The sequence below is a fragment of the Bifidobacterium sp. B4081 genome, assembly GCF_026537335.1.
In the GTDB taxonomy this organism is placed as follows: Bacteria; Actinomycetota; Actinomycetes; order Actinomycetales; family Bifidobacteriaceae; genus Bombiscardovia.
On record NZ_JAFNMM010000002.1, the window covers coordinates 96208 to 211550 of the forward strand.

90 protein-coding genes, 3 tRNA genes and 2 pseudogenes (1 of these 95 running past the window's edge) are annotated in these 115343 nt (G+C 57.2%); 57 read left to right on the forward strand and 38 right to left on the reverse strand.

The features are described from left to right. Window positions 1-4413, reverse strand: a 4413-nt coding sequence (locus J3T92_RS06090) for a Spy0128 family protein (protein WP_267400447.1), incomplete at its 3' end; no start/stop codon positions are given. A gap of 514 nt (window positions 4414-4927) precedes the next feature. Here J3T92_RS06090 and J3T92_RS06095 point away from each other — a divergent pair. Beyond that, complete coding sequence (locus tag J3T92_RS06095) at window positions 4928-6178, forward strand: MFS transporter (RefSeq protein WP_267400449.1); 1251 nt, start codon at window positions 4928-4930, stop codon at window positions 6176-6178. 155 nt (window positions 6179-6333) lie between these two features. Here the strand turns inward: J3T92_RS06095 and J3T92_RS06100 are convergent, their stop codons facing one another. The 6 genes from J3T92_RS06100 to J3T92_RS06125 all read right to left on the reverse strand — a co-directional run bounded on the left by J3T92_RS06100 (window position 6334) and on the right by J3T92_RS06125 (window position 15888). Further along, on the reverse strand, window positions 6334-6702 hold the full coding sequence (locus tag J3T92_RS06100) for a TIGR02328 family protein (protein ID WP_101431864.1): 369 nt from the start codon (window positions 6700-6702) through the stop codon (window positions 6334-6336). Window positions 6703-6814: 112 nt separating this feature from the next. Then, window positions 6815-7555 carry an SDR family oxidoreductase gene (locus J3T92_RS06105; protein WP_121914317.1) on the reverse strand — a complete coding sequence of 247 codons (741 nt, stop codon included), beginning with the start codon at window positions 7553-7555 and terminating at the stop codon, window positions 6815-6817. A gap of 1410 nt (window positions 7556-8965) precedes the next feature. Further along, window positions 8966-9817 carry an AraC family transcriptional regulator gene (locus tag J3T92_RS06110; RefSeq protein ID WP_267400456.1) on the reverse strand — a complete coding sequence of 284 codons (852 nt, stop codon included), beginning with the start codon at window positions 9815-9817 and terminating at the stop codon, window positions 8966-8968. 144 nt (window positions 9818-9961) lie between these two features. Next, a complete protein-coding gene (locus J3T92_RS06115) occupies window positions 9962-11401 on the reverse strand; it encodes a sugar porter family MFS transporter (RefSeq protein ID WP_267400458.1) in 1440 nt (479 codons plus the stop codon). Window positions 11402-11443: 42 nt separating this feature from the next. Beyond that, on the reverse strand, window positions 11444-12502 hold the full coding sequence (locus J3T92_RS06120) for an aldose epimerase family protein (protein WP_267400460.1): 1059 nt from the start codon (window positions 12500-12502) through the stop codon (window positions 11444-11446). Continuing rightward, a complete protein-coding gene (locus J3T92_RS06125) occupies window positions 12499-15888 on the reverse strand; it encodes a DUF5107 domain-containing protein (protein WP_267400462.1) in 3390 nt (1129 codons plus the stop codon). The genes J3T92_RS06120 and J3T92_RS06125 overlap by 4 nt, the downstream gene beginning before the upstream one ends. Before the next feature lie 306 nt (window positions 15889-16194). On the opposite strand from J3T92_RS06125, the gene J3T92_RS06130 reads away from it, so the two are divergent. Further along, the gene (locus J3T92_RS06130) at window positions 16195-16941 is read left to right on the forward strand and encodes an SDR family oxidoreductase (RefSeq protein WP_198189650.1); all 747 of its coding nucleotides are present in this window, start codon (window positions 16195-16197) and stop codon (window positions 16939-16941) included. Between the two features lie 18 nt (window positions 16942-16959). Here the strand turns inward: J3T92_RS06130 and J3T92_RS06135 are convergent, their stop codons facing one another. Beyond that, window positions 16960-17580 carry an isochorismatase family protein gene (locus J3T92_RS06135; RefSeq protein WP_198189649.1) on the reverse strand — a complete coding sequence of 207 codons (621 nt, stop codon included), beginning with the start codon at window positions 17578-17580 and terminating at the stop codon, window positions 16960-16962. A 455-nt stretch (window positions 17581-18035) separates the two neighbouring features. On the opposite strand from J3T92_RS06135, the gene J3T92_RS06140 reads away from it, so the two are divergent. Then, the gene (locus tag J3T92_RS06140) at window positions 18036-18698 is read left to right on the forward strand and encodes a GNAT family N-acetyltransferase (protein WP_267400469.1); all 663 of its coding nucleotides are present in this window, start codon (window positions 18036-18038) and stop codon (window positions 18696-18698) included. A 26-nt stretch (window positions 18699-18724) separates the two neighbouring features. Here the strand turns inward: J3T92_RS06140 and J3T92_RS06145 are convergent, their stop codons facing one another. Both J3T92_RS06145 and J3T92_RS06150 read right to left on the reverse strand, forming a co-directional pair. Beyond that, a complete protein-coding gene (locus J3T92_RS06145) occupies window positions 18725-20998 on the reverse strand; it encodes an ATP-binding cassette domain-containing protein (protein ID WP_267400471.1) in 2274 nt (757 codons plus the stop codon). Beyond that, complete coding sequence (locus J3T92_RS06150; protein WP_267400473.1) at window positions 20995-21432, reverse strand: MarR family winged helix-turn-helix transcriptional regulator; 438 nt, start codon at window positions 21430-21432, stop codon at window positions 20995-20997. The genes J3T92_RS06145 and J3T92_RS06150 overlap by 4 nt, the downstream gene beginning before the upstream one ends. 614 nt (window positions 21433-22046) lie before the next feature. Here J3T92_RS06150 and J3T92_RS06155 point away from each other — a divergent pair. Beyond that, window positions 22047-22496, forward strand: a complete 450-nt coding sequence (locus tag J3T92_RS06155) for a MarR family winged helix-turn-helix transcriptional regulator (RefSeq protein ID WP_101431873.1) — start codon at window positions 22047-22049, stop codon at window positions 22494-22496. Between the two features lie 63 nt (window positions 22497-22559). Then, on the forward strand, window positions 22560-23993 hold the full coding sequence (locus J3T92_RS06160; RefSeq protein WP_267400476.1) for an MDR family MFS transporter: 1434 nt from the start codon (window positions 22560-22562) through the stop codon (window positions 23991-23993). Between the two features lie 606 nt (window positions 23994-24599). On the opposite strand, the gene J3T92_RS06165 is transcribed toward J3T92_RS06160, so the two are convergent. From J3T92_RS06165 to J3T92_RS06175, 3 genes are all read right to left on the reverse strand, one after another. Then, window positions 24600-24687: transfer RNA gene (locus tag J3T92_RS06165), tRNA-Ser, on the reverse strand. 126 nt (window positions 24688-24813) lie between these two features. After that, window positions 24814-26256: a catalase gene (locus J3T92_RS06170; protein WP_267400478.1), complete on the reverse strand. Its 1443-nt coding sequence runs from the start codon at window positions 26254-26256 to the stop codon at window positions 24814-24816. 321 nt (window positions 26257-26577) lie between these two features. After that, window positions 26578-28020, reverse strand: a complete 1443-nt coding sequence (locus tag J3T92_RS06175; RefSeq protein ID WP_218971711.1) for an Nramp family divalent metal transporter — start codon at window positions 28018-28020, stop codon at window positions 26578-26580. A gap of 176 nt (window positions 28021-28196) precedes the next feature. On the opposite strand from J3T92_RS06175, the gene J3T92_RS06180 reads away from it, so the two are divergent. Both J3T92_RS06180 and J3T92_RS06185 read left to right on the forward strand, forming a co-directional pair. After that, window positions 28197-28919, forward strand: coding sequence for a metal-dependent transcriptional regulator (locus tag J3T92_RS06180; protein ID WP_267400480.1), 723 nt, complete (start codon window positions 28197-28199; stop codon window positions 28917-28919). Between the two features lie 99 nt (window positions 28920-29018). Then, the gene (locus J3T92_RS06185) at window positions 29019-30998 is read left to right on the forward strand and encodes a DUF6541 family protein (RefSeq protein ID WP_267400481.1); all 1980 of its coding nucleotides are present in this window, start codon (window positions 29019-29021) and stop codon (window positions 30996-30998) included. 5 nt (window positions 30999-31003) lie between these two features. On the opposite strand, the gene J3T92_RS06190 is transcribed toward J3T92_RS06185, so the two are convergent. Beyond that, window positions 31004-32026 (reverse strand): glycosyltransferase family 2 protein, encoded by a 1023-nt coding sequence (locus J3T92_RS06190; RefSeq protein ID WP_267400482.1) that lies wholly within the window; start codon window positions 32024-32026, stop codon window positions 31004-31006. 63 nt (window positions 32027-32089) lie between these two features. Beyond that, the gene (locus J3T92_RS06195; protein WP_267400483.1) at window positions 32090-33145 is read right to left on the reverse strand and encodes an acyltransferase family protein; all 1056 of its coding nucleotides are present in this window, start codon (window positions 33143-33145) and stop codon (window positions 32090-32092) included. A gap of 762 nt (window positions 33146-33907) precedes the next feature. Between J3T92_RS06195 and J3T92_RS06200 the strand changes: the two genes are divergently transcribed. The 10 genes from J3T92_RS06200 to rplI all read left to right on the forward strand — a co-directional run bounded on the left by J3T92_RS06200 (window position 33908) and on the right by rplI (window position 44780). Continuing rightward, complete coding sequence (locus tag J3T92_RS06200) at window positions 33908-35428, forward strand: hypothetical protein (protein WP_267400485.1); 1521 nt, start codon at window positions 33908-33910, stop codon at window positions 35426-35428. Window positions 35429-35522: 94 nt separating this feature from the next. Further along, window positions 35523-37394, forward strand: coding sequence for a glycosyltransferase family 2 protein (locus J3T92_RS06205; RefSeq protein WP_267400487.1), 1872 nt, complete (start codon window positions 35523-35525; stop codon window positions 37392-37394). A 79-nt stretch (window positions 37395-37473) separates the two neighbouring features. Further along, entirely contained in the window at window positions 37474-38316 is an 843-nt protein-coding gene (locus J3T92_RS06210) for an ABC transporter permease (RefSeq protein WP_372338661.1), read from the forward strand. Beyond that, window positions 38316-39611, forward strand: coding sequence for an ABC transporter ATP-binding protein (locus J3T92_RS06215; protein WP_267400491.1), 1296 nt, complete (start codon window positions 38316-38318; stop codon window positions 39609-39611). The genes J3T92_RS06210 and J3T92_RS06215 overlap by 1 nt, the downstream gene beginning before the upstream one ends. 89 nt (window positions 39612-39700) lie before the next feature. Then, window positions 39701-41788 carry a glycosyltransferase gene (locus tag J3T92_RS06220; protein ID WP_267400493.1) on the forward strand — a complete coding sequence of 696 codons (2088 nt, stop codon included), beginning with the start codon at window positions 39701-39703 and terminating at the stop codon, window positions 41786-41788. Further along, complete coding sequence (gene rfbB, locus J3T92_RS06225) at window positions 41785-42831, forward strand: dTDP-glucose 4,6-dehydratase (RefSeq protein WP_267400495.1); 1047 nt, start codon at window positions 41785-41787, stop codon at window positions 42829-42831. Before J3T92_RS06220 ends, rfbB begins: the two co-directional genes overlap by 4 nt. 161 nt (window positions 42832-42992) lie before the next feature. Beyond that, on the forward strand, window positions 42993-43289 hold the full coding sequence (rpsF, locus tag J3T92_RS06230; protein ID WP_015021308.1) for a 30S ribosomal protein S6: 297 nt from the start codon (window positions 42993-42995) through the stop codon (window positions 43287-43289). A 124-nt stretch (window positions 43290-43413) separates the two neighbouring features. Continuing rightward, entirely contained in the window at window positions 43414-44031 is a 618-nt protein-coding gene (locus J3T92_RS06235; protein ID WP_045923912.1) for a single-stranded DNA-binding protein, read from the forward strand. A gap of 36 nt (window positions 44032-44067) precedes the next feature. Then, window positions 44068-44316: a 30S ribosomal protein S18 gene (gene rpsR / locus J3T92_RS06240; protein WP_015021310.1), complete on the forward strand. Its 249-nt coding sequence runs from the start codon at window positions 44068-44070 to the stop codon at window positions 44314-44316. A 14-nt stretch (window positions 44317-44330) separates the two neighbouring features. Beyond that, entirely contained in the window at window positions 44331-44780 is a 450-nt protein-coding gene (gene rplI / locus J3T92_RS06245; RefSeq protein WP_144085287.1) for a 50S ribosomal protein L9, read from the forward strand. A gap of 125 nt (window positions 44781-44905) precedes the next feature. Here the strand turns inward: rplI and J3T92_RS06250 are convergent, their stop codons facing one another. From J3T92_RS06250 to J3T92_RS06260, 3 genes and pseudogenes are all read right to left on the reverse strand, one after another. Beyond that, window positions 44906-45253, reverse strand: coding sequence for a phenylpyruvate tautomerase MIF-related protein (locus J3T92_RS06250; protein ID WP_101431892.1), 348 nt, complete (start codon window positions 45251-45253; stop codon window positions 44906-44908). A 108-nt stretch (window positions 45254-45361) separates the two neighbouring features. Then, complete coding sequence (locus J3T92_RS06255) at window positions 45362-45868, reverse strand: GtrA family protein (protein ID WP_267400614.1); 507 nt, start codon at window positions 45866-45868, stop codon at window positions 45362-45364. Between the two features lie 78 nt (window positions 45869-45946). Continuing rightward, window positions 45947-47307, reverse strand: a pseudogene (locus J3T92_RS06260) (MFS transporter). 212 nt (window positions 47308-47519) lie between these two features. On the opposite strand from J3T92_RS06260, the gene J3T92_RS06265 reads away from it, so the two are divergent. After that, window positions 47520-48176 (forward strand): histidine phosphatase family protein, encoded by a 657-nt coding sequence (locus J3T92_RS06265; RefSeq protein ID WP_267400526.1) that lies wholly within the window; start codon window positions 47520-47522, stop codon window positions 48174-48176. An 81-nt stretch (window positions 48177-48257) separates the two neighbouring features. Then, entirely contained in the window at window positions 48258-49118 is an 861-nt protein-coding gene (locus J3T92_RS06270; protein ID WP_267400528.1) for a hypothetical protein, read from the forward strand. Between the two features lie 51 nt (window positions 49119-49169). Here the strand turns inward: J3T92_RS06270 and J3T92_RS06275 are convergent, their stop codons facing one another. From J3T92_RS06275 to J3T92_RS06285, 3 genes are all read right to left on the reverse strand, one after another. Continuing rightward, window positions 49170-50168: a DUF805 domain-containing protein gene (locus J3T92_RS06275; RefSeq protein WP_267400530.1), complete on the reverse strand. Its 999-nt coding sequence runs from the start codon at window positions 50166-50168 to the stop codon at window positions 49170-49172. Window positions 50169-50289: 121 nt separating this feature from the next. Continuing rightward, a complete protein-coding gene (locus J3T92_RS06280; RefSeq protein ID WP_267400531.1) occupies window positions 50290-51078 on the reverse strand; it encodes an ABC transporter permease in 789 nt (262 codons plus the stop codon). Beyond that, window positions 51075-52178, reverse strand: a complete 1104-nt coding sequence (locus J3T92_RS06285) for an ABC transporter substrate-binding protein (RefSeq protein ID WP_267400532.1) — start codon at window positions 52176-52178, stop codon at window positions 51075-51077. Before J3T92_RS06285 ends, J3T92_RS06280 begins: the two co-directional genes overlap by 4 nt. 314 nt (window positions 52179-52492) lie before the next feature. Here J3T92_RS06285 and J3T92_RS06290 point away from each other — a divergent pair, with 314 nt between their 5' ends. The 13 genes from J3T92_RS06290 to J3T92_RS06350 all read left to right on the forward strand — a co-directional run bounded on the left by J3T92_RS06290 (window position 52493) and on the right by J3T92_RS06350 (window position 69914). Further along, window positions 52493-53497 (forward strand): LacI family DNA-binding transcriptional regulator, encoded by a 1005-nt coding sequence (locus J3T92_RS06290; RefSeq protein WP_267400534.1) that lies wholly within the window; start codon window positions 52493-52495, stop codon window positions 53495-53497. Between the two features lie 230 nt (window positions 53498-53727). Next, on the forward strand, window positions 53728-55038 hold the full coding sequence (locus J3T92_RS06295) for an MFS transporter (RefSeq protein ID WP_267400536.1): 1311 nt from the start codon (window positions 53728-53730) through the stop codon (window positions 55036-55038). A 35-nt stretch (window positions 55039-55073) separates the two neighbouring features. Then, the gene (locus J3T92_RS06300; RefSeq protein WP_267400537.1) at window positions 55074-55940 is read left to right on the forward strand and encodes an MBL fold metallo-hydrolase; all 867 of its coding nucleotides are present in this window, start codon (window positions 55074-55076) and stop codon (window positions 55938-55940) included. 434 nt (window positions 55941-56374) lie between these two features. Next, a complete protein-coding gene (gene nrdD / locus J3T92_RS06305) occupies window positions 56375-58771 on the forward strand; it encodes an anaerobic ribonucleoside-triphosphate reductase (protein ID WP_101431959.1) in 2397 nt (798 codons plus the stop codon). 70 nt (window positions 58772-58841) lie between these two features. Beyond that, the gene (nrdG, locus tag J3T92_RS06310) at window positions 58842-59564 is read left to right on the forward strand and encodes an anaerobic ribonucleoside-triphosphate reductase activating protein (protein WP_267400538.1); all 723 of its coding nucleotides are present in this window, start codon (window positions 58842-58844) and stop codon (window positions 59562-59564) included. A gap of 56 nt (window positions 59565-59620) precedes the next feature. Then, complete coding sequence (gene gltX / locus J3T92_RS06315) at window positions 59621-61147, forward strand: glutamate--tRNA ligase (RefSeq protein WP_267400539.1); 1527 nt, start codon at window positions 59621-59623, stop codon at window positions 61145-61147. A gap of 68 nt (window positions 61148-61215) precedes the next feature. Further along, window positions 61216-61288, forward strand: a tRNA-Glu gene (locus tag J3T92_RS06320). 41 nt (window positions 61289-61329) lie between these two features. Continuing rightward, a tRNA-Gln gene (locus J3T92_RS06325) sits at window positions 61330-61401 on the forward strand. A 316-nt stretch (window positions 61402-61717) separates the two neighbouring features. Next, window positions 61718-62893 (forward strand): NAD(P)/FAD-dependent oxidoreductase, encoded by a 1176-nt coding sequence (locus J3T92_RS06330; protein WP_267400540.1) that lies wholly within the window; start codon window positions 61718-61720, stop codon window positions 62891-62893. Window positions 62894-63194: 301 nt separating this feature from the next. Then, a complete protein-coding gene (gene cydB, locus J3T92_RS06335) occupies window positions 63195-64247 on the forward strand; it encodes a cytochrome d ubiquinol oxidase subunit II (protein WP_267400541.1) in 1053 nt (350 codons plus the stop codon). A gap of 60 nt (window positions 64248-64307) precedes the next feature. Next, a complete protein-coding gene (locus tag J3T92_RS06340; protein WP_267400542.1) occupies window positions 64308-66278 on the forward strand; it encodes an ABC transporter ATP-binding protein/permease in 1971 nt (656 codons plus the stop codon). Continuing rightward, the gene (gene cydC, locus J3T92_RS06345) at window positions 66256-68157 is read left to right on the forward strand and encodes a thiol reductant ABC exporter subunit CydC (protein WP_267400543.1); all 1902 of its coding nucleotides are present in this window, start codon (window positions 66256-66258) and stop codon (window positions 68155-68157) included. Before J3T92_RS06340 ends, cydC begins: the two co-directional genes overlap by 23 nt. 263 nt (window positions 68158-68420) lie before the next feature. After that, the gene (locus tag J3T92_RS06350; protein WP_267400544.1) at window positions 68421-69914 is read left to right on the forward strand and encodes a cytochrome ubiquinol oxidase subunit I; all 1494 of its coding nucleotides are present in this window, start codon (window positions 68421-68423) and stop codon (window positions 69912-69914) included. A gap of 211 nt (window positions 69915-70125) precedes the next feature. Here J3T92_RS06350 and J3T92_RS06355 read toward each other — a convergent pair whose 3' ends face one another. Beyond that, entirely contained in the window at window positions 70126-71085 is a 960-nt protein-coding gene (locus J3T92_RS06355) for a polyprenyl synthetase family protein (RefSeq protein ID WP_267400545.1), read from the reverse strand. 252 nt (window positions 71086-71337) lie between these two features. Between J3T92_RS06355 and J3T92_RS06360 the strand changes: the two genes are divergently transcribed. Then, a complete protein-coding gene (locus tag J3T92_RS06360) occupies window positions 71338-72804 on the forward strand; it encodes a serine/threonine protein phosphatase (RefSeq protein WP_267400546.1) in 1467 nt (488 codons plus the stop codon). Window positions 72805-72820: 16 nt separating this feature from the next. On the opposite strand, the gene J3T92_RS06365 is transcribed toward J3T92_RS06360, so the two are convergent. Further along, window positions 72821-73621, reverse strand: a complete 801-nt coding sequence (locus J3T92_RS06365; RefSeq protein WP_267400547.1) for an IclR family transcriptional regulator — start codon at window positions 73619-73621, stop codon at window positions 72821-72823. A gap of 135 nt (window positions 73622-73756) precedes the next feature. Between J3T92_RS06365 and leuC the strand changes: the two genes are divergently transcribed. From leuC to J3T92_RS06410, 9 genes are all read left to right on the forward strand, one after another. Next, window positions 73757-75160: a 3-isopropylmalate dehydratase large subunit gene (gene leuC / locus J3T92_RS06370; protein WP_267400548.1), complete on the forward strand. Its 1404-nt coding sequence runs from the start codon at window positions 73757-73759 to the stop codon at window positions 75158-75160. Window positions 75161-75211: 51 nt separating this feature from the next. Beyond that, window positions 75212-75898, forward strand: a complete 687-nt coding sequence (gene leuD / locus J3T92_RS06375) for a 3-isopropylmalate dehydratase small subunit (RefSeq protein ID WP_220236830.1) — start codon at window positions 75212-75214, stop codon at window positions 75896-75898. 114 nt (window positions 75899-76012) lie between these two features. Continuing rightward, a complete protein-coding gene (locus J3T92_RS06380; RefSeq protein WP_267400550.1) occupies window positions 76013-76972 on the forward strand; it encodes a CPBP family intramembrane glutamic endopeptidase in 960 nt (319 codons plus the stop codon). A 169-nt stretch (window positions 76973-77141) separates the two neighbouring features. After that, entirely contained in the window at window positions 77142-79829 is a 2688-nt protein-coding gene (locus J3T92_RS06385) for a type II CAAX prenyl endopeptidase Rce1 family protein (protein WP_267400552.1), read from the forward strand. A 103-nt stretch (window positions 79830-79932) separates the two neighbouring features. Then, window positions 79933-80985, forward strand: a complete 1053-nt coding sequence (locus J3T92_RS06390; protein ID WP_267400554.1) for a CPBP family intramembrane glutamic endopeptidase — start codon at window positions 79933-79935, stop codon at window positions 80983-80985. Window positions 80986-81125: 140 nt separating this feature from the next. Further along, window positions 81126-82457, forward strand: coding sequence for a UDP-N-acetylglucosamine 1-carboxyvinyltransferase (gene murA / locus J3T92_RS06395; RefSeq protein WP_220236834.1), 1332 nt, complete (start codon window positions 81126-81128; stop codon window positions 82455-82457). Between the two features lie 17 nt (window positions 82458-82474). Then, window positions 82475-83368 (forward strand): lysophospholipid acyltransferase family protein, encoded by an 894-nt coding sequence (locus tag J3T92_RS06400; RefSeq protein ID WP_220236835.1) that lies wholly within the window; start codon window positions 82475-82477, stop codon window positions 83366-83368. 116 nt (window positions 83369-83484) lie between these two features. After that, on the forward strand, window positions 83485-84483 hold the full coding sequence (locus J3T92_RS06405; RefSeq protein ID WP_220237352.1) for an NAD(P)H-dependent glycerol-3-phosphate dehydrogenase: 999 nt from the start codon (window positions 83485-83487) through the stop codon (window positions 84481-84483). Window positions 84484-84776: 293 nt separating this feature from the next. Beyond that, the gene (locus J3T92_RS06410) at window positions 84777-85925 is read left to right on the forward strand and encodes a D-alanine--D-alanine ligase family protein (RefSeq protein ID WP_267400615.1); all 1149 of its coding nucleotides are present in this window, start codon (window positions 84777-84779) and stop codon (window positions 85923-85925) included. A gap of 89 nt (window positions 85926-86014) precedes the next feature. Here J3T92_RS06410 and J3T92_RS06415 read toward each other — a convergent pair whose 3' ends face one another. Next, complete coding sequence (locus J3T92_RS06415; RefSeq protein ID WP_267400556.1) at window positions 86015-86890, reverse strand: mechanosensitive ion channel family protein; 876 nt, start codon at window positions 86888-86890, stop codon at window positions 86015-86017. Next, window positions 86890-87339: a GNAT family N-acetyltransferase gene (locus tag J3T92_RS06420; RefSeq protein ID WP_267400557.1), complete on the reverse strand. Its 450-nt coding sequence runs from the start codon at window positions 87337-87339 to the stop codon at window positions 86890-86892. The genes J3T92_RS06415 and J3T92_RS06420 overlap by 1 nt, the downstream gene beginning before the upstream one ends. A 201-nt stretch (window positions 87340-87540) precedes the next feature. On the opposite strand from J3T92_RS06420, the gene J3T92_RS06425 reads away from it, so the two are divergent. Next, the gene (locus tag J3T92_RS06425) at window positions 87541-88212 is read left to right on the forward strand and encodes a sugar O-acetyltransferase (RefSeq protein WP_324124232.1); all 672 of its coding nucleotides are present in this window, start codon (window positions 87541-87543) and stop codon (window positions 88210-88212) included. Here J3T92_RS06425 and J3T92_RS06430 read toward each other — a convergent pair. Then, window positions 88172-88981: an ABC transporter ATP-binding protein gene (locus J3T92_RS06430; protein WP_267400559.1), complete on the reverse strand. Its 810-nt coding sequence runs from the start codon at window positions 88979-88981 to the stop codon at window positions 88172-88174. The two genes, J3T92_RS06425 and J3T92_RS06430, sit on opposite strands and share 41 nt — an antisense overlap. Before the next feature lie 418 nt (window positions 88982-89399). On the opposite strand from J3T92_RS06430, the pseudogene J3T92_RS09535 reads away from it, so the two are divergent. The 5 genes and pseudogenes from J3T92_RS09535 to J3T92_RS06455 all read left to right on the forward strand — a co-directional run. Continuing rightward, a pseudogene (locus J3T92_RS09535) lies at window positions 89400-89612 on the forward strand (helix-turn-helix transcriptional regulator); the annotation flags it as partial. 494 nt (window positions 89613-90106) lie between these two features. After that, window positions 90107-90379 carry a hypothetical protein gene (locus J3T92_RS06440; RefSeq protein ID WP_267400560.1) on the forward strand — a complete coding sequence of 91 codons (273 nt, stop codon included), beginning with the start codon at window positions 90107-90109 and terminating at the stop codon, window positions 90377-90379. Between the two features lie 124 nt (window positions 90380-90503). Continuing rightward, window positions 90504-90698 carry a 50S ribosomal protein L28 gene (gene rpmB, locus J3T92_RS06445; protein WP_015021347.1) on the forward strand — a complete coding sequence of 65 codons (195 nt, stop codon included), beginning with the start codon at window positions 90504-90506 and terminating at the stop codon, window positions 90696-90698. A 101-nt stretch (window positions 90699-90799) separates the two neighbouring features. Continuing rightward, entirely contained in the window at window positions 90800-93247 is a 2448-nt protein-coding gene (locus tag J3T92_RS06450) for an ATP-dependent DNA helicase RecG (protein ID WP_267400562.1), read from the forward strand. A gap of 16 nt (window positions 93248-93263) precedes the next feature. Then, complete coding sequence (locus tag J3T92_RS06455; RefSeq protein WP_267400564.1) at window positions 93264-93881, forward strand: RsmD family RNA methyltransferase; 618 nt, start codon at window positions 93264-93266, stop codon at window positions 93879-93881. Here J3T92_RS06455 and J3T92_RS06460 read toward each other — a convergent pair. The 6 genes from J3T92_RS06460 to trmD all read right to left on the reverse strand — a co-directional run bounded on the left by J3T92_RS06460 (window position 93863) and on the right by trmD (window position 100681). Beyond that, the gene (locus J3T92_RS06460) at window positions 93863-94705 is read right to left on the reverse strand and encodes a DeoR/GlpR family DNA-binding transcription regulator (RefSeq protein ID WP_267400566.1); all 843 of its coding nucleotides are present in this window, start codon (window positions 94703-94705) and stop codon (window positions 93863-93865) included. The two genes, J3T92_RS06455 and J3T92_RS06460, sit on opposite strands and share 19 nt — an antisense overlap. A 184-nt stretch (window positions 94706-94889) precedes the next feature. After that, window positions 94890-95870, reverse strand: coding sequence for an N-acetylglucosamine kinase (locus tag J3T92_RS06465; protein WP_267400567.1), 981 nt, complete (start codon window positions 95868-95870; stop codon window positions 94890-94892). 18 nt (window positions 95871-95888) lie between these two features. Beyond that, entirely contained in the window at window positions 95889-96464 is a 576-nt protein-coding gene (locus J3T92_RS06470) for an AAA family ATPase (RefSeq protein ID WP_267400568.1), read from the reverse strand. A 7-nt stretch (window positions 96465-96471) separates the two neighbouring features. Beyond that, a complete protein-coding gene (locus tag J3T92_RS06475) occupies window positions 96472-97824 on the reverse strand; it encodes an MFS transporter (protein WP_267400569.1) in 1353 nt (450 codons plus the stop codon). A gap of 121 nt (window positions 97825-97945) precedes the next feature. After that, on the reverse strand, window positions 97946-98608 hold the full coding sequence (locus tag J3T92_RS06480; protein ID WP_267400571.1) for a bifunctional 4-hydroxy-2-oxoglutarate aldolase/2-dehydro-3-deoxy-phosphogluconate aldolase: 663 nt from the start codon (window positions 98606-98608) through the stop codon (window positions 97946-97948). Between the two features lie 1125 nt (window positions 98609-99733). Next, window positions 99734-100681: a tRNA (guanosine(37)-N1)-methyltransferase TrmD gene (trmD, locus tag J3T92_RS06485; protein ID WP_267400572.1), complete on the reverse strand. Its 948-nt coding sequence runs from the start codon at window positions 100679-100681 to the stop codon at window positions 99734-99736. Between the two features lie 281 nt (window positions 100682-100962). Here trmD and J3T92_RS06490 point away from each other — a divergent pair, with 281 nt between their 5' ends. Then, a complete protein-coding gene (locus tag J3T92_RS06490; protein WP_267400573.1) occupies window positions 100963-102366 on the forward strand; it encodes an MFS transporter in 1404 nt (467 codons plus the stop codon). A 30-nt stretch (window positions 102367-102396) separates the two neighbouring features. On the opposite strand, the gene J3T92_RS06495 is transcribed toward J3T92_RS06490, so the two are convergent. After that, a complete protein-coding gene (locus tag J3T92_RS06495) occupies window positions 102397-103413 on the reverse strand; it encodes a YdcF family protein (RefSeq protein ID WP_267400574.1) in 1017 nt (338 codons plus the stop codon). A gap of 356 nt (window positions 103414-103769) precedes the next feature. On the opposite strand from J3T92_RS06495, the gene J3T92_RS06500 reads away from it, so the two are divergent. Genes J3T92_RS06500 through J3T92_RS06510 form a run of 3 tightly spaced genes read left to right on the forward strand, consistent with a single transcriptional unit; the run spans window position 103770 to window position 106791 of the window. Then, window positions 103770-104588 carry a (Fe-S)-binding protein gene (locus tag J3T92_RS06500; protein WP_267400576.1) on the forward strand — a complete coding sequence of 273 codons (819 nt, stop codon included), beginning with the start codon at window positions 103770-103772 and terminating at the stop codon, window positions 104586-104588. Further along, window positions 104585-106090 carry a LutB/LldF family L-lactate oxidation iron-sulfur protein gene (locus J3T92_RS06505; protein ID WP_267400577.1) on the forward strand — a complete coding sequence of 502 codons (1506 nt, stop codon included), beginning with the start codon at window positions 104585-104587 and terminating at the stop codon, window positions 106088-106090. The genes J3T92_RS06500 and J3T92_RS06505 overlap by 4 nt, the downstream gene beginning before the upstream one ends. Further along, a complete protein-coding gene (locus J3T92_RS06510) occupies window positions 106087-106791 on the forward strand; it encodes a LutC/YkgG family protein (protein ID WP_045935029.1) in 705 nt (234 codons plus the stop codon). The genes J3T92_RS06505 and J3T92_RS06510 overlap by 4 nt, the downstream gene beginning before the upstream one ends. A gap of 106 nt (window positions 106792-106897) precedes the next feature. Here J3T92_RS06510 and rimM read toward each other — a convergent pair whose 3' ends face one another. From rimM to ffh, 5 genes are all read right to left on the reverse strand, one after another. Continuing rightward, window positions 106898-107503 (reverse strand): ribosome maturation factor RimM, encoded by a 606-nt coding sequence (gene rimM, locus J3T92_RS06515; RefSeq protein WP_267400578.1) that lies wholly within the window; start codon window positions 107501-107503, stop codon window positions 106898-106900. After that, complete coding sequence (locus tag J3T92_RS06520) at window positions 107500-107733, reverse strand: RNA-binding protein (protein ID WP_015021362.1); 234 nt, start codon at window positions 107731-107733, stop codon at window positions 107500-107502. Before J3T92_RS06520 ends, rimM begins: the two co-directional genes overlap by 4 nt. 35 nt (window positions 107734-107768) lie before the next feature. Further along, complete coding sequence (gene rpsP, locus J3T92_RS06525) at window positions 107769-108227, reverse strand: 30S ribosomal protein S16 (RefSeq protein WP_220236852.1); 459 nt, start codon at window positions 108225-108227, stop codon at window positions 107769-107771. 171 nt (window positions 108228-108398) lie between these two features. Then, window positions 108399-109361 (reverse strand): endonuclease/exonuclease/phosphatase family protein, encoded by a 963-nt coding sequence (locus tag J3T92_RS06530; RefSeq protein WP_267400579.1) that lies wholly within the window; start codon window positions 109359-109361, stop codon window positions 108399-108401. Window positions 109362-109390: 29 nt separating this feature from the next. Continuing rightward, entirely contained in the window at window positions 109391-111007 is a 1617-nt protein-coding gene (ffh, locus tag J3T92_RS06535) for a signal recognition particle protein (RefSeq protein ID WP_267400581.1), read from the reverse strand. Window positions 111008-111379: 372 nt separating this feature from the next. On the opposite strand from ffh, the gene J3T92_RS06540 reads away from it, so the two are divergent. The 5 genes from J3T92_RS06540 to J3T92_RS06560 all read left to right on the forward strand — a co-directional run. Next, window positions 111380-112579, forward strand: coding sequence for an ABC transporter substrate-binding protein (locus J3T92_RS06540; RefSeq protein WP_267400583.1), 1200 nt, complete (start codon window positions 111380-111382; stop codon window positions 112577-112579). After that, window positions 112576-113502 carry a carbohydrate ABC transporter permease gene (locus tag J3T92_RS06545; protein WP_220236856.1) on the forward strand — a complete coding sequence of 309 codons (927 nt, stop codon included), beginning with the start codon at window positions 112576-112578 and terminating at the stop codon, window positions 113500-113502. Before J3T92_RS06540 ends, J3T92_RS06545 begins: the two co-directional genes overlap by 4 nt. 1 nt (window position 113503) lies before the next feature. Further along, window positions 113504-114448, forward strand: a complete 945-nt coding sequence (locus J3T92_RS06550; RefSeq protein ID WP_258561543.1) for a carbohydrate ABC transporter permease — start codon at window positions 113504-113506, stop codon at window positions 114446-114448. Between the two features lie 19 nt (window positions 114449-114467). Then, entirely contained in the window at window positions 114468-114923 is a 456-nt protein-coding gene (locus J3T92_RS06555; protein WP_267400587.1) for a hypothetical protein, read from the forward strand. Between the two features lie 286 nt (window positions 114924-115209). Continuing rightward, a protein-coding gene (locus J3T92_RS06560) for an ABC transporter substrate-binding protein (protein WP_267400588.1) crosses the window boundary here: on the forward strand, window positions 115210-115343 show its beginning. 1177 nt of this gene lie beyond the right edge of the window; 134 of the gene's 1311 nt are visible here — the first part of the coding sequence; it begins with the start codon at window positions 115210-115212; its stop codon lies beyond the right edge, outside the window.

Consider the following 115343-nt stretch of genomic DNA (forward strand, 5'->3'; position numbering starts at 1 on the left):
GTCGATGGTGGCCTGGAGCTGGCCGTTGAGGTCGTCGGTGACGTGGACGTCGACCGTGGCCGCGTGCCGGTCGTAGGTGATGCCGGGCAGGCTGCCCTGGTCCTCGCGGATGGTGTAGTGGTAGTCGCCGGGCTGGTCCAGGGTCAGGTCGTTGAAGGCGATCCTGCCCTGGGCGTCGTTGGATGCCGAGCCCGCTTCATGGCCGGTCTCCCCGTCGTACAGGTGGAAGGTGAACTCCCCGGCTTTCAGGTCCCGGCCCTGCAGGTGCTTGGTGGCGGTGATGACGGGCTTGGCCGGCTTGGCCTGGTAGGTGTTGGTGAAGGCCGCCGTGTCAATCTTCTTGCCCTTGCTGTCAGTCCACTGCGCCTTGGCGGTACGTTGTAACTGAGCTGCATCGGTTGTCAAAGTGATGGTCAGGATTGCAGTGCTCTGATCATACGTCAGGCCAGGAATGGAGCCGGTTTCCTGGTGTATACGATACTCGTAGCTGCCATCGTCGGGCAGAGCAGACACGTTGACGGGCACCTGGGCATTTTTGTTGTCGGCGTCTATGGTGATTTGGCTGGGCAACGCTGCGGACGGTGCGCTATCCAGGGGCTCGATAGCCAGTGTGAAGGAGTCTGAGTTGAGCCAGTTCCTGCCTTGGATCTGTACTTTGACTCCGGCAGACACCTCATTGGTGTCCATTGTTCCTGTCAGGCCACAGTTGTTGAAATCCAGGGATTGGCTGGCTGCGTCCACCATATCCTCGGCTTTCTGGAACTTAATATCCTTGATGACGGCGCCTTTCATGGTTCCGTTCTCCAGTATGTCGCTGGCTGAGGAGTTTTCGCTCGGGCTGGCTCCGCTGGCCTTTTGGATTGTCGTAGACAGGTGGGTCCAGTTCGTATTCGGAGCGGGGTCGAACCGCAGGTGGAATTGCCCTGCCGGTATATTGGTCAGTTCGTACTTGCCCTGGGAATCAGATTTTGTGCTCAGATCATCATGTGGGGTGACGACCGACTTGGCGGGCTTGTCGTCAGTATCGTTGAGCAGGGTAACTTTGACATCTTTAAGCAGAATATCGTCCGAAGAGCGGGTGCCGTCCCCATCGACGTCGTACCATACGATGCCACTGATGGAACGTTGAACAACCATGGCCTGAGCCGGCATTTGGTTCAGTGCATTGCCCCAGCGATTCCGATAGAGGTCGCCGGAGGAGTTGTTTCCGGGATTTATATGGAAAGTAATGTCATAGCGGAATTGGTTGGGCTGCCCATCGATGATGAAGGCCCAGGCCACCACGTTTGCAGGCATTTTCACTTCGCCACTTGTTGTGTTGAAGTCAGCCTCGTCCCAAGAGAGGTATTCCTGGGATTGTATGGAACTCGTGTCATTGACCTGCCATCGAGAATCTGTGGTGTAGCGGATGGTGATTCCGCTCAGACTAGCCCCCGCCGAAGCTTTTACGTTCATATCGGCAAAAGTAGGTTCCCCGTGGAAGTCGGGTTTACCGCTTGTCTGTTTGTACGGCATGATGTCGATGGCATAGTGATGCTGCTTGCCACTGCCTGAGGTGCTGCTCAGCATGTTGGTGAAGCCGATTGGTGCACCGACTTCATTAGTGTCCTGTACGGCCGAGGTGGAAAGGGTGGTTGTGTTGGTCCGCCAAGCGTGGATGGTGAAGGAATCGGCAGTCTTCAAGTATGTGTTGGGCTGGGACATATTCTGTTTTGACTGAACTGTGGCAGAGGTCGTCAGGTCTTCGTTGGAGCCGATGTCTTTGCTGGGGTCAGTCAGGTCACCCAGGGAGGTGGAGAAGTGGATGACGCGGTTGTTGCCATCCACAGGGATGTTGGTCAGTGTCCAGGACAGAGTGGTGATTCCGGTTCCGGGGTCCGTGCTCACTGATGGCTCACAGGCGGTTCCGCCCTCTATGTGGCCCATTTCAGGCGTGGCTTCCGTATATGTGCCACCCAATCGGGCGCTGCCGGGGATGTAGTGGAGCTTTGCTGGCAGTTTGTCGGTGATGTAGAGTTCGGTTTTGGCGCCCTTGTTGGCTTGGGAAGCTGAAGTGCCGGTGTTGATGGTTAGCCGCCAGTCAACGAACCGTTGATCGCTGTCTATGTCAAAGTATTCTTTGGGTTTGGAATTGGTGCTTGTTTGTGCCACGGCGTTGGAGATGGTGTTGGTTTCGCCGGTTACATAGAGGCTGTCCCCGTGTTCATTGCCGCCGGTGTCTCCGCCCAGGTAACCGTTTATTTGGTTATAGTTGGCTTTGGTATAGCCTCCGACTGACGTGGCTAAGACGGGAGATTTGATTTTGGCCAGATCGTAGGGGTTCTGTTTCTTGGCCCACTCCTCCCATTCCTGATCGCTGGAGTTCTCGGGGCTTAGCCCGGCCATAGCTGCTAATTGGCTGCGGGTGAAAGTGCGTGAAACTGATGTCAGCTGGGCTACCGAACTTACTTTGGCATCGGGGAGGACATTGATCACAAATCCGCCGAAGCCGAATCGGGAATTCTCTTCGGCAAACCTGGAGGGCGCGGCGGTGCGCCCGCCCAGCAGCATGCCTACAACCGTGCCATGCTTCTTTGCATCCTCCTGCGTGCTATAAAAGTTCAGATCCTCTATGTCGGCATTGGCTTGCTCAGTGTCGTTTTTCCAGTCTTTCCCGTCGGGTTTGGTGGCGTACATGACCAGATCCAGCAACGGGTTTTTATCGCTCGTTGGATCATTGTATTTGCCGTTCTGCCAGATGCCGTTGCCCCAGGGAAGATCCAGACCGTCGGAGTTTGGCAGTCCAACTACCTTTGGGTCGATCTTGACCAAGGACATTCCCAGCAGAGGCAGATCAGCCTTGCTGGTTTTGAAGTTAAAACCGGCCGTTACCCGCACTTTGGTCCCTGCGACTGCTGAGTCGGTCCCCCGTAGATTGTCAGGAGCAGTCCACCACCCGCAGTCCACGCCGTCATCAAAAAAGTTAGGAGCCGTCATGCAACTGTACTGAATGATGTTGCTGATGCCTGCCTTTATTGTGTTGGAGCCTAGCGTGAAGATGACGTTGTGCCACATGTCATCGGACTGGTCGGGTTGGTTTGACGTGTCCGTGGGGCCAGAGGCATGGGGTAAAGACTGGTTTGATAGCGATTTCGCACTCAGGTTGCCGTCGTCGACCTTGCTCTGCAAGCTGAGACCGGTCTGTCCATAGTAGTTGGCCACGTCTTTGCCGTCGACAGTGGAGGGGTTGAAGACATATAGGTAACCAGTGGAGATTTCGGCCACTTCTTGTCGCGTGCAGTCAGTCGAGGCCAGGGCAGGCGTGCACTTGGCGTCTGGTGCATAGGTGTGTCCCAGGTAGGGGAAGGGGTCGTTGGTTTTATAGTCCTTCAAAGTCAGGTCCAGCCTGAGGCCCTGGCTGTTGCGCTGTTCAGCCACGGTGTATTGACCATTGCCTTGGACTTGGTCCTTTCCAGCCGTGCCACCCGTGGATCGGGCATAGCCATAGTTGCTGAGAGTGGGTCTCCAGCCCTGATCGCCGGTGTTGCGTCCGCTGTTGTTGAAGTCGCCGTCGATGGTGCCGATGTCCCAGAAGTAGGGTTGCAGATCCGCTATCTTCGGGTAGGCATCTCCGCCAGCGGTCTGCCACAAATTGCTCAGTGACAGGGAAAAGGTAATGGGGCCAGTGGGAACCTCCAGACCCTTGAGGCCCTTGGTTCGATCGGGCCAACGCATGTCAACGGCCCAGTTGAACTTGCTGATTATCCCCTTGCGCTTACCCAGCTCATGGTTGGGATAATTGCTGGCGGCTGGGGTGTTGAAGTCGAATGTTTGGTTGCCGGAGCCTTCATTGGTTCCGCCAGTGATTCGCAGGTTCAGATTAAGCTTGGCCGACACGGTGACCTGATCGGATGTGGCTGAAGCAGGATCGGTCTTGGTGGTGGTATTCGGAGCGCCCCAGGCTTGGACCTCGGGGGCGAATTTGCTGCCATTGGGCATGCTTCGGACCCGAAGGACCAGAGTGACGCTGGAGGATCCCGGAATAACGGTAGGCAAATTCTGTGGGGCGGTGAGTAGCCTGTAAACGGTAAGCACCTGTGTCGGATGACCGTCGATAGTCTCTGTAGTTTGCTTTGGCTGGTATTCCGGCGTAGTGTCCACCCAGCCCATGGAATTCACATCAAAGGTGACCTGGTCCTCAGGCTGGCTCAGTCTGAATTGGAAGCCTATTCGGCCTCGGCGATAGCTGGTTGTCTCGCTGCGGGTATTTACGGCAAAAGAGTAGGTGTAGGACACCTTATCGAAAGTGCGCACTATGTCATTGTCTGCATCGTGGTCGTCGCCGGGGTTGTTATCGTTGTCGAAAGGAGCCGTGCCAGTGGAGCGGGATGCTTGGGACAGTGTGGTGACCACGGCGTCGTCGGTGTCCAGCATGTCCTTGATTGCCGATTTGGTGGTTGGCCCTGTGCTGGGTTGTATGGGCGCGGCCTGGTTCGAGGCGGTTGACTTCGACTGCTGAGTGGTTTGGGCTGCCTCGGACGCGGCGGTGTTTAACTGTGGAGTCAAGGTTTGGGTCGACGTGGACGATGTCTGCTGTGCTTGTGTCGTTGCAGATGTTGATGTGGAGGCGGTGGTCTGGGCATCAGCTGTCTGTCTGCCATCGGCTAAGGCCATAGTGGGTATTAACGTGGCCATAGCCAACAGGCCGGCCAGGACTTTTCCGCTCAAATTACCCTTTGCCACGTTTCTCCTTTTGAGCGCCGACGACCGACTGGGGCGTCGGGCCGGGGCATCCCCTTCAGGTCATCCGGTCGACTGTCTACGATGGTTCTCGAGTCATTCGATACTAGCTTTACAGAATAGTATACAAAGTCATTGATTATAATTCCGCTATTGATATGCGCCTCCGGAGTAAAGGGTCAACTATGGACAGAACAGGGAGGTCTGCATGAGTGAACGGGATCATCATGAGCTCTCGCCTGCCGATTTTCCAGGTCACGGAATGCGAGAGCGGTCAGCTGTCTACGGGTTCTTCATCATCATGGGCATCGGTACTTCGGCTTGGATTTCTCGACTGCCAACAGTCAAGGCCAGCCTCGGTCTGCAGCCCTCGGGCCTGGCTCTGATGACCATTCTGGGCGGCTGCGGCGCTCTGGTCGGCATGCTGATCTCGGGTGTATTGACTGATCGGCTGGGCGTGCGCCGGGCCATGCTGCTGGCAGCCTCCACCTGGTGCCTGGGCATGGTAATCGCGGCCTTGGCTGTCACTCTGCGCTCAGTGCCCGGGGTGGTTTTGGGACTGCTCTTCAATTCGGCGGGGATCAGCCTCTGGGGAACGGTCAACACGGTCGAGGCGGGTGCAGTGGAGCGATTCTCCTCTCGGTCCATAATGCCGCGGTTTCATGCCTCATATAGTTTGGGCATGTTTCTTGCCCTGGGACTGGGCTCGCTCCTGTCTCATCTGGGTGTGGCCATAGGTGCACATCTAGCAGTCAATGCGCTGGTCAGCCTGGCTCTGGTGATCGCCTGCGTTCTGCTCTGCCCGGCTCAGCCTCTAGGGGATTACAAGGGCGGCGCTGACGACCAACGTTCGGATCAGCAGGCGGGTTCAGGGCAATCGTCCGCCTTCGGCAAGCAGTTGGCTGCCTGGGGCGATGCCCTGGTGCTCATGCTTGCTCTGATCAACGTGGCCCTGGAGGCCAGCGAGGGTGCCGTCAACGACTGGAGCGGGATCGGCCTGGTCGATGCCTTCGGCGTCCCCGAGTCTCAAGCCGGTCTTGCTCCCACGATTTTCGCTGCAGCCATGATCGTTTCAAGGCTGTTGGGGACACATCTGATCGAGCGGTTGGGGAACATGCGCTCGCTGGTCCTGACCCTCCTGGTCTCGGCTCTGGGCATCCTGGTCTATGCTCTTTCGCCCTCTTTTGTGTTGAGCCTTGTGGGCACTGGAATTTGGGGTGTCGGAGCTGCTCTGGGCGTACCCATTGTTACTACTTTGGCAACCAAGGATCCAGCCGTGGCGGCCCAGCGTGCTTCGGTCATCTCCACTGCCTACAACGGGGTCTCCTGGATCATTCCTCCGGCTATCGGGTTTCTGGCCGACCACACCGGTGTCAGGCCGGCGCTGTTGCCCTTGGCGTTCTTGCTGGCGGCGGTCACCCTCCTGGTGCCCCCGGTGTCCAGGCTTACTCGGGAATAATGCCCTTCGGTTGGCAAAACTCCGCCAACCGGTTGTCGGGCGAAGTACGGTCTTTGGGCAGATATTCGGATTCAAACAGCCGTTCCCAAATATTGCCGTACGTGTCAGCGAATCTTATGGATGCAGCATCCAGTCGGCACCGGCCCTGAGGATTGTCAATAGCTCAGATGGATGCCTTTCCCTGCCAGATTCTCCAAGCACTCCTGCAGATAGGTTGCATCGTGCTCGGGGTAGATGGGATCTGTCAGCGGCTCTGCAGCCAGATCCTCGTAGGGCGGGCAATGCCTGCCGCGGTAGAGCGGGTCATACCAGGCGGGATCAGGATGGTAGCCGCGCTCGCGCATCGTTGCCATGACCAGCAGATGAAATTGAAAGAGCTTGTATGGGGAGTGGCAGAAGACATAGTCAACGGTGGCATGCCGTCGACCCCAGCCCAGTCCACGCAGGGCGGTGATCTCCCGATGCTGGCCCAGCAGCTGCTGTCTGGGAAGCAGTGGGATTAAATCTTGATGCCACAGTCGCATGACGCCCCCTCGTTGGGGGCATAAGTGAACCCCTCCCTCAGCCTAGCCGCTTGCATTGCTGTGAGGCGGACTGGCAGAAGAAGGGGTTGGGGCAAGTCCTTAATGGAACTCCTTACTGGGCGATGAATCCGCCGTCCACAACGAATTCGGCACCCAGCGCGAACTTGGATTCGTCGCTGGCCAGGTAGACGCAGATCTCGCCGATGTCCTGGGGCTCGCCGATGTGGCCCAGAGGTGTCAGCTTGCTCATCCTGTCTTCAAGGCTCTGGCTGATCAGAGGGGTCTTGATGAATCCAGGATGGACCGAGTTGATGCGAACACCGTAGTTGTTATTGGCGGAATCCAGAGCGGCAGATTTGGTCAGCAGCCTGGTGCCGCCCTTGCTGGCGTTGTAGGCTCCAGCCCGGCTCAGGCCCACGAAGCCCTCGATGGAGGAGATGTTGATAATGGATCCGCCGCGGCCTTTCATGACCCGCATGCCATGCTTGGTGCCCAGGAAGGTTCCGTTCAGGTTGATAGCGATGATCTTCTTCCAGTCATCGTAGCTTTCCTCGTCCATGGTGACGCCCTTGTCGCCGACGCCGGCGTTGTTGACCACAGTGGTCAGCTGGCCCAGCTCCTTTTCAACGGTGTCGATGGTGGAGACCCACTGGTCCTCGTCTGTCACGTCCAAGGTGTGGAAGACGACCTGCCCGGGATGCTCCTGCATGAAGCTGCGGGAGGCATCGGTCTCCTTGATGTCGGTAAGGGCCACCTTGGCTCCCTCGCGGACGAAGCATTCGGCTATGCCCACGCCCATGCCGCCGGTTCCTCCGGTGATAATGGCTACCTTACCTTGTAGTCGATCAGTCATATCCACTCCTTTATAGAGATGTGCTGTCGTATTTCATCGTATGCTATGGCATGCCCATACTCCCATACTGATGGTTGCTGCATGAGCCATTCCGGATGATACGTCTCCTGCGGTTGGTATGTGGATTTGTATTACTGCTTCGCCAAGCCTGCTGGCTGTCACTCGATGAGATTTTTCGACCTCAAAAGCGATGCTATGTGGCGTAAATCAGCATGATGCCAACTGTATTGTTCACGAATTAGTTTGGGTCAATAACGTATCCGCACTCATCGGCCTTTGTAGCTTGTTACCTTATCTTTGAACAAGCAGCGATACAGAAATTACCGTAAAAATTATTTCATGTATACAGGCTCCCTTTCCTGTGGCCATCGACCAGCGGAAGAGAGCCAGTTGTCAGAGCTGTTACCATGATCAGCGTGCTCAAGGTGAACAGTATGGCACAACCATGTGGCGGTCAACAATTATTTTCCAGAGGATCGCTGCGACGGCTGAGGCTGCGGAACCGGCCATCTGTATGCAGGCATAAATCTCCGTATAGTCCGAGGTGCCGAAGACCGAGCGCACCAACAGAGGTGTTTCGACCGTCGTGCAGGTATATACGAATCCAAATCCGAAAGAACCGAGCAGCAGCAGGATGCCCTGGTTGGGGAAAGCTCATATCGCAAAGATGCCCATCAGTCCGCTTCTGATCCCCCCTAAACTAAGGATCGCATTCCGGTCGTTGATGAATCCAAGTGTGATCTCGCCGATTGCTTGTCCAATCATGCAGGAGGAGGCAATCAGACCTGCCATGGAGGCCATGGAGGGAATGGATGTCGCATAGGGGGGGGGGCAGGAATTGGTAGACAGTCTGATCAATGGTGATCAGTGCGCAGAATATCTCCAAGGATCAGAAAGCCGGGGTACGCGGGGTCTGATGCGCTGTTATGCCCTTGCTCGTGGGTTTTGCTGCAGATCTAGGTCTGATGGATGTGAGCAGACGACGAATATGGTAAATGGAAGAGCGGCGACCTGGATGATAAGTCCAACGGTCAGGCATCTACGTCTCCATCCGTCGGGTGCGGATTGGATGATCAAGTTGCCTAATTGGTTGAAAATAGCACCGCCTACACCTGTGAAGACCATGCACAAACCTATATTGAATCCGATGCGCTTGCAGAACCATGCGTTGATCAAGATGGGTACGGCTAGGTAAAGTACAGCCGGCATGCCCACGCCTATGATGAATCCGCAGACGTAGAACTGCCACACAGCCTAAAACCAGCAAAAGGATGCTTGCGCTTAGCATAGCGCGCAGGTCGAATTGCGTGGGATGATACCAGTATGTTGTTGCGGAATCTGCGATGAGGATGCCTATATGGGCACGAATTATTCTAATAAGATTTTTAAATGTTGAAGAGTAGCGAGCACTCAGTAATTACCGTTTTGACGGCGGTACTGTATAGGAGTCATGCCTACTTGATGTTTGAAAGTGTTGCACAGGATCGATATCGAGGAGAATCCGCACTGTTTGCGGATTTCGTCCAGGGAAAGATCGCTGTTGACGAGTAGGAACTTGGCCACATCAACACGTGAAGCCGTGATATATGCGTGAGGTGTCAGTCCTGTCTGTTTTTTGAAGATACGAATGAAGTGGTATTCGCTCATATATGCCCGTTCGGCCAGTGAGCTCACCGTTAGTGACTGATCGAGATTATCGGCGATGTATGCTATCGAGTCATCGATAGTACGTGAGCGCTTTGCTGTGACTCCAGGCTTGTTCTCTACAGCAAATTCCGTAAGCAGATCGGTAATATGACGAGCCATCTCCGGTTCGGAGTATCCACCCTGATCCGTGGCCATATCGTGGATCTCACGCAACTGAGTCCGCGCATACGAAGGGTTGCGAAGGCTAATTACGTTTCCAAGCTTAGCTGTGATCAAATCATAATAGGGCCGTGCAGTTATTCCGTCGAAATGCATCCACAGTACGTCCGTTTCAGTGTCAGTCCCATAACAATGACGGGAATAGCAGTCAACGAGAACGAATTGATCAGCCACGGCCCGCAAATGACCTGCAGGCAGATCCAAATCCATGGATCCTGAGAGCACTAGCATGACGAGAAAACTGTCAAAGGAACGGCGATCAAGGCGATAGCCGGGCTGGTAGCTGAACAGGCCAGATCTGAGCAGATAAAGAAATGTACGCCGGGCTGTGGCTGAAGGAATTCGCATGACGAAGTCCGACTTGGCCAAGTCGATGAAGTGCTCGGCGGGTTTCATGATTACTGTTCCTCTTTGTCCATATTTCTTAACGATAGGCTATAAGTCTGGTTCTTAAGTGGGTAATAAGTGGGTAAGGATGATGGCAGGAACCTTGTGGCATGGCCCCTGCCATCATCAAAATGCCCGTGTAGGGTCCCGGTTTCAGTTCTCGCTCATGTCTTCTAGCGCCACGCCGCTGGTTTCGGGCAGGGCCTTGGTGACTAGGAGGAAACCTACTACGCCGAAAAGGGCGAAGATCACGTAGGACCAGCCCAAGCCAATCCCGTCACGCATCGAAGGAAACACCCAGTTGCAGGCGGCTGAAGCAATCCAGCAGAAGAAAGTCGCCACTGACACTCCTATGGCGCGAATGGAGTTTGGCAGTACTTCGGAGATGACGACCCACATGCCAGGTGCCCAGGTAGCGGAATAGCAGAACCAGAATACATTGGCTACGATCAGCAAGAACCAGGCCCAGCCTGTGGTCACGTTCACTTCACCGTTGACCACTTTGCCGGTGAAGAACCCTACGGCCATAAGCGCCAGACCAATGGTCATGGTTACGGAGCCAATCGTCAGCAGCTTGCGCCGACCGATCTTGTCTATGTAGGCCATGCCGATCATGGTTGCAATCAGAGCGAAGATCGTGCGAATGAACGACATATGCAATGCGCTTTGCTCGGAGAATCCGACCATCTGCCACATGGACGAATCATAGAACATGATAACGTTCGTACCTTGGAGCTGCTGCAGCATGGCTACTCCGATTGCCACCCACATGACCTTGCGCAATCCGAAGCAATCGCCTCTCAGATCAGACAAGCGCGCCGGACGTTCGAGCATGGTTCCACGTATTTCCTGAACCTTGTCGTCGGGATCGGGCTCGCCTGTGATTTCGGAGAGGATAGTCCTGGCCTTTTCGTTCTCCCCTTTCATCACCAGGTATCTTGGGGACTCCGGAAGCATCAGTGCCACCACGAACATGAGTATGCCTGGCAGAGCCATAGTCATCAGCATCCATCGCCAAGCCGCCAGACCCAGCCACCAGGTCTTTTCAGCACCGCCTGCGCCCATCGCATACAGATCATTGAGGCCTAAAGCTGCTATTTGTCCAAGGACAATGGCGAATTGTTGCATGGAACCTAGCATGCCGCGCAGATTCTGAGGAGCGATCTCCGATATGTATGAAGGCCCGATGACGGAGGTGAAGCCGACCCCGATCCCTCCTAGGAATCTGAATATGAAGAACACCCAAACGTTGTTTGTCAGGCCCGATACCAAGGCGCAGGCCACGAACAGTATGGATGCGCCGATAAGAACCTTGGTGCGACCGTAGCGATCGGCGAGTTTGCCAGCAAACCAAGCTCCTACAGCGCAGCCGACGAGCGCCGATGAAACCGTGAATCCGGACATGAAGCCTGTGACGCCGAATCCGGAATCCGGACTGGTCAGTGCCTTGACGGCGCTGTTGATGACGGATGTGTCGTAACCGAACATGAATCCGCCGACGGCAGCGGCCGCACAAACGATAATGAGTTTGATCCTATTGCCGTTGGATAAGCCTTTTGCCGGCGGTATGCCGGTTTTAGTTGGATGAGACATGTGAGAAACTTCTTTCTATGTTGTTGACGGATCGCTGTTGTTTCAAGAGATGATGCTCGTTCGGTAGTAGATCCTGGCGGCAAAAATGTCGCCTGCTCTCAAGATGGGTTTTATGGGGTCGTCGCTGTTGATGGCGTTGGGTACAAATTCGCACTCAAGCGCTATGCCCTCCCTAGGCCCATAGCAGTGGCCATCTCTAGCTCGGGTGTTGCTCAGATAGTCACCGGTGTAGATCTGGATTGCGGGTAGATCAGAAAAGACGTCGAGTCGAATGCCGGTCTTCGCGCTGGCTAGTGTGGCCATATGGCCGAACTGCCGGGGGCTTTTGTTGATCGGATAGGCATGGTTGTAGCCGTGCCCAAGTCTGATCTGGTCGAAAGCCGGATCGCGCCGCTCACCGATGCTGCAGGGTTTCCTGAAATCCATCGGAGTATCGGCCACGGCCTGTCGAGAGCCTGTTGGTATGGCATCCTCACCGAGGATGGGGCAGAACGTATCTGCATTTATCTGCAGTGTGTGATCCAGAATATTGCCAGATCCATCGCCATCCAGATTGAAGTAGGCATGATTGGTGAGATTGCATATGGTGTCTGTATCCGTGGCGCCTTCGAAGGTTATTTCGAGTCCGTCATCCTGAAGTCTGTAGCATACCGTGATCGACATGGCTCCCGGAAAGCCTTGATCGCCGTCTGGGGTATCCATCCTCAAGGTGACATGCCGGTCGTCGTACGAATCAGTCGTCCACAGCCGGTGCTCGTAACCGTCAGGGCCGCTGTGGTTGTTGTTCTTGCCGTCGTTCGCCTCTAATCGGTATGTGCGTCCATTCAGCTGAAACTGGGCATTGGATATCCTGTTGGCATTGCGTCCGATGATGGCACCCAGACAGCAGGCGTCAGCGCAATAGCTCGCTAAATCCGGGCATCCCAGGACTATTTGCCTAAGTTCTCCTGCACTGTCCGGGGTGAGGAAAGAGACGAGCCGCGCTCCGTAATCGGTGATTGTTGCCGATTGCCCCTGTCCATTCCGGAGCTTGAACAGGTGTGCGACTCTGTCATCGTCTAATCTGCCGAATTCGCTGGCAGACATGTCCGCTGCCTTCATGCTGTCGCCTTGGTTGCGGCGGAACTGTTCATCAATATATGTCGATGTGAGAGTTCGTCGCTAAATAGGTTGACCTGGATGTGGCTGGGATCTTCGGACATAGCCTTGGCGAGCAGATCCGACGCCTTTTGCGCCTTGCCCAATCCGATGTTGGCTAAGGCCATGACATACAAGCAATGAATGTGGTTCATTCTTGTGTAATCCTTGTCGTAGATTACGAAGTCAGGAAGGGATACTGCGAAGTATTCTATAGCTGCTTGATCGTTCAGGTGCTGTTCGCCGAAGTCCAGCAGGCGGTAGAACCTGGCATTGGCAGGTCCGTGTTCACCCAGTGCAGCATGGGCTAGGCCCTGGTACAGGATCATTTCTGCAGGCTGATCATTATAGAACATTGCCCCCTTGACCTCGTCCGGTCCGATGGTCGCTTGACGGAATTGAGCTTTTGCAGCATCATCATGACCCATGTGTGCCTCGACCAGGCCTAAGAGATAATGCAGATCGTTGTCTTTCTGTCCTTCGAGCTTGCCCTCGCCCAGATTTTCTGGATAGGACTGGGCCTTGGTCAGCAGATCCTTAGCTGTTTGCCAGTCTTGGGCATTCATTGCGTCCTTTGCCATGAGCGTCAGGCTGATGCGGTATTGGGCTGTGATCTTCCCCTCTCCGCCTTCCCAAGGATGGAAATGCCGCTTGCCCATCAGTTCATAGGCTTCGCGATAGTTGCCGGTCATGTTGAGCACTGTCAGATACTCGATGTACAAGTCATCTCGCTCTTGAACGGCGTTGAGATTGCGGCGGTATTCGACCAGACGCTGGCTGTAGGTCCATCCAAGCATCCGGCGGAGTTGATCCAGCTCCAGGAAAATGCTGGAATCTGTTGGATCGAGGCTGAAGGCCTTTTCCATCTGCTCTAGGGCACCGGCTTCGTCATGTCGCTTGTTATAGTATGCCAGGGATAAATTGCGGTGGACGGTGGGGAAGTTCGGATCGTTCTGAGCACTGGTCTGCCACAGCTTGATAGCCCTATCTGATTGAAGCTTGTCGTAATAAAGGCATCCCAGATAATAAGGTGCCTTGGCGTTGGCGCCCATCTTCATCGCAGTCTGAAGGACCTGAATATCGTCCAAGGTGTTGGGGAAGCAGCAGTAGCTGTCGTCTTCCTCGCCTTTCAGGACAGCTTCCTTGGCTTGGTCAGTACGATTCATGGCTGCCAGGTAATAGCCTTTGTAGTAGTCCAGCATCGGATCCTGGCCTTTGGCTTGGTTCAGCATGGCCAAGGCTTCATCGTAGGCTCCGAAGGACGCGTATTCGCGAGCTGCTTTGATGTGGTTCTTCGTGAATCCTCGGGTAAGGTCCAAATCGTGTTTGTTGCCTGTGGTCAGGTAGTGTTCGTATTGTGAGACGAAGTCAAATGCGTCCAAGGCGAGGTTCTTTTCCACCTGGCTGGCGGCCTCGTCAGTTCGGCCCAATTTACGCAACAAGTAGGCTTTGAGCCCTCTAGCCCTGATGTTCTCGGAGTTCTTCACCAGGCTTCTGTTGACGAAGTCCAAGGATTGAGACCAGTCGCCGCGGCGTGTGCTGATTGCGGCGAGATAGAAGAAGCCCATTTCTTGCTGGGAATCATCCCAGGTCGACTTGTAAAAGGCATCGTATGCCTGATCTTCCAGTCCCAGATACCAATTGGCCAAGCCGAGATTGAAGTATGGTTCTGAATCATAGGGGTTGGGGTTACGGCTGGTTATGCGATCGATGGCCTTTTGGAAATGTTCCTTTGCTTTTTCGAATACGCCACGTCGTAGCAGAAGCAGGCCATAGGCATTGTTGATCCTGGCATCGCCGGGATCGCGTTGCAGTCCTTCCAGATAGTAGGGATCGGGACGATATGTGGCATGGCGGTACTGTTCGAGATGGGTGCCGATTAGGAATAGCTCCTCATTGGTGGCGACATCGCTCGGTTTGGGTGCGGCTTTTGCGGGGCTGGGCAGTTTGTCGATAGTATCTGGTTCCGGAGTGTAAGAGACGAGTTCCTTGCCGGTGTCTTGGTCAGTGACCGATACGGTCATGTCTGTGGGAGCCGCCCCATGAGTGTCGAACTCTTCAGTGAGGATATTGACGGGGCCCAGTCGAGTGGTTCGTTCGAGTAGGGTCTCGCCTTTACGATTCGTGACCTTGACCAGACCATGGTCTACAAGGTGTGTGGCGTACACGGTTACCCGGCCCTGCCCATCCGACAAGCCGCTGCCATCGACGCCTTCGGTCTCTCCGGCGGCTTTCGCGGGATCAACAGGGCCAAACTCCATGTTCACAGCAGCGTCTAACGTAGCGTTTTTCACCAGACCGCAGGCCTTATACGGCATGAAATACTGAGTGAAGCGTTTGGTTTCGAAGGGTTTGAGCCAGCTGAAATCCGGTTGGTTGTCTGTGAATACACCGGTCATGAGTTCGGCATAGGGGCCATTGTCATCGGTCAGGTTCCGATCCCAGGCATGTCCAAAATCGCCGCTACCCCAGACCCACTGTTTTTTGCCGGGACTGATGTGGTGGTCGGCATAATGCAGGATGCCAGCTTGAGCTGCATAATCGTATCCACCAACGAAGTCGTACTTGCTTCCAGCAGCCATATAGGAGGTGGGAACGGGGACGTTCTTGTATCTGCCTATGTCCACGCCTTCTGAATAGTCGTGCTTGTAATAGGTGCCTGTGGCGATAGGATATCTGCTCACGTCGCGTTTGCCGTGATCCATCACCGCTGTCACATCCGGAGGCATGACCGTCTTGGTATGGTCGTTGACAGATACGGCTGGGTTAGCCCACCAAAGGAAAGTCTGGGGAAGGCTTGTGCCATTGTAGAGATCTCCCGTGATGGCTATGTACGCCTTACCTGGATAGAGGGCGATTGTAGTGACGACCTCGGTGCCGTACATCTGGTCGACATCGTGGCATTGGACTCCCTTGCCGCCATTGGCGAGATCGACAAGACGGTAATCGACTGGACTGAAAGTAGTGGGGCGATGGTGCTGAGGCCAGTTAAATTCGATGCCTCCCGAGATCCACGGTCCCGTAAGGCCGACCAGTGCAGGCTTGATGACATCGTTTCGGTAGACGAAATCGTACCCGTTGGTCTTATCCTGGGCATATTGGATTCTGCCCCCTAGCTCGGGGAGTACCGTTACCTTTGTATATTCATTCTCAATGATGACAGCTTTGTATGACTTGTCTTCCTTGGTGTCTTTGATGGAAGTGATTACCGGGTATGGATAGACCTTGCCCGAGGATCCCTGATAGACGCGTTTTTCAATAAATTGAGGATTCTTATCCGGTTTGCCGACTCCGTAGGTGGGAATGACCAAGGTGGTGTCCGAAATTTTGACCTGTCCGGTTGATGACATTACCTGCTCCTTTGTCTTTTAAGGTTATGTCTGGGGGAGTCGAGCGGCCCGAAGCAGCTCCGATGCTGTCTCCTTACGTCTCACACTAAGGCTGGATATTTGGGTTGCGACCAGTAAAATTGTCCTCTTATTTCGGATTCTTGCTATTAGTAGGGGGATTTGCGGCCTCGTGCCGGTTCCGTCTGTCGATTTTGAAATCACAGATTCTGATGGGTAAGTCACAGGCGGCCCATTTGTGACTTGCACTTCCAGCGACTCGAGGTTGTACCATCAGGCCGATTGAAGATAAGGAAAGGTGGGACTGTTATGACAGTTGCAGATAAGACAGTGTTGATCACCGGAGCTTCGTCCGGCATCGGGGAGGCCACAGCGAGGCTGTTGGCACAGCGAGGGGCCAAGGTGGTGCTGGGCGCTCGCCGCAAGGATCGGATGGATACAATCGTCAACGACATCGTTCAGGCGGGTGGCCAGGCTGCCTCTATGGCTCTGGATGTGACCGATCGACAGGCCAACAAAGACTTTGTGGCTTTCGCCAAGAAGCAGTTCGGCGGGGTGGACGTGGTATTCCTCAACGCCGGGCTCATGCCTAACTCGCCCTTGTCGGCTCTGCATGTGGACGAGTGGGACCGCACCATTGATGTCAACCTCAAAGGCGCACTGTATGGGATTGCTGCGGCCCTGCCGGAGTTCGTCGGGCAGCGTCACGGGCAGTTCATCGCCACCTCTTCGGTGGCTGGGCTCAAAGCCTATACTGGCGGAGCGGTCTACGGGGCAACCAAGTGGGGCCTGCGTGATCTGATGGAGGTGCTCAGGATGGAGTCCGCCCAGGAGGGGACACATATCCGCACCTCTACCATTTACCCGGCGGCCATCAAGACTGAACTGCTGGGTACTATCACGGACAAGCAGACCCTGGCTGATATGAACAAGACCTACGACAGCTACCAGATTGATCCCGAACGGGTGGCCCAAGTGGTAGCCTTTGCCATTGATCAGCCTGAGGATACCAATGTATCGGAGTTCACCGTAGGCCCCACCATCCAGCCCTGGTGAATTCCTCTGCCGCTGCCTTCAGTTGCTACTGGAGGAAAGCAGACGAATGCCGGCTTGGGCCATGGCCTTTCGAGCCTCAACGCCCTGATCCTCGCTGACCGGGACAGTCAGATCCTCGAAGACCGTGACCTGGTAGCCCAGCTTCGCGGCATCCAGGGCCGTCTCCTTGACGCAGTGGGATTCGGCGATGCCGACTACATCCACTTGGTTGACCCCAGCTTGCGCCAGGGCATCGGCCAAGGTGATGCCTGATGACTTGGTCGCAGCGAATTCCTCCCTACTTTGGATCCGATCAGTGTTGTCTTCGATGCCTTCGAATCCAGAGTAAGCGGCGGAATACTGACCTTTTTTGAAGTGATGGGCGATGTCCAGCTCCCGAATTCTGGGATGCAGCTCCGCCCCAGGTGATCCGGCTACCCCATGTTTGGGCCAGGTGTCCACAAAATCCGGATGATCGGACCAGTGAGATCCAGGCTCGATGTGCCAATCCTGGGTGGTGGCCATGTAGGCGTAGTCCCCGGCATGGCTGTGGACATAGTCGGCGATTTTGCCGGCTGTGGCGTTGCCCCCCTCGACTCCCAGCTCACCTCCTTCGCAGAAGGTCGGCTGAACATCCACGACGATCAAAGCCTTGGACATGGTGATCACTCCCTTGGTCGATGCTGACGGTAGGCAGAGGGAATACCGGATGGAGCTCCTCGATCATTTCCTCGTGCGTATCAGTCTAATTCTCGCAGATGCGTCGGTCCTCCAGCTTGAATGCATGTGGACAAATATGGCGGCGAATCAGCATTTTGTGCACGAGATGATAAGGAGGTAGCAAGGGTGATCATACGTGGTTGCGTGAGGCGGATCCATACGGACTTTTTGGGTGTTTGCTGGTAGCCTAAGTGCCAGGATTGTACGGAGTTATAGCTGATGCTTTTGGGGCCACCTCTTCCGTACGATGACGGAGCGAGCATCGTTCCAAGGGAGGAGATGCGGGTATGAGGACCAATGAGTTTGGTCAACCTATTGGGGATGCGATTTCGTTTGCCGGGGCCATGATGCCGGAGCCTGTCAACTTGACTGGCAGGACCGTTCTGATAGTGCCCTTGGACGAAAACCAAGGTGATGCCTTCTATGAGCGGATTTTCAGTCCGGAATGCGACGAATCCATCATGACCTATAGCACCCACGATCTCTACCCTGATAGACCAGCATTCGACTCAGGCTTTGCATCCATGATTGCAAGCCGGGATCCTCTCTTCTTTGCTATTCTGCGTAAGCCGTCCGCATCCGATCTTGGTATTGGACGGCTTGCGGGCGGGGAGGATACGGATTTACGGGAGCTGGTGAAGCTTGATCATTCGTCGGATCTGTTGGGCATGTATGCCTTGATGCGGATTCGGGCGGATATGGGAAGCGTCGAGATGGGCCATGTCATCTATACCAGGGAGTTGCAGAGAAGCAGACAGGCAACTGAAGCCCAGTATCTGATGGCCCGGCATGTCTTCGAGGACTTGGGCTATCGCCGATACGAGTGGAAGTGCGACAGCCTCAACGCGCCCTCGCGGGCGGCTGCGCTGAGGCTGGGATTCAAGGCTGAAGGCCGGTTCAGAAACGATATGGTCTACAAGGGCCGCACTCGGGATACGGATTGGTTTTCCGTAACAGATAGTGAATGGCCAGCAATGAAAGAGCGGCTGGAGACCTGGCTTGATGATGACAATTTCGATCAGGTTGGCAGGCAGAAACGCCGTCTGCAAGATTGCTGAACTCTTGTTGATCTGAATGCAGCCGCTTATGGTTGCACTGCAGCATCATTGAAAAATCCGAAATAGGCATTCATGGCTCGGGCTGTGGGAGTGTCATTGCGGCGCAGCAGTGCAAGAGGAGCCCCTTCAAACAGCACCTTGCCGCCCGCGCTCCCGGCTCCTGGGCCCATGTCGATCACCCAGTCAGCCTGACCTATGAAGCGCAGGTTGTGTTCTATGGCGATGATAGTGAGTCCTTTGCTTGCGATGAGTTTGCGCAAGAGCGCAATCTGCTGCAAGATATTGGATTCGTGCAGGCCACTGGTGGGCTCATCCAAAATCAAGGTCTCACGAATTCCGTCTTTGAGCAGCTTGGCCAGTTTGAGGCGTTGCAACTCACCGCCTGAGAGCGTATCGAGGGCCTGCCCAATGGATAGGTAAGACAGCCCGACGTCCTCCAGTGCCTTCATGGCTGGCCCCAGCACTTCACGATATTGGTGCATAGCTTCGCTGGCAGTCAGTTTCAGCACCTGAGCAATGCTGAAACCGCGATATCTGGCAGACAGAGCCTGCGTTGAATACCTGGTTCCATGGCAGCTTTCGCAGACAGTGCTGGTATCACCCATGTAAGCAATATCCAGGGTGACGACTCCCTTGCCCTTGCAAACCGGACAGGCTCCAGCAGCGTTGAATGAAAAGAGTGAAGGGGATTCACCTGTGGCCTTGGCGAAGGTCTTACGCAGCGGGTCGAAGACGCCCAAGTAGGTCAACAGGTTGGAGCGTCCACTGGCCTTGATCGGCTTCTGATCCAGGAGTATGGCATCGTGCTGAGCCATGAAGCCTTCCCTGATCAGCGTGCTCTTACCTGAGCCGGCCACTCCGGTCACCACAGTCAGCATATGCCTGGGTATTTTGGCGCGGGCTTCTCTGACGTTATGGGCAGTGACCTTGTCTACTGTGTAAAAGCCATGTGAAGGCGCCGCTGGTTCGCTCACTACGCCTGGATCCGACAGGGCTCTGCCAGTGGTTGTGCCGCTTTCCAGCAGAGACTGGTAGTCCCCCTCGAAGACGATGCGTCCGCCTTCCCTGCCTGCTCCTGGCCCCATGTCGACGATATGATCGGCGATGGCGATGAGCTCGGGGTCATGGTCCACGATCACCACCGTATTGCCCTTGTTCCGCAAGCCCTTGAAGATTTTCTTGATCCCAGTCAGGTCATGGGGATGCAAGCCAACGCTCGGTTCGTCAAAGATGTAAAGAACATCATTCAAAGGGCTGTTCAGGCAGTTGGCGATTTTCAGGCGCTGCCCCTCTCCTCCGGAAAGGGTAGGGGTGCCGCGCTCCAGGCTCAAGTAGCCCAGCCCAACCGTTATCATATTGGCTATCTTGCGCTCCAGGTCCTCCAGAATGGTATCAGCCTGATCGTTATGGATCTGCTCCAGCCAGTCCTGCAGGTCAGCCACGCTCATGGCTGAGCAATCGGCTATGTTCAGTCCGCCGATCTTTGCTGAGCGTACCTTGGCGTTGACCCTGGCCCCTTGGCAGTCGGGACACTGGGCGATTCGTGTAACTTGCTCGAGCTCATGCTGGTATTTGTCGTTGCTCTGATTCATGAAGGTCTTGGTGATCCGGGGCACCAATCCTTCATATATGGCCGTCTTATGCCAGGCGGGGCCAGGGTGTGCCGGTTTTTGCTTCTTGCCGTAGAGCAGGAGGTCAAGATCACTGCTGGTCCACTCACGTAGGGGCAGATCGTTGTCAAAATAGCCTGAATCCGTATACCTGGTCAGTCTCCAACCGCCCGGCTGGAAGGTTGGAAAGTTGATGGCTCCCTGATTCAGCGAGAGATCCACGTTGAGCAGGCGATCAAGCACCAGGCTACGTACAGTTCCCAGGCCCTGGCAGGTCGGGCACATTCCCGCAGGATTGTTGAAGGAGTACGTCATGGAGTACCCGATGAAGGGCTGGGCCATGCGGGAGAACAGCAGGCGCAGGGCGGTGTAGATGTCGGTATAGGTGCCCACGGTCGAGCGGGCGTTGCCCGAGAGCTGTTTCTGGGTGACGACAATGGAGAAGGGCAGGTTGTCGATGTGGACGACTTCCGCAGGCTCATACTTGGGCATGAGCTGCTGAATGTAGGAGCTGTAGCTGCGGTTGATCATGCGCTGTGACTCGGCTGCCAGCGTGGAAAATACGAGAGACGACTTTCCTGAACCCGACAGGCCGGTGACCACGGTGATGGCCCGCTTTGGTATGGCCAGCGAGACTTGCTTGAGGTTGTGTGTGGAGGCCCGATCAATAAGAATGCACTCGGTCTTCATCGGTCGACTCGCTCCTGGCGCAGCTTGGCGATAAGCCTGTTGGCAAGAGCTGTGAACTCTTTCTGCTCGTCTTCGGACCAGACCTGTCGGGCATCCTCCTCGAGGGTCTTGTGCTGTTGATCGATGATGCCGAGCATGTCCCGGCCATCCGGGGTCAGGCTGGTTTCCAGCTCGCGCCGGTCATGAGTATCGGGCGCTTGTTTGATATATCCGAGGTCGCGCAGCGTGCTCAGGTTCTTGGAGATCTTGGATCGGCTCATGCCGAGCCGTTGGCCAATCTGTGAGGGCGTGGATGCTCCTGTGCGCAGAATGGTGAGGATGTCGAACTGTTGCCAGGTGATGTTCCCCGGATTGACCCTGTTGCGCTCTGCTACGAATTCGCACTGCAGATACATGAGCGCATCGTAGAGGGAGGACGGCTTATTTGATTTCATTATAGAAACTATATCATATTGGAAACTATCTATCTCCCAGATAGGCAGCTACGCTCTGGCTTCGGTCTTGTCTGACTGTATCCGACCGATGAAGTCGGGTCTCAGGAGGTTCGATATTCGCTGTGTTTTGTTGAAATAGCGCAGGATATTTCATGGAACGCTTAATCGACCTTTCTGTGCAAAGGACGCTCTTGCATGCCTTCATTGTTGCTTGTAAGAGCTTCTTGCATGAGAGTATGCGTGTGTTTGCCGGGTGGATCCCTGAGGCGGGTTAGCGGTTCTTTGTGTCGGTTGCTCCAAGGCAAAGAGGGGCTATGGGACTCAAGGCTCGTGATTTGTTGACAGGGGGTGGTGGGACGGAGTGTCAACTTATCGCCCTACCAGTTTTGCTTAGTCGGTCGGTTATGCAGAACGACGATACTGACACATCAATGCCAGGTAAGCCAGCATGTCCACCGGTCGGAGAGGCTGAGCTATGGCTCTTCTTTGGCTGAGCATCCCCCCGTCTCCTGTATTACGAACGTTGTTGGATAGGTTTTGTAGTTCTTTGATTTGACAGCCAGGCTTTCTTTGTTAAGAATGTAGCATGCTACATTTTAGGGAGGCGGTAACTTTTGGAGCTCTCGGAGAAGCGGCCAGAGGGACTGGTCAAAATAGCCAACACTCTGCTGGAAAAGCATATGAACGAGTGTGTGCGGAGCATCTTTCCCAATCTGACTGGTCCTCAGTTTGTCATGGTTTATTACCTGTTTGAGCATGAGGGCCTGGAGGTTACGCAGAAGACTGTGGGCGACAGGTTCCGTTTGAGCCATCCTACGGTTCGGGGGGTTGTCAAACGGCTGGTCAAGGCAGGATGGCTGACGGCAAAGCCGCAGAGTGATGACCGACGTCAGATGGTTCTTGAGCTCACCGGGCAGGCGCGGAAGGAGCTGAACGCCCACCAGGTCGAGATCCGGCATGTATTAGAGAACACGGGCGAGCTTGCCTTGAAAGGGTTCGATGAGCAGGAGAGCAGGCAGCTGGTCGGCTACCTGGAACGAATCATTAGAAACATGGAATCCTGATCTGCTTTTAGTCGGATCACGCAGGCTTTGGCCCGAGCCGGTGAAGGACGGAGAGGATGCAATATGAATAAGGATGGCGCCAAGGGGGAAGGCAGCCAAGGAGGGGCTGAGGGAAGTCGCACTGCGATGATGGGCACGCTTTTGGCAGGGGCCTTCCTGGCCTTGATGGCGGAGACCTTCCTTAACAATGCTCTGCCCACCATCATGGCGGAATTCCATGTGCCCCAATCCACTGCTCAGTGGCTGAGCACCTCCTATCTGCTGGTGGTGGGGCTGATGATACCCGTATCGGCTTGGGTGTTTTCCAACTTCCGATCCAAGCACACCTTCATGGTCCTGATGGCTATTTTTCTGACCGGCTCCCTGGTCTGTGTCTTCTCCGAAGGGCATTTCCCGCTGCTGTTGGCGGGCAGGATCATCCAGGCCATAGCCGCTGGATCGCTGATGCCTTTCATGCAGAATGTGGTACTACTGCTTTTCCCGCCGGATAGGCGCGGCGTGGCCCTGGGCGTGGTGGGCCTGGTGGTGGCCTTAGGTCCGACGGTTGGCCCCACGCTCTCAGGGTTTGTTTTGGAGCACTGGTCCTGGAGGGCCTTGTTTGTGCTGCTTGCTGCCTTGAGCGCTGCGATTCTGGTGGCCTCGTTCTTCCTGGTCTACACGGTCAACCGGCAGGTGAGAACCCGGCTGGACACGCCTTCCGTGGTTTACTCATGCTTGGGTTTCGGGCTCATTCTGTACGCCCTGTCCGCCATTGGGGAGGCGGGCGGTGCCTCAGTGCTTGACCTCGGATTGCTTCTGGCCGGCTTGCTGGTGGTGGCCCTGTTCTGTCGGCGTCAGCTGCTTCTGGAGTCTCCGCTGGTGAATTTGCGAGTTTTCACGAATGCCACCTTCAATCTGACTAGTCTGCTGAGCACCCTAAGCAACATCGCCATGGTCGGTGTGGAGCTGGTCCTTCCTCTCTATTTGCAGAACACGCGTGGATCAAGCGCGCTCACCTCTGGTCTGGTCATGTTGCCGGGAGCCATCGTCATGGGCATATTCAACCCTCTCTCCGGGATGATCTATCAAAGAATCGGGGCGAGGAAGATTTCCCTTTTAGGGTATGCGGTGCTGTTGGCCGGAACCTTGCCGATGATATGGTTCGGCACCGCTACCAGTCTTATCGTTATCGCCTCCTGTTATGCTCTGCGCCTGGCAGGAGTGGCACTGGTCATGATGACTACTTTCACCGAGGGCATCAACGCTCTGCCGACGGAACTAACGGCTCATGGCAACGCGGCTGCCTCGACTGTCCGTCAGGTGGGCGGTTCGCTCGGTACGGCCGCTGCCATGATGATCGTAACCATCGGTGCCCAGCGTGGCAGTCTCAGTGGAGCCACGACAGCCCAGGCTCTCGATCAGGGCTACCAATGGGCCTTCATCTTCCTTGCAGTCATAGCCCTGATCGGCCTATGCGGCTCGCTCTTCCTTAAACCGAATAGAACTGCGACTGAGTAAGAAAGGTGTCTTTTCGCTTTCAAAGCAGGGACCGTTGCTGACATCGATTGGCTCATGATGCCAACGAGCAGGGATACAGGCATCGGTCATAATTTGATACTTAAAAAGGTATGACGCTTATATAGATGTACGAAATGGAAATTGGTATGATGCCGATCATTACATTTGCAGATCGTATAACCTTCAGTCTGCTGTGGACGCACTCAGCGCTCAGACCAGAAGAGGCGCCTATCAGCCTGTCCAGGAAGCGACCGGTGATTCGCTTAAGTAAGATCACCCGTCGCAAAGATCTATGGGTGCCAACTTGTAGCTGGTGACGGGGCTGAGCGTATCCTCTCTCGCATTTGCCGTAAGTCTTCAACGGCATGGCCTTGAACTTTCTTTGTCTCGCTCTGCTCGCAGCGTCTTGTCGCCTCCAGACATCCCTGTCTTGCCAAGTACTTAGGTGATCGGGCGCCTTATCGTAACAAGACCGCCTAGCTCACTATAGTAAACGACCTGCTAAGACCAGACATAGTGGCAAGGAACAGGATAGACAGCGCAAAGGATGGTGAGGCCGATATTGCGCATACAAAAAGAGTCTTGGGTCACTGTCCAAGACTCTGCTGGCGGAGGATACGAGATTCGAACTCGTGAGGGCGTGAACCCAACACGCTTTCCAAGCGTGCGCCATAGACCACTAGGCGAATCCTCCAAGGCTGCAATGAATGGGGCCGTAGCCTATGTGACCCTGATCAAGGCAACTAGGAAATAATAACACAGGGCGGGGATTGCAAGCCAGTTCAGACGTGTCGCCGACAGTTCCCGCCCTGTTCTTGTATTACTTGATCTGATCCATGGAAAGGCCAAGAGCCTCAGCCACGCGCTGGCCGTACTCCGGGTCAGCCTGGTAGAACTGCCTGGTCTCGAGAACCTGGATCTCCTGGTCATCGACAGAGCCCAGGGTGTTCTTGATGGTCTGTATCAGGCGGTCTTTCTCCTCCGGGCTCATCAGCCTATAGAGACGGCCGGCCGCGGAATAGTAGTCATTGTCATAGGGGCGGGAGTACTCGGTCTGCCCTTGGACGGCATCGCTGTGCATTTTGGCATCGTTGTCTTCCACGGGGCCGCCCTTGCTGTTGGGCTCGTAGTTGACCGATCCATCCTGACCCTGGGACATGAAACCGTCCCGCTCGTAGTTGTGGACCTCGTTGATCGGGCGGTTGATGGGCAGCTGTTCGTAGTTGGCACCCAGACGGTAACGCTCGGCGTCCTTGTATCCGAATAGCCGGCCCTGCAGGAGCTTGTCGGGCGACGGCTCAATGCCAGGGACGAAGTTGGCGGGGGAGAAGGCCGCCTCTTCCACATCATCGAAATAGTTGGTCGGGTTGGTGTCCAGCACGAACTCGCCTATCTCAATGCGCGGATAGTCCTTCTTGGAGACGACCTTGGTCACGTCGAAGATATCGTCCTTGTAGTCCAGGCCCTCCTGGTAAGGCAGGATCTGCACGCAGACCTTCCACTTGGGGTAGTCGCCCCGGTCGATGGCATCGTAGAGATCATGCAGGAGGAAGTCCGTGTCCTCGGAGGCGACCTTGGCGGCAGTCTCGTCGGTCATGTTCTTCACGCCCTGCTCGCTCAGGAAGTGGTACTTGACCCAGAACTGCTCGCCTTTCGCGTTGACCCACTTGAAGGTGTGGCTTCCGTAGCCGTTCATGTTCCGGTAGCTGGCAGGGTTGCCCCTGTCACCCATCAGATAGGTGACCTGGTGGACAGACTCAGGGGAGTGCGACCAGAAGTCCCACTGCATCTCCTGGCTGCGCAGGTGGGTGGCCGGGTCGCGCTTCTGCGAGTGGATGAAGTCGGGGAACTTCAGGGGGTCGTTGACGAAGAAAATGGGGGTGTTGTTGCCCACCACGTCGTAGTTGCCCTCCTGCGTGTAGAAGCGCAGGGCGAAACCGCGCACGTCACGCAGGGTGTCGGGATAGCCGGATTCGCCGGCCACCTGGGAGAAGCGCAGCAGAATGGGCGTGGTCTTGCCGGCTCCGTTGAATACGTCGGCCTTGGTGTAGGCGCTCATGTCCTTGGTCAAGGTGAAGGTTCCCTTGGCCCCAGCCCCCTTGGCGTGGACTACGCGCTCTGGTATGCGCTCGCGGTTGAAGTGGGCCAGCTTTTCGAGGAGCTGGTAGTCCTGCATGAGGATGGGTCCGCGGGTGCCCGCCGTCTGGCTATGGTTGTTGTCTGCCCAAGGCTGCCCTTCGTTGGTAGTAAGTTTGTCGTTCATGTCTGCTCGATTCCTCTGACCTCTATGAGTTTTGCGATTGACAGTCCCAAGCTGGCCAGGTCTGCGACCCAGCTCCTGGTTGACCACTCGATCGCTAATGACAGGACTCTTGATAAAATCCTGCTATTCTCCACCGTATCTGACTGGGGATGGAGTTGGTGGATATGCGCGCTGAGCGAGAGTCAGATATGTCACTAATCGAGCAAGATGCTCATGACGACGAAGAGTGATGTGTCTGTTGCGGGCGGAATTACAAGAGAGCCGCCGACGATGCCTCATTCAATCGGCAAACGGCGACGGCTCTCATCAGAGCACTGGTGCTCAGAGCATCTGTATCAGTTCGCCCACATCCTGGATGACCAGCTGGAGGTTAAGCCCGGTCAGGATAGCCACCACAATCCAGGCCAGGAAGGCCATCCATCGAGGGTTGGCATACTTGCCCATGATCTTCTTGGAGGAGGTGTACCAGACCAGTGGGATCATGGATATGGGCAGGGCCACGCACAGGAAGACCTGGGAGTAGACCAGCAGACTATCCAGGGCGGACTCCTTGCCGCCGAAGGCGATGGTGCAGATCAGCACGGGGATGATGGAGATCACACGGGTGACCAGCCTGCGCAGCCAGAGAGGAATCCTCATGCGGATGAAGCCCTCCATGACGATCTGTCCGGTCAGAGTGCCGGTAATGGTCGAGTTCTGACCGGAGGCCAGCAGGGCCACAGCGAAGAGGGTGGAGAGCAGACCGGAGGCGACCGGGCCGGCGATGGTCTTGTCGCCGAGAGCGTTGTAGAGGGCAGTGAAGGTATCCAGCCCCTCGCCGTGTCCGAAGAACATGGCTGCACCCAGCATCAGCAGCAGGCAGTTGACCACGAAGGCGGCGGACAGCTGGATGTTGGAATCCCAGGTGGCGAAGCGGACCGCGTTGGCAACCTGACGGTCGTCGCTGCGGTCGAAGTCGCGGGTCTGAACGATGGATGAGTGCAGGTAAAGGTTGTGGGGCATGACCGTGGCGCCCACGATGCCCAGAGCCATGGTCAGCTGTCCGTTGCCCAGGATGGCCTTGTCGGGGATGAAGCCGCGGAAGACTGCGGGCATGTCGGGCCTGGCCAGGAAGACCTCGTAAAGGAATACCGCCATGATGACCAGGATCAGGGTGGCCACGATGGCCTCGATGCGGCGGAAGCCGATCTTGGTCAGCAGCAGGAGGATGAGCACATCCAGCACGGTCAGCGTCACGCCCAGGATCAGCGGAATGCCGAAGAGCAGTTTCAGGGCGATGGCCCCGCCGATCACCTCGGCGATGTCGGTGGCCATCACAGCCAGCTCCGTGCAGATCCAAAGGACGAAGCTGAGTCGGCGACTGGTGTGCTGGCGGGTGGCCTGGGCCAGGTCCAGACCAGTCACGATTCCCAGCTTGGCCGACATGTACTGCAGCATCATGGCGATCAGGCTGGAGATGAGGATGACGCTCATGAGCAGGTAGCCATACTGGGCGCCGCCACCAATGGAGGTGATCCAGTTGCCGGGATCCATGTAGCCGACTGCCACCAGGGCGCCCGGGCCGGAGAAGGCTGCCAGGTTCTTCCAGAAGGAGGATGTAGAGTTGGGTACGGAGACCGTGGCGTTAATCTCCTCCAGAGAGCGCCCATTGGCCGTCTCAATGATGGGATGGGATTGGTGCTGCCGACTGGACGGCGGAGTCCTGACTTCGGATCCGGCTGGACTGGCGGACCCTGAGGCGGGTCGGGTCTGAGTGTTCGGCATGTCACCTTCCTTGATTCTGGACCGTGGTGGTCGTGTGGCTGGCTATAGACTTCGACCCTTCGAAGTCTAGTGGCGCTCGATGAAGAATACCAGAGGTGATCTGTGACAATCTCAAAATATGCCTGCAGGGGTTGCTCGCGGGTCGCGCCATGGATCTGTGCTATAGACTGTGGAACATGGGAATTGCTGAACTGTCTTCTAGCGCCCAGGATTATCTCAAGGTCATCTGGGATCTTCAGGAATGGGATAAGGGCCCTGTCCAGCCCACTGCGGTGGCCGAAAGGACGGGCATGAAACAGTCGACGGTCTCGGGCGCGCTGGGTCGTCTGGTAGATGCCGGTCTGGTCACTCATAGGCCTTACGGCAAGGTGGAGCTGACCCAAACCGGTCGTCGCTATGCGGTCACCATGGTCCGGCGCCACAGGCTGCTGGAGACCTTCCTGGTGCAGGTCCTCGGTTACGGATGGGATGAGGTGCATGAGGAGGCGGACAGCCTTGAGCACGCCGTCTCTGACAAGATGGTGGACCGCATCGACGAATATCTGGGACACCCCACTGCGGATCCGCATGGTGATGCCATACCATCGGCTGACGGAGATCTGCCGCCTATGCCAACAACCATCCGACCTCTCTCGGATGTAGCCGACGGGGCGACGGTAAGGGTGCAACGAGTCAGCGACGAGGATCCTGATTTCCTCCGATACCTCGGTGAGAGAGGGATAGGTCCGGGCTGTGTACTAGCTATATCACAAAACAGAAGAGGATTGATTAGTATACGATTAGAGCAAGTTCCTGCGGCTGTACAGCGTGCAGATGAAATGTCGGACGTTTTAGAACTGATGCCTGATCAAGCCAACCGTATTCAAGTTAGTCTGTTAACGCATAAAGAATCTAAATAGTAAAATCCCGAAAGCGTTGTTATTCGCCATGCCTCGCCAGCATGTTCAAAGTTGTACTGACAGGGGCGAGGTCCGAAAAAGCGAAGACAAGGAGCAACTATGATTAGGCGGTTGACAAGATTGAGCTCACGGGGTGGCCAGGTTTTGAGTATTTCTCCCAATTTTGACAATACTTACGGTGTCTCGGACGCAAAAGGTTCGTCGGAGATTTTGGAACAGCCACTTTCATCAAACCAGACAGATACCGCCGATGAGGTCCAACTTCCTCTAATTAAACGAATTAAGACATCTAAATGGCTGGCATCGTTTCTGGGTATCTGTTTAGCATTTCTAATTGTTCTGATCTGGTTTCCTAAAAGCCAATCCATGTGGACACTGCCGATTCAGGAGATCGATGCCCCGTCCCACTATTACTTCATCCGCAAACTTATGCGCAATGGGGTTTCCGCGGCCCTGGCCCTCAATCCGAACGGCTCCTTCTACCCACCCCTCTTCCATCTCCTGGTCTATGCATTGATCAGCATCTCCTCTATGTTCGGGTCTGGTCTTAATATTTTCGCTTCCTTGAATATCGTATGGATTGTGGCTTCTGGCCTGATTTTTCCTGCTGGCATGGCACTCTGGTGCTCCTACTTTCTCCAGAAGAGCAGAGGCTGGGGTAAGGAGGTTATCAGCTTTCTGGTCCCCGTTTTGTCAGTGTCTTCTGCTGCTTTTCCTTTCTGGCTTCTCAGAGCTGGTCCTCTGATCGCCTATGGATTCGCATCCTGCATCCTGCCTTTTCTACTTTATGGAAGTCTCAGGCTTATGGATCTTCTGACCGGGGTCGATCCTGGGCGGTCTCGGGCCTTGGTCCGTTGGATTCTGATCGACCTTGCGTTATTCTTAATGATTTGCTTTGCTCAGCCTCGTGTCGCCTTCACATACCTTGTTCTGGTGGGATTCTTTGCTCTTATCAAGCTTCCTAGGAAGTTTCTTCTCTTCATACTTGCTCTTGTCCTGGCAGCTGGGGGACTCTTCGGCGCATATGTCATGTATCGCGACCCAGGCAAGAATTACTTTCACCCGTCCACCTGGTTCCATACTTTCCAGCCCACCCGTTCTTTGTCGGGTGCCTTGGGAATCGTGATTGGTGATGGGATGTCCGGATTGGCAGGGGTGAGTATGGGCTTGATGGTCTGCTTGGCTCTTTTTTCTTCTCTGTTTTTATCGGAAGAACGCAAATGGCTTGGGGCTGCCCTAGTGCTGACATTTCTGCTTGTGGGCTTGATATTCGTCTGTAGCGCATCCCTAACCGGGCCTATTGCTAACTTGTTGACGGCTGCTTGGTACCGGGGGGAGACAAGGACTGTTAGCATGATACCTTTTGCTGTAGTGCCCCTTCTGGCCTTTGGGACGGATTGTCTGCTTGTCAATGGTCCTGACTTGCTTCGTAGGACGATTCCGTCCGTTGACTGCGCAGCCGAGAGGCTGATGCCTTGGGTGCTTTCGAGTCTGATGGTCATTCTGGTTCTCTTGGCTAACTTTTCAAACCCGATACGCATCGAAATGGCTGGTCAGATTGCTGACACCACAAGGCTGTTCAGCTCTACCCAAGGTGCCCAGCTAACCACCCAGAAGAAGCAGGTCCTGGATGATTTGGCTACTCGTATCGAGCCTGATGCGGTCGTCATCTCTGATCCCATGAACGGATCAATGTATGGGATGACGCTGAACGGAACCAATATGCTCTACCCTGTCTATAACCCCATGCACACCAAGCACGGGGTCATCTTTGGGCAGGTGGAAGAGGCTTTCGCTTCGGGTGACAGGAATATTTTGTTAGATAGAGCCTGCCCAGTTCAAACCAATTACGCTCCCGAAAGTCCTCGCTCTGCACCGACGTCCGTCTATTTCCTGGCGATGGGAGATCAGGCCGACAGTCTGCTCATGTTTACCTATAAGGATCAGTACCTGCCGTTCCATGACCAGTCGATTATCGATAGATATGTCAACCAAGGCGCTCTGAAGCTGATCCGTGATTACAGCGATGGAGATTCTGCCAAGATAAATTGGGCTTTGTATAGGCTTGCCTGCCGTTGATTTATCTAGCGTCTCCCGATAGGTTCAGTTTTACTGACAAGCTCTGTTTGGGTGTCCTCTTTCTTCGGAACATCCTCAACAGACTTTTCCCTCCTGCGTAGGTAGGTGAAGGTGTTCGTGTTGCGAATGTATGATTTCCGGTCGTTCCTAGCAAGGATATCCAGGATGACGCCAGTGAAGATACCAAGCAGTCCCATCAAGATCAGGAGCACCGAGCAGACCAATGTGGGAAATCGCATGACTACGCCTGTCCTCCAGAAATCGATGATGACAGAGATCAGAAATCCTAGGCCTAGCACAGTCAGGATAGATCCGCAGGAACCGAAGAAGGACATGGGCCGATACTGCCGTATCATTTGGAAAATTGTAGATAGGACCCTCATCCCGTCACCAAAGGTGTTCAGCTTACTGACCGAGCCATGGGGGCGATCTCGGTACTTGACCGGCATCTCATAAAGACGAAGATTCTTATCAAGGCTTTGGATTGTCATTTCGGTTTCGATTTCGAACCCGGTCGAGAGGATAGGGAAGGTTTTGACATAAGCGAAGGAGAAAGCCCTAAAACCGGTCATTATGTCGTTGATGTTGGCATGGAAGCACCAGTTAATGGCTCGTCTTACCAGTCTGTTCCCGAAGTTATGGAAAGGTCGCTTATTCTCTGTGAAATAGGTTGAGCTGAGCCTGTCGCCGATAACCATATCATAGCCATCGATGATTTTCTGGACCATGGCCGGGGCCTGCTCGGCAGGGTAGGTGTCATCGCCATCCACCATGATATAGATGTCAGCGTCGATGTCGCAGAACATAGCCCTGGTCACGTTCCCCTTACCTTGTCTTGGCTCGTGGCGGACTATGGCACCATGTGTTTCGGCTATGGAAGCTGTTTCATCAGTTGAATTGTTATCATAGACATAAATGCGTGCTTCGGGTAGATAAAGGCGAAAATCGTCGACTACTTTGCCTACTGTGCTGGCTTCGTTGTAGCAGGGTATAAGCACGGCGACATCCATATGGTTCTCGTTCGACATAGGCACAAATGCAAGTATAGCTGACGACCGCGTCTTACGTCCTGAGAACCTTGTGGTACTCGCTTAGGCCTGCCTTTTAGCTAGTTCGGGGAAGAAAACGCGATTTATGACAGGTATTTGGTGGAGACAAAGAGCCATTAGTAGATCAAAGATTAGACGGACAGTGAAGATAATCAGAGTCGCTGCGAGCGAGGTAAATTGATTCAGCACTCGTGGGATAATGATTTCCCACGGCAAGACGTCGTCCTCTAGGAGATGCACGCAAAGTATGGCCAGTGTGTATCGGCCCAATTTGGCTAGTGCTGAATTTATCAAAGGCAGGTTTGAATCGATCAACTTAGACAGGCCAACCACGCAGACGGTACCGCCTAATGCACCTAGAAACGTCAGAAGGGGAATTTTCCCGTATTGGTTGACTGCCATGCTGAAGCCGCTAAATCTCCAAATAGATGCCACCCAAGCAATAGAGGGGATGATCCATAGCCAAGGATACTGGATCAAGATTTTCTGCAGATTGAGTTGATGGGCTAGGTGACCCAGGTAAACGAAAGTGGCGGCAGCCATGCCTGCTTGGATGCTCCAGGGTAGCCAACCTATGTGGGCACTTGTATAGCCTATGGCGAAGAAAAGGGCAATCCAGATAAATGTATAGGGGAGGTGTACTGCCAGGTTGACCAAGAGGTGTGCCCAAAAGAGTGCCAAGAGGAACCATATGGCCCCTATGCTGTGGTGGACAGACCAGAATAATCCGTCTACCGGTGCCCCGGCACCGTAGATAGAAGCCTTGGTCCAGATCACTAGGGAATTCAGGATGGATCTGTGTAAAGGCAACGCAAGCAGAACATTGCAAATGATCACCATAAATGAGGTCAATCCGTAGGAAACTAGAAGCTCTCTGATTTCCTTGCGCCAGGCAAACTTGCTTTCCGGATGGGAAAAGAACCCTGAAAGTGCGAAGAAAAGAGGCATATGAAAAGAAAAACAGCAACTATAAAAAAGAAACGAAACGTGGTCCATGCTCTCGGGCCTGTTCACATTGAGTGTGCTGTGTCCCAGAATGACAGCAAGGATGGCGAGACCGCGCGCGATGTCAAAATACCGAACTCTCACCTTTGCCATATTCGTTTTTGATGCCTTTCGCGCTCTTTGCATGCATACAGCAGCATCTGACCGCCCGCCTGCCAGCTTGCTTTCGATGGTTGTGCCCTAAGGCTATCATGTCGCATTATGCATTTGCCAAGGTCGAAGACTACTTTTTTGGTACGGACTCTGATCCGGCAGCAACTAGTACCCATATTGTGTGTGTTTCTAGCTTTTTCGGCAGAGGTTTTCATCTTCAATCTGCCTTATTGGTTGACACGTAACGCCATGCCCGTCCAGGCTGTCAATGAGGGTCTGGGTCCAGGTTTGGTTCAGATAGGGGATGGAAAGGCCAGGGTTACTGACCCTGCGCAGGCTTGGATGGATATTTCAGCCTCTGATCAAATAGAATACTTGTATCTCAATCCGGGCACTGGCAGGCAGCAACGTAGCTTAAGTTCGGATGCTAAGAGCTTGAGCTGGACTACTAGTACTAAGAAGCCAACCGAGAGCGGCTGGTACCATTCCACGGCCCCTATTATGTTCTCTCCTGACAATGAGATGACCAGGTATTCACACATTGGTGGCGGTGCCACTAATGTTCGGTTGATATATAAAGCCAATGTCAATGACACGTTTACAATCCCCTCTTTCACTGTTAATCCTCGTGTACCTTTTCGCTTATCTTGGCCGAGAGTAGCCCTAGAAGCAGTCTTGGTTTTGCTGATCATCTGTTTCCGACCGAATTCCCCTCTTTATAGGCGTCGATTGGCCTCTGGAGATATAGTCTGTTGGGCCGGAATGTTTATTCTTCTGATCATCGAAATATGCGCTGTGATCAAATTGTGGTTAATAGCCGGTGGCAGCGATACGCCCATCGGGCTTGACCGGCTAGGTAACGGCCAATTTTTCGACAACGGCCAATATAACCATATGGCTGATGCGCTCATCAACGGTCACGTTGCTTTAGACATGCCGGTCAACAAAGATTTAGCGGCGCTCTCGAACCCCTATGATACTTGGGCGAGGACTCAGATCGCAGCGACAGGCAGAGATCGGACGCCGATTCTTTTCGATACGGCCTTTAAATCGGGAAAATACTACAGCTATTTCGGAGTACTTCCTGCGCTCTTTATGTTTGCTCCATTTAAGATGATTACTGGAGCCGAGCTATCGGTGGGCTCTGCCATCTTAATCCTGGCTTTGATTAACACCATAATGTCTATGGTGGTGGCCATTCAGATTGCTCGCCTTTTCTCTCGGTCGAAGTCATCTTGCAGTCTGGGTGCAGTTATGTTGATTAGTTGTGCTATTTTCATGGGTCTACAGATCATAAACTTAGTGCCGGTGAGACTCTTTTACCAGATTCCTCAGACCATGGCTCGGGCTTTTGTCCTAATAGCTATTTCTTGTTGGGTACAGTCCAAATTGTCAGGTCTTAATAAGGCTTGGTTGGCTTTGGGTTCTTTGGCAATGGCAATGACCTTGGGATGTCGCCCTCAATTCATGCTGGCTGCTATTGTGGCCATCCCCCTCTTCTGGGAGGAGATACGCGGTCTTTGGTTGCAGGGACGGACAGGAGTCCGTGGGCTGGCTAGAGAGGCTGGAGTATGGGCCTGTGCCTTATTACCTGTTCTTCTGGTTTTCGCACCGCTCTTGGCCTATAACAAGGTACGCTTCGGGTCTTATCTGGATTTTGGGTCGAATTATAATTTAACCGGGTTTGATATGCCCAACTCCAGCCTTCCTTATACCCAGCTTTTCCCTATGATTTTCCTCTATTTTCTGCAGCCCCCTGTCATTTCTACTTTCTTCCCCCTTGTGGCTAAGACACCACAGCCACTCCCCCTTTGGGCACCCATGCAGAACAGTTATGGCGGTTATCTAACCACTATTGCTCCCTTTGCGTTGATTCTTTTTTTGTTGCCGAAATGGCGTGTCTGCCTGAAAACGCATCGGGTGAGTTCACTCTGCTGGTTCTTAGGCTTTTATGCTGTAGTCGTTTTCTTTTTCGACGTGCATGCGGTTGGATACGATGCACGTTATCTTGTGGATTGGGGTTGGGCTTTAATGCTTCTTTTTGCAATGCTGTTTATGTCCATTGACAGTGAGCGGAAAATAGATGTGCCCAAAAACGTGGTTTCGACTGGTGAAACTGACTGTGCAGAATGTCTTGGAGCATTTACTGAGCTTTCGCGCGTGATGATTGGATTGGTCACAGCTGGAATGGCTCTGGGGGTTATCCTCAACCTCCTCCAACTTCAAGCTGTTGAGGGAACCTCACTGTGGTGGGATGTCTATTCCTGGTTCCTCTTTGTGTAGATGATCGAGGGTTTTGACCTAGGGTTATTATTCGTATGTATGTTTTTCGAATGTAAAGCATGAATTCGGTTGTTGAGACGAGGTGCCTACAGGTATGCCAACCATGAAATTTGCCAACATTATTTTGGAGGCCAACCAGAGGTCAGTGTCCTACCCAGACCTTTACTGCCGTTCTGATCAGCCGGTGATTTACGACGATCATGAGGGCGAATGGGCTATGTACAGAGCGGGGCTCTATGATTTCAACACATACTTCAATTCCTTATCTGTTATGAAGCTCCGGCGTTACACTCGGTCCACTGGGTATACCCTGCACCTGGAGCTACGAGGTGCCGACTGCACGGTTATGCAAACCATGGGCGATGCCTTTGCTGTGCACCCTGTGCCCGTCAAGGAGGTCGAATTCCATGTTGAGGCATCTGATACTTGGCAGGATCTGGATATTCCATTGAAGGTGACAGACGATATGGTCCTGATCGGGTTTAGCATCGAGACTCAGGGGCAGGTTTATATCCGTAATGGATACTATGCCCTGGATTATGAGGGCGATGAGCGGTCAGTGGAACTGGCCCTGGCTACCACTACCTTTAAGAAGGAGAGCTACATCACTCACAATATCGGTCTTGTTCGTAAAAAGATTGTTGAATCCGGTGAAGACATTGCGGATCACTTCCATATGTATGTCATTGATAATGGCCGTACATTGGATGCTCCAGCTCTGACCAGCGAACGGATACGGATCATTCCAAATGACAACGTGGGCGGGGCAGGCGGTTTTACCCGGGGAATGTTGGCTGCTATGGATCAGAAACCCAGGGCCACCAACATCCTGCTCATGGATGATGATGTGGATGTGTCTCCCGAAAGCATCAAGCGGACCTACAACCTTCTGAGAATCCTCAAGCCAGGCTACGAAAAGGCCATGATCAGTGGTGCCATGCTCAATTATGAGGTAGGCGAGGACCAATGGGAGGACATCGGGTACATGACGCCTGAAGGTACTTTTTCCCCCTGCAAGCCTGGTCTGCGTCTAGTGCTCTTTGAAGATTTGATTTACAATGAGCTCTTCAAACCCACCAAAGTTATGAAGGCCAATCTTTATGCAGCTTGGTGGTACTGCTGCATTCCTCTGTCGGTCATAGACAAGAATGGTTTGCCTCTGCCGTTCTTCGTGCGTTCCGATGATGCAGAGTACGGAATGCGCTGTAAGACGCCCTTCATTACAATGAACGGTCTGTGTATCTGGCATATGTCCTTCCATGAGCGTTACAACGCCGCCGTAGAACGGTATCAGACAACTCGTAATACCATGATTGCCCAAGCGACCACCGGGGTCGCCCAGAGTTCTGACTTCATGCGCGAGCTTCATAACAACATTCGGTTGGAGCTGAAGAAGTTCGGTTATCAGAATGCCGAACTTTGTTTGGATGCCTTCGAAGATTTTCTCAAAGGGCCAGGTTTCTTCAGCCAAATAGGGAAGGCGGAAGAGACCTTCCTCCGGGCGAATCGTGTCAAGGAGCAGCTGGTGGACTTCGATCAGTTGCAACGACAGCTGGATGCGGATCCGGAAACGAAGGGGCTCAGATTAAATCAAATCGACCGTCAATTGATTGATGGGAACAAGCCTCGCACCACGCTGGAGCGCTTGGAGGACTATGTAACCGATAATGGGCAGCGCTATCTTAAGACCCAAGGAAAGGGTTATGCAGTCATTCCTCTGCTTGGCTGGGTTTATCCGGCGGGGGCGATTCGCGGCAAAAACAAACTTATCGTTCTGGATTGGTACAACCGCAAGGGCGCTGTACGTGTTAAAGATCCTGAACGGTATGCCAGGATTAAGAAGCGCTATGCCAGGGATTTGCGCTATTATAGGGCCAATATCAAGAGGATTAGCCGCGACTATGCCCATGATCGTGCACGGCTGACCTCTCAGGGATTCTGGCGCAAATATCTGAAGATGGACTGAAAATTCGCCTTCTGTGAATAGTGTTTCATAGCATGTCAGGCCGAGTGCTGAAGTATGGTGGTGCGGTCGTCGATAGGAAATGAACGTGAAACAACTTGTGCAAAAGATCAGGGACCGATACGGGTATGCGCTGACCGTGCTGCGCGGCTTGGTAAAGACTGATTTCAAGCTGCGGTACCAGGGTTCTTTCCTGGGCATCGCCTGGTCGGTACTCAAGCCGCTTATGCTTTTTTGCGTCATGTATCTGGTTTTTGCCAGATTCCTGCGTATGTCAGACGGAACAGCGACTTATCCGGTTGTCCTGTTGCTGGGCATCAGCTCCTGGCAGTTTGTGACTGAATCCACGAATGTGGGCCTACGCTCCGTGGTAGACCGCGGTGACCTTCTGCGCAAGATACATTTTCCTAACTATATCGTGGTAGTTTCAGCCACGATTGGGGCGATGATTTCCTATGCCATAAACCTTGTTGTGGTTCTTGTCTTTGCTCTTTTCAGCAGGGTTCACTTCACTTGGCGAATCATCTTCCTGCCGATCAATGTGGCTGAGCTCTACGTGGTCACTCTGGCCATGACGTTGATCATGGCAACCATGTATGTTTACTACCGCGATATCGCCCACATTTGGGAAGTGCTTCAGCAGCTGATTTTCTATGCTATGCCCATTATCTACCCCCTGAAGTACGTGACTGATCGTGGGGGCAGGCTGGCCTTTCTGGCTCGGTTGGAGTTGATTAACCCCATAGCCCAATCCATTCAGGACATCCGCCACAACTTCATTGCGCCTGAGACTCAGCCTACTATATGGAACCAGTTTCACAGCTTTTGGATTATGATGATTCCCTTGGTGATTACCCTAGGTCTGCTTTGGTTTAGTATCTGGCTGTTCCGCCGTAACAGTCGCAAATTCGCGGAGGTCATGTGATGTCTAGCGATGATCAAACCTACGAAGAAGTCCTGCAACGTTATCAACAGGCACCAGTGGTTCTTTCCGTTGATCATGTTTCCAAGTACTTTAAGCTCCCCACAGAGCAGGCCACTGGTCTCAAACAGGCATTCATTAACTGGACCAAGGGCATCAAAGGTTATAAGAAGCAGCAGGTTCTTCAGGACATCAGCTTTGAGGTTCATCAGGGGGAGTTCTTCGGCATTGTCGGGCGTAACGGTGGCGGCAAATCTACTCTGCTCAAGCTGATTTCGCAGATTTATTACCCCGAGCACGGTTCCATCCACGTGGTCGGCAAGCTGGTCCCCTTCATCGAGCTGGGTGTAGGGTTTAACCCGGAACTGACTGGCCGTGAGAACGTCTACCTGAACGGAGCCCTGCTCGGGTTCACCAGAGATCAAGTGGATGCCATGTACGATGACATCGTTGAGTTCGCTGAACTTGATGACTTCATGGACCAGAAACTTAAGAACTATTCCTCTGGCATGCAGGTCCGCTTGGCTTTTTCCGTGGCCATCAAGGCCCAGGGGGATATCCTGGTTCTGGATGAGGTCCTGGCTGTGGGGGATGAGGCTTTCCAGCGCAAGTGCGATGATTATTTCACTGAAATCAAGAAAGACCCTACAAAAACTGTCATCCTCGTCACTCATGATATGGGTTCAGTCAAGAAATACTGTACCCGAGCCATGATGATCGCCGACGGGCGGGTGGAAGCACTAGGAGATCCAGAGACCGTTTCTCATAAGTACACCTTGGCTAATTTGGAAGCTGAGCGTACAGCGGAGCACGAGATGCAGATTCAGCGTGGAGGCTACGCCAACGGGTTGAACGATCGCTGTCCTATTCTGAGGACCATTCCAGTTTCCCCGCAGGTGAGTGACGGTACTGGCGTTTTCAAGTTCGATGTCGAGTACCAGTACGACCAGCCAGGTGATTTCTATCTAGCTGTAGCTCTGCACGACATCAGGCGGGGAGGCATTACCTATGATACAGGCCCAAAAACTATGCGTATGCGCCGCCACGGCCACCAGATCGTTCACTTCGAGCTTCCGCTGAACGTTTTTAACAATGGTGAGTTCCGTTTGATTACGTCTTTGCGCACTCCCAATCCCAACGATCCTCATGGGACGGACGCTGTGGGGGTGGCGCTGGACGAGAACGCCTGTGACTTTGTTATACGAAATAAGCGGAATGGAGAGTATGCTCTCCTCAGCGATCGGGCACTGACCATAGCTGCCCTGGACCCTGACCAGGTGGACGAAGTGGATGGGTGATTCCCGTCTTCGTGCTCGGGATAGGATGATTTTGAGGCGATTCGGCGGCTGTGCCGCGGGAAGGTATTTGACCCATGAAGGTTCAAGAGATGGCAGACACAGGTTTTGAAAGTGTGGTCCGGGTGGTCTTTCCCGAGCGTGACCAGGAACAGGTGCTTCCTTTGTATGCCATTGACTGGTCACCTTCGCACCTGTCGAATACGGTTATGGATCCACGGACGGATGTGAAGCGCATCAGGCTGAATGCTATGAATCAGTCTGAATATCAACGGCTGGTGGGCCAGGCTCTAACGCGGACCGGCGCAGGCGTGACCACCAATGACTTCGACCTTCTCTCCAGGCGATCTCTGCGTATCCACGCCGGTGGGCGGATCTCACTCTGCACTTTCTTCAACGCCTTCCCAGCCGGTTACTGGCGTCGTTGGACCAGAGTCGATACCGTCAGGCTGACCCTGATGGTTTGGGGCCGCGGTGAGGTCCGAGTCATGAAATCCAATGGTCGGGGTATCTTCACCTCTGCCGGTTCTGTCCGGATCGAGCAGGATGGACAGACGGAACAGGGAGAACACATTGCCCTGGACATATCTATGACTGGTCTGGTTGACGGCGGTTACTGCTGGCTGGAAGCACAAGCCAGCAAGGGTGATACCTTGACCATCAAGGATGCGGACTGGCAAGTACCCATTCGTGCCAGGACCGCATCCCGCCAGACCAGTGTATCCGTCGCTATTACTACCTTTAACCGCGCCCCCTATTGCTTGCGGCAGCTGCAGGACCTCGCTGCTGCTACTGAGCTCCGTAGCCGATTGGATACTATATACTGCACTGACCAAGGTAATGAATTCGTCAGTGACCAAGAAGGGTACGGAGCCGTGGCACAGTCTCTGGGTGACCAGCTGACTTATATGCGCCAACGGAATCTGGGAGGGTCAGGCGGATTTTCGAGGGGCATGTATGAGACGCTCAAAGCCGGTCGGTCCGACTACGTCCTCCTCCTGGATGACGATGCCATTAGTGAGCCGGAGTCTATCCTTCGTGCAGTTCAGTTCGCCGACTATGCATGCAAGCCCATGCTGGTCGGTGGAGGCATGTTCCACCTAGACAACCGGACCGTCCTCTACACTCAGGGGGAGCGGCTGAACTGGAAACGTATGTGGATGGAGCCTTCTCAAGGGCTGGGTTACAACCATGATTTCGCCTTGGAGCCTCTTCGTGATTGCCCTGAACGCCATCAGCGTATTGACGAGGACTTCAATGGGTGGTGGATGTGCCTGATACCAATCAGTGTCATCAGGGAAATTGGTCTCTCCCTACCGGTCTTCATTAAATTTGACGATGTTGAGTTTTGTCTTCGGGCACAGCATGCCGGCTATCCCACGGTCTGTCTTCCGGGAGTTGCGGTCTGGCATCAAGCTTGGCATGAGAAGGATCCGGCGCGTACTTGGGAGGAGTACTACACGGAGCGCAACCGGTGGTTGGCCGCCCTTCTCTTAGAACCTGAGTTGCCTGTATCTCGAATCATGACGGAAACCTTGTATGGGGATGCTAGTCTGGGGCTGCGCTTTACCTATTCAGCTATGGCTCTGCGCAACTTGGCGCTTCAGGATCTTTTGAGAGGGCCGCAATATATCGTTGAGACTTTCTCCACCAAGCTAGACCAGGTACGCCGCCTCAGGGCGGGCTTCACTGATGCGCAGACTACCAAGGATCTCTGGTCTCTACCGGCTCCTGATCATGAGACCGTACCCCCGCGTAAACGGCCACAGAGTAGGAAACATCGGATGTTGGTGGCGTTAAAGCTCCTTGCCAAGTCCGTGTTGACTGACCGTGACGCCACAAGAGACCAGCAGCCTGACACTTCCATAGCAGCTCAGGACGCAGCTTGGACCTGGGTGGCTTTCGATGGCATAGATTCGGCCTTAGTCACTTCGCCAGATGGCGATTCGGTAGCCTGGCTTAAACGGGACAACAGCGAATTCCGTCGTCTGATGGGTCAGGGTTGCCGTTTGGCTTTGACTATCAGGAAGCACTGGAAAGAAATTTCGGCCCAATATCGTGATTACGGCCTGGCCTCTCTTGATACTTGGCAGCGAATTTTCGCCAATAGCGGCATGAAGGTGATTCCCTATTCTTCCGAGAGAGATGGAAAACCCGGGTCCAAGATAGGTAGCGAATGACCACCATGGTCGGCATAGGGAGTGATCAGATTTGCCCCTGCAACCTCATGGTTACTGGCGGGGCGGGATTCATTGGGAGCAACTTCGTGCGTTGGGTCGGCCAGCACCATCCCAACACAAGGATTGTGGTCTTTGACGCCCTTACTTATGCGGCCATTCCTGGTAGCCTTCCCGATACGGGTCCAAATGGCCCTTTTCTGGTCAAGGGCGATATCTGCGATCCTGGAGCCGTAGAGAGGGCTATCAGCGAATACGGAATCGATACCGTCGTTCACTTTGCAGCCGAGTCCCATAACGACAACGCCATTCAATCTCCCGATCCCTTCATCAAAACCAACATCCAGGGCACCTATATCCTTCTTCAAGCTGTTCGTCGACATGATTTGCGCTTTCACCATATTTCTACGGATGAAGTCTATGGCGATTTAGATTTTGGTGACTCCAGGCGTTTCGACGAATCAAGTCCTTACAGGCCTTCCAGTCCATACTCGGCTAGCAAAGCAGCTTCGGACCATCTAGTCAGGGCCTGGTGGCGTACCTATGGGACTCGGGTGACTATCTCCAACTGTTCTAATAACTATGGACCGCGCCAGCATGTGGAGAAGTTCATTCCCCGTCAGATCACCAATATTCTCGCAGGGATTCGTCCCCGCCTCTATGGCGAAGGGCGGGAGTCCCGTGATTGGATTCACGTTCAGGACAACTGTGAAGCTATTTGGACCGTTCTGACCCGGGGGATATTGGGATCCACCTATCTGATAAGTGCGGATAACGAATACAGCAATCGGGAGGTTCTAGCCATGATCCTAGAGGAGATGGGACAGGAACCTGATGCCTTCGACAGAGTACCTAACAGGCCGGGGGTGGATCGGCGTTATGCCTTGGACTCCAGCCGAATCCAGTCGGAATTGGGTTGGAGGCCTCGACACCATGATTTTCGGCACGGTCTCAGGGATACGATCGATTGGTACGCCTCGCATCAGTATTGGTGGAGGCCCGCCAAAGAAGAAACTGAGCGTCGTTACAAGATCCAGGGGCACTGAGTGTAGCTTGCTGCTTTGTTTCTGAGACAAGGTCGGGACTAGTGTATATTCTTAATAAGTTACTGGGTGGCTGTCCTGACTTTGGACAGCCAGATCTGGTAATCTGCTACACCCTCCTGTCACGGAAGGTCCGTGACCTGTAAGTCCAAAGGAGGTGGGTGATGTCTGCGCATAAGTATGAATTGATGTTCATTGCCGATCCGGCCATGGATGAGCGCTCGCTGAAGAAGCTGACCGACCAGTATCTCGAGGTGGTCACCAAGGAAGGCGGCTCCGTCGACAACATCGATGTCTGGGGTCGTCGCAAGCTGGCCTACGAGATCGACAAGCACAAGGAAGGCAACTACGTGGTGGTCGAGTACACCTGCGAGCCCTCCGCCAGCGCTGAGCTCGATCGTGTGCTCAACCTGAACGAGTCCGTCATCCGCACCAAGATTCTTCGCAAGGATGACAAGTAAGCAAACAGCAAAAGGACATAGAAGCGTCGGCTGACGTCCGGCCCTCGCGTCGAAAGTCCAAGGGTGCGGGATTCGCCCCCAGGAGGCCCATTCCCAAGTCCTCACTCCGAGGAAAGGTCGTGACATGGCGGGAGATACATACATCACCGTGGTGGGCAATCTCACTGCGGATCCGGAGGTGCGTACGACCTCCAACGGAGGCACGGTGGCCAACCTGACCATCGCGTCCACGCCCAGACAGTTCAATAGGAACTCGGGGCAATGGGAGGACGGCGACTCGCTCTTCATGCGTTGCTCGGCTTGGGATTCCACCTACAGTCCCATGGCTTCCAACATTCAGGCCAGTCTGACTAAGGGCATGAGGGTAATCGCCCAAGGTCGTCTAGTGCAGCGCTCCTATCAGGATCGTGAGGGCAACAACCGCACGGTTGTGGAGCTGCGTCTGGATGAGATCGGACCTGCACTGACACGGAACACCGCTCAGGTCACCAGGAACGCCAACACCGGTGGCGGAGGATCTCGCGGCGGTTTCGCCGGCTCCAACAACGGCGGCTACCAGGGTGGGGCATCCTACCAGGGTGGCGCCGGCGCGGCATCGGCCCCTATGGGTCGTCAGCAGCCAGCGCAGAGCCAGCAGGCCCCGGCCCAGGATCCTTGGTCATCGACCGGATCCGGCGATTCCTTCGGATCCTTTGGGTCCACCGGCGAGTTCGGTGGTTCTGGAGACGATCCCGAATTCTGAAGTTTCATAGCGTCATCATTCATTTAAGGAGTACCAATGTCACGTAAAAGGCCGCAACCGCCGGTCAAGCCCTTCAAGAAGAAGCCGAATCCTCTGAGGGCTGCCAAGATTCATACCATTGATTACAAGGACGTGGCTCTGCTGCGCAAGTTCATCTCGGACCGGGGCAAGATCCGTTCCCGCCGCATCACCGGTGTTACCGTCCAGGAGCAGCGCGAGATCTCCAAGGCTATCAAGAACGCCCGCGAGATGGCCCTGCTGCCCTACGCCACCAACGGTCGCTGAGGGAGGTCCGGATTATGGCAAAGGAAACCAAGGTAATTCTGACCGATACCGTGACCGATCTGGGTCATAAGGGCGACGTTGTCGGGGTCAAGCCCGGCTATGCGCGCAACTTCCTGATCCCCCAGGGACTGGCTTTCGCCTGGTCCAAGGGCGCAGCTGCACAGATCGAGTCCCTGCAGCGGGCACGCCGTGCCAAGTCCATGGCCACCCGTGAGGATGCCGTGGCAGCCAAGACCGCCATCGATGGCCAGACCGTCGAGATCGCAGCCAAGGTGTCTGATTCAGGCAAGCTCTTCGGCGGCATCTCCAATGATGCCATCGCCCAGGCTCTTCGCCCCTTGGCCGATGTGGATCCCCGAGCCATTTCGGTGGAGACCATCAAGACCACTGGCGAGTTCCCGGCCACTGTGGCCCTGCACCCCGAGATCTCGGCCGCTTTCACGGTCAAGGTCGTCGCCGAGTAGTAAATCTGATCTACCATCCCATAACGATTCTTTTTGCAATAGGGATCTGGGCTTAAGCAGGAGGCCTTCCCGCAGCAGGTATATGCGCGGGAAGGTCTCCTTATGCGTTACAGGGGATTACTCGCCTAGAAATTGCCGCCATTCCAGCCCCAGTCGGTGGTGGCCGTATAGCGGATGTAGGTGCGGTTCTTGGGGATGGACAGCTCAGATTCCAGCGTGTCCATGATGGTCTTGGTCAAGCTTTCCCAGGCGGACTTGGGTACGTCGCTGCCGAAGACGTTGACCTCGACATAGGCTGCAGGCTTGCTGTCGTCACCGCCGAAATAGATGGGCATGTCCGACTCGAAGGGGCACATGAGCCAGCCCTCGGACTTGCCAGGGACAGCGGTGATGGCCTTGCCGTAGGCGGTCTTGATCCGTTCGCGCTGTTCTGCAGTGATGGGTGTGCTTACATGGGTGTGGATGACGGGCATGGTGCTTCCTTTCCGGTCCGTCCGGCATGACCAATCAGAATGATTCGGTTCGTCTGGCGGATGGCTGACTATTCCCGTCCCATAGTAGCCTCGACCGGGCCGGCTGGCTTAGCGCCAGCCGAAGGGACGATGACTCAGGGACCAGGCCCCCAGACGGTGAGCCACAGAACGGGGGTCGACCGGCTTGCCGGGGGCGGGAGCATCCAGCAGCCACTTGCGGATCAGGAAGTTCCAGATGGCCACCACCACGGTGGCTGTGATCTTGGCGATGTTGGCGTAGAGCAGGTAACGGGCGTGCATGGTGGTGATGGCGTCCGGCGGCAGCATGGCAGTGCCCATCCACAGGATCACCTCGTTGATCCCCAGGCCGATCACCGAGGAGACCAGAAAGACCGCCATCTCCATCCACCGGGCCATGTCCTCCCGGTGTTTGAAGACGTAGTGCATGCTGGCCAAATAGTTGAAGACCAGGGAGATCAGGAAGGAGATGGCCCCAGCTAGGACATTGTTCAGGTGCGGCCCCATGATCAGCAGATTCATGATGCCGATGTCGATCAGGAAGGCGATCACGCCCACGATGCCGAACTTGAGCAGTTGTCCGATTAATCTACGCACGATAGCCCATTCAATCATTCATCCTGTGCTCACGAGGTAGCGGGAGCCGCTTGTGCGCAAAAGCCTTACGTTGCGCCCTCAGGCGGGCAGTTCGGTCAGAATGGGCTCCTCGGTGCTATTGCGGATTTGCCGGAAGCCGACAAAGGCGATGGCCAGCGAGGTCAGGGCCAGAGCAGTGACCACCCCGAACCCGCCTTGGGATCCGTAACGGTCGATGAACTGCCCGGCCACAGCCGAACCCGCCGAGGATCCGATCGAATTCATGGCGCTCAGCCAAGCCATGCCTTCGGTGAAGCGGATGGGCGGCACCAGGTGAAGCGGATGGGCGGCACCAGGTGGAGCATGAGCTGGTTGCCGTTGATCCAGGTGGGTGCCTGGCAGACGCCGATGATCAGGTAGATGATCATGATGGTCCACAGATTCCTGGCGAACATGAAGGTTCCGATGCCCAGGTTGACCACCAATAGGCAGAAGTAGAAACGCTTCCAGAGGGGGATGGTCCAGTTCTTGGCACCGTAAAGCAGGGCGCCGGCCAGAGAGCTGAAGGAGAAGCAGGCGAAGACGAACCCGGTCATCTGCTTCATACCCTGTTCGGTGGCGAAGGCGATGATAGAGATGGATGCGGCGCTCTGGAAGGCTCCCAGGCCGAACCAAGTGGCGCAGACGGCAATCATACCAGCACTCCAGAAGGCCCCGCTGCGGCTGTTCCCACCCTCCTGGTCCCGCAGACGAGCCACCTGCTGAGCCTGACGCTCCCGGTACTCCTTGCGGGTGATGCCCTGGGCGCGGGCCATGTCCGTCTGCGAAGGCGGCTCGGTCTCTCGGCAGGATAGGAACATAAAGGCCCCCACCAGCACACAGATCCCGGTAAAGGAGAAGGCCAATACGCCTGAAATGACCGCCAGGATGGAGGCTAGAGGATTGCCGATCACCCACATGGCCTCGTCGAAGACCCCTGACAGGGACAGGGCCTGATTAGTGGCTCGGTGGTCGCCGCGCAGCAGATGCGTCCACCGGCTACGGCTCATGGCTCCCCAGGGCGGAATGGCCGCCATGAAGGGGGTGACCAGGTAGAGCACCCAGGCGGGAGCGTGGGCGGTGATGGCTGTGATCAGGACCGTGGCGGCCACGATCCAGACCAGAACAGTGGGAATGGAGACCTGTCGCTGGCCGAACTTGTCGACCATCTTGCCCAGCATGGGGCTGACTAGGGCCAGTGCCACGGCCTGGATGGCGGTCAGGGCTCCGGCCAAGGAGTAGCTGCCGTAGTAGTGCTGCACCGAGATGGTGATGGTCATGCCCACCATGGGGAAGGGCATGGAGGCGATAACCGACCCCACTGCGAACCGTGCCGTGTGAGGCAGTCGCAGGAGCGCCGAGTATCCCCCGAAGACCCTGTGACCGGCTTCGACCAGAGCTGCTTTCAATTGCCGTGGCATGGGTTGTTCACCTCGCATTCCTTAAGTGTTTTGCAGTCCCGAAGCATGTTTTCCCCAGAACCTTCCAGATGCATGAAAGGGATATAGGGCTGCTGGGGGACTGCTACAGTGGTAACCATATCGGCGCCTGATGGGTGCCATTGGGATAGTGATAATTCTACCCCCCGCCATGGTCTCTTATCGGGTCTGCCGGGGAGCTTGGGAGGTGGGTCGTGCCTGCGACGACCATTCATTTCGTCCGTCATGGCCAGGTTGATAATCCCGATCATATTCTCTATGAGCGATTGCCGGGATTCCATTTGTCCGACAGAGGCAGGGCCATGGTCGAGGCGACGGCCCGTTTTATGGCCGAGGCTCCTGGCATGCGCGATCTGGAAGCCGTTTACTCCTCTCCGCTGGACAGGACCAGGGAGACCACAGCCATCCTGCTTGAGCAGATCAACCCCGCTCGTGTCCATCATGGCTTGAAACCATTGGAGCCTATCTACGACCGTCGTCTGATCGAGGCCGGCAACGAATTCCGCGGCAAGCGTATCGGACGCGGGCAGGGGGCCCTCTGGCGGCCCTCCAACCTGCGGCTGATCCTGGACCTGCGCCGACCCAGCTGGGGGGAGTCCTATCGGCAGATCGCCCGGCGAGTGGGGGATTTCGTCCGGCAGGTGGTCCGTAGCCATCCTGATGCGCAGATCCTGGCTGTCTCGCATGAGTCGCCCATCTGGTCCTACCGTCATCTTTTGGAGACCGGTCACCCCGAGCACAATATGTTCCTTCGAGCCACCGCTCTGGCCTCGGTGACCTCCATCACCCTGGACTGCGACACCGGCAAAGTGCTGGGAATCACCTACACGGACCCGGCGGCAGGCGTGTGAAGACCGCTTGCACGGCCTAGGATGGCTGAGGATACTGTCGTGGATGACTGTCCGAGAACCCGATGAAGGAGCGTGATGATCATGGTGGATGTAGAGGGAAGCCTGGAGGCCATAGCCGGGCGGCCCGCCGTGGCCCAGGCGGCTGAACAGGGGGCCAGGCTGGTAGACCTTTGGCCCTTGACGAATGCCGAACATCTGGCCAACGACGCCAAGTATGCGGAGGACCTGCAGGTGCGCATCAGCATGGTGCTGGCGCAGTTGATGACGGGAGAGGATGTGACCATCCCCGACGCTGAATACGTCTATGAGGGCGCTGAGGACATTCCTGGTCGTCCCCAGGATCTGGTGGATGCCCTCATGGCGGCCAACGATGCCATCGAGGCGGCTGCACAGGCGCAGGAAGACCAGTCCAAGATGCTTGCGGGTTTGGCGGCAACCTTGGGCAGCGGCTGGGACCAGGCTCGGCAGCAGGATATGGCCGCCGGCGTGGCCAAGGCCGAGCAATCCGTGGATGACCAGGGCACATCCCCCAAATCTCCGCAGGACAATGAGGGAGTGGCCCGGGCCCTGGCCACTAGCCTGATGATTTGCCGTGATCTGCTTCAGCGTGCAGGCGCTGACCCTGACCATGCTGCGGCCGCTGCGCCAATACTGGTCTATGTCAATGAGCTCAACGAGCGGCTGGGCATTCCCCGGGCTTTCCTGTCCGGCGAGGATGTCGTCCAGGCGCTGGGATTATTGGATGATCCGGAGGCTTTCGCAGACCTGCTGGCTCCTCTGGCAGGTGCCGAGTGGGACCATCATCGTCAGGAGGTGCTCTGGGATCCCGAGGAGGCCAAGCGCAAGGCCAAGGAAGATGACGAGCGCAAGAGCCGCGAAGCCCTGCAGGCCAAGTTCGCCCATGTGCCCGAGGATCCCAACAAGCCTCCTGTGGAGCTCTGAGACCTTCTGCCCTTCGCCTTGCTATCGGCCAAGGCGAAGGGCTGGCTGGACTCAGCGATCGAAACGGGCTCCTCGTGGATCGCTGGGTCGGGCCAGCAGAATGATCCCGGCGACGGTTCCGGCGATCATGATCAATGCGCCCAAGCTAAGAAGGGAGAGCGAGGATCCCGGATGCCCGTCAATAATAGCCACGATGGCGAAGACCAGAGGGATGGCGCCCACCAGCTCGCTTGCAAAGGGCAGGAGTATCCAGTAGCCGGACATGTTGGTGTCGTGAAGCCGCCGTATGCCTACAGCCAGATTGGGTATGAAAAGTCCAAGGGTGACCAGGAGGGACAGAATCCGTCCCACAAAGATGGATCCTGAGGTGATGATCGAGATCGCAAGGTCGATGAAAAAGATCATGAGAACAACCCACCAGAATTCCCCGCGGGAGGCCCTCCCGGAGAAGACGGAATATTTGACGAAGAAACGCTTGCAAGCGTTTACGAAGTCAATGCCGTACCAGGGTGCGTTCAGTGGCGGCTCGCCGTTGAATCCGGCATCCGCATAGGGGTAGGCCGGATACTGCGGGACCTGGGGGCCGGGTTGGTAGCTGGCCTGTGGCCAACCCGCGGGCGATTGATAAGGGTTGCCCGGCGCATAGCCAGTCGGAGGGGTTGCGCCATTGGGCTGACCATTGGCCTGGCCGGGATTCGGGCCTTGACCATAGGGTGCCTGCTGCTGCCCGTAGTACTGCTGACCATAGGGCTGTTGCTGGTTGTAGCCTGGCTGTTGACCCTGCGGCTGTTGACCGTATGGCTGCCCTTGGTACGGCTGTTCCCGGCGGTAATCGTCGGCAGGTCTTTGGGCTTCGCTGATCGGATGGTACACGTCGCTCTGATCCGAAGCTGCCGGCGCATGGCCGGATTGTCCTGGCTGAGGCTGATTCAGGTAGGCTGCGGGCCCTGAGCCGGTTCCGTCTGCGTGGTCATTCTGGGGCCAGCCTTTGGCCGAACCTTGGTTATTGGGGGTCTGGTTCCCGTTGTTCGTATCATCTGGATGGCTCATGGATGTCGTCCCTCTCATCTTCTATTGATAATCCTGAATCTGACTTTTCCGTATGTTCCTATTATGGCAGGCCGGTTCTTCCGCTTGATAGCCATGAATAGTGCAGGGGATGGGGGACTCTTCACTCGTCGTCTGGATTGACCATGTGATCATCGCCTGCATCGCCCAACAGGAGGCGCTCGATCAGGGTGATCAGGGCCAGCAGGAGGGCGGTCAGCAGGATGATGACCAAGGTGGCCGAAAAGATCAGCGGTGTTCTGAAGGAATTGAAGGCCGACTGCAGCCATATGCCCAGGCCGTTTCTGGCGCCCAGATACTCTGAGGTGGCCGCTGTGGCGAAGACATAGGCGGCGCTGATGCGCAGGCCGCCGAAGATCTGCCCGGCGGCCACCCGAAGCTTGACGTGCCAGAGGGTCCAGGTTCGAGTCGCCCCGCAGTTCAGGGCCACGTCCTGATAGAAGCGGGGCACGGACTTGAGGCCCCGGTAGGTCTGGACCACGATGGGGAAGAGGGCGAAGACGGCCACGATGACTACCTTGCCCAGTGGCTCGAATCCGAACCAGATCACGAACAGGGGGGCGATGGTGATCAGCGGGATCATCTGAGCGCCGGCGATCAGAGGGTAGAGGGCATCATGCAGGGTGCGCCAGCTGTAGAGTGCCAGACCGATCACTATTCCCAGGACCGAGGCCAGGAGGAAGCCCAGCAGACCCTCAAGGGCGGTGATGGCGGTGGCGGGCAGCAGATCCTCTCGGGACTGCACTGTGGCAACCAGAATTCGACTGGGTGCCGGAAGGGCCTGTTCGCTGACTCCGCCCAGGCGGGCTGCCAGCTCCCAGATGATCAAGAGCGCCAGCAGAGTGAGGGTCGGAGGCAGCGCCCGGGTTCTGCTCTGCTTCCCTACCTTCATCGCCCGGCTGCTTCCCGAACGTAGCGATCGGTCCACAGGTCAGTGGCCTGAGGGGCTTTATTGGGATCGCCCTTCTTGGCGCCCTTGTAGGTGCCCGCCTTGAACTGAAAGTTCAGATAGTCCTGGGCATCCTTGACATTGATCAGCCCGCTGATGCTCTTTTGGTCCGGGCTGTCGACCCAGTACCCCTCCTTGACGATGCTCTCCATGGAGCGCTTGGCCAGGGTCGGGTCGATGGCTGATCCCTTGGTCTCCTTGACCAGGATGTCCGCCGCCTGGTCGGGATGGCTCAGGGCGTAGTTGTAACCCTTCAGACAGGCCTTGACGAATGCCGTCAGGGCACGACGGTGACCGGCCTGCTGCAGCCAGGAATTCTTGACCACGAAGCCCAGCTGGTCGGGGTTGCCGGGCACTCCCCAGTCGGCCTGGGTGAAGCAGTGCAGAGCCGGGCCCTTGAGCTCGCTCTCCACTCCCTCCCAATTGGCGTAGAAACCTGCGAAGTCGCCCTTGCCGCTGGTCAGGGTGGCGAAGGTGTTGGTGCCGCTGGTCACCCGCTTGAAGTCGCCCTTGCCGCCCGCATAACGGATCATCTGCTTGACTACGGCTGTCTGCTCAGCCGAACCGAAGCTGACGAAGGTCTTGTCGTCGAAGTCCTTGGGGGTCTGGATGTCGGTGCGCGAGGCCAGCGAGCACCACCGCGCCACGGAATGCTGGCCTATGTTGAAGACCTGCCGCAGGTCGGCTCCCTGGGAGTTGAAGGTGGCCAGGTTGCTCAGCTTGGAGAAGCCCACGTCGGCGACCCCGTTCTGGACGGAGGTCTCGGCTCCTGCCTGGGCCGTCGGCAGGATGGTCAGCTTCAGGCCGGCCTTGTCGAAGTAGCCCAGGTGCCGGGCCACGTAGATGCCCACATGATTGGTGTTGGGCGTCCAATCCAGCATGAAGGACAGTTTGGAGCCGTCATCGGCCTTGTCGTCTGCCCCCTTGGCCCCGCAGGCTGCGCTCGTGGCTGCCATGCAGAGCACAGCTGTTAGGGCGAGCGCCCGCACGATCAGGTTGTGGCCGGGAACTCTCCTGAAGCCACTGTTCCTCGACATGCTCATCACTGTCACCTTGCCTCTCCGGCACCCCTGGTGCCCATCCGCATCGGGGCCGCTACGGGAAGGTGAGGAGCCCGCGCGACGATCCGGTACGGTCTTGACCGATGGAATTCTGCGATATGTGCCACGGCTGCTGCCACCAGCCGCGCGAACAAGTCCACTCTAGTCCAAGCCAGCCGGTCCTGCCTCGCCGTGATGAAAGGTTGCATCATATGCCTCTATACTGGGAACTCACGAGAGGTTCGTGCAGGCCGGCCGCTGTCGGTCTCGTCCGGAGCAAGACAACCGATCTCGGTAGGGGTCGACGGAGGGTTCCCATGTCGGTGACCATCAGTGATGTGGCCAAGCAGGCGGGCATGTCCGTGTCCACGGTCTCCCAGGCGCTCAACGACAAGGGGCGCATTTCGCCGCCCACCAAGGACAGGGTCCGCAGGGCGGCCATGGAGCTGGGCTATATCCCCGACAGCCGCGCCCGTTCCATGCGTTCCTCGCGCTCGCATGCCGTTGGCCTGCTGGTTCCCGACATCCGCAACCCTTATTTCTCCGAGCTGGTCTATGCCGTCCAGGACCAGCTCTACTCGGCAGGCTACGCTCCCCTGATCGGCGTGTCCTCTTGCCAGGCCAGCAGGCAGGAGGACTATTACCGCATCCTTCTGTCTCGGCATATGGACGGCGTTTTGGTCGTGCCTGACGGGCCCACCTCGCCCATGTTGCGTACCATGTTGGCAAGGGAATTCCCTGTGGTTTTCGTGGACCGTCCGGACCGGACCCTGCCCGGTGTCCCTTTGGTGGATTCCGATCCCGTGCCTGGCATGGAGGCGGCCATGGACGCTCTGGCAGCCAGGGGATGCAGACGAGTGGCCTTTGTCCCGGGCCCGGAGAGCCGCTCCTATACTTTTCGCGAGCGTGAGCAGGCTTTTCTGGACGGCGTTGATGTCCGTCAGGGGCTGACAGGATTGGTGGTCCGCCAGGGGTTTGAGGATCGTCCCCGGGCGGCTGCGACCATGCGCGGCCTGCTTGGCCAAGGGGTTGACGCTGTCATCTTCGGATACTCGGCTGATGCCATCAAGGCCGTCGCCATGGAGTGGGACGGCGATCTGCGCTCGCGCGTGCCCATGGTCTCCTTCGACGACTTGGAGGTTTTTCAACTGATCAGCCCCCAGGTGTCGGTCATCTCCCAGCAGGTGGATCGCATGGGCCGTCAGGGCGTTGATATGCTCCTATCCATGATCGAGCCGGGGCGGCAGGCTCCGGAGGGCATGGGCGTGGATCGCCGTCTGCGCACTCAAACACTCTTCGTGCCAAGGGGTCTGTTGGCTTAGTAATCTCTTGCGTTCATACGTTCTCTTCTGGTCGTTTATAAAAACCTGACTGTTTGGATATTGCCGGACCGTGCCGTGTCGGGGGGGGGGGGGGTAGTTTTTTGCCCTGTGAACCAAAAGGGTTCACGACTCCACGGGATCGAGTGATTTGAAGCAGAGTCACTCTTACGCGGACGGGCGGTGTCGCCCGGGTGCGTTGAAGCACCATCAACCTTATAAGGAGATTTGCAATGAAGTGGCTCTTGGACTACTTGGGTATGTCTCGAAAACAGTTTGGTATTTTCATAGTCATTACCTTATCCACCTGTATCTATTGGTTTTCCAGCATCAAGAGTGTAATTTACGAACCCTTTCGCCAAGCTCTGGGGGTTTCTAATGCCCAGCTTGGATTTTTGTTGGGTCTCATAGGTTTCGTGCAGATATTCGGTTACGCCCTGCTGGGTTGGTTGCAGGATCTGCTGCCTATCCGCAAGCTCATCGCCGTGGATCTATGGGGTTATGGAATATTCGCCCTCATTCTGGGCCTAGTGCCCCATCTGCCGTACTGGTTCCTGGTACTGGCTTTCGCAGCCTTCGGCTTTTTCGGCGATGCCATCTATTGGCCAACCATTCAGAAGTCGACTAAGAGTTTGGCCACGGAACGGACGCAGGCTGCCGCTTTCAGTACTCAGGAATGTATCCGTTCCGCCATCGGACTGGTGCTTAATGCCTGCACCTTAGGATTGTTCACGCTCGGCGGTTCGCAGATCTTCGGTGCTCGCATCGCTATGTGCACCTACCCGGTTTGCATGATGCTCTTCTCTTTTGTCGTGCTTCGGTTTATCCCGAAGGACTTCCTGCATGAACAGGCTGGCACAGTCAAGGGCAAGGCCCACAAAAGCAACGGGGCTGCGATGGTCTTGCAGGCTATGAAACTGCCAATTGTGTGGACTACCGGCTTCGGTGCTGCTGCCACTTATCTGATCTACGTAGCTGCCAACACTTACTTCCTTCCTTTCGTCCAGGCATCATTCAAACTATCTGATGCAGCTGCTGGTCTTTTCGGCATAGTCAATTCCGGACTTATGGGTCTGATTGCAGCGGCTTTGTCCGGTGTGCTAGCCACAAAGAGGTTTAAGACAACTCCCCAGTGGATGGCGCTGCTCTATGTCATTGTTTGCGTCATCAGCATATTGGTCATCTTTACGCCCCGGAGCTCGGGATGGATGATCCCCGTGGTTGTCCTCTGCTGCCTCGTGACTTTCATCTGTGTGGCTTTGCGCGCCGTTTACTATGCACCAATAGGTGAGTACGGGGTAGATTCAGAGATCTCGGCCACGGCCATGTCCATTGCATCCTTCATCGGGTATTGCCCGTCGTTCTTCGCTTACATGCTATTTGGAGCCATTATCGACAATTTCAACACCCAAAAGGCATACAACCTGATCTTTGGCATGCTGGCGATCTTCAGTATTTTGGGGATTCTGGTCTGCATGGTCGGCAACAGGGTCATACTTCGCAAACGCCATGCCGAGTCGCATGACGTCTCTGCCCAAGCATGAATATTTACATCCATCACAAAGGAGTATGAGCAATTATGAAATTTGAACATCTAGGGACAGCTGCAGCCGAAAGAATCCCTGGCATTTTCTGCATGTGTGATCTGTGTAAGCAGGCCAGACGCATTGGAGGCAAGGAAATTCGTACCCAGTCCCAGGCTTTGGTCGACGATGCACTCCTGCTTGATTTCCCTGGTGATACTTACTGTCATTATATTAATAATGAGAACTTTGATCTGCCGGCAATTACCCAACTCTTCATCACTCACTGGCACTCTGATCATTTTTACGGTGAAGATCTGGCTTATCGCATGGATTCGTATGCTGACGACAATCCCACCCATATGGATGTCTATGGCTCTGAAACAGTCAAAGGCTTCTACGAGCGAGCTTTCTTCCTGGAAGAGCATTACGATTACGGCAAGTTGACATATCACGCTCTTCATCCTGGTGACAGTGTCACTGTGACGGCTGGGAACGGCAGGACATACACGGTATACGCTTTTGAAGCCAAGCATGGCCATCATTTCGGCGATTGTCTCTTCTATGGGCTGACAGACGGTCAAGTGGGGCTGCTGTATGCGCATGATACGGCCTACTTCTACGAATCAACCTGGAAGGATCTGGCCAAAGCTGGGCTAAAATATGACTACGTTTCCTTGGATTGCACTCATGGGTTGACTGATTTCAGTTCCGACGTCCACATGAACTTTTCTGACAATCTGCGAGTTAGGGATCGCATGGTGAAGATGGGACTGGCCGATTCGCACACTATGTTCGTGTGCAACCATTTCTCTCATCACGGCAATGCCAGTTATGAGCAAATGCAGGAGGCTGCTGTCAGAGAGGGGTTTGTCAGCTCGTACGACGGAATGGTGACGAACATCCAACCTCAAGCAGTGTGAGCGTTAGGTTTCGCAGGCGGCTCTGGCCATTTTGGACAGGGCCGCCTTTCTATGTCTGCACCCATGGAAGCTGGGGTGGAGACGATGGACGCCTTGTAGCGAGGTCTCGACAAAAGAAGTGCATACCGTGCGGAGTGTCGGGCGGCTGTTTCGTCTCTGTCAATGACCTCTACTGGCCTTTCGGCCATTTGCCGCCCTTGTCCAGACCCTGCTATTTGTGACGCAGTTCACAAAATATAAAATTACTACATGTAGGCAACGAATCATCCTCAGGCACTACATATGGTGGTCACGGCGTGATAGAGTGAGTCTTGTCAGCAAAGAATGACATCCATGTGATTCGCCGTTCCCAGCATGGAATTTGGGAACGCCAAAGCAACTGCACATGAGTAACCGTATGAATCGTATGAGGAGTGACGATGGATACTGAGGTCATGACCGATAGCGTGAAGGAGCGTGGCATTTCGGATCGCGATGCTGTCGATGGCATTCTGGTCGAGAAGCGCGACGGCCGGATCGTCGATTTTGATCCCGTCAACATCATGAACGCCATCGAAGCCGCTTTCAAGGACGTCAAGCACGAGGTCAGCCCTGAGGATCGCCAGCAGATCCGGGACATGGCCCTGACCGTCCAGTCTGAGATCACCGATCGCTATACCAATCCGGTCAAGATTGAGGACATCCAGACCCTGGTCGAGCATGCCCTGGTCAATGCCCATCTTTACGAGATCGCTCGCTCCTATACTTCCTACCGTCTCGACCGCGACATTCAGCGGGCCAAGGCCACCGATGTCAATGAGGCTGTCCACCGCCTGACCAGCAAGGACGAGACTCTGGTGCGCGAGAACGCCAACAAGGATGCCAACGTCTACGCCACCCAGCGTGATCTGCTGGCCGGCGCGGTCTCCAAGGCTTCAGCCTTCGCCATGCTGCCCAAGGATGTCTCCAACGCTCACATGAAGGGTGACATCCACTTCCACGACGCGGACTATTCGCCCTTTACGGCTGAGACCAACTGCTCCCTGCCTGACTTCGGCGACATGCTGGCCCACGGCTTCGAGCTGGGCAACGCCATGATGGACTCGCCCAAGTCCATCGGCACGGCCGCCACGCAGATCACCCAGATCATCAAGGACATCGCCGGCTCCCAGTACGGCGGCCAGACCGTCAACCGCTGCGATGAGATGCTGGACAAGTACGCGCGTCTGGACTACAAGAAGAACTATTCCATGGCTGAGGCCGTCCTGCCGGATGAGGAGCCCATTGATGTGGCCAAGGATGTCGTCCGCGGCCTCAAGGCTCGGGAGGCTGACTGGCTCCACCTGGACGATCGTGCTCCCATCGGCGAGGATGCCCCCTTCGACCTGGACGCTCCACAGATTGTTCGGCTGCGTCAGGTCTATGCCAAGATCCTGACCCGCAAGAACATCTACGATGCCATGCAGACCATGGAGTACCAGATCAACTCCAACCGTGTCTCCAACGGGCAGACCCCCTTCGTCACTGTGGGCTTCGGCCTGGGCACCTCCTGGTTCGCCAGGGAGATCCAGCGGGCTATCTTCCTGATCCGCATCCGTGGACTGGGCAAGGATCGCCATACCGCCATCTTCCCCAAACTGGTCTTCACCATCAAGCACGGTCTGAACGCGGACGAGGGCGATCCCAACTACGACATGAAGCAGCTGGCCCTGGAGTGCTCCACCAAGCGCATGTACCCTGACGTGGTCTTCTACGAGAACCTGGTCAAGATCACCGGCTCCTTCAAGGCCCCCATGGGTTGCCGCTCCTTCCTGCAGGCCTGGACCAACCCCGAGACGGGCGAGGACGAGGAGGACGGCCGCATGAACCTGGGCGTCGTCACCGTCAACATCCCTCGGATCGCGCTTGAGTCCCGCGGCGACAAGGATCGCTTCTGGAAGATCTTCGACCAGCGCATGGAGGTGGCCCATCACGCTCTGCAGTTCCGCATCATGCGCTGCAAGCAGGCCACTCCCATCAACGCCCCAACCCTCTACCAATACGGCGCCTTCGGCAGGCTGAAGCCGACTGACAGCGTGGACACCCTCTTCCGCAACAGCCGCTCCACTGTTTCCTTGGGCTACATCGGCCTTTATGAGGCCACCAGCGTTTTCTACGGCAAGGACTGGATGAAGGACCATTCCTGGGATCCGGAAGGCAAGGAATTCGCCCTGAGCATTGTGCGCCGGATGAATCAGCTCTGCAAGCAGTGGGAGAAGGCCGAGGGATACCACTACTCGGTCTACTCCACTCCGGCCGAGTCGCTGACCGACCGCTTCGCCAGGATGGACAAGGAGAAGTTCGGCGTAGTCGACGGCGTGACCGACCACGACTTCTACACCAACAGCTTCCACTACCCGGTCTGGCTGCGGCCCACGCCCATGGAAAAGCTCAGCTACGAGCGAGACTTCCCCTACCTGGCCTCGGGCGGGTTCATCAACTACTGCGAGTTCCCCTCCATGCAGCAGAACCCCAAGGCCTTGGAGGCGGTCTGGGACTACGCCTACGACATCGGCATCGGCTACCTGGGCACCAACACGCCCATCGACCACTGCTTCGTCTGCGGCTATGAGGGCGACTTCGAGCCTACCGAGGAGGGCTTCAAGTGCCCCGAGTGCGGCAACGACGACCCTGACAAGTGCAACGTGACCAAGCGCACCTGCGGCTACCTGGGCAACCCCGTCCAGCGGCCCATGGTTCACGGCAGGCACGAGGAGATCGCCCACCGCGTCAAGCACATGGAGGGCGAGACCGGCCACGTGGTCCTCAAGGACGGATCCACCAAGGAGTGGTTCGACGACAAGGCCGAATAGGCTCTGACAAGACGCAGTACATGGCGGGCCCGGGTAGTTTGCGGCCCGCCATTGTCATGAGGAGGACCAGATGACGGACAAACAGGGGGTCATGAGAAAGACAGGTGGCCACCGTGACTTCGCGGCTGATGAGCAGGGGCGCGGTCCGGGGGTTCCCTCTGCGCTGACCAACAATCCCAGGGCCGGCCAGTGGGACGGTCGCCGGCTCAGTCGGGGAATCGTGGCGGACTACAAGCCTCTGGTCATGACCGACGGCGAGGGAATCCGCTGTTCCCTCTACGTCAGCGGCTGCCCTTTCCGCTGCCAGGGGTGCTACAACGCATCCATCTGGGACTTCGGCGCCGGGCATCCCTATACGCAGCAGCTTGAGGACCGCATCATCAAGGACCTGTCGCTGTCCTATGTGCAGGGCATCACCTACCTGGGCGGGGAGCCCCTGCTCAACACCCCTATGCTGCTGGGCCTTTCGGAACGGATCCGGCGCGAGTTCGGTCACGAGAAGGATATCTGGTGCTGGACCGGCTACACCTGGGAGGAGCTGAACCGGCCGGGGGAGACCCCGGACAAGGCCCAGCTGATCTCCTACCTTGACGTGCTGGTGGACGGACGCTACTTGGAGAATCGGAAGAACAGCCTGCTTCAGTTCCGAGGCTCGGACAACCAGCGGATCATCGACGTGCCACGGTCCTTGGAGCAAGGCCAGGTGGTCATCTGGCCTAAGCTGCATGACCAGACCAGGTTCATCCCGGAGACCTACAGCAAGGACCGGCAGCAGGAGCAGCAGCGGGGCTGATACCGGCTTCCGCTCTGAATTGGTCTACGTCGCCTTGCCGGGGCACAATGGGTGTCATGACTGATGAGCATGATCATGACGCCAAACCCGACCTTCCCAAGGATCTGAGGGTCCGCTTCTGCCCTTCGCCGACCGGCACCCCGCATGTGGGCATGGTTCGAACCGCACTCTTCAACTGGGCCCAGGCCCGGCACTCGCACGGTACCTTCGTCTTCCGCATCGAGGACACCGATGCCCAGCGCGACAGCGAGGAGAGCTACCAGCAGATCCTGGACGCCCTCAAGTGGCTGGGGCTGGACTGGGACGAGGGTGTGGAAGTCGGCGGTCCGGATGGCCCCTACCGGCAGTCCCAGCGCGGCGACATCTACCGCGATGTGGCCCGACAGCTGCTGGATGCCGGCTACGCCTATGAGTCCTACTCCACCGCTGAGGAGATCAAGGAACGCAACCTGGCCGCTGGCCGTCCGGCCGCTTTCGGCTACGACGGCTACGACCGCGACCTGACTGAGGAACAGCGCCAGACCTTCCGCGAGCAGGGCCGGCAACCCGCCCTGCGCATCCGTATGCCTGACGAGGACATCGCCTTCGACGACCTGATTCGCGGGCATATCGAGTTCAAGGCCGGGTCCGTGCCCGATTATGTGATTGTGCGTCCCAATGGCGACCCACTGTACACCCTGACCAATCCGGTCGATGATGCCCTCATGCGCATCAACGTGGTCCTGCGCGGCGAGGACCTGCTCAGCTCCACCCCCCGGCAGATCGTTCTCTACCGGTACCTGATGAAGCTGGGCATCGCTCGGGCCATGCCCCTGTTCGGGCACCTGCCCTACGTCATGGGTCAGGGCAAGAAAAAGTTGTCCAAGCGCGACCCTGAGTCCAACCTCTTCCTGCACCGTGAGCATGGCTTCATTCCCGAAGGTCTGCTCAACTATCTGGCCCTGCTGGGCTGGTCCATCGGCCCCGACCGCGATGTCTTCTCCATGGATGAGATGATAGAGCACTTCGATATCCGCGACGTCAAGGCCAATCCGGCCCACTTCGACATCGACAAGGCCGTGGCCATCAATGCCGAGCACATCCGTATGCTGGAGCCGCAGGACTTCCTGAACCGGTCCCTGCCCTACCTTAAGCGCGACGGGCTGGTGAGTGCCGAGCGCTGGCAGGATCTGAGTGATCGTGAACAGCGAATTCTGACCGCGGCCGCCCCCTTGGTTCAGCCTCGAGTGCGTCTGCTGGGCGAGGTCTCCGGCATGGTAGGCAGTCTGCTCAGCCAGGAGGAGTACCTGGAACCCGAGCCGGATGCCCGAAAACAGCTCAAGGACTCCGCAGGACAGGTTCTGGACCTGGCTATTGCCGCCCTGCAGGATGTGCCTGAACAGGATTGGAAGACCGATCACCTGCACGACCTGCTCACTCAGGCGCTGGTGGATGAGGGCGGCTACAAGCCCCGTCTGGCCTTCGGCCCGGTCAGGGTGGCAGTCTCGGGAAGGCGGGTCTCGCCGCCCCTGTTTGAGTCCCTGGAGATCCTGGGCAAGGGCACAACACTCCGAAGGATGGCCAACTTGCGCCAAAACCTCTGAGCGGGTATATTTCTTTTTTGTTGTGCTACTGACCTGCTGAACCGGGTTCGTACGCGGCGAAAAGTGAAGCCCCCGTCGTCTAGCGGTCTAGGACTACGCCCTCTCACGGCGCCAACACCGGTCCAAATCCGGTCGGGGGTACGACATGTGACAATCGTCCAAGCGGTTGTCGCACAGCCAATTGGGGTATGGTGTAATTGGCAACACAGGTGATTCTGGTTCATCCATTCTTGGTTCGAGTCCAGGTACCCCAGCAGTAGGGATTCAGAGTCCCCAAGAGCGGAGCATTGAAACGATGTTCCGCTCTTCTTGTATGCGTATTGCTGCGTTTCTCAGAAATGCTTCCGGTTTCCAAAGGGGCGGCCGGTCGTGTCCATGAGAGTCGCCCGCGGTGTGAGCAAGCAAACAAAAAGAGGAGGCCCGGCAGGCAGTCATGTCAGAGTTTCCGATGGTGGAATCTGATACGTTGAGCATAGAAGTTTGAGTGATGGACCCGGTCATCGGCTGATCGGGCGGCATCACCCAGTGTTTGAGTCATTGTACGGTTTTCTTTGGTAAAGGTGCGTGAACATGACGACAATCATGGTGTTGGGAGCCGGTTATGCGGGCCTTCGCGTGGTCAAGAGGCTGGCTCATGCCAAGACGGATGCCCATGTGGTGCTGGTCAACCAGAATGAGTACCACTACGAGTCCACCCAGCTGCATCAGTTGGCGGCGGGAACCAAGGAGCCAGCGGATGTGGTCTTCGACCTGCGCAAGTCTCTGCCTGATTCGGTGACACTGATCGTCGACAAGGTGGTCGGCATTGATCAGGACGGCCATCGGGTGAGCCTGGAGCATCACGATCCCCTGTCCTACGATTACTTGGTCAACGCCCTGGGCTTCGAGTCCGAAACCTTCGGCATCAAGGGGGCCGAAGAGCATGGATGGCCCATCGTGGACGTGGACACCGCTCTGGCAGCCCGCAGGAAATTGGAGCAGACGCTGGCCCGCTACCAGACCAGCCATGATCCGCTGGACCTGAGCATAGCGGTTTGTGGCGCGGGCTTCACCAGCATCGAGTACCTGGGCGAGCTGGTCTATCGGCTGCCTCAGCTTTCGAAGCGCCTGGGCTTCCCCATGGATCGGGTCAAGGTGGACTGCATAGAGGCGTCGCCCAAGATTCTGCCCATGTTCAGCAAGGACCTGGTCGACTGGGCTGTGGATTATCTGAGCAAACGGGGAGTCAACTTCCACACCTCGACCCCTATCACCGAGGTCAAGCAAGGTGCCGTGGTCTCCAATGACCAGGAGTTCAAGGCCCATACGATCATTTGGACAACGGGCGTACGTGGCAGCCACGTTATTGCCGATTCAGGGTATAATCAGAAGCGCAACCGTGTAGTGGTCAGGGATGACCTATCGGTGGAGCAGCATCCAGAGGAGTTCCTGGTGGGTGATGTGAGCGCCGTTCCCGACCCCAAGTCAGGTCGGCTCTACCCAACTACTGCACAGATTTCGATGGCCCAGGCTGATACCGCGGCCGCGAATGTCCTTGCCAGAATGCGGGGGCAGGAGCCTCAGCGGTTCACCTTCCGGAGCGAAGGGACTGTGTGCTCCCTTGGCCCTCACGCCGGGGTCGCCGAAATCGACCGAATGGGGACGCTGAAGCTCAGGGGCAGGATGGTCTCGGTCCTGAAGTGGATCGTCAACGAGCGGTCGGTCCTTGAGTTGGCCGACGTGCGTACCATGCTGGAGAGCAACTGAACCAGCGTCCCAAGGAATGCAAGGGGCAAGGCGATGAAAGAGGGGAGGACGAACATGATTCAGGACATGAGGAAGTCGCCGCATCGGTCTGCGACGGGAAGCATGTTCGTTCCGCTCCCGCCTCGGATCGGATCATTCGCGGCGAGGATTGCCATTGGCCCTGCGTTCATCAATATGATTGACTACCTCCTGCTCCTTCTCATTCCGGCGGAAACCCCGGCCGACTGCGGCTTCCGCCAGGAGTGCGGAGATCCCGCGCCCGTATGCGGATCGGCAGGAGCGAGAGGAGAGTGGCATTAGCATGAGTTTCCTACAAGGTTTGTGGTTTTTCGTCATTGGCCTGCTTTTTGCAGGGTTTCTCCTGCTCGAGGGGTTCGACTTTGGCGTCGGCATGGCTACCAGGTTCGTGGCCCGCGATGGTGATGAGCGTGCCACCTTCATGAGGGCCATCGGCCCCCACTGGGACGGCAACGAGGTCTGGCTGATCACTGCCGGCGGCGCCATGTTCGCGGCTTTCCCGCTCTGGTACGCCTCCCTCTTTTCGGGGTATTACATCCTGCTCTTCCTGGTGCTGGTCGCCCTGATCCTGCGCGGAGTCTCATTCGAGTTCGCCTCCCACGCACTGACCAGCCGTGAACGTGGCGTATGGCAGTGGGCCAACTTCATCGGCTCCCTATTTGCGCCTTTCTTCTTGGGTATGATGCTGACCAGTCTGATCCAGGGCATTCCCATGGATAAGAACGGCGATGCCTGGCCCGGGTTCTTTGACGTGTTCAACTGGCTTTCCGTGGTAGGCGGCATAGCAGTCGTCTTCTTCAGCTTCGTCCACGGCCTGCATTTCCTGAGCCTGAAGCTTGGAGCCATGGATTCGCGCCGGATGCTCAATGTCAGCGAGAAGGCCTATTGGATCGCCTATCCGGCACTGGTCGTCTTTGTGCTCCTGGCCATCTTCAACACCGACTTCTACAAGGCCCGCCCCCTGTCCACCTGGCTGATCACTGTGATCATTCTGGCATCCGTCATTGGAGGCCACCTTGCTGTCTTCAAGAAGCACGGCGGCTATGCCTTCACCTGCTCGGGCATCACTTTGATGGCCATCATCGCCTTTATCTTCAACGGGCTCTTCCCCCGTGTGATGATCGCCGACAATCCGGCTCACGACCTGCTGATCCAGGATGCCTCGGCTTCTCCGCTGACCATGAAGATCATGACTGTGGTGCTTTGCATCCTCCTGCCCATCATGCTGGCCTACTTCATCTGGAGCTACTTCATCCAGCGCAAGCGGCTGGAGACCGATGGCGCCCACCTGACCTCGCCTGTGGCCCCTTCAGCCACCGTGGCTGAGACCCTCTGAAATTCAAGGGGCAGGGGAGGCAGCGCCGACAGGACCGGAGGACATCCGAAGGGTAATGCATTGATCGACAAAAATCTCTTCCGTTTCGATGGAGTCCGGTCCACCCTGGGCCTGCTGGCCGGCCTGTCCCTGGTCCAGGGAATCGGTGTGGTGGCTCAGGCCTATGGACTTACCCTGGCTCTGGTGCGCATTTGGCACCTTCAGAACCTCAGTGTGCTGGTGGCGCCAGTGCTGATCTTTTTGGTCGCCTACACCTGTCAGCAGCTCTGCGACGTGGCCAAGGATCGTATCGCCACCGATCGTGCCGATGCCGTCGTGGCGCAGCTGCGGCCCCGAATTCAGGACAAGGTCTTCTCGCTGGGCCCATCGGCTCTGGCACGGCGCGGCACAGGATCGGCCGTTACCATGTTGGTGGACGGACTCGACCAGGTGCGCACCTATGTGTTGACGGTCCTGCCCAAGCTGATGGATCTCATTTTCATCCCCCTGATCGTTCTGGTCATGGTCTGGGCACAGGATGCAGGTTCCGGTCTGATTCTCCTGCTTATGTTGCCCCTGCTCATCTTCTTCATGGTCATCCTGGGCCTGGCCGCCAGGGATCGCTCCAGTCGACAGTACGCCCAGTTCCGAAAGCTCAACACAAGGTTCATGGATACGGTCTTGGGCCTGCCGACCCTGAAGATGCTGGGCATCGACAAGGAGTACGAGGACGAGATCTATTCGGTATCCGACCGCTTCCGGAAGAGGACCATGAGCGTTATCCGGGTGGCTATGACCTCCACTTTTGCCCTGGACTTCTTCGCCACTTTGGCCATCGCCATCATGGCGGTCTTCTTGGGCAACAGCCTGATCGATGGCAAGGCGGAGCTCTTTCCCTCCCTGCTGGCCCTGATCTTGGCTCCCGAATACTTCATGCCTATTCGCCAGTTCGGAGACGACTTCCATGCAACACTGAACGGCAAGAATGCCTTGGATGACATCGTAGACATGCTGGCTCAGCCTGAGCCTAAGCGCTTGGAGGAGCTGGACTGGTCCGGGTGGAAGCAGGACAGCCACCTGCACCTGGAGGGAATCGACTTCGCCTATCCTGGCCCCAAGCCGTTGCAGAGCAATGCTTCAGCCGGGGCGCAGATGGATGCCATGGTCAAATCCGAGAATCAAAAGACCGGCAAGGAAAGCAATAAGCCCAAGGCATCCAAGGATCATGACGGTGATGGGATGCCGGTTTCGGTTGCATCCAATTCCGGAGCATCGCGAGGAACCGAAGTCGAGGATGTTCCGGAGTCACAGGTCCGCCGGGTCGACAGCGATGCCGAAAAGGAGCACCTGGCCCTGAGCGGGCTGGACCTGGACCTGCGCGGCTTTTCCAAGGTGGCCGTCGTCGGCCGTTCAGGAGCAGGCAAGTCCACATTGATGGATTTGCTGGCCGGCTTTGAGCAGCCCAAGGCGGGCAGCATCGACTTGGACGGTCATCTGCTGGAGCACTGCAATGCGGCTGCCTGGCAGCGGCACATCAGTTATATTCCCCAGAACCCCTTCATCTTCCATGGCACCGTGGCTGACAACATACGCTTCTACAACCAGGATGCAGACGATGCTGCGGTGGCTCGTGCAGCCGACCAGGCCGGGTTGACCGACTGGCTAAAAACACTGTCCGACGGTTTGAACACCCGAATCGGTGAGGGCAACCGTGGCATTAGCGGCGGCCAGGCTCAGCGAATCGCCCTGGCCAGGGGCGTCTTGGACCCCTCACGCGAGATCCTGTTGTTTGACGAGCCCACCGCCCACCTGGACATCGAGACGGAATACGATCTGAAGCAGACACTGCTGCCCATCATGAACGGGCACCTTGTCGTCCTGGCCACCCACCGCCTGCACTGGCTGGCCAACATGGATTGGGTGATCATGCTGGAGGATGGACGGATTGTAGCCCAAGGCGATCCGCGCGAGCTGATCGGTCAGGGCGGGCCCTTGGATGATCTGATCAATGAGATGGGGGGGAACCAGATTGCCGACTACCAGCAGGACTGATGCCGCCGGAAAAGGCGGCAGGAGGGCGCCGAAGACCTCCCGCCGCGGCCGCGGGCTGTCAGGCTACATGCAGATCTGGCACCGGGATCATTGGTTCTGGCCCTACCTTCGTCAGAACAAGGGGTTGCTTGCCCTGATCTTTTTCCTGGGGGCCATCACCTTCGTCTGCGCGGCCGGGCTCATGTTCACCTCGGGCTTCCTGATCAGCAGGTCGGCCCGTCACCCCTTCAACATCTTCGCAGTCTACGTGCCGGTGGTCCTGACTAGGGCCTTCGGCATCGGACGGCCGTCATTCAAGTACCTGGAGCGCATCAAGAGCCATGATTGGGTGCTCCGAGTAGTCTCCAAGCTGCGGGTTCAGCTCTATCGCACCCTCTCGCAGGATGCTGCCTTCCTGAACGAGCATGAACGCACGGGCGAGGTTTTGGGCATGCTCTCGGACGACCTGGACCATTTGGAGAACTTCTACCTGCGCACCATCTTCCCCACGGTCGTGGCCTATATTATGTGGGTGGTGGTCACCATCGCCGTAGGCGTCTTCTCCTGGCTGACCTCGCTCCTGCTCTTCCTGCTTTTCGCCTTGATCCTGATCCTGGTCCCGCTGGTCTCGCTGGCTTATTCAGACGGGCGCTATGACATGGAGAAGGCAAGGCGGCAGGACCAGTACACTGCTGTAACTGAGAGCTATATGGGCCTGGGGGATTGGGTGATCACCCGCCGCCGGCGGCGGTTCGTGGATATAGCGTCCGACGATTTCAGCGACATCGCCAATGGCCGTAGGCAGCAAAAGCGGTTCGAACGATGGCGCAATTGCGGCATCCAGATGATTTTCGCCCTCATGGTGGTGGCTCTGATCGTTGGAGCGGATCTGCGTATGACCAGTTCCACATCCGTTGCGGACTTCGCGGCAGCAGTGGTCCTGGCGGTTTTTCCTTTGGTCGACTGTTTCATCGTGGTCTCCCAGGCTGTGGCTGAGGTTCCCCTTTATACGGACTCTCTGGGCCACCTGAATGAACTGACCGAGCGGGTCGAGTCCCGGCGGATTCCGGCCAGTGCTCAGACCAGGCTGGAGGGGCCGATCCGGTCGATCGTTTTCGATCATGTCAGTTTCTCCTACGGGCCTGATGACCCGCTGTTGCTGGACGACTTCAGCCTGCGGATCGAGGGTGGACAACGAGTGGCCCTGCTCGGTCCCAGCGGTGAGGGCAAGACAACGGTTCTTCAGCTGCTTCTGGGCGACCTGCGCCCCACCAGTGGCCGCATCCTGATCAATGGAATACCGGTCGATGCCTTGCAGAACCAGCGTCCCGAGCTTTTCGGCTATTTGAACCAGCAGGCATTCCTCTTCAATACCACGATTGCCTCCAACGTGCGTCTGGGCGCTCCACAGGCCGATGACGATAAGGTCCGCCAGGCCTTGAAGGCTGTTCAGCTGGATAAGGTCGTGGCGGGCATGCCCCAGGGAATCGACACGCCGGTGGAGGAGGCCGGCGGCCGTCTTTCAGGCGGGCAGCGTCAGCGTGTGGCCTTGGCCAGAATCGTGCTCAAGCGCACTCCCATCATTCTTTTGGACGAGCCCACCATCGGTCTGGATCCCATTACCGAGCGACGGCTCATGGCTATGATTTTCAGAGTAAGCCAAAAGCGCACACTCCTTTGGGTGACCCATCACCTGCAGGGGCTGGAGGAGGCCGACCAGGTCATCTTCATGCAGGACGGTCACATCGTCATGCAAGGGCGCCCGGTCGACCTGTATCGGGAAAACGCACGTTTCCGTGAACTTTATCGCATGGATGTCTCGGACGTGGACAAGAGCGACGGTCAAGGGATATACTTGGACTGGCAGTCAGATTCGGATGGACGGAACCCTGTTGAATGACCATCAGGCTGTTTTCCGGGCAGTGAGCTTTGCGCGGTTGCCAGGTCGTCGATCTTGGCGGATGGCTTCCCTGCTAGTTGTTGCATGCCGACAGTTCATGGACTGTACGGTATGGAAGCCGAAGCCCGGAGAAGCGGCAGGATCGCTAAGCCGGGGAGGGCCAAAAGGCTTTCGTAGGCAAGAAGTCCGGTCACATCTGAATCCGTTCGGATTCGACCCGCGCACTCACGCCCGACGAATCACTGCAGAGATTGGGAGGAACGATGTTCACTGTATTGGGATTGTCTAGATTCCAGTTCGCCATGACGACGATATTCCACTTCTTCTATGTCCCTATGACCATCGGTCTGTCCCTGGCGGTCGCGATCATGGAGACCATCTATGTGGTGACCAAGAAGGATGTCTACAAGAAGATGACCATGTTCTGGTCCAAGATCTTCCTGCTCTCCTTCGCAGTCGGCGTGGTCACTGGGATCATCCAGGAGTTCCAGTTCGGCATGAACTGGTCCAATTACTCCAGGTTCATGGGTGATATCTTCGGTGCCCCATTGGCCATCGAAGCCTTGCTGGCCTTCTTCCTGGAATCCACATTCATCGGTGTGTGGATGTTCACTTGGAACCGCTTCAAGCCGGCTGTGCATGCGGTCTTCATCTGGCTGACCTTCCTGGGCTCATCCATGTCGGCCATCTGGATTCTGGCTGCCAACAGCTTCATGCAGCATCCGGTCGGCTTCGAGATCAACCAGGCCACCGGCCATGTGCGTCTGACCGATTTCGGCGCCGTGGTATCCAACCCTCAGTTATGGATAGAATTCCCCCACGTCTTCTTCGCTGCCGTCTGCACAGGGGCTTTTGTGGTCATGGGCTGCAGCGCCTTCAGCCTGCTGAGGATGCATCTGGGCAACAAGGATAAGGCCGTGGCTGCTGTAGAGGCTGACTCCGGTAAGCAGGCCAAGGTCAACTTCTTCATCAAGTCCATCCGTCTGGCCGCCCTGATGGGGCTGATCGGCTCCATCTGCGTGATTACCTATGGTGATCTGCAGGGCAAGTACATCGTGACCGATCAACCTATGAAGCTGGCCGCCACTGAGGGCATCTACGAGGATACCGGCGATCCTGCCCCCTGGACGGTTGTGGCTTTGGTCAACGAGAAGGATCACAAGGTCGACGGGTCTGTCGAGGTTCCAGGCGCCATGTCCATACTGGCTTACGGCAAGAGCACAGGGGCCGTCAAGGGCATGAACACCATCAACAAGGAGCTGCACGAGAAGTATGATGCCAAGTATGGCAAGGACATGAACTACTACGTACCGGCCGCCACCCTTTTCTGGGTCTTCCGCCTGATGGCCGGAGTCGGCTTTGCCTTCGCTCTGATATCCGCATTGGTGCTTTGGTTTACCCGCAAGAAGAAGAACACGCTGTTCACCACTCGTTGGAAGCTCTGGATCATGGGTATCTTTACTTTCGTCCCCTTCGTGGCCACGACCAGCGGCTGGCTGGTGACGGAGCTTGGACGATATCCATGGCTGGTCTACGGTTTCCAGACCATTGCCGATGGAGTTTCGCCGACGAGCACGGTGCCAAACCTGCTCTTCACCTGCACTGTCTATTTCCTCCTCTTCCTGGTACTGGGCGGAGTCATGGTCTTCTATACCAGGAGGACCCTGCACCAGGGACCCTTCTACCGGCCGGATGACGGCAATGGGCCGCAGACCGCCAAGGTGCATGGCGCTCCCGCCCGGGTGGCCTTGGCCTGACGGCTAGCTGGCTAGCTGGCCCACCCTCTCTTCCCCTTCGGCAAGCCCCCGTTTCGGACCTCATGGTTCGGGACGGGGGCTTTGCTGTCATCAGGCCTTGGCGTCAGTGGGGGGGCAATCCCGAGCATGAAGCGAATGTTTTGGCGAATGCTCCGCATATGCATGATATCCGACCGGCTTCGCTCCCTCTCGTTTGGTAGTGCCGATTCGGTCAGATCTGAGCGGTTATCGTAGTTGCCATGCCCTGAAGCAGGTCGCGTACGCCTTTGGCCACGGGGGAATCCTCCAGACTGTCTACAGCACGCCGCAGATAGTCCCTGGCGGTTTGCCGACTGCTCTCCATCAGGTGGGGATGGCTTCTGAAGTAGGCGACCACCTGGACAGGATCGTCTTGCTGGACCAGTGTTCTGAAGTTTTCATCCTCATGGAATCCCAGCAGAACCGGCAGAGTGTAGATCCCATCGCGGATATCCTCCAGCTTGGGCTTGCCGGTGTCGTGATCCAGATCAAAATCATTGATGTCGTCGATGATTTGGAAGGCCATACCCAGATTACTGCCGAAGTTTCGGGCAGTCCGTTCCAGTGCCGGGTCGGTTGGCTGGCCGTCGAGGCGGATCCCGGTCAGGCAGGCCAGGCGGAAGAGGGCCGCCGTTTTGCCGGAGATGGCTCGGTCGTAGTCGTCTATGGTTATCTGGGTGTGGTGGCGGTCGGACTCCTGATAAAGCTCCCCGCCTACAATTTCGCAGACTGTGCCGGCCTGCTCCCTGATAAAGGCTGTATCAGGGGCTATGGAGGCCATGATCTCCATGTAGCGCGAGAGGATCAGATCTCCCAGATAGATGGCGGCCTTGTTGCCTCGGATGGTGTGGACCGTAGGCTTGTTGCGGCGGATGGGGGCACTGTCCAGAACGTCGTCGTGAACCAGCGTGGCCAGATGGAGCATCTCGATGGCGGCTGCGCCGGTGATGACAGTGTCGTCCACCAGTCCTTCAGTGCTGGTGCCGGCTCGGGCAAAGAGGACCACCATAGCGGCTCGGATCATCTTGCCGTGGTTGTCTAGCAGTCGACGGTAATCCTCCTGATAGGGAGCCACATGGGTGCGCTCTTGGTGCAGGCGGTCGACGACCCGCTCAAGATCCTTGCGCAACAGGAGCCCTTGTCCTTCTGCCATGGAGGTATGCTCCCTCTCGCTTGTTGAGAACCGCAACATATTCAATATACCAAGTACAAGACCATGCCCGGAGATCATTGGCCCGGTCCTGGCTGCCGCTGTGGCCAATGTGGCCAATCTCACACCATTCTGCCACCGCGCTGCGGCAATCCTCCGACCTAGGACGAAGGATGCCATCTTCACGGGCCATTTCTGGGAAGTGGTTGCACAGATCGGGCGAGGGCCGAAGCCAGGTGAAGTAGGCTGGGATATATGAGTCAGCATTACCACGCGTATCAGGCCTGCCCACAAGGCGGCGAGGCAGGGCATGATCGACCGCTGTCCGTTTCGGCCCGGTTAGGGCGACTTCAGTTCCATCACTCGGGCAAGTTCAGACTTTTGCAATTGGCCGATGTCCAGGAGGGCCCCAAGGTCTCTACGGACACGATCAGGCTGATAGGCGCGGCATGTGATGCAGCCAGGCCTGATCTGGTGGTCTTCTCGGGCAACCAGGTGGCCGGTTACGACACGGCCTACGAGCACACCTTCCGCAAGAGGCGTTGGAGTACTCCTCTGGATGGCATCTACTCAGCAGGTCTGAGCATGGGCGGCGCCCTGGGACTGGGGGGAGCCTCGCTGAGGCGCTCCTCCAAGCCCCAGAATGGCCAAGCGGCTGCGGGCCGCCGGGGATCGGAGCATGGAGAGTCCGGTAGGGGTGCCGAGCCTGTACGTCGGCAGAATATCAAGCACACCGAGGACCTGGTCCGTAGAACCGTCGGTCTGATCACCGGCCCGCTGGTAGAACGGGGGATTCCCTTCGTCGTTACCTACGGCAATCACGACTTCCAGTGCGGTCTAGACACCGATCAGATGGATGCCATCTACCGGGAAGTGCCCGGTTGTCTGAACCCAGAGGCTACGGTCGCCCATCCGGATCGGGTCCACGCGTTGATCGGGTCGGCCCTGCCCTCCCAAACGGCCTTCGTCTGTGCCCCAGGCACTTTCGCCCTGCCAGTGGCGGATTGCGACGGTCAGGGGGTGGTCATGGGCCTGGTCCTGCTGGACTCCGGCGACTATGCCCGCTCCGGCGGCTATGGCCCGCCTTCGGCCCAGGCCCTGGACTTCCTGGCGGCCGTCCCGGATCTCTTAGGCAACCGATCCATGGTGTTCCAGCACATGCCAATTCCCCAGTTCTATGATCTGCTTAAGCCAGTGCCGGCCACTACGGCTTATGCGGTCCAAGGCTACCGAAGCTTCGACTCCCATTGCTACATCCTGGATGAATCGCGCACCTGCCCGGGCTCCTATCTGGGCGAGGGCGTCTCCTGTCCGGACGAGGACAGCGGGGAGTATGACCTGCTGACCCGCGACGGCGGCTACTTTGCTCTCTTCGCCGGGCATGACCATCGCAATGGCTTCGTCGGACGCAGTGGTGACCTGACTCTGGGGGCAACGCCCACATGCGGATTTGGCTCCTATGGACCGGTGCCCGGCAAGCGGGCGGCACGGCTCTTCGAGTTCGACATTCGCCATCCCCATAATCCGCGCACCCAGCTCCTGGAATTCGGCCAATTGGTGGGACGGCCCGGATCCCACAAGGTCTATACCTTCGCCATGAGCCATGTGCCTACCTCTACTGGGGATGCGGTCAATCTGCTGCGTCGGCCCGGATTCCTGGCAGGTGGCCTGACGGCCCTGGCGGGGCTGATTGCCTCTTGGCGCTCCACCAGGCGGCCGTGAAGAGCCAGAAATCCGCTCAGACCCTGTGATGGGCGGGGGATGAGGCTCGCAGCAGGGCTTCGGTCAGGTATTTGCCAGCGGCCATGACCAGAGGGGCGTATCGCCTTCCCGGCGTGGTGGACATGCGGTTGACAGGCCCGGAGATGGATATGGCTGCCATGACTTGTCCGGATCCGTTGCGGATTGGGGCCGAAATGGAGCATACCCCCTCTTCTCGCTCATTGATGGACTCGGCCCAGCCGCGCTTGCGGACCGTGGCCAATGTGGACGTGTTGAACTTGGCATGCCTCAGACCCTGATGAAGGCGCTCGGGCTCCTCCCAAGCCAGCAGAATCTGTGCAGCCGACCCGGCCTCCATGGACAGCAGAGCGCCTACGGGGATGGAGTCACGCAGGCCGGAGGCGCGTTCCACTGCGGCGATGCAGATCCGGACCTCGCCTTGGCGGCGGAAAATCTGCGCCGACTCGCCCGAACGGGTAAGCAGTGTATGCAGGATGGGCCCTGAGGCGGTCAGCAGGCGGTCTTCGCCGGCGGCAGCGGCCAGCTCGGCGAAGCGGGAGCCCAGGACAAAGCGGCCATGCGCGTCCCGCAGCACGAAACGGTGGCGCTCCAAGGCGATGGCCAGTCGGTGGGCCGTGGGTCGGGCCAATCCGGTCGCGTTGACCAGCTGGCCCAGGGTCATGGGTCCGGTCTCCAAAGTATCCAGAATCCGCACCGTCTTGTCCAGAACGCCGACGCCCGAATGAATCTCCTCCTGATGCAGGTTCTGATCATTCGCCGAAGGAAATCTGTCGTCGTTCTTAGAAGGTGTGTCCATGGTTGAATTATGCCATCTCAGTATATGAAATGCAAAAGTTCATAATCGTTGGGCAGTTCCATACTCGGTGATGAGAGGCCGACGGGGAGCCGGCGAGGTTGGCGCCCTGGCCGGTGCAGGCTTGTAGGAGGCGATATGGGACGCACAATGGCGGAAAAGGTCTGGGCTGACCATTTGGTCAGGAAGGGCCAGGGAGGCGAGCCCGATCTGATCTACATCGATCTGCAGCTCATGCATGAGGTGACCAGTCCACAGGCCTTCGAGGGACTGCGTCTGGCAGGCCGGAAGATCCGCCACTTGGACCAGGTCATAGCCACCGAGGACCACAACACCCCTACCATCGACATCGATCGGCCCATCGCCGACGGGGTCTCGGCTTTGCAGATCTCCACCTTGGAGCGCAACTGTCGCGAGTTCGGGGTCCGCCTGCATCCATTGGGAGATGCGGACCAGGGCATCGTCCATGCCTTTGCACCCCTTCTGGGGTTGACCCAGCCCGGCATGACCATCGTCTGCGGCGATTCGCATACCTCGACCCACGGGGCCTTTGGGGCTTTGGCCTTCGGCGTCGGAACCTCCGAGGTGGAGCATGTTCTGGCCACCCAGACCCTGAGTCTGAAGCCTTTCAAGACCATGGCCATCACCGTCCGCGGCCAGCTCAAGCCGGGCGTGAGCGCCAAGGATGTCATCCTGGCAGTCATAGCCAGGATCGGCACTGGCGGCGGCCAAGGGCACGTTCTGGAATATCGGGGTGACGCCATTCGGCGTATGTCTATGGATGCGCGCATGACCATCTGCAACATGTCCATAGAGGCCGGAGCGAGGGCTGGGATGATCGCACCCGACGAGACCACTTTCGCCTACTTGGAGGGTCGGCCGCACGCCCCCAAGGGGGCCATGTGGGATCAGGCCCTGGACTACTGGCGGACTCTGCCCACCGATCCGGATGCAGCCTTCGACAAGGAGGTCATCCTGGATGCCGACCAGCTGACCCCCTACGTGACCTGGGGCACCAACCCCGGACAGGGCCTGCCCATCGCAGCTGATGTGCCTGTGCCAGAAAAGATCGCCGACCCGGCTAAGCGCCAGGCGGCCCAGGAGGCCATCGACTACATGGGGCTGAAGCCGGGGATGCCCATCCGGGACATCGCCGTGGACACCGTGTTTATTGGCTCCTGCACCAACGGACGCATCGAGGATCTTCGCGCGGCAGCGGCCATTATGAAGGGGCATCACAAGGCCAAGAACCTCCATCGCGTCCTGGTGGTGCCGGCCTCTTCGCGAGTTCGCATTCAGGCCGAGAAGGAGGGGCTGGACCGCATCTTCGAGGACTTCGGAGCCGAATGGCGCAACGCCGGCTGCTCCATGTGCCTGGGAATGAATCCCGACCAGCTGGTGCCGGGGGAGCGTTCCATTTCCACATCCAACCGCAACTTCCAGGGTCGTCAGGGCAAGGGCGGCAGGACGCATCTGGCCTCGCCCGAGGTGGCTGCTGCGACGGCCATCAAGGGAACCATCTGCTCCCCGGCCGATCTGTAAGTCATCAATCGTTCGCCATCGTCATCGCCATCCAGAAGGCAGGAGGTTATCATGGAGCCACTTTCCGTTGTAACCGGGGTAGGGGTGCCCTTGCGCCGCTCCAACGTCGACACTGATCAGATCATCCCCGCCGTGTTCCTGAAGCGGGTGCAGAAGACCGGCTTCGAAGATGCGCTCTTCTACGCCTGGCGAAGGGATCCGAATTTCATACTCAACAGGCCCGAATATTCGGGTGCCCGCATCCTGGTGGCCGGGCCGGATTTCGGCATCGGATCCTCGCGCGAGCATGCGGTCTGGGCTCTGCGGGACTATGGCTTCCGCGTGGTCATCGCCCCCCGTTTTGCTGACATCTTCTATGGGAACACCGCCAAGAACGGGGTCCTGGCCGCCATCATGCCCCAGGAATCAGTGGAGTTGCTCTGGAAGCTCCTGGAGGAGGACCCCGGCGCCGAGATGACCGTGGACCTGGGCGCTCGCACGGTTACCTGCGCGGATGTGACCCTGCCCTTCCAGGTGGACGACTATGTGCGATGGCGGCTCATGAACGGCTACGACGACATCGATCTGACCCTGCAGCACGAGGATGACATCCGTGCCTATGAGCGCATGCGGGCTGAGCGATTCCCCTTCAAGCCGCGTACCCTGCCGGCCCGGCACATGCCCGAAGAGCCAGTCACTTCAGCCAGGGAGAGTCAAATCGACTGGCCTGGTCCCCTGGCTGACCGCGGCATCATCTGACCGACGGGCCGAGCGCCTTTATATGAAAGTCATTCGCTCCCTCTTCGCCTACCATGGAATGTGCCAGTCATTGGTCGACTGTGACCGGCTGGCAAACAAAGAGGGGCGATTATCATGAGGCACAGCAGCGGCGATGTGCACAACTGGGGCGTCAGACAGGCAGTGAATGCCCTAAGTGCTTTTGCTTTCATTTATGTGGCCATTGAGACTCTGGCAGGCCTTCTGGGAGGCAAGGTGGTTCTGCCTGCTCTCTTCCCACACGCTTCCAAGGAGCAGTACAACGGTCCTTTGTCGGACTGGACAGTGGTTATCTCCGTGGTGCTGGCCCTGCTGTTTGCCTTGATCAGTCAATGGCCGGTCATCGTAGGCCATGAACGGCATGGCCAGGACCAGGTGCGTTGGGTCACTGCGCGCAGATTCAGCCTGCTGGCGTTGATCATCGCCCTGGCCTGCTTCTTCCTCAGTCAGCTTGTGGCCGGGGCGGCTAACTCCGGACTAAGTGCCATTCTCTCCGGTACTGGTCTGCATCCGCCGACCGCGTCTGACGACGGGGGCATGGATACGCCGATCATGCTCTTCTATGGCATTCTTTTGGGGCCCTTTGCCGAGGAGCTGGTCTTTCGTGGGGTCATCATGAACGGCCTGCGCCGCTTTGGTCGAGTATTTGCCATTATTACCTCTTCTCTGCTTTTCGGCTTCATGCATGGTTCCTTGGTTCAGGGTCTGTTCGGTTTCGTCTCCGGCTTGGTTCTGGGCTATCTGGCCATGGAGTACGGGCTGGTCTGGTCCCTGCTGGTGCACATGCTCAACAATGCCTTCTCTTCAGGTCTGCTGGCCAAGTACATGTCCCTGGCACCCGAGGTGGTTCGCATCGGCCTAGGTCTGCTCATGATCCTGGTGTTGCTGACCGGAGTCGTCGGACTGCTGTTCAAGATTAGGGCTCTCCGTGATTACTGCCGCAGCAATCGCGCTCCCAAGGGGATATACGCTTCCTGGAAGGCGCCCTGGTTCCTGCTCTTCTGCCTGGCATGCCTGCTGATGGCCCTGAGCGAATTCGTGCCGGGGCTGGTTTGACCGGGCAGTCGATAATGCCGGCCCGTTGTCGGGGTTCTGTCGAGGGAAGGGCGGGGTCGGGCTAGACTCGGATATGCGGTGTCAAGATAAGAAGACGGGGAAAGGTTCGTGTCGCTGGACGTCCTTGACGGCCGTACGGTAGTGCATGAAGGGGAAGGATCATCGACGGATGAGGGATGATGAGGATCGCAGCAGCGGCAGCGAGTCTGCCAATGCCCAAAGCGATCAGGGGCGCTGGAAAGTGTCGCGCTCCTCTATTGCCCTCATGACCGCAACCCACAGTGCCAGCAAGGACTACGCACGCCACTGGGATTATGAGGAAGGATCCGTCGACCTGCCACCCTTGAGCCTGCCGGGGGAGGCCGTGGATGATGGATTGGCCTACCCGGGGCGGATAGCTCATAGGAAGACGGCGGTTCTGGGTGATGAAGGAGCCGGTGGCAAGGGGCACAAGGGTGCCCTGCCAGTCGGTGAACGACCTTCGGTGCTTCCCGGATCCTATAATTTTTTGAACTCGGTCACCATGGCCAGTCAACCGGAAGTTCCCGCGTTTCCTCCGACAGGCCTGCCAGCTGATGGGCACGGCGGGAAGGATTCTAGCCAGGAGCCGTCCCCGCGGCGCGTGATGGTTCGCCGAGAGCTGGAGGCTTCCAGGGCCACCGGGACGGCCAAAGAGACCCCGGCACAGCAGGAGCAGCCTGCGGTCGAGGTCGTCTGGTCCTGGACCAAGCCCGAGACGAACAAAGGTCCGGTCTTCTCTTGGAATATGCCCAAGCGTCGTAAGCCCTCCGCAAGCACTCGTGCAGGCAAACCTGCAGCTTTCGTGGCAAAGACTTCATCCGTTCCTGCGTCATCTGCCAATGCCGTCAATTCATCTGCTCTGGCACCTTCCAAGGCTGAGCAGGAGTCTTCAAAAGCTTCTGCTCCCGCTCCTTCTTCAGTCGATACAGCTGAACCCAAATCGGTGACCACGGCCGGAACGCCATCGGCCTCTGGTTCTGAGGATCCGATGTCTGCGAAACCGGGTTCGGAGGTCTCTGCACCTGCAACTTCCGTGGTATTCGCCGACCGACCAGTCGTTGTCCGTCGCTCGGATGCGGACTGGGATTCCCTGGTCACTGGTTCGTCGGCTCCAGCGGAGAATGATGCTGGTACACGATCCGCGGTCAGCGAAGCCGATCATCATGGGCGTCGGGTCTGTTCGACTCCACGGGTAGTTGTCCAGCCTACTGCAGTCGCCGGTAACGGCTCCGGTGGTCGGGTCGTTTCGTCAAAGGCTATTGACGGACAGGGGACTGCGCTCGCGCAGAAGGATCGTGTCGGTCAGCCCATGCAGACCGGCCAAGAAGGCATTGCCGTTCAGTCTGCTCCCTCCGGAACTTCTGAGGCTGTGAACGCAGCTCCAGGGACGCAGTCGGTCGTCCAGTTTGCATCTTCGCCGACGTCCGCATCCTCTCCGGGTGCTTCGGTAGCTCTTGCTGCCAAGGCTGCCGAGGCTGCTGCAGCTGCCGTGGCTGCCAAGGCCGAGTCGGCTGAGACCGAGGATGCCGCGACGGACGCAACCAAGCCGTCCGGCTCTTCGCATGGTTTTCGCAAGCGTTTCGGGGGTCTTCATCTCGGCCTTCCCGCCAGAGGCCATGAAAAGGGTGGGGAAGCCCGTCGGCCGTCCAAGCGGCGATCTGCTCGTAACCGCACCCGTCCTTCAGTCGAGCCGACAGCCCCCAGGGGCGTTTCCAATGCTTCGGCAGCACCCGTCGCAGGCGCAAGCCGTCCGGTGCCGGTCGGTTCACAGCCGATTGCTGTTCCAAGTGAACTTGATGCTGCCAAGCCAGCTGCTGCAGTTGCGGCCCAATCCCAAGGTCGGGCAGAATCGCAGACGGCTAAGCCCGCTGCCCAAAAGTCCACCGCCTACACAGCCAGTTCGGGGGTTCTTCATGCCGTCAACGGGCAGGCCGCCTTCGCTTTCGTCTACCTGGCCATATCCGTTCTGGTGCTCATGGTCGGTTCGGGGATGATTCTGCCTGCCATCATGGAACAGGTCAAAGACCCCGGGTCCATAGCCTTCCTATCCGATGGAATTACCCTCCTGTCGGCCCTGCTGGCGCTGACCTATGCCTGCATTTCAGAGTGGAGCGTTATTCGAGGTGAGGATCGGCGAAGAGAGGACGCCGTCCATTGGCGCACAGATAGAAGAATGACGCTGGCGGCTCTGCTGGCTCTTATAGCAGTTCTCCTGCTCGGCCAGGGGATGGTCCATGAACTGAACAAGTTCTTCAACCACTTCTGTCTGCTTCTGCACATCCCCTCCTTGGCCTCGCGCAGCCTGCTGGTCACAGGCACGTCCTCACCGATGATGGCCCTGTATGCCCTCCTGGCGGTTCCCTTGGCTGAGGAGCTGGTTTTCCGCGGCATCATCCTCAACGGACTGCGTCGGTTTGGCCGGGTCTTTGCCATTCTGACCTCATCCCTGCTTTGCGCCCTGCTGCAGTGTGATCCGGTCTCTGGGCTTTGGATCTTCCTGCTGGGGCTGGCATTGGGATACTGCTCCCTGGAGTATGGTCTGATCTGGGCCATCGGAGCCCGTGTGGTCGGCGATCTGCTCTTCAGCGGTCTGCCCAACCGTTATCTGATGAGCGCCTCGCGAACTGCCCGTCTGCTGGTTTTGGCAGTGGCTCTGGTCTTGATGCTGGCTGGGTTGCTCATGTTCTTCCTGCACCGCGCCAGTCTCTTGGATTACCGGCGGCGCTATCGAGCCCCTAGGGGGACCTATGCGTCCTGGAGGCAGCCCTGGTTCCTGCTCTATTTGCTGCTCTGCCTGCTGCTGGCAATCTTCAAGTTCGTGCCCGGCCTGCTCTAGAGCATGATGCATAGGTGCCGCCGCTGGTGGCGTAGACTTGGACCAGCTGGAGGTCGGTGCTGAACGGCCAAACCTGCGGAGGATCATGAAAGGGCATGGTGACATGGGGCAGACAGCGACGGCAGCCGACGCGTCAGGGACCGGGCAGACTCAGAAGCCCAGACGAGGCACAGCGGGTCGCGCATGGATGAGCGCGGCCAGGGGCATGCTCAACCGTCAAGCGGCCCTGCTGCTGGTCTACCTGCTTATCATCAGCAGCGTCGGCCTTCTGTTCGGTGTTCTGGCTCAGATGGAGTGGAATGCCGTGTTTGATCCAGTGCCTGCTCACTCGGGATTTGTATATGTGACGAGACATGCCGACAAGGAGTATGGCGGCACCATCAATCTGATCGCCGCCTGCACAGGCCTCTGCTTCCTGGTCTTCACACGACGTCGGCAGATTTGCGATTCAGGCCCTCTGGGCATTTTCCACACGGATCTGCATCGCATGACCTGGCAGGTTCTGCTGGGGTGCTTTGCGCTGACGCTGACTGGGCAGACCCTGGCTGACTGGTATCAGTCAGGTATGGACTGGACCACGGCGCGGTTGGGAGTGCAGCAGTCCTGGACCACCACTGAGCAGATCCAGCAGGCTTCGGGTACCATTCCCATGTTTATTTACGTCAGCCTGCTGGCTCCCGTCATCGAGGAACTGGTCTTCAGAGGGGCCATCCTGCACGCGCTGAAGCCCTATGGCCATGTCTTCGCCATCGTCACCTCCGCCGTTATGTTCGGCTTCTTCCATGGCGATCTTGGCCAGGGGTTCTTCGCTTTCATTATGGGTCTGCTCTTGGGCTATCTGGCCTGCGAATACTCCATCTTCTGGTCCATGGCTCTGCATGTGTTCAACAACCTGGTCGTCAGCGACGGGTTGGAACTCCTTCTCGGCTTTATGAGCGACAATATGTCCTCCTACATAAACGTGCTCATGATGCTGGCAGGCATGCTGGCAGCCGTCCTGGTCCTTTATCTGGGCCGTCATCGGATTGTCGCTTTTCTGCGGGAAAACCGCACCTATACGAACGTCTATGGTGCCTGGGCCTGCCCGTTCTTTATCATGCTGCTGCTGATCATGGGCTTCACGATGCTGGTCCCCTTCGTTTCAGCCGGCGCCTGACCAGTATCTGACTGGGTGGATGCTCTATGCCTGAGGCGACAATTCACGGTGTCCCCACACCCCCTGTGGCAGACTTGCAAATAGGGGCCGATGACGCGCCAAAGCCCGGCTCTGAGCGGATACGAGAAAGAAGCCGATAAATGCCCAAGGTGAATACACAGAATGATGTGCTGCATGTGGTGGGCGGCAGACCCCTGCATGGCACCATACAGGTCCGCGGGGCCAAGAACTTCGTCAGCAAGGCTATGGTGGCCGCCCTTTTGGCTCCTGGTGTCTCGGTACTCAAGAATGTGCCTGAGATCCGTGATGTCCAGGTCGTTTCGGATTTGCTGAGGCTGCACGGGGTCAAGGTGGATGTCCGCCCGCAGGAGGGCGTGGTCACCATCGATGCCAGCCATGTGGAGCTGGCCGACGTGGCCGACGTAGACACCCTGTCCGGCTCCTCCCGAATCCCCATACTCTTCTCGGGTCCGCTTCTGCATCGGATGGGGGAGGCCTTCATCCCCGCCTTGGGCGGTTGCCGCATCGGCAGCCGGCCCATTGATTTCCATCTGGAAACCCTGCGTAAGCTAGGGGCCGATGTTGACAAGGAGCATGAGGCCGGCATCCACATCACTGCGCCCGATGGTCTGCATGGGGCCAAAATCCACCTGCCTTACCCTTCTGTGGGCGCCACGGAACAGACCCTGCTGGCGGCCGTTCTTGCCGAGGGCCGCACCGAGCTGTCAGGGGCTGCGACCGAACCCGAAATCATGGACTTGGTGGCGGTCCTGCAGAAGATGGGCGCGCAGATCTCCGTGGACGTGGACCGGACCATCCGCATCGAGGGGGTGCCCTCCCTGAAGGGCTTCACCCATACTTCCCTGCCCGACCGGATCGAAGCTGCCTCCTGGGCCTCTGCCGCTTTGGCCACCCATGGCGACATCATGGTCGAGGGCGCCCACCAGCCTGACATGATGACTTACTTGAACGTCTTCCGCAAGATAGGCGGCCAGTTCGATGTACGCGACGACGGCATCCGCTTCTGGCATCCGGGCGGCGACCTGCGGCCCGTGGCCATCGAGACCGACGTGCACCCCGGGTTCATGACCGACTGGCAGCAGCCCCTGGTGGTCGCTCTGACCCAGGCCAAGGGTCTTTCCATCGTTCACGAGACCGTCTATGAGAATCGTTTCGGCTTCACTAAGCCGCTGATTCAGATGGGCGCTACCATCCAACTCTACAAGGAGTGCCTGGGGTCCCTGCCCTGCCGCTTCCAGCAGCGCAACTTCAACCACTCGGCTGTCATCTTCGGGCCCACCCCGCTGACCGGCCAGGACATCGATGTGCCCGACCTGCGTGGCGGTTTCAGTCACCTGATCGCCGCACTGACAGCTTCCGGCCCCTCCACCGTCCACGGCATCTCCCTGATCGACCGTGGCTACGAGGACTTCCGCGACAAGCTGCTGGCCCTGGACGCACAGATCGACTGATCCGGCAGGCATCATAGATGGCTTCCAAAGGCAAACCCTCCCCCCGGTCTGCGGTGCCTTCCTTGTCCGACCAGCAGGTGGCCCTGCTGGCCCAAAGGCACAGGCTGGTGGATCCGACCCGCTACTATCCCACTGGACACCGCACGCCGGCCCTGGACGAGATAGACGGTCAACACCCCGTGGGGACCACCCGTCTACTGCGCGGGGTCTCCCAAGTGGTGCGTGACTCCTGCCGGGTCTATGCCTGGGGGCTGGAGCGGGTGCCGCAGACCGGGCCTTTTATCACCGCAGCCACCCATGTGACCCAGTTCGATGTTTTCATTCCCATGATGGCCCTCTTCCACCAGGGGCGTCGTCCACGCTACATGGCCAAGGCCGAGATGGCCCATTGGCCCATGATTGGCAGCTGGTTCCGCATGGTGGGTATGCAGCCGGTGGAACGCAAGTCCGGCAAGGCCAGGTCGATTGAGGAGGAGTCGATCGGCATCATCACCTCCGGCAGGCCACTGACCATCTGGCCGGAGGGAACCGTGACCCGTGACCCCCTGAAGTGGCCCATGTCGCTCAAGCCCGGGGTCGGATTCATCGCTCTGGAGGCCTCGCGGCAGCTGGGTCGCATGGTTCCTCTGTATCCCAGCATCACCTGGGGGGCGGCTTCGATCAATCACAAGTGGCCCTGGCCTCGCAAGAACGTGGTCATGTGCTATGACCGGCTCCTTGACTATTCCGACCTGCTTGAAGATATGGATCAGTGGGGTGCGGAACCCCCCAAGCAGTCCGTGCATGCCTTCTGTGTTCGCCTGCGCAACCGTATGGAGGAGGTCATGGCCGAGATTCGTGGCGAAGAACCCCCAAAGGCTGGTTACTTCGACTACTTGACCATGACCCGTCGGCCCAGAAGCGAGCAATAAGGCCGGAACCCACCTCTAATTCCTCCTGTCTGGCGGTGGTGTCATAGGATGGTAGGGACAAGAATAAGGCTGCTAGTCGGCGTTCCCGTGCGCACGGCATTATGCAAAGGAGAATGATGACGAAGATCGCGGTATTGGGAGCAGGCGCATGGGGAACCGCTTTTGCCCAAGTGTTGGCTGACTCAGGCAATCAGGTGGTCATGTGGGATGTCGCCCCGGATGTCGTGGACGAAATCAACAGTCAACATTCGAATGCTCGCCGTCTGCCGAATGTGAAGAGGCTTCCCGAGGCCATCCACGCTGAGGGTGACCGGGCCGAGGCTGTCTCGGGGGCAGAAATCGTGGTCGTGGCCATAGCAGCTCAGCACGCCTGTGAGGCCTTGACGGAATTCAAGGGTCTGTTGGGCCATGATGCCATTGCAGTTTCTTTGATGAAGGGGATTGAGCGGGGCACTGACAGGCGGATGGATCAGGTGGTCTGCCAGACGCTGGACCTGGCCCCAGTCAGGTTTGCGGCCGTATCCGGCCCCAACCTAAGCAAGGAGGTGGCAGCCCGCGAACCGAGCGCCACCGTGGTTGCCAGCGCTGATGCCGATACCGCTATGAGAGTAGCCCGTGCCTGCACGACCGACTATTTCAAGGCCTTCGTCTCGGACGATGTGATCGGCCTCGAAATGTGCGGGTCACTGAAGAACGTCACTGCGCTGGCCGTGGGGATGTCACGGGGGGCTGGATTCGGGGAGAACACGGCCGCCATGATCCAGGCCAGGGGGCTGGCTGAACTCACTGCCTTAGGAGAGGCCTGCGGTGCCAAGTCCAAGACTTTTGCAGGTCTTGCAGGAGTCGGCGACCTGGTGGCCACCTGTGGGTCGTCCCTGAGCAGGAACTACACTTTCGGCTTTAATCTGGGCCAGGGCAAAAGCATTGAGGAAGCCACTCGCGTCAGCAAGGGTGTTGCCGAGGGCGTGCCTACCACCGATGCTGTCGTCGCCCTGGGCAAGCGCTACAAGGTGGCGACCCCGCTGGCTACGGCCATGAGCCATGTGCTGGATCAGGGCCTGAGTTGCCGGGGCATGATTGACGAGCTGTTCGGCGGGCAGATCACTGCAGAATGAGGCTGATGCCCATCAGAAAATTCTGAAGGCTATAGGGATAGGCTGTGAAACCGGCGCTATCAGCCCTTTGCTCGGCGATGAACGGTTTTCCGAATCAGACGGTATGCCTGGCTTGTCTGGTGTCTGCATCAGCTTCCCAAGATGCCTTGTTCGTGCCAAGCTTGTAGATGAGCGGCCCTGACTAGGCCCTGCCGCCCGCCAAGGGAATATTCTGCTGTCTTGAGTGATGTATCTGCCCAGGGCAGGTGCGTGAGGCTGGAATTCATGTCCAGGATGAGGAAAGACGAGGAATGATGGTCAGGAAACGTGTTGTAGTGCTCTATGGCGGGCGAGCGGACGAACATTCCATATCCTGCGTGTCGGCGGCCGGCGTGCTCAATGCCATCGATACCGACCGATACGAGCCCATTCCCATTGGCATCACCAAGGACGGTCGATGGACTATTGGCGGCCAGGATCCCAGGCAGTGGGGTCTGGGTGATGCCAGTCTGCCATCCGTGCAGATAACCGAAGGCAGCCGCCCGGTTATCCTTGACACGGCTCGTGGTAGGAATGGGTTTCTGATCGGCGACCATGCCGACCTGGTCTCTGGAGCCGAGCCTTCGAGGACCGCCGGTTCTCTGGAGCCTTTGGGGCGTGTTGACGCGGTTTTCCCAGTGCTTCATGGCCCCTATGGTGAGGACGGCACCCTGCAGGGCCTGCTTGAAATGATGGGGCTGCCCTACGTAGGATGCGGGGTCTTCGCCTCTGCCGCATGCATGGACAAGCACTACACCAAGATTCTGCTCAGCCAAGCCGCCATACCTGTGGCGCCAGGCATCACGATTGATTCCCGTGAACAGCGGTCTGGGACCGACCTGTTGGCCGCTGTGAAGAAGGCGGAGCTGCATTACCCGCTCTTCGTCAAGCCTTCCCGCGCAGGATCCAGCTTTGGCGTGGTCAAGGTAGAAGAGCCCCTAGCTGAAGCTCTGGCTGCTGCGGTCGCCGAGGCGGCAAAGCATGACTGGAGGGTTCTGATAGAGGAGGGTATCGAAGGGCGTGAGATCGAGTGCGCCGTGCTCGCCTCCGGCAAGGACAGAAAGCCACGTACTGCCTGGCCTGGCGAGGTGGTGCTGGACAAGGCTGATCAGGACGAGTCCTTCTACGACTTCGACAGCAAGTATGTGGATTTTTCCGCATCCCACGTGGAAGTTCCCGCGAACCTGTCAAAGGAGACTCTTCAGAAGGTTCGCGACCTGGCTGCCAAGGCCTTCAGAACCGTGGACGGTGCCGGTCTGAGCCGTGTCGACTGCTTTGTGACGCCCGAGGGCAGGGTCATTGTCAACGAGATCAATACCATGCCTGGCTTCACGCCCATCTCCATGTATGCCAAGGCCTGGGAAGCAACTGGGATCACCTACACCGATCTGATCACCGACCTGATTGAGGGTATATCGGCCTAAAGTGGAGTTGTTCTCGGAGCATGTGGCATCTCCATAAGAGAAGAGACCACGCTTTTGTATTTCCCTGGCAGGATGAGAAGGCCATCTGGTTAGTGCTCAATGTCGTTTGCTTGGATTTCGGCCTCCTGAACCAGGTAGTCCTGGCCGGCCAGAGCGCGGGTGGCGGCATCCTGCATATCGGCGGCGATGACGCCCTGCTTGGCGAACATGACTACCTGGCCCTTGATGCCGTAAGGGGTGAAGCCCTGAAGCTGAACGATGGGTGGGTTGACTGGCATGGCCATGCCCTTGGTTGCCTGGGCCACCACCTGTGCAATGGAATGGGAGGATCTGGCTATATCGGCATTCCCCCGCAGGGTGAAGGGAACCGTGGTGGCGGCCTCGCCGGCCTCGGTGATCTTCTCGAGCGCCGTGGTGTTAAGGATGGAGTTGGGGATCAGCAGCTGGTTACCGGTCCTGTCGATGACGATGGTATGGCGCCAAGTCACGTCGCGGACGGTTCCGGTGGTGCCCTGGATGGTGATGATGTCTCCAGGCTGGACCACCTTGCTGACCATCAGTCCGAAGCCGCCGACGATATTGGCGATTGTATCCTTCAATCCGAAGGAGAGCGCCAGACCGCTGACGCCCAGGGCGGCGACTACTGTGGATGGGTTGATTCCGAAGACGGGTTGCAGGACGGTGGCAGCAGCAAAGATCCAGATCAGGGCGCGGACGATGTTGACGAAGATGGAGGCACTGGGCAGGTTGGTCCGTTCCAGGGCGCGTCGCATGGCCGCCGCTACGATCTTGGAGATTAATGCAGCGCAGACAGCCACGACGATCAGAAAGATGATCTTTCCGAAATTCTGGCGGAACCAGTAGATGACGGCATCGCTGAAGCTGGAGATGGCCTGTTCGGATCTTCCCATGGGATCCTTGTCCGGATTGACGCTTGTGCTGGCAAAGTTGATGGTCTGGTTCATCAGGCCTCGTCCTCTGACTCGCTGCCAGCATTGTTCGTTAGAGGCTTTTCCATCCACATGTGCGGGCATCCCTCGTCCTGGTCGTGAATGCCCATGTCCCTATAGCCTAAAGACTTATAGAAGCCCGCCACCCGCTCCTGGGCGTGGAGCGTAAGCCGGTCCGCCCCATGGCTCCGAGCGGTTTCCTCAGCCTTGGCTACCAAGTTGGCGCCCAGATGCTGACCGCGGTAGGGCCTCAGAACAGCCAAGCGGCCAAGGGTCCATGTCTTGCAATGGTCGGGGAAGACTCGGCATACCCCGGCGGGTTCATCCCCGTCATAGGCCACGATATGGAGACAGGCATCGTCGGTTCGGTCGAACTCGTTGTGAAAGCCCTGCTCCTCCACGAATACGGCCGTACGGATGGCCTTGGCATCCTCGGGAATGGCCTCGCTCACCTCATACCGCATGCTTCCTCCTCGCCACGGTCCTCCGCTGTCTCCAATCTACCAAGCTTGACCCTCGGAATGAACGGATGTCCGCAACCGGATGACGAACGGTGCCTGCTGCTGTCGGCTGTCTGACCCAGACGATTACATGGATGGGGACTCTGCAAGCAGTGCGAGCTTGCAGCAGTGACATTGAAGTGACGCGGGAACGATGGGATGGTTATGGACCAGGACTGGAAACTGACAGGTGCGGCTGGCGAAACCAGTAAAGGAAATCGGCGCTCGCAGAGGGAGCGGATGCTTGCCGGCGAGCTCTATGACGCCTCGGATCCCGAACTGGGTCAGCTGCGGGTCAAGGCCCACGAGCTTTGCCGCCTTTTTAACGCGTCTTCTGAGCAGGAGCGGGACCTGCGCAGCCGGCTCTTGGACGAGCTGGTGCCCGAACATGGTCAGGACGTTGACTGTATGGGGCCTATCTACTTCGACTATGGGTGCTTTACTAAATTTGGTTCGCGCATCTTCGCCAATTTCAACTTCACTGTTCTGGATACCTGCCCCGTGCAGATTGGCGACGATGTGATGATCGGACCCAACGTCACCCTGGCCACCCCTCTGCATCCCTTGCGGTGGCAGGAGCGGAATCTGAGGCGCCATACGGATGGTTCCCTCTTCGACTACGAGTTGGGTGCTCCAATAACCATCGGATCCAACTGCTGGCTGGCTTCAAACGTGACTGTGACCGGGGGAGTGACCATCGGCGATGGTGCGGTTATCGGGGCCGGATCCGTAGTCACCCATGACATCGCACCTGACTCCCTGGCCGTGGGTGTGCCCTGCCGGGTAATTCGTACCATCACCGAGGCTGATCGGATGGAACTGCCAGAGGAGGGCTGAAGGCCTCCTGGTTTGGCGCAGCATCCATGCTGGCCAGCTGCTGGGCTATGGTCTGTGGGTCCCCGCCCGGGCAAGCAGCCTGAATGCGCCCGTCCTGGAGGAAGATGACCCGGTGGGCGCGGGCGGCGACGTTGGGGTCGTGGGTCACCATGAGTATGGTCTGGCCGCTGCGGACGGCCAGGTCGAAGAGGTCCATGACATCACGCGAGCTGTGGGTGTCCAAGGCGCCGGTGGGCTCGTCGGCCATGATGATCTCCGGACTGGCAGCCAGTGACCTGGCGATAGCCACGCGCTGCTGCTGGCCTCCGCTCATGTCGGCCGGATAGGTGTTGGCGTACCCTTCCAATCCGACGTTCGACAGGGCAGACAGGGCCGCCTGGGCGGGGATCCGCCTGCCGCCGAAGAGGGTGGACAGCATGGTGTTCTGCAGGCAGGTAAAGGCGTTGACCAGGTTGTAGTCCTGGAAGACGAAGCCGATATGGTCGCGGCGGAGTCTGGTCAGTTCCTTCTCTTTCATTCGCGTCAGGTCCTCCCCGGCGATGGTCACTTTGCCCTGTCTGACCTGGAGCAGTCCTGCGGCGCAATAGAGGAGGGTCGATTTGCCGGCGCCCGAAGGGCCCATGATGGCCGTCCAGGTTCCCGCCTGACATTCCAGGCTGATCTCGTCCAACACCCGGGCGCCCTGCTTCTGCCGCGTTTCGTAGTCGTAGCAGATCTTGTCCAGAATGAGCGGTTGTGCGTATGGATCCTTGATCGCCCGATGCTGCATCGTTGCCTTCCTTTCAGTCGTCATCTGCCTGGTTCCTACCTCTATAAGACCATGGCGAGAGCTCCTGTCAGGGTGTTTTCAGGGTCGAATCGGGGACGATTCAGGGTGAGGCCCGCCGGGTCTCCATTCCCCTCCTGAAGGGTATGTATCGTGAACGTAGAGGGAATGTATTTCTTGCCGGAAGGGGGGCTGATTGGGATTCAGCGACCACCTGCTTCCTTGGGATTGCTAGGATGCAACCGTCGGTTGACAGAAAATATTGGTGTCTTTGTCGGGTGCAACCCAAAGCTGGTGGCGGTCGGAGCCCTGCACGTTTCATCATGGTCTCGTCGCTGGTTGAATCGGCAATCTGCCGATCTGGAGAAAGAACATTATGAGTTTCAGAACCAATGTGTAATATCTGCGTTCGCAGCGCAACATGACTCAGGAGCAGCTGGCCATGCTGGTGGGGGTATCCCGTCAGGCGGTGTCCAAGTGGGAGTCGGACAAGGCATACCCTGAGATGGACAAGCTCCTGGCCATCTGCGACCTCTTCGGCTGCACTCTTGATGACCTGGTTCTAGGCGATGTTCGGCATCCGGGTTCCGGGCAGCGTGCGTCCAGGCCGGACCATCAGGATGCCGCGCAGACGACTTCGACAACGCACACGACTATACCTGTTCAGTCTGCTGCGGAAGACGTGACCGGCTACGCCTCCTTCAGCAATGCCTACAGCCTGCGGATGGCTTTCGGCATCGCCCTTATCATGCTGGGACTGGCTTTCAGTGGTCTCTTCGCCGCAGTCAGCCAGCCGACCGACGCACAGAATGGTCTGGCCTTCCTTGCTCTGATGATTGGCATCGTCCTGGGCCTGGCCTGTCTGATACCGGCGGTTTCCGCCAGAAGGGATTTTCGCCGTCGGCATCCCTATGTAGCGGATTTCTATACCGATGAGGAGCGCTCGCGGGTTTATCGGCAGACTACCTGGGAGCTGGTCTGCGGTCTGGCAGTCGTGCTCTTGGATGTGGGGATCAACTCTGCTGGATTCCTGATCTGGGGCTGGTCCGATCAGGTCAGGGGGTTCGTTTTCTTCTTCCTCCTGGCTCTGGGGGTTTTCTGCTGGTCCATGCGGGAACAAGCCATAGGATGATGAACCTCCGGGCCTACAACAGGCAGGTTGATTCCGTTGAAGACGGTCGCTGGGATACCTACCGGTATGAGCACCGGATAAGCAATGCCATCAGCGGAACCATCATGGGTCTTTGTACGCTGGTGGCCCTGACCATGCTCTTCTCGGGCAATTACGACAACCTCTTCGGGTGGCGCATCCCATTCTGGGCCATTTGGATCATCGGCGGGGTGTTCTGCGGAGTGCTCCAATCACTGATTGGCATCTTCCACAAGCCTCCTCGTGCCTGAGACTGCTGATTTGCCTTACTTGGCGGAATGTAGTAGTCTAACAAAGTTGTGTGTTCATCCGTAGCCTTGCGTTGCGGGCAAGGACACCTGGGACGACTTGGAAAACAACGTAAAGGAAGTCATCATGGCAGCTCGTTGCGCGGTGTGCGGCAAGGGCCCGCAGACCGGTTACAGTGTTTCTCATTCGCATATCCGGAACAAGCGCATCTTCCGCCCCAACCTGCAGTCGGTGCACACCACCGTTGATGGTCAGAATGTGCGTCTGCGCGTCTGCGTCAAGTGCCTCAAGGCCGGCAAGGTGCAGCGCATCGCCGCCTGAGTGCGGTTCGTCGGTCGTATATGGACCCCCGGGGGCATAAGCTCCGGGGGTTCTTGTCATCCTGAGGGATGATGGTCGGCGCTTGCGGGAGGTGATTGGGTATGTCGGCAGTGGCTCGTGTTGGTCTGCACAGCACCGTGGCCTCGCTGGTGGCCAACAGGCGTCGGGTGAGCGCCCTCAAGGCTCTGGGTGTGGTCACGGTGGGAGATGCGCTGACCTACTATCCTTTCCGCATTACCGATCCCATGCAGGTCACCACTATTGCCGGTATTCGGCTGGGTGAGCCTTGTGCATTCGCCGCCCGGGTCGATCAAGTGCGTCTGGTGCCACTGAGCGGGCACCGGGGTTTTCGGCTGGACGTGATGGTGGACGATGCAGCCTTCGTCAATAGTCAAGGCGGCACTCCACTGGCGGTCAGGCTGGTTTTCTTCTCTCACAAGAAGCCTTATATGGATTGGATGGTCCGTCGGCTGCAGGTAGGGGCGGATCTGGTCGTGGCTGGCGAGCCCGGCATCTACATGGACCAGCTCCAGTTCACCCATCCGGAGACCCTGGTTGTTGCCGATGCGGATCGAGAGGTTTTGGCGGACGCTTCTCGACCCGATGTAGTCAGCCTTGACGAGGCCTTGGAACGTGTCCGTCGCCCACGGCCGGTTTATCATGCCAGTTCCCGCATCTCCTCGGACCATATTCACGATGTCATTCTGGGTTTTCTGCGTCTGCTGGCGCAGGCTGATGGGGTCGAAGAGGGGCAGCCCAGTGCCGAGGTCCGCATTGATCCGGAAGCGCTGGGTCGGGCTATACCTGATGTGCTGCCCGAGCAGGTCCGTGTCGACCAAAGGCTGATGCATCGTGCCCGTGCCCTCTTGGGCATGCATGCGCCCGAAAGCCCTGAGGACTTCGCTGCGGCGCGCAAGACCCTGCGCTACGAGGAGGCCTTCGTCTCGCAGACGGCACTCCTGCAGACCCGTCGCCAGACCCAGCAGCAATCCACTTATCCATGTGCGAATTCGGGCGCCGACCGTCCAGACACCCTGCCTGCCCGTTTCATCGACTCCCTGCCGTTCCAGCTAACCGATGGCCAGCGTCAGGTCATCAATGATATCGGTGTCGACATGGCCCAGGATCAGCCCATGCAGCGGCTTCTGCAAGGCGAGGTCGGCTCCGGCAAGACCGTGGTGGCCCTGGCAGCCATGCTTCAGGCGGTCCAGGCTGGCCATCAGGCTGTCTTGGTGGCTCCGACCCAGGTGTTGGCCGAGCAACACTATGCTTCTATCGGCGGCATGCTCAAGGCCATGGGCGCCGATGTGACCGCGACCGCCGTAGAAGGCCGCCATAAGCCTGTGGACAACGTCACCATGATCCGCATGACGGATCAGCTGGTTCTGCCTCTGGTGTTGCTGACCGGTGGCATGAGATTGGCCCAGCGCCGCTCTGCCCTGGCTGTCTCGGCCTCGGGCCGTCCCTGCATCGTCATCGCCACCCACGCGGCCTTCTCCAAGACCTTCCAGGCTCCCAATCTGGCCCTGACCGTCATCGACGAGCAGCATCGTTTCGGGGTTGAGCAACGTGAGGAGCTGCGTCGCAAATCCGATCGCGTTCCCCACCTGTTGATCATGACCGCCACGCCCATCCCGCGTACAGCCGCCATGACCTGGTTCGGTGATCTGGACATCTCCGCCCTGACCGAGCTGCCCAGCAACCGCAAACCAGTCCGTACCCACGTCATCGCCGAGTCTGACGGAGCGACCATGGGTGCTATGTTCCTGCACCTGCGTCGACGAATCGAGGCTGGAGAGCGGGCCTATGTCATCTGCGCTCGCATCGACGATGAGGACGACCCGTCGGTCTCCTCAGACCGCTCCGGCCAATCCAGTGCGCCTGACTCCCAACCTGAACTGCTGGTTGAGGAAGGCCAAGGTGATGGCCAGCGTCCGCCTCTGCACTCGGTGGCCGAAATGAGTCAGCGACTGGCTGCCCTGCCGCAATTCCAAGGCATTGCCATGGCCACACTGACTGGTCGGGATGACGATGCCACAAAGAATGCTGTTATGGCGGATTTCGCTTCGGGCCGCACGCCCCTGCTGGTAGCCACCACTGTGGTGGAGGTGGGGGTGGATGTGCCCCAAGCCTCCTGCATTGTCATCTTTGATGCCGATCGGTTCGGGCTCTCCCAGCTTCATCAGCTGCGTGGCAGGGTGGGACGCGGCGGCACTGACTCTTGGGCTTTCCTGGTTTCGCGCGCCCCTGCGGATTCTCCAGCTGCCGAGCGACTCGAGGTCATTCGTGACACTACGGACGGGGCCAAAATCGCCGAGGAGGATATCCGCATCAGAGGAGCCGGCGACGTGTTGGGTGATGCCCAGTCCGGTGGCCATTCTTCCCTGAAGCTTCTGCGAGTCGTCACCGACGCGCCCATGATTGCCCGTGCCCGAACCCAGGCAGGCCAACTCTTGGAATCCGACCCCACTCTGGCCGGGCAGCCCGAGCTGGCTGGCGCTGTTCTGGACTTCATGAGGGGCAACGAAGGCTTCCTGGTCTCAAGCTGAAAGGACAACAGACCATATGCACATCATCGCCGGCCGCTTCAAGGGATTTCCCGTTCCTGCAGCCCTCAAGGGCACCCGGCCCACCACCGATCGCACCAAGGAGGCCATTTTCTCCCATCTGGAGACTATCGGTGCCTTGGATGGAGCCAAGGTGCTAGACCTATATGCAGGCACTGGAGCCTTAGGGTTTGAAGCCTTGTCACGTGGAGCTTCCTCCTTGGAGTCTGTTGAGTCATCCGGACGTGCCGCTGGGCTTTTGTCCAGATCGGCAGCCAAGCTGGCCCATCATCCCGCTTGGAATTCAGACATGGATATACATGTGAGCAGAACCAAAGTGGAACGCTTTGTCAGGCCCTTTGAGACCAACATGAATACTGATTTCTCCGCTGGCCAGTCATGCCCAATGAAAGGACCTTACGACCTTATATTTATGGATCCACCTTACGATTTACCTACAGAAGGCTGTCAGGAGATCATGAATGGTCTAGTTGAAAGGCAATTCGTTGGCTCCAATTCAGTGATGGTCCTGGAACGTTCCGGGCGTTCGAATCCCCCTGAGCCGCCTGTTGCCTGGGTTATATCCCAATCCAGATCCTACGGTGAAACTTCGGTTTACTACATCGAATCAGCCTGAGGAGCTGTTCCCTTTATTTCCCCATCGTTTGGGGCTGCGAGATGGAGTGGGATGCCTGTTTGCTTGATTTTCTCAGCGACTGCATTCTCTAACCCTTGGTCGGTGACTATATGGTCGATTTGATCGAGACTACATACTTTGGCCAAAGAAATTGAGTTGTATTTGGTTGAATCGGCCATCAATATTGTTTGAAAGGCGTTGTTGAGTACAGTCTGCTTGAGCTGCGAACGTTCGATGTCAGGCGAAGTCACCCCATATTCAAGAGACCATCCCGGTGTTGACATGAAATAAATGTCGAAATTGATGTTCTGCACTGCGGAGATGGCTATGGGGCCGACTGAGCTCATGGTCTGATTGTCGATTTCGCCACCCGTATGAATTAGATGGAAGTCACTGGAAATGAGGTCGTTGACGATAATGAGATCGTTGGACACCACTGTTAGGTTCTTTTTGCGCTTTATATAAGGGATCAATTCATAAGTAGTTGTACCAGGATCCAGATAGATGATCGAATTATCATTGATAAAGCGTGCGGCGACTTCTGCGATGCCTTTTTTCAGGTGTATGTTGATGTTTGATCTATTAGATCGCTTCAAAGGAGCTGGAACCGGTTTTCCGTTTTCGGACAAGGTCACCCCGCCGCGTATAGGAGCAACCTTGCCTTCTTCGATCAACGTTGCAATGTCTCTGCGAACAGTCATATGTGAAACATTGAGTAATTCTGTGAGTTTTTTAATGCTGAGGATGTTTTCATGCGAGAGATAATCGAGTATTTTTGTGTGACGCTCTGCCGGAATCAGCGCTTCACTTTTCTTCTTTCGCATATTTCCAATAATACGGGTCAGCTTCTATTTATTGTCAACAAATATACTATTTTGTAAAAAATAGTGATTCGTTGTGATTATCAGGATTGAATTCGATTGCCCTTTCGAGGTGTTCGACTGCTTCTAATTATGAATATGAGTGATAGAAGTGCCGGAGAGTCTTTCTATCCCCGGCACTTTCTGCTTACTTGATCGCGTGCGCTATCAGGCTGTGCAGGGGATTGTCTGGCTCAATATAGCCAAGTTGCCTGGCTCCGGACAGTGGGTCTCCAATCGGATCGATGATGTTGGCATGAGGCACCATGGAATGAATATACATGGTGAAGTGATCTGAGATGAATCGTGAATTAAAGACACTGCCGCGGCCGCTGACTGCAATGTCAGCATATTTATCCACATTTGCTTTTCTCAAAGCTGTATATGCTGATATTGCCAGCTCCTTTGAAGCTTTTGAGCAGATTTCAAAGGCAACGGCATCTTCACCGGCCAGCCTGGTCACGTCTTCGGCCATGCTTCCCAGATGCTTGGTACTTTGGTCATCCGAGTACAGCTTCAAATATATTTTGTCAAGTCGTCCAAAGTGCTCTTCAGCTACTTTAGTTAGCCTGGTCTGCGGTCCGCGACCGTCATAAGCACGCATGGCCGCTTCCAAAGCGAGTTTACCCATCCAGCTAGCGGCGCCGGCATTTCCAATCATCCACCCCCAGCCGTCCACACGTTTGGTCAGGTGGGGGCCGACCCCACGAGTGACCACACCGGTTCCGGCGCTGACGACGGCTCCATAACGCTCATGTCCCAGAGCCGCTAGATAACCCGTCACTGAATCATGTGCCAGGAAAACTTCGGATATGCCTAAATCCGATACACCATCCAGGAAGTCCTCTGCGCGGCAGTCTTTGGAAAGGCCGGAGGATCCTACGCAGATTGAGCCAATTGTGGTGTCTTTGCCGATGTTCATAGGTTCATTCTGATACCTCGAAAACATGCGGAAAGCATCGTGGGTCCGTTCAATCAGCTGAGGAATCAGCGGGTGACTGTTTTTTACGCCTGGCTTTTCGGGTAGGTCTATTCGCTCCTCGCCACCATCGGGCTTGGGAATATCGATACAGGCTCTTACCCCGGTTTGACCAGCATCCAAACACAGCACTGCTGCCTTTTTATTCATATTGCTCTCCTTTGAGTTTTAAACGGAATCTGGGAATATGCAAGAAATGAGGGTTTCAGGCCTGGCCTCTGCATCGTTGATGTAGCGAATGAGTTGTGATCCTGTCCATTCCGGTGGCGGGAGCGCGCTACCTTCCCAATATCGATCCCAATTTTCGAGTTTCCAGGAATCCCTGTCAAGATTTCTGGCTCTCATCCTTTTTTGGAGTTCGGATTTAGTGGTTTCGACGTAGATGACGTAGGACTCCACCTGTCCGGGCCATTTATGTTTCTTCATGACTTTGTCGAGAAACTCTCTGTCTTTCAAATATGGTGTGAACGGTGCGTCAAATATGACATCTTGGCCAATTTGAAGGTTGGATGAGCCCACTGCCAATAGAGACGAGTATTCGAGTGGCCTGACCACATTGGTATAGTAATGGCTCTCGTCTCGGGCGTATTCGGGCTCGCCGGCCAGGATCATTATGCGCCGGGTGAATTCGTTCACCATAGTGTCCTTGTCCAGGTAAACTGCTCTGGCTTTACGAGCCATAGCAAGGGCCAGAGTTGTCTTGCCTGAACAAGCTCTCCCGAGAATGAAAACGGCCTTGGTCATTGTCGCTTCACTTTCCTGTAACAGATGCTGTGCGACGGTCTTTGACCATAACCCCGTAGAAGAAGGCTCCGAGAATCAATGCGATGGCTCCTACAACGAAGACAAGGTTAAAGCTGCCGCCGGTTTGAGTCAGTATGTAGCTAGTTACGATCGGAGCAACAGCAGCGCCTAGGAAGCCGCCGAAGTTCTGTATAGATCCCAAAGAGGCAACCTGGTTGCTGTCCGCAACGTCAGCCGCGAGAGTCCAGATGCACCCGATGGGAACCTGAGCTCCGAAGTATCCGATGCAGAGAAGAACCATTGATAGCCCGAAGGAATCAACGTATGCAATTGGTGCCACGGCGCAGGCTGAAAGCACGGCTCCGCCAACAATGGGAATTTTCCTTGCGACAATGGGTTTCATCCCTCTTGTGATGAATCGTTTGCTTATCCAGCCGCCAAAGAGAACCCCAAGAATGCCAAAGATGTAAGGAACAGCGGCAGCCCATCCGGTACCCTTTAGAGAGAGACCGCGGGCCTTTTCCAGATAGCCAGGAAGCCAAGTTATATAGACCCATACTGTGTAGAAAATCATGAAGCAGCCAATGGTCATATACCAGGTATTGGGGAGTTTCCACAGGGATAGCCACTCCCTGACGGCATGCTTGCTCTTTGCGGGTGTCTCTGCCTCATCCTCTTCCTCTGAACCTGACATGATGATTTTCTCTTCTGCTTCGGAGGGGTCCCGATAGAAAAACCACCAAAGTATGGCAACCACCAGTCCTGCCACGCCTACGATGATGAACATGGTTCTCCAGCTGAAAGTGACTAGAAGGGCGGTCAGCAAGGGCGGGCCGATTGCGTTGCCGATCTGAGAGCCAGTATTGATCACACTGACTGGCATGGATCTGTCCTTGGCATTGAACCAATACTGAGCTGCTTTCAGCCCCGCGGCGAAGAAGGGAGCCTCAGCAATACCTAGGAAGACCCTAGCGATATAGAAGGAAACGAAATTAGAGACGAATCCAGTCAAAATAGCAACGATTGACCATCCAGCAAGGCATCCAAGAAATACCTTTTTGGGGCCGAACCTATCAATAAGGAAACCTCCAGGTAGGTTGGCCAAGGCGTATGGCCATGAAAATGCCGATAGGAGCAGGCCCATCTGGATGGTTGTGAAACCTAGCTGGCCCTGAATGGTTGTGTTGCCGATGGATAAAGTGGAACGATCAAGGTAGTTGATGACTCCGCCCAGGGTGATGATGGCCACCATCCACCATCCGTAGGTTTCGAGTTTTCTGCGTTTTGCTTGAACATCTATCTGCACACCGGATGTTTTGTCTGTTGCTAGTGCGGCAGACTGGTGATTTTGGTTTTGCATGCTTTCTTTCACTTCCTTATGAAATTAGCAATGTGGAATTCCCCCGCGGATCCATCTATTCCTTCATTGGTGTTGGAACATTACAGTCATCAGTGATTGCCAGTTCCATACACATCGATGGCTATTGTTGGCTGTTCTTCTCTTCCTCTTTTGCTTTCCACTCTTTGACTGCGGTAATGATTCGCTTTGTTGCGCGTGAAGCTTCGTCCAAGGATGTCGCGTTGGTGATGTACCCCCCTATGCCGGCGCAGACAGCTCCTGCATCAAGCCATTGCCCGATATTGTCCGCGTTAACCTTGCCTGTTGGCGAGATTGGTATCTGGGGAAGTGGGGCATGGATGGATTTGACATAAGCGGGTCCCAAGGATTCTGCAGGGAAAAGTTTGACTATGTCCCCGCCCATAGCCAGCACCTTCATCATTTCCGTCGGAGTAAAGGCTCCTCCTATCGACACACATTGGAACCGTTCAGCCACTTCCATGACTTCAGGAACCGAATACGGGCTCACCAGGAGTTTTGCTCCATGATCAACAGCCGCAGCGGCACCATGGTGGTCAATAACTGTCCCTGCTCCAATCAGCACATCCTCGGACGGGTACTTATTTGCTAACTTTTCGATTACTCCTAAGGCATCGGGTGTCCCGTAGGCGATTTCAACTGCTCGTAAGCCACTGTCGATTGCGGTGCTTGCAATCGCATAAGCTGACTCCGCAGATGATTTCCGCACAATGAGAAAAGCTCCGACCGCTTCGATGTCAGAAATTCTATGTTGCTTTATATCCATTACAGCTCCTTTACTGTGATTACTTGTTAAAGATATCACAATTTTTCACAACACGATACTCTGTTCCTTTAATCTCGTGCGCGAAGGGAAAGTGCCTTTGAGGAGAGGGGTCAGTCATTTCCGTAGCCGTAGCTAATAACGGAGGTTCTGAAATCGAAACAGAACATAAGACGAAGCCTTTTGATGTATCGCTGGTAAGGCGATGGCCCTAATTTCGATTGAATAGTCAGGTTTCCAGACCTGGCGACATTACCGTAATAGAGTCTCGGCTGATGTTGATTGGACCCCAGGGGGGGGGGGGGAGGAGATCGGTATTTGAAAAGGAACACTTCTAGGGGTGCTTACGCGAGGGGTGCAAATAGGGATAGTAAGTTAAGTAACTATCGTTGTCATAAAGCCGACTTGCGGACCTTATACAGGGGGGGTATGGTCTGCGAGCAAATGCACCGAGTCCAGGTTGTACCGCTATATCCACCAAAGAGGCAGCAACTCGCAAGAATGCGATCAAAATATGCAATGATGTCGAAATGATAGTCGGCGACTTGGTTAACGTGTGCATGTATGTGCAGATAACAGGTCTGCACGCCATGATGTTGCAAAGGAAAGAAAAGGAAGCTGTCTGACAGAGCAACAATATCTGGAAGGACTTCTTCGACAGCGATGCTATAAGGCTTTCTCTAAGGCCGTGACTGCATTGGCTTTACGCTGTTCCTGAGGGCGGGCATTGCTTTTTACGGCTCACAACAGGTATCGAGGGAACCCAAAAAAGAACAATTTTTAACACTATTATAGCGTCTTTGACAGAGACCGTCCTGCCTGGCTGTCAACAGTTCAAGGGCTGGTAATTGCAATCGGGTACACAGCTGTCTTAGTCTGGCAGATCACTGATTCAAGTTGCGAGGGTACCAGCAGCCTTACTAGATAATGATTCTGAGTTGGAAACAGACTGGTACCAGAGTCAGGATGGAAAAAGGGCTAGGACAGCCTAGCAGATATGTTAATTTGTATGTCTTATGCTTCCTGGAACCTCCGGGTAAGGTGCCTCACAGATTTTTTACCGAGATCATGAATCCTTTTTAAGGCAATCGTCTGTGTGTGAGTTTGCTGTATCAGCTGAACGTCTTCCTATTCATTCGTATCCTGTCGGATCGGATGGGTTCCTGAAGCTCGCCAGCCCAGATCCTCCAAGAGACGGCGGTCATGCTTATCGAGAGTGGAGCAGTCCAATCGGGCGATCAGGTCGGGACGGATCCGACTGGTTCGCCTGATGGCCTCGTCGCGCCGGAATCTGTCCACCTTTCCGTGGTCGCCGCTGGTCAGTATCTCGGGCACGGCCATGCCACGCCAGGTGGTGGGGCGTGTGTACTGGCGATACTCCAGCAGTGGCTCATCGCCTGTGTAAGATTCCTGCACGATGGATTCGGGATTGCCCATGAAGCCGGGCAGCAGCCGGGTGATTGCCTCCAGCATGACCGAGACGGCCACCTCGCCCCCATTGAGCACGTAGTCGCCGATGGAGTACTCCCTGACGTCGATTCCCTGATTCCGGTAGTAGTCGGGGATGCGTGCATCGTAGCCCTCGTAGCGGCCGCAGCCGAATATTAGCCTCTCCGCCTGCGACAGCTCGGTCGCATCGGCCTGGGTGAACAGGGGCGCGGATGGATTGGGGAAGATCAGGACTGGTTCGGTCACGCCTGCCTCGCGGCTGTCTGCAGATGAATCTGCTTCGGATGCTATGCCGTAGCTTTTGATGCCGGAACTCTTCATTGCTTCTTTGTGTTCTGTAACATCAGCGGTGCCGGCTGTCTGGTCCGCAGACGGTTGTTGCTGAGTCGATTCGTCTGGCATGTCCAGCAGGTCGTCCAGGCACTGGCCCCAGACTTCGGGTTCCATCACCATGCCTGCTCCGCCGCCTACCGGCGTATCATCCACGGAGTGATGAACGTCATGGGTCCAATCGCGCAGGTTGTGGGCGCGTATGGTCACCAGGCCTTTCTCCTGGGCCTTGCCTAGCAGGCTGAGCCCAGTTACGTCAAAATACTCGGGGAAGACGGAGACGATATCGATTTGCATGTCACCAACTTTACCGAAACTGGTTTAGGTTCGGAGTGGACACGGATTGGTGCGTCTGCGGGTGCTACACTGGCTGGGTCTTCAAAAGTTGTGGAGGCGAACCGGCTCGTCGTAGCATGCGATTGTCAGCCCGGCGCCACCTTGGAAGATGTCATCAACGCAGCCAGAGAGCTATAACCGTTGCGCAAACAGCAATGAGAGCGGCATCGGACGATGTCATGCCGTACGGATCCGTGGTGATGGCTATGCGAACAGTCTGATATGTGAGGAGCGGACGGTCCATGGTCGACCATGTTGATAAGAGAACAAAACTGCTGATTACCGGCACTGCCGGGCTCGCCTTCTGCGGGGTCCTTTTGGAGACCTCGCTGAATGTCACTTTTCCGGAGATGACCCGGTACTTCAACACCGGGCTGGGCACGGTCCAATGGCTGACTACCGGCTATCTGCTGGTGGTAGCCCTGACGGTTCTGGCCGCCGCCTGGCTGGAGCATTCATTCACGACCCGTGCATTGATTCTGTCCAGCGTGGGAATATTCCTGTGCAGCGACCTGATGTGCATCCTTGCTCCATGTTTTCCTGTCCTTATGGCGGGACGTCTCTTGCAGGGCATCAGTACTGGTATCGCTCTTCCTTTAGTGTTCTCCCTGATTATGAGGAAGGTCCCTCTTCACATCCAGGGTCGCTACGTGGGCAGCGCCGGCATGGCGGTGGCTCTGGCGCCCTCCCTGGGGCCGACCTTTGGCGGGGCCGTTATCCAAGCCTTATCCTGGCGAGCAATCTTTTTGATCGTGTTGCCCATAGAGCTGGTTTTTGGGGTCATAGCACTCATCTCAGTAGACAGGGAGAGCGCCCATGTCGGACCCTTCGCCTGGCTCCAGTTCCTTCTTCTGGGTATTTTCCTGACTGGACTGACCCTGGGGCTGAGCACCCTGGATGTGCACGGTCCTATTACCTGGCTGTCTCTGTTCATCGGTGTTCTGGCCCTGGTTGCAGGGATCTGGACCCTTACGCATCAGCGCACCAGGCTAATCAACATCGTGGTCTTCCGGAACCGTACCTTCACCCTTGCCCTGATCCTCTACTTCCTGGTCCAGTTCGTTCAGATTGGCCTGACGTTCATCCTGCCCAACATGGCCCAGTCCGTCCTGGGAGAGACCTCCACCGTGGCCGGCCTGCTTCTGCTGCCGGGGAGCCTGCTCTCGGCCCTCTGCCAGCCCATCACGGGCGGCTATTTGGATGGCCATGGCCTGCGTGGACTGCTCGCTGTGGGAAGCACTGCCTTCTTCCTTTCGGCCTTAGGCTTCCTGGTTCTCAGCCGGCACTTGTCTGTTCCGCTGATGGTTCTTCTCTACGCCTGCTACATGGTCGGTCAGGCTTGCGTCTTCAACAACCTGCTCACGGTCGGACTGCAGCATATCCCAGCCAAACTGGTGCCTGACGGCAACGCACTCTTCAACACCCTTCAGCAGTATTCAGGCGCCGCCTCGACCGGCGTTCTGGCCGCCATCATCACGGGCATGCCCAAGGCCAGAGGGATTCATGCCGGCGCTCAGGCCTTCCAGTTCGGGGCCGTTTGGGCTTTCGTTTTCGTGTTTCTCATCGTCCTGGTCATCCTCTTGGTGGCCTGGTTCCTAGAGCACAGCCTGGCCAGTCAGGATAAAGGTGGGGTTCAGGTTGTATGACCTCTGATTCCTTCTGGAAGGCCAATGGTGTTAATTGAGCAATGAGATACCGACCCAGACGGCCCAGCCTAGTGCAAGGACCAGGTAGGGCCACCAGTGCATGCGGGTGATGGCTACGAACTCCCGGATGAATGCAGTCGGCCAGTAGTAGCCCTTGGTGTGTGAGCCGATCCCGTCGGCATTCAGTCCCACCTTGCTGGCATATTCGCTGGCCCGGAAGACGTGGTAGTCGCTGGTGACCAGGGCCACCCGGTAATGCTCAGGCCCGGTGCCCATCTCGTAGCGGTCATCCAGGATCTGCTTGGAGTAGCGCAGGTTCTCCAGGGTTGTGGTCGACCTGTCCTCCATGATGATGGCCTCGGCTGGCACCCCACACGAGTTGAGTAGATACTGTGCCATGGCCCTTGCCTCGCTGATGACCTCGTCGGGGCCTTGCCCGCCGGAGACCACGAAGCGTCCCAGGCGTCCCTGCCGCTTCCAGAGGTCTACAGCCTTGTCCAGCCGTCCCCGGAGCAGAGGCGTGGGTTCTTCGCCGCGCAGACCTGCTCCGTGGATGATGATGTAGTCGTAGCGACGCTTGCGGGGCAGCAGCCTGTAAAGGCTGGAATAGAGCAGCAGGGCCAGGAAGGAGAAGAAGAACCAGGTGGCTTCTAGGTCGATTAGCCCAGCCAGCTTCTGCATCCATGAGGGGGCGCCAAACCCAGCCAAGAGGGGTGAAAGGATCATGTAGGCCACCACGGCCAGTGCTAGCAGTCCGGGCAACAGAGTGGTCAGGGAGATTCCCTCGTGTCGGATGACGATGGCCGTGTTGGCCAACAGGAAGCAGATCACCAGCAGGGGAGAGGCAATGAGCAGGATGACCAGGGGCAGGATCAGCCAGCGCATCCCGAACTGCAGAAGAAGCGCTCCGCCCAGGGACAGCAGCAGGAGCAGGAGCCAGATGGCATTGCGGAACTGCCGTGGTTCCTTGTGCAGGTCCCAGAGGAAAAGCAGGCCGAAGATGATGGCGGGTGCATAGAGCAGGAGGAGTTGCAGGTAGTTGGTCATGCCGTGATTCCCCTTCCCGAGGACGAACTGGCAGGGTTGTATTCCACTGTAGCCAATAGATGAGTCGCTGCTCGTCCTTGACATGCCACCGCTTCCCAGACCGCCGTGGTACCATAGATGTGGTAAATCTCACACGTTCAAAAGCTGAGGGTGGGCGATTCCCGGCGGCGCGAATTCCAGGTCGAGACCATGATAATGATGGGTCCTTTCAGGATTGCACATCGGTGTCCCCATGGGCGTGGTCGGTCGCAAGGCAGCGATGCGTTGGAAGGATTAGGGGTTCAAGTGATGTTGGGTTTCTCCGCGATCCGGAGATGGTTCGGACCTGGCGTGCAAGGTTGTAGAGAGGTGCGGTAATGAAAGTAGTAATATTCTCCACCTGCGTGGTGGACCTCATGTTTCCGAACGTGGGGAAGGCCATGGTGGAGGTGCTGGAGCGGTTCGGCTGTGACACCTACCTTCCCAAGCAGCAGATCTGCTGCGCCCAGCCCACTTTCAACAGCGGGTATGTCAAGGAGAGCATGCAGGTCATGCGCAACGAGGTCGATGCCCTGCTGAGCGTGGATGCCGACTACATCGTGGGTCCTGCAGGTTCCTGCGTGAATATGCTCAAGGAGCTGCCCTTCCATCTCAAGAACGACCCGGTCTACGCGGCCAAGGCCCAGACCATGGCTGACAAGACCTATGAATTCTCGCAGTTCCTCTATCGTGTGCTGGGTGTGCTGGATGCGGGCGCCGAACTTAATGCCGTGGCCACTTACCATCGTTCCTGCCACATGACACGGCTGCTGGGGGAGCGGACCAGCCCATTCGTCCTGCTTGACCACGTCAAGGGTCTGACCATGGTACCCCTGCCGCATATCGAGAACTGCTGCGGGTTCGGCGGCATGTTCTCCATGAAGGAGCCTGAGATTTCCAAGCAGATGGTGGATGAGAAGGTGAACGACGTGCTCAGCACCAAGGCCAGCGTCCTCATCTCCTGCGATCCAGGCTGCCTGATGAACATCGGCGGCCGCTTCAACCGGCGTGGCGAGAAGATCACCATCATGCACCTGGCTGAGGTGCTCAATCACAACGTGGACATGAGCCGCGTCAAGTATGTGGAAGGCCGCTCTGCAGGCGATGGGGCCGCGGGTTCCCTCAGGGCTGCCAAGGAAGAGGGGGCTCTGGTATGAGCAGCATGGTCAATGGCAAGAAGGCTGCGCAATATCTGCGGACCAGCAAGGCTCCCTTCCTGACCAGGGTCAAAGAGTCCGAACAGGACGAATTTGCCCAACAGGCCGTGGCCAAGGCCCAGGATGCGCAGTGGGTCAAGCGGGAGGCCGCCCGTCAGGAACTGGGCAACTGGCAACAGTGGCGCGACCTAGGTGAGCAGATTCGCCAGCACGTCATCCGCTACCTGCCTGACTACCTGGAGGAATTCGCCGACAATGTAGAGAAGCGCGGCGGCCATGTCTTCTTCGCTCAGACCGACGATGAGGCTGCCCAGTACATCAAGCAGATCGCCATCGAGAAGAAGGCCAAGCACGTCGTCAAGAGCAAGTCCATGGTGACCAGCGAGATCAACCTGGATCCTACGCTGATGACTGTGCCCGGCCTGGAAGTGCTGGAGACCGACCTGGCCGAGTTCATCCTGGAGGAGGACGACTGGGACCAGCCCACGCATCTGGTCTTCCCTGCCCTGCACAAGAACCGTGAACAGGTTCGTCAGGTTTTCGAGAAGAAGCTGGGCTACAAGGGCGACAACGATCCTCAGCACATGGCTCGATTCTCGCGCAAGGTTCTGCGCAAGCACTTCCTTGAGGCCGACATGGGCATCACCGGCTGCAACTTCGCCGTGGCTGACACGGGCATGATCAACCTGGTGACCAACGAGGGCAACGCCGACCTGGCCATGTGCATCCCCAGGACCCAGGTGGTGGTCATGGGCATGGAGCGTCTGGTGCCGACCATGAAAGAGGCCGAGACCATGGACAACATGCTGGCCCGGTCCGCTGTCGGCCAGAAGCTGACCTCCTATCTGACCTACACTGCACCACGCACCGGCCAGGAGTCGGACGGGCCGGACGATGTCTATGTGGTAATTCTGGACAATGGGCGCTCCAACGCTCTGGGAACGGTTTTCGAGCCCATCCTCCAGTGCATCCGTTGCGCCTCCTGCCTGAACGTCTGCCCCATTTACCGGCACATTGGCGGTCACGGCTACGGATCCATCTATCCCGGTCCTGTGGGTTCGGTGCTCTCGCCGGTGCTGGATGGCGGCTACGACGATTTCGGAGACCTGCCCTACGCCTGCAGCCTGTGCGCCGCGTGTACGGCCACCTGTCCGGTCAAGATCCCCCTGCATCAGCTCATGATCGAGCACAGAAGGATCATGATGGACGACCAATCCAAGGCCAATCTGATTGACGACACCGTCATGAGGGTCATGGGCCTGGGAACCGGCCACTCCTCGCTCTTCCGTACCGCCCTAGGGGTGGATCACACCATGCTGACGCCCATATCCAAGAAGCAGCCGGAAACGGCCAAGAACCTCTTCGCCAGCGATCGGCATGTGGAATGGATGCCCTTCGTCTTCGGCGGTTGGACCAAGGTTCGTGATCTGCCGGATCCGCCCAGGCACGGGCAGAACTTCCGCAGTTGGTTCGCTCATCACAAGAAGGAGCAGCAGGCATGACCGATCGTGAGGTATTCCTGGACTACCTGGCTAAGAAGAGCGGCAGACCACGCCACCAGCTCAAGGACCATCCTTTGGTGCCGGTCAACGATCTGCCGGAGACCACTTTGTCTGGCCACACCCAGGACGAGCTGCTGGAGATCGCCCGGAAGAGCAGCGAGGCTGTCCATGTGGACTTCCGCACCTGCACCAAGGCCGGGTTGCCCACTGCCTTGGACGAGTTCATCGATTCGCGCAAGGACGACAGCGACCATGTGATGTTGCCCACCTCCGACCTGTTCGCAGACTTCGGTCTGGAGGAGTGGCGGGATGGCTTGAATCCGCCTGCCACTTTCTGGAAGCCGGGGGCCAGCCGCGAGGAGAACATCAGGACTGCTGACGAGTCTGGTACGGCGATTGCCTTTGCGGACTTCCTGCTGGCAGAGTCTGGCACCATCACCGTGGCAACCACTCCTGGTCAGGGTCGTGCTTTCCACTTCCTCCCGGTGCACTATCTGAGCATCATCCGCAAGTCCAAGATCCTGCCGCGAACCCGGCAGGCCATGGACTACTATGATCCAGCCCTGGTTTCAGGAGAGCTCAAGACCTCCAACATCAACTTCATCACTGGCCCCTCCAACACGGGCGATATCGAAATGGTGATCGTGGTGGGCGTGCATGGCCCTCTGGATATGACATATCTGGTGGTTGAAGATATGTAGCTCTATATCATTTCCTGCTTCGGCAGGTGCATTTCCCGCAGGTGGGGAGTCAGCGTCCTTCTTCGAGCCGCTGACTCCCCACTTACCTTCTTGTTAAGAGACGGGGTCAGCCCAGGCCAGGCAGAAGTCCTCCAGGTGGATCGATGGCCACATACCCGTTTTCAATATCAACCTGAGGCACCAAGGCTTCGACGAAGGGTATCAGCCCTTCCGTCTCCTCGTCGCCTTCTTCGACGGTCATGCGGATCTGCAGCTGCTGCTGGGCTACGCCGTCCAGCACGTCGCTGACCTGGCCGACCACTCGTCCGGAGGGCTCACCCAGTGAGTTGCCCGGAGCCATGCGAACCTCGAGTCCAATCAGATCATCGGAGTACCAGGCATCCTCCTGCGCCAGCTCCTCTGCTGGATCGGCCTGGGTATACAACTCGATGCCGTTCAATGCTTCGGAGGCGTTCCTGTCTTCGACTCCTTGGAAGAGGACGATCCAACGCTGTTTGAAGCGGCGGGAGGAGACCACCGTGAAAACCTGACCGTCCCTGGTCTGCAACTGGGAGCCGGGGGCGAAGCGTCGCTCAGGCTCGTCGGTGCAGACATATACGTTGACCTCGCCCTTGAGCCCTTGGGCGCGGCCGATACGGCAGACCCTCAGCAACCTTCGCTGCTGAGGGTCCGGACCCTGCGGGTCGTGATTGGCGGACCGGCTGGGGCTCACCGGCGCACGTCCATGATGTCGACGCGCACCTTGTGGTCGGCCAACGCCTGGATCACGGTGCGGATGGCGTTGGCGGTCCTGCCGCCCCTGCCGATCACGCGGCCGATGTCCTCGGGGTTGACCCGCACCCGCAACAGCTCCCCGCGAGAGTTCTCGTGGGACTTGACCGACACGTCATCGGGGAAGTCCACGATGTTCCTGATCAGGTGCTCAACAGCCTGTGCAAGCATGATAGCCGGTCCTTCCAGTCCTCAGTGAATGTGCCTTACTCAGCAGCCTGCTCGGCCTGGGCGGCATCCGCCGACTCATCGGCCTTGGGGGCTTCCTTCTCCGCCTCAGCCTTGGCCTTGGCGTCAGCCTCGGACTTGGCGGCCTTGAGCTTCTGGGCTTCGTTCTGTGCCTGCTCGATGCGGGCCTGGGCGTCGACCTCGGCCTGCGGCACCTTAAGAGTGCCTTCCTTGCCGGGCAGATCCTTGAACTTCTGCCAGTCGCCGGTGATCTTCAGAAGGTTGAAAACAGGGTCGCTGGGCTGAGCGCCCACACCCAGCCAGTACTGGGCGCGATCGGAGTCGATCTTGATTGAAGAAGGCTGGGTGTTGGGATCGTAGGTGCCGATCTCCTCAATGACCTTGCCATCGCGCTTCTTGCGGGAATCGACCACGACCACGCGGTAGAAGGGGTAGAACTTCTTGCCCATTCTCTTCAGACGAATTCTGGTTGCCAAAACGGCTCTCCTTGGTACTTGGTGTGCCCGGCGGCGTCTCCATGTGGGGCATGGTGGCGCTCCTGGCGTGTTCCTCACGGCCGTCGGAATGAGAGGGCTCCTCCGGACATGAATAACAACAAAAGTATACCTCCACCGTGGGATATGGCGGGTGGTGAGCCTGTAAGGATTTCAGAGCCGACGAGGCAGAGTCAACCGGGCCACCAGCGCTCGGTGGTCGCTGCCGGGAATCCTGAGGGCATGCATGGATTGCGGAATTAGGCCGCCGTCCGTCAAAATATGGTCGATTTCGATCAACGGCGGCAGCGCGCTTGCGGAGGGGAAAGTCGGATGGCTGCCGGCTTTCAGGTGCAAAGATGCGTCATGCAGTCCGGATTTGGCCAGCGTAGCCCGGAAGGTCGGATGTTGCAGGGTGGCGTTGCAATCGCCCATGACGATGGTGGGTACAGGCGGATGGGTCAGTTTGGCCAGTGCGGCGATGCCCAAACCCCACTGTCCGGCACCTCGTTGGGGTGATTTGGGATGGACGCTGGCCACTCGGATCGGTCCAGAGCTGGTCTTGAGCTCGACTAGAGGTACTGCAGCCGCCGGAAGGTCCAGAGCCGATGGCGAGGTTTTGACGGGTTGCGTGGCTGAGAGAATAGCGTTCTGGCCGCCATTGTCGTCAGGGCTCGCAGTTCCCTGTGTCAGGTAGGGCAGGAGCCGATCCAGACCTGCGGCCTGAAGCGATTCCAGCAGCTTCCCCTCTACCTCCTGCAGGGCTAGTACCTCTATTCCATAGGCCCGCACGCAACGCACGACCTCTTCAGGATTGGACTGGCCGAAGCGACAGTTCAGAGTCATGACGCTCAGTCCATGGTCGGAAGATGATTGACTGGTCCGGTCTGCTGGAGGCAGTCGGTAGCATAGACGCTGGCAGCTGGCCAGAGTGAGTTCTATCAGCGCCAGCAGGCATTGGGGCCAGGCGTGTGCGAAGACCGTCCATATCAGTATGGCCAACAGCGGAGCGGTCAGCAGGTCGATCAGGGCGATCAGCTCTACCAGGGGGCGGTGCCAATCAGCTCCGGCAGGCAGGAAGCGCAGGGCCATCCACAAGGCGATGAGACCCAAGAGAATCCAGAGAAGCGTGTTCACGTGCCATTGTCTCCTGCATGAGGGAGGGGTTAGCGGCCGCCAAAGAGACCGCCCAGTCCGCCGCCAAGGTTGGGGGGCAGGTCCGGCAGGCCTTCAGGCATCTGCGGAGTTTGAGGGCGCTTAGCGAAGGCCGAGCCGCCGGAGGATTTGCCCTTGCCGGACAGGCGCTCGCGTAAAGCCTTTTCTTCGGCCTCACGCTTCATGGGATTGCCTGAACGGGAACCCTTGCGGCCTTTCTTGCCTTTTTTGCCCTTCTTGCCGCCGCCAGCGCCCATGCCACCCATGCCTGGGATTGAACGGCTGCCATTGGTCATCCGCTTCATCATCTTGGCTGCTTGCTCGAACCGCTGCAGCAGGCCGTTCACAGCTGAGACCGTAGTGCCGGCGCCATAGGCGATCCGGGCCCGACGTGAGCCGTCGATGATGCTGGGGTCGCGTCGTTCCTGGGGAGTCATCGACTGGATGATTGCCTGGGTCCGGTCCACTTCCTTCTCATCGAACTGTTCAAGCTCCTTGCGGTGCTGGGCCATGCCCGGGATCATGCCTAGGATGCTCTTGAAGGAGCCCAGCTTGCGAACCTGCTGGAGCTGTTCCAGAAAGTCGTCCAAGCCAAAGCTGCCCTCGGACATCTTCCCGGCGGCCTTGCGGGCCTCCTCCTCGTCGAACTGACGCTGGGCCTGCTCGATCAGGGTCAGGATGTCGCCCATATCCAGAATCCGGGAGGCCATCCGGTCGGGGTGGAAGACCTCGAAGTCCTTGAGACCTTCGCCGTTGGAATCGAAGAGGATGGGCTTGCCGGTCACCGAGGCCACCGACAGGGCCGCGCCGCCGCGGGCATCGCCGTCCAGCTTGGATAGGACCACGCCGGTGAAGTCCACGCCCTGGTCGAAGGCCTTGGCTGTGGCGACGGCGTCCTGGCCGATCATGGCATCGATGACGAAGAGGATCTCGTCGGGGTGGACGGCATCGCGGATATTGCGGGCCTGTTCCATCAGCTCCTGATCCACGCCCAGCCGTCCGGCCGTATCAATGATGACCACGTCGTAGAGCTTGTCCTTGGCCGCCCTGATCGAGTCGGCCGCCACTTTGACGGGGTCTCCTGTGACCTGTCCGGGGGCCGCCAGCTCGGATCCGCTGGTTTGCACGCCCGGCTCGGGTGCGTATACCGGCACTTCGGCGCGCTCGCCGACCACCTGGAGCTGGGTGACCGCGTTGGGTCGCTGCAGGTCGGCCGCCACGAGCAGTGGGGTGTGGCCGGCATCCTTGAGCCAGTAGCCCAGCTTGCCGGCCAGCGTGGTTTTGCCTGCACCCTGCAGGCCGGCCAGCATGATGACTGTGGGTGGGTTCTTAGCGAAATTGAGTGGTCGGTCCACTCCCGCGCCCAGGATGTCGGTCAGTTCGTCATAGACGATGGAGACCACCTGCTGGGCTGGGTTCAGAGCCTTGGAGACCTCCTCGCCCAGGGCGCGTTCCCGGATGCGTCCGGTAAAGGAGCGCACCACATCCAGGGAGACATCGGCATCCAGGAGGGCGCGGCGGATCTCGCGGATTGTGCCATCGATGTCGGCCTCGGTCAGCTTCCCCTTGGAGCGCAGATGGGTGAAGGCCTGGGAGAGCCGATCGGTCAAAGATGAAAATGCTGCCATAGTGTCCCAACTCTACCTGTCAGCCGGGAGATTGGCTGTTGATTCCTTAGGGCCTCTAGCTGGTTCTGATATATGGAACGACGATTTTGTTCAGCAGCCAAAGGCGTGTTACCCTGAATTTGCAACGTTGCAAATTAATATGAACCGGTCGGTCCGGCTCGCTGGGCATCGATGTTTGATGCCCGGGGGCCGACGGGTTCTGAAGAAACGATGCAGGGTTGCCGGCATACGGGTGTGCCGGTCCCATCGAGAGGAGCAAGAGGGATTGTGAGTGTCTTCAAGGAAGAAAGACACGGGGGAGGTGGAACCCACATGCCCCTATTTGCGCGACGTTGGCTCAGGCTGTTGCTAAGCCTGGCAGCCATATGCGGCATGGTGGTCTCGACCGCAGGCTGTGGCGGCGGTGATCAATCCGCCAAGGAGATCTACTTCTGGAATGGTTTGACCGGCGATGACGGCCCGGCCATGCAGAAAATCATCAAGGCCTTCAATGCACAGAGCCCTGAGTACAAGGTGGTCTTCCAACCCATGAACGGCGGAGATTTGACCACCAAGATCTACAGCGTCATGCAGACCGGGAAGAACATCCCCGATCTGGTCATCAACGACTCGTTTTCTACTTCGGTTTTGCAGAGCCAGGGGCTGCTCAACCCCTCGTCGGTGTGGACCAAGTACCACCCGGAGCTCAAGGAATCGAACTTCCTGCCGCAGGCCTGGCGGAACACCGTCGTCAATGGCAAGTCCTACGGCATACCTCTGTACATGTTCCAGATGGCCATCTATTACAACAAGGATCTGATCCACAAGTACGGCCTGGACTATATCCTGGACGACCGGCTGGTCACCACCGATGAGATCGCCTCCATGAAGGGCAAGCTGCCCAAGGACGTCTACGGGCTCTGCCTGGGCAACCTGCCCTGGGCCATGATGTCCCTGCTCTACAGCACCGGTGGCAACATCAAGGATGGCGTCAAGGACATGACCGGTCCGGGCTGGCGCAAGCCGCTCAAGGCACTGCGCGACCTCAACGACCAGGGCATGCTCTCGCCCATCGACAGCGACGGTGAGCAGGTCTTCGCCTCTGGGCATGCGGTCTTTGGCATGCTGGGCACTTGGGCGCAGGGCAACATGTCCTCCACCCTGGGCAAGGACAAGGTTGGCGAGATCAACACCCTCCAGTACGGTACCGAGCACCCTTCCAACTTCCTGTACCAGCAGAACTGGCTCCAGCTCAAGGACAAGAATCGTCCCGAGGCCAAGGTCAAAGCGGCTGCCGACTTCGTGGACTTCGTCTACAAGCATTGGATGATGTGGTCGGACGTGGGATCCATATCGCCGGCCTACCGTGACCTGAACAACCCGGAATACCAGAAGCTCATTCAGGCCTCTTTCACCAACGACAAGCGTGAGCGGCAATGGATCAAGACATCCAATTACATATATGGCGGCTATGCCACAGCCGGGTGGGGATCCTTCATGGACATCGTCTATCGGAACATCTCACTGGAGGAAGGTCTGAAGACGCTTGATCTGATGACCCAGGGCCAGATTCAGATTCAGGAGCAATCATGAGCGCACACGGCACAACCGCAGTCACGGATGGACGGGTCAAGCGTCGTCCGCTGGGACAGAAGTCCTTCTGGCATGCCTTCCCCTACATCGCCCCGCACATGGTGGTATTCGCCGTCTTCGGAGTCATCCCGATCTTCTTCGGCATCTACCTGGCCTTCACCAGGTGGAACCTGGTCGGTTCCCCAACCTGGGTCGGCCTGGACAACTTCAAGCTGATCTTCGACAAGTCCACCTACTTCTACTCCATCTTCTGGAGGGACATGTGGCACACGATCATCTTCGTGCTGATCAGCGTGCCCCTGACCATCGTCGTCCCCCTGTTGCTGGCCTGCGCCCTGCAGACCAAGCACCTGAAGGGAGTGGGGCTCTTCCAGGCCATCTTCTACGTGCCCGGGCTGATATCAGTGGCCGCAGGCGCTCTGGTCTGGCGGCTGGTCTTCAACTCCCAGTTCGGCCTGCTCAACACCACCTTCCGGTGGGACATCAACTGGCTGGGCAAGCAGCCCTGGGCCTGGATCGCCATCTTCGTCCTTAGCCTCTGGGGAGGCATCGGCGGCAACCTGATCATTTACCGGTCGGCCCTGTCCGGGGTAAGCCAGGATCTGTACGAGGCGGCCTCGGTGGACGGCGCCGGATCCATCCGGCAGTTCTTCAGCATCACCCTGCCAGCCATCAAGCTGCCGCTTTTCTATACGACCATCATGACCACGGGCGGCGCCTTCAACGTCTGGGGTCAGCCACAAATGCTGACCGGCGGCGGTCCTGCATACACTTCGCAGGTGCTGCTGATGGACATCAGGAACCTGGCCTTCCCGCAGGGGCCTTCGGCCGCTGGCATGGCCTCGGCAATGGCCCTGCTGCTGGGGATCATCCTCATGCTGATCTCCCTGGTGCAGATATTCTTCATGAACAAGGAGGACTGACGTGAGTTCGGCAACCCTTGATATGTCATCTCTGGGCAAGGGGCTCAAGGCTCCTGGCCCCAGCGCAACGGTTCCCGGCGGCGAGGACGTGCCCGAAAACCACCACAAAGTGTTCAAGCCTTCGCTGGTTGCCGTCTATGCGGTGCTGATCGTCTTGGCTGTAGTCTGGATCATTCCTGTGGTCTACACCATCACAACATCGTTCAAGTCGCCCCAGGAGTTCCTGAAGAACGCCTACAACTTCCTGCCTGCGCACTGGGTCACCGTCAACTATCTGACACTGCTGCAGGCCTCGGCCTCCTACCCTGTCTTCAACTGGCTGGGCAACTCGCTGATCATCTCGCTGTCGCACGGTATCCTGGCGGTCTGCGTGGTGGCCCTGGCTGGGTACGGCTACTCCCGCATCAACTTCAAGGGCAGGGACACGCTCTTCTTCGTCCTCCTGCTCATCTCGATGTTCCCGGGCGTGGTCAACATGATTCCCTCCTACCGCATCGTGGCCACTTTCGGCTGGATCAACTCATACTGGTCCTGCATCATCCCCGGCTTGGGGAACGTGGCCAACATCTTCCTGGTGCGCAACTTCATGAAGGGAATCCCCAAGGAGATCGACGAGGCCGCCGAGATTGACGGTGCCGGCGACTTCCGCATCTTCCGTAGCATCATGTTGCCCTCCATCCGCCCAATCCTGATCGTGATCTTCCTGTTCGCCTTCACTGGCGCCTGGAACGACTTCCTCTGGCCCACCCTGGTCTTCAATGACATCAAGAAGACCCCGGTCACGGCCGGCCTGCAGCTGCTGGGCAACCAGATGATGCAGTACAACCAGATGGGCACGCTTTGCGCGGCCACCTGCCTGGCCATCATCCCCACCCTGTTGCTCTTCGTGTTCGCCCAGCGCTACTTCCTGCAGTCGCTGAACATCACCTCGGGCCTCAAGGGCTGAATCAGGAAAGGCGGCAACAATGGCAAAGGAAAACCGCAGCGATCATCTGGCGAGCAAGGGCGTAGCTAGCAGAAGGACCGAGAAAATCATCCTCCTGGTGGCGGCAGCCATCAACGTGATCATGGCCTCGGTCACTATGTTCATCTACTCGCCTTGGTTCAAGGATGAGGGCTATGCCATCCTCGGCCGGGCCGGACGTCTGGCCGACGACATGGCCACAGTCAACGGCGCGGCCACCGTGGCCCAGTCCTACGGTTTTCTGCTGCTCATTCTTGGGGCGGTCTCCTTCATTGTGGCTCTGCGGGCCATGCGGCCCTCGACGATTATTCGGGGAGTGGAGTACTGGATGATCTTCTGCATGGTCTTTTCCTTGGCCACGGCAGATTGGCTTTCGCTGATCGCTTATGCCCTGGCCTTTGTCGCCTATGTGGCCAGGAACAAGACCATCCGCCGGATCTCGTCGGGTCGAAGGTGACCAGCCCCTGGGGCATGCGGCGCCCCTGATCGCTGCGCTTCCAATCCCTTCCCACTGTCCGCAGCCATCGGGCAATGGGAAGGGATTCTTGGTTTTGCAGCAGTCTTCTTCTGCGCGCCTGTTGACATGACCCATGGCCGGCTTCTATACTGAGTCGAAACGATTCGACATCTCGGGTGCATCGACGGAGATGGTCGGTACCCTGCAATCCGCCCGGAGTCGAAACCTTTCGACAAGTTGAATCGCAATAACTGGATGCAAGGATGCAAGGAAGTTAGGAGCCATCATGAAGATCAGAAGAGGGATCGGGGCGGCCTTGGCCCTGGCCATGTCGATCCTGCCGCTGGCGGCCTGCGGATCGGGAGGCGATGCTCCCCAGGAAGCCCATCCGTCCAGCATCAAGATCTGGTACTACGAGGA

Excerpts from the sequence above, each read along its gene's own strand:
- J3T92_RS06235 (WP_045923912.1), top strand. The coding sequence starts at position 43,414 with ATGGCGGGAGATACATACATCACCGTGGTGGGCAATCTCACTGCGGAT.
- J3T92_RS06405 (WP_220237352.1), top strand. The coding sequence starts at position 83,485 with ATGACGAAGATCGCGGTATTGGGAGCAGGCGCATGGGGAACCGCTTTT.
- J3T92_RS06520 (WP_015021362.1), bottom strand. The coding sequence starts at position 107,733 with ATGCTTGCACAGGCTGTTGAGCACCTGATCAGGAACATCGTGGACTTC.
- J3T92_RS06450 (WP_267400562.1), top strand. The coding sequence starts at position 90,800 with ATGTCGGCAGTGGCTCGTGTTGGTCTGCACAGCACCGTGGCCTCGCTG.
- J3T92_RS06505 (WP_267400577.1), top strand. The coding sequence starts at position 104,585 with ATGAGCAGCATGGTCAATGGCAAGAAGGCTGCGCAATATCTGCGGACC.
- J3T92_RS06300 (WP_267400537.1), top strand. The coding sequence starts at position 55,074 with ATGAAATTTGAACATCTAGGGACAGCTGCAGCCGAAAGAATCCCTGGC.
- J3T92_RS06210 (WP_372338661.1), top strand. The coding sequence starts at position 37,474 with ATGAACGTGAAACAACTTGTGCAAAAGATCAGGGACCGATACGGGTAT.
- J3T92_RS06280 (WP_267400531.1), bottom strand. The coding sequence starts at position 51,078 with ATGAAGGTAGGGAAGCAGAGCAGAACCCGGGCGCTGCCTCCGACCCTC.
- J3T92_RS06100 (WP_101431864.1), bottom strand. The coding sequence starts at position 6,702 with ATGCGACTGTGGCATCAAGATTTAATCCCACTGCTTCCCAGACAGCAG.
- J3T92_RS06130 (WP_198189650.1), top strand. The coding sequence starts at position 16,195 with ATGACAGTTGCAGATAAGACAGTGTTGATCACCGGAGCTTCGTCCGGC.
- rpsF (WP_015021308.1), top strand. The coding sequence starts at position 42,993 with ATGTCTGCGCATAAGTATGAATTGATGTTCATTGCCGATCCGGCCATG.
- J3T92_RS06190 (WP_267400482.1), bottom strand. The coding sequence starts at position 32,026 with ATGTCGAACGAGAACCATATGGATGTCGCCGTGCTTATACCCTGCTAC.
- J3T92_RS06455 (WP_267400564.1), top strand. The coding sequence starts at position 93,264 with ATGCACATCATCGCCGGCCGCTTCAAGGGATTTCCCGTTCCTGCAGCC.
- J3T92_RS06270 (WP_267400528.1), top strand. The coding sequence starts at position 48,258 with ATGGTGGATGTAGAGGGAAGCCTGGAGGCCATAGCCGGGCGGCCCGCC.
- leuD (WP_220236830.1), top strand. The coding sequence starts at position 75,212 with ATGGAGCCACTTTCCGTTGTAACCGGGGTAGGGGTGCCCTTGCGCCGC.
- J3T92_RS06330 (WP_267400540.1), top strand. The coding sequence starts at position 61,718 with ATGACGACAATCATGGTGTTGGGAGCCGGTTATGCGGGCCTTCGCGTG.
- J3T92_RS06365 (WP_267400547.1), bottom strand. The coding sequence starts at position 73,621 with ATGGACACACCTTCTAAGAACGACGACAGATTTCCTTCGGCGAATGAT.
- J3T92_RS06400 (WP_220236835.1), top strand. The coding sequence starts at position 82,475 with ATGGCTTCCAAAGGCAAACCCTCCCCCCGGTCTGCGGTGCCTTCCTTG.
- J3T92_RS06150 (WP_267400473.1), bottom strand. The coding sequence starts at position 21,432 with ATGAAATCAAATAAGCCGTCCTCCCTCTACGATGCGCTCATGTATCTG.
- J3T92_RS06145 (WP_267400471.1), bottom strand. The coding sequence starts at position 20,998 with ATGAAGACCGAGTGCATTCTTATTGATCGGGCCTCCACACACAACCTC.
- J3T92_RS06170 (WP_267400478.1), bottom strand. The coding sequence starts at position 26,256 with ATGAACGACAAACTTACTACCAACGAAGGGCAGCCTTGGGCAGACAAC.
- J3T92_RS06465 (WP_267400567.1), bottom strand. The coding sequence starts at position 95,870 with ATGAATAAAAAGGCAGCAGTGCTGTGTTTGGATGCTGGTCAAACCGGG.
- J3T92_RS06500 (WP_267400576.1), top strand. The coding sequence starts at position 103,770 with ATGAAAGTAGTAATATTCTCCACCTGCGTGGTGGACCTCATGTTTCCG.
- J3T92_RS06355 (WP_267400545.1), bottom strand. The coding sequence starts at position 71,085 with ATGGCAGAAGGACAAGGGCTCCTGTTGCGCAAGGATCTTGAGCGGGTC.
- J3T92_RS06545 (WP_220236856.1), top strand. The coding sequence starts at position 112,576 with ATGAGCGCACACGGCACAACCGCAGTCACGGATGGACGGGTCAAGCGT.
- J3T92_RS06095 (WP_267400449.1), top strand. The coding sequence starts at position 4,928 with ATGAGTGAACGGGATCATCATGAGCTCTCGCCTGCCGATTTTCCAGGT.
- rpmB (WP_015021347.1), top strand. The coding sequence starts at position 90,504 with ATGGCAGCTCGTTGCGCGGTGTGCGGCAAGGGCCCGCAGACCGGTTAC.
- J3T92_RS06205 (WP_267400487.1), top strand. The coding sequence starts at position 35,523 with ATGCCAACCATGAAATTTGCCAACATTATTTTGGAGGCCAACCAGAGG.
- J3T92_RS06175 (WP_218971711.1), bottom strand. The coding sequence starts at position 28,020 with ATGCCGAACACTCAGACCCGACCCGCCTCAGGGTCCGCCAGTCCAGCC.
- leuC (WP_267400548.1), top strand. The coding sequence starts at position 73,757 with ATGGGACGCACAATGGCGGAAAAGGTCTGGGCTGACCATTTGGTCAGG.
- J3T92_RS06480 (WP_267400571.1), bottom strand. The coding sequence starts at position 98,608 with ATGGATATAAAGCAACATAGAATTTCTGACATCGAAGCGGTCGGAGCT.
- J3T92_RS06470 (WP_267400568.1), bottom strand. The coding sequence starts at position 96,464 with ATGACCAAGGCCGTTTTCATTCTCGGGAGAGCTTGTTCAGGCAAGACA.
- J3T92_RS06135 (WP_198189649.1), bottom strand. The coding sequence starts at position 17,580 with ATGTCCAAGGCTTTGATCGTCGTGGATGTTCAGCCGACCTTCTGCGAA.
- rpsR (WP_015021310.1), top strand. The coding sequence starts at position 44,068 with ATGTCACGTAAAAGGCCGCAACCGCCGGTCAAGCCCTTCAAGAAGAAG.
- J3T92_RS06185 (WP_267400481.1), top strand. The coding sequence starts at position 29,019 with ATGATTAGGCGGTTGACAAGATTGAGCTCACGGGGTGGCCAGGTTTTG.
- J3T92_RS06490 (WP_267400573.1), top strand. The coding sequence starts at position 100,963 with ATGGTCGACCATGTTGATAAGAGAACAAAACTGCTGATTACCGGCACT.
- J3T92_RS06510 (WP_045935029.1), top strand. The coding sequence starts at position 106,087 with ATGACCGATCGTGAGGTATTCCTGGACTACCTGGCTAAGAAGAGCGGC.
- J3T92_RS06350 (WP_267400544.1), top strand. The coding sequence starts at position 68,421 with ATGTTCACTGTATTGGGATTGTCTAGATTCCAGTTCGCCATGACGACG.
- cydB (WP_267400541.1), top strand. The coding sequence starts at position 63,195 with ATGAGTTTCCTACAAGGTTTGTGGTTTTTCGTCATTGGCCTGCTTTTT.
- J3T92_RS06120 (WP_267400460.1), bottom strand. The coding sequence starts at position 12,502 with ATGAAGGCAGCGGACATGTCTGCCAGCGAATTCGGCAGATTAGACGAT.
- J3T92_RS06475 (WP_267400569.1), bottom strand. The coding sequence starts at position 97,824 with ATGCAAAACCAAAATCACCAGTCTGCCGCACTAGCAACAGACAAAACA.
- J3T92_RS06540 (WP_267400583.1), top strand. The coding sequence starts at position 111,380 with ATGGTGGTCTCGACCGCAGGCTGTGGCGGCGGTGATCAATCCGCCAAG.
- J3T92_RS06180 (WP_267400480.1), top strand. The coding sequence starts at position 28,197 with ATGGGAATTGCTGAACTGTCTTCTAGCGCCCAGGATTATCTCAAGGTC.
- murA (WP_220236834.1), top strand. The coding sequence starts at position 81,126 with ATGCCCAAGGTGAATACACAGAATGATGTGCTGCATGTGGTGGGCGGC.
- J3T92_RS06215 (WP_267400491.1), top strand. The coding sequence starts at position 38,316 with ATGTCTAGCGATGATCAAACCTACGAAGAAGTCCTGCAACGTTATCAA.
- J3T92_RS06415 (WP_267400556.1), bottom strand. The coding sequence starts at position 86,890 with ATGAACCAGACCATCAACTTTGCCAGCACAAGCGTCAATCCGGACAAG.
- J3T92_RS06420 (WP_267400557.1), bottom strand. The coding sequence starts at position 87,339 with ATGCGGTATGAGGTGAGCGAGGCCATTCCCGAGGATGCCAAGGCCATC.
- J3T92_RS06285 (WP_267400532.1), bottom strand. The coding sequence starts at position 52,178 with ATGAGCATGTCGAGGAACAGTGGCTTCAGGAGAGTTCCCGGCCACAAC.
- J3T92_RS06410 (WP_267400615.1), top strand. The coding sequence starts at position 84,777 with ATGGTCAGGAAACGTGTTGTAGTGCTCTATGGCGGGCGAGCGGACGAA.
- ffh (WP_267400581.1), bottom strand. The coding sequence starts at position 111,007 with ATGGCAGCATTTTCATCTTTGACCGATCGGCTCTCCCAGGCCTTCACC.
- J3T92_RS06110 (WP_267400456.1), bottom strand. The coding sequence starts at position 9,817 with ATGAAACCCGCCGAGCACTTCATCGACTTGGCCAAGTCGGACTTCGTC.
- J3T92_RS06160 (WP_267400476.1), top strand. The coding sequence starts at position 22,560 with ATGAATAAGGATGGCGCCAAGGGGGAAGGCAGCCAAGGAGGGGCTGAG.
- J3T92_RS06390 (WP_267400554.1), top strand. The coding sequence starts at position 79,933 with ATGGGGCAGACAGCGACGGCAGCCGACGCGTCAGGGACCGGGCAGACT.
- J3T92_RS06385 (WP_267400552.1), top strand. The coding sequence starts at position 77,142 with ATGAGGGATGATGAGGATCGCAGCAGCGGCAGCGAGTCTGCCAATGCC.
- nrdD (WP_101431959.1), top strand. The coding sequence starts at position 56,375 with ATGACCGATAGCGTGAAGGAGCGTGGCATTTCGGATCGCGATGCTGTC.
- J3T92_RS06495 (WP_267400574.1), bottom strand. The coding sequence starts at position 103,413 with ATGACCAACTACCTGCAACTCCTCCTGCTCTATGCACCCGCCATCATC.
- rplI (WP_144085287.1), top strand. The coding sequence starts at position 44,331 with ATGGCAAAGGAAACCAAGGTAATTCTGACCGATACCGTGACCGATCTG.
- rfbB (WP_267400495.1), top strand. The coding sequence starts at position 41,785 with ATGACCACCATGGTCGGCATAGGGAGTGATCAGATTTGCCCCTGCAAC.
- J3T92_RS06195 (WP_267400483.1), bottom strand. The coding sequence starts at position 33,145 with ATGGCAAAGGTGAGAGTTCGGTATTTTGACATCGCGCGCGGTCTCGCC.
- J3T92_RS06425 (WP_324124232.1), top strand. The coding sequence starts at position 87,541 with ATGGACCAGGACTGGAAACTGACAGGTGCGGCTGGCGAAACCAGTAAA.
- J3T92_RS06105 (WP_121914317.1), bottom strand. The coding sequence starts at position 7,555 with ATGACTGATCGACTACAAGGTAAGGTAGCCATTATCACCGGAGGAACC.
- J3T92_RS06380 (WP_267400550.1), top strand. The coding sequence starts at position 76,013 with ATGAGGCACAGCAGCGGCGATGTGCACAACTGGGGCGTCAGACAGGCA.
- J3T92_RS06290 (WP_267400534.1), top strand. The coding sequence starts at position 52,493 with ATGTCGGTGACCATCAGTGATGTGGCCAAGCAGGCGGGCATGTCCGTG.
- J3T92_RS06275 (WP_267400530.1), bottom strand. The coding sequence starts at position 50,168 with ATGAGCCATCCAGATGATACGAACAACGGGAACCAGACCCCCAATAAC.
- J3T92_RS06440 (WP_267400560.1), top strand. The coding sequence starts at position 90,107 with ATGATGAACCTCCGGGCCTACAACAGGCAGGTTGATTCCGTTGAAGAC.
- trmD (WP_267400572.1), bottom strand. The coding sequence starts at position 100,681 with ATGCAAATCGATATCGTCTCCGTCTTCCCCGAGTATTTTGACGTAACT.
- J3T92_RS06220 (WP_267400493.1), top strand. The coding sequence starts at position 39,701 with ATGGCAGACACAGGTTTTGAAAGTGTGGTCCGGGTGGTCTTTCCCGAG.
- J3T92_RS06115 (WP_267400458.1), bottom strand. The coding sequence starts at position 11,401 with ATGTCTCATCCAACTAAAACCGGCATACCGCCGGCAAAAGGCTTATCC.
- J3T92_RS06125 (WP_267400462.1), bottom strand. The coding sequence starts at position 15,888 with ATGTCATCAACCGGACAGGTCAAAATTTCGGACACCACCTTGGTCATT.
- J3T92_RS06430 (WP_267400559.1), bottom strand. The coding sequence starts at position 88,981 with ATGCAGCATCGGGCGATCAAGGATCCATACGCACAACCGCTCATTCTG.
- nrdG (WP_267400538.1), top strand. The coding sequence starts at position 58,842 with ATGACGGACAAACAGGGGGTCATGAGAAAGACAGGTGGCCACCGTGAC.
- J3T92_RS06460 (WP_267400566.1), bottom strand. The coding sequence starts at position 94,705 with ATGCGAAAGAAGAAAAGTGAAGCGCTGATTCCGGCAGAGCGTCACACA.
- J3T92_RS06295 (WP_267400536.1), top strand. The coding sequence starts at position 53,728 with ATGAAGTGGCTCTTGGACTACTTGGGTATGTCTCGAAAACAGTTTGGT.
- gltX (WP_267400539.1), top strand. The coding sequence starts at position 59,621 with ATGACTGATGAGCATGATCATGACGCCAAACCCGACCTTCCCAAGGAT.
- J3T92_RS06555 (WP_267400587.1), top strand. The coding sequence starts at position 114,468 with ATGGCAAAGGAAAACCGCAGCGATCATCTGGCGAGCAAGGGCGTAGCT.
- J3T92_RS06360 (WP_267400546.1), top strand. The coding sequence starts at position 71,338 with ATGAGTCAGCATTACCACGCGTATCAGGCCTGCCCACAAGGCGGCGAG.
- J3T92_RS06200 (WP_267400485.1), top strand. The coding sequence starts at position 33,908 with ATGTTTATTCTTCTGATCATCGAAATATGCGCTGTGATCAAATTGTGG.
- J3T92_RS06250 (WP_101431892.1), bottom strand. The coding sequence starts at position 45,253 with ATGCCCGTCATCCACACCCATGTAAGCACACCCATCACTGCAGAACAG.